This is a genomic window from Alcaligenes sp. MMA (genome assembly GCF_020907215.1).
Lineage (GTDB): Bacteria > Pseudomonadota > Gammaproteobacteria > Burkholderiales > Burkholderiaceae_B > Alcaligenes > Alcaligenes aquatilis.
The window spans coordinates 56,232-171,574 of sequence record NZ_JAJJPP010000004.1 but is presented as its reverse complement, the minus strand read 5'-3'; the positions used below and the strand labels follow the sequence as shown (position 1 = coordinate 171,574).

Annotated in this window: 101 protein-coding genes (1 of these 101 only partly in view); 49 read left to right on the top strand and 52 right to left on the bottom strand. The window is 57.2% G+C overall.

The window, feature by feature from the left end:
- Positions 1-63 precede the first annotated feature (63 nt).
- The 5 genes from LNA76_RS16975 (at position 64) to LNA76_RS16955 (ending at position 6,728) form a co-directional block, all read left to right on the top strand.
- Entirely contained in the window at positions 64-615 is a 552-nt protein-coding gene (locus tag LNA76_RS16975) for a sigma-70 family RNA polymerase sigma factor (RefSeq protein ID WP_326833659.1), read from the top strand.
- Positions 612-1,592: a FecR domain-containing protein gene (locus tag LNA76_RS16970; protein ID WP_230019521.1), complete on the top strand. Its 981-nt coding sequence runs from the start codon at positions 612-614 to the stop codon at positions 1,590-1,592. The genes LNA76_RS16975 and LNA76_RS16970 overlap by 4 nt, the downstream gene beginning before the upstream one ends.
- Positions 1,593-1,670: 78 nt before the next feature.
- On the top strand, positions 1,671-4,205 hold the full coding sequence (locus LNA76_RS16965; RefSeq protein ID WP_230019520.1) for a TonB-dependent siderophore receptor: 2,535 nt from the start codon (positions 1,671-1,673) through the stop codon (positions 4,203-4,205).
- Positions 4,205-5,266 carry a serine hydrolase domain-containing protein gene (locus LNA76_RS16960; protein ID WP_230019519.1) on the top strand — a complete coding sequence of 354 codons (1,062 nt, stop codon included), beginning with the start codon at positions 4,205-4,207 and terminating at the stop codon, positions 5,264-5,266. The genes LNA76_RS16965 and LNA76_RS16960 overlap by 1 nt, the downstream gene beginning before the upstream one ends.
- Before the next feature lie 271 nt (positions 5,267-5,537).
- A complete protein-coding gene (locus LNA76_RS16955) occupies positions 5,538-6,728 on the top strand; it encodes an acetylornithine transaminase (RefSeq protein WP_094195198.1) in 1,191 nt (396 codons plus the stop codon).
- 132 nt (positions 6,729-6,860) lie between these two features.
- Here the strand turns inward: LNA76_RS16955 and LNA76_RS16950 are convergent, their stop codons facing one another.
- Positions 6,861-7,673 (bottom strand): alpha/beta fold hydrolase, encoded by an 813-nt coding sequence (locus tag LNA76_RS16950; protein WP_230019518.1) that lies wholly within the window; start codon positions 7,671-7,673, stop codon positions 6,861-6,863.
- Between the two features lie 377 nt (positions 7,674-8,050).
- Here LNA76_RS16950 and LNA76_RS16945 point away from each other — a divergent pair, with 377 nt between their 5' ends.
- On the top strand, positions 8,051-8,563 hold the full coding sequence (locus tag LNA76_RS16945; RefSeq protein ID WP_026483888.1) for a 2,4'-dihydroxyacetophenone dioxygenase family protein: 513 nt from the start codon (positions 8,051-8,053) through the stop codon (positions 8,561-8,563).
- Here LNA76_RS16945 and LNA76_RS16940 read toward each other — a convergent pair.
- On the bottom strand, positions 8,560-9,567 hold the full coding sequence (locus LNA76_RS16940; protein WP_230019517.1) for an AraC family transcriptional regulator: 1,008 nt from the start codon (positions 9,565-9,567) through the stop codon (positions 8,560-8,562). The two genes, LNA76_RS16945 and LNA76_RS16940, sit on opposite strands and share 4 nt — an antisense overlap.
- Before the next feature lie 243 nt (positions 9,568-9,810).
- Positions 9,811-10,557, bottom strand: a complete 747-nt coding sequence (locus LNA76_RS16935; protein ID WP_230019516.1) for a sulfite exporter TauE/SafE family protein — start codon at positions 10,555-10,557, stop codon at positions 9,811-9,813.
- 89 nt (positions 10,558-10,646) lie between these two features.
- On the opposite strand from LNA76_RS16935, the gene LNA76_RS16930 reads away from it, so the two are divergent.
- Positions 10,647-11,540, top strand: a complete 894-nt coding sequence (locus LNA76_RS16930) for a LysR family transcriptional regulator (protein ID WP_230019515.1) — start codon at positions 10,647-10,649, stop codon at positions 11,538-11,540.
- 260 nt (positions 11,541-11,800) lie between these two features.
- Here the strand turns inward: LNA76_RS16930 and modD are convergent, their stop codons facing one another.
- The 4 genes from modD to LNA76_RS16910 all read right to left on the bottom strand — a co-directional run bounded on the left by modD (position 11,801) and on the right by LNA76_RS16910 (position 16,522).
- Positions 11,801-12,703, bottom strand: coding sequence for a ModD protein (gene modD / locus LNA76_RS16925; RefSeq protein WP_230019514.1), 903 nt, complete (start codon positions 12,701-12,703; stop codon positions 11,801-11,803).
- A complete protein-coding gene (gene modB / locus LNA76_RS16920) occupies positions 12,700-13,365 on the bottom strand; it encodes a molybdate ABC transporter permease subunit (RefSeq protein ID WP_203226729.1) in 666 nt (221 codons plus the stop codon). Before modB ends, modD begins: the two co-directional genes overlap by 4 nt.
- Positions 13,365-14,075, bottom strand: a complete 711-nt coding sequence (gene modA, locus LNA76_RS16915; protein ID WP_230019513.1) for a molybdate ABC transporter substrate-binding protein — start codon at positions 14,073-14,075, stop codon at positions 13,365-13,367. Before modA ends, modB begins: the two co-directional genes overlap by 1 nt.
- Positions 14,076-14,356: 281 nt before the next feature.
- On the bottom strand, positions 14,357-16,522 hold the full coding sequence (locus LNA76_RS16910; protein ID WP_230019512.1) for a malate synthase G: 2,166 nt from the start codon (positions 16,520-16,522) through the stop codon (positions 14,357-14,359).
- A 999-nt stretch (positions 16,523-17,521) separates the two neighbouring features.
- Between LNA76_RS16910 and LNA76_RS16905 the strand changes: the two genes are divergently transcribed.
- A complete protein-coding gene (locus tag LNA76_RS16905; protein WP_108727053.1) occupies positions 17,522-19,024 on the top strand; it encodes an AMP nucleosidase in 1,503 nt (500 codons plus the stop codon).
- An 18-nt stretch (positions 19,025-19,042) separates the two neighbouring features.
- A complete protein-coding gene (locus tag LNA76_RS16900) occupies positions 19,043-19,501 on the top strand; it encodes a PaaI family thioesterase (protein WP_230019511.1) in 459 nt (152 codons plus the stop codon).
- 86 nt (positions 19,502-19,587) lie between these two features.
- Here LNA76_RS16900 and LNA76_RS16895 read toward each other — a convergent pair whose 3' ends face one another.
- The 4 genes from LNA76_RS16895 to LNA76_RS16880 form a co-directional block, all read right to left on the bottom strand.
- Complete coding sequence (locus tag LNA76_RS16895; protein ID WP_230019510.1) at positions 19,588-20,613, bottom strand: DctP family TRAP transporter solute-binding subunit; 1,026 nt, start codon at positions 20,611-20,613, stop codon at positions 19,588-19,590.
- A gap of 45 nt (positions 20,614-20,658) precedes the next feature.
- Positions 20,659-21,960, bottom strand: a complete 1,302-nt coding sequence (locus tag LNA76_RS16890) for a TRAP transporter large permease (protein ID WP_230019509.1) — start codon at positions 21,958-21,960, stop codon at positions 20,659-20,661.
- Positions 21,957-22,478 (bottom strand): TRAP transporter small permease, encoded by a 522-nt coding sequence (locus LNA76_RS16885; protein ID WP_230019508.1) that lies wholly within the window; start codon positions 22,476-22,478, stop codon positions 21,957-21,959. The genes LNA76_RS16890 and LNA76_RS16885 overlap by 4 nt, the downstream gene beginning before the upstream one ends.
- A 331-nt stretch (positions 22,479-22,809) precedes the next feature.
- Complete coding sequence (locus LNA76_RS16880) at positions 22,810-23,613, bottom strand: SET domain-containing protein (protein ID WP_230019507.1); 804 nt, start codon at positions 23,611-23,613, stop codon at positions 22,810-22,812.
- Between the two features lie 56 nt (positions 23,614-23,669).
- On the opposite strand from LNA76_RS16880, the gene ilvB reads away from it, so the two are divergent.
- From ilvB to LNA76_RS16850, 6 genes are all read left to right on the top strand, one after another.
- Positions 23,670-25,439 (top strand): biosynthetic-type acetolactate synthase large subunit, encoded by a 1,770-nt coding sequence (gene ilvB / locus LNA76_RS16875; protein WP_108727057.1) that lies wholly within the window; start codon positions 23,670-23,672, stop codon positions 25,437-25,439.
- 110 nt (positions 25,440-25,549) lie between these two features.
- Complete coding sequence (locus LNA76_RS16870; RefSeq protein ID WP_162988219.1) at positions 25,550-26,515, top strand: TRAP transporter substrate-binding protein; 966 nt, start codon at positions 25,550-25,552, stop codon at positions 26,513-26,515.
- A 12-nt stretch (positions 26,516-26,527) separates the two neighbouring features.
- Positions 26,528-27,025, top strand: coding sequence for a TRAP transporter small permease (locus LNA76_RS16865; RefSeq protein WP_094195228.1), 498 nt, complete (start codon positions 26,528-26,530; stop codon positions 27,023-27,025).
- Positions 27,026-27,095: 70 nt separating this feature from the next.
- Positions 27,096-28,373, top strand: a complete 1,278-nt coding sequence (locus LNA76_RS16860) for a TRAP transporter large permease (protein WP_094195229.1) — start codon at positions 27,096-27,098, stop codon at positions 28,371-28,373.
- A gap of 29 nt (positions 28,374-28,402) precedes the next feature.
- On the top strand, positions 28,403-28,837 hold the full coding sequence (locus LNA76_RS16855; RefSeq protein ID WP_230019506.1) for a CopD family copper resistance protein: 435 nt from the start codon (positions 28,403-28,405) through the stop codon (positions 28,835-28,837).
- Positions 28,838-29,074: 237 nt separating this feature from the next.
- Entirely contained in the window at positions 29,075-30,247 is a 1,173-nt protein-coding gene (locus tag LNA76_RS16850) for a Fic family protein (RefSeq protein ID WP_094195231.1), read from the top strand.
- A gap of 90 nt (positions 30,248-30,337) precedes the next feature.
- Here LNA76_RS16850 and LNA76_RS16845 read toward each other — a convergent pair whose 3' ends face one another.
- A complete protein-coding gene (locus LNA76_RS16845) occupies positions 30,338-32,944 on the bottom strand; it encodes a DNA topoisomerase III (RefSeq protein ID WP_108727062.1) in 2,607 nt (868 codons plus the stop codon).
- 62 nt (positions 32,945-33,006) lie between these two features.
- On the opposite strand from LNA76_RS16845, the gene LNA76_RS16840 reads away from it, so the two are divergent.
- The gene (locus LNA76_RS16840) at positions 33,007-35,778 is read left to right on the top strand and encodes a GDYXXLXY domain-containing protein (protein ID WP_230019505.1); all 2,772 of its coding nucleotides are present in this window, start codon (positions 33,007-33,009) and stop codon (positions 35,776-35,778) included.
- A 247-nt stretch (positions 35,779-36,025) separates the two neighbouring features.
- Here the strand turns inward: LNA76_RS16840 and LNA76_RS16835 are convergent, their stop codons facing one another.
- The 8 genes from LNA76_RS16835 to LNA76_RS16800 form a co-directional block, all read right to left on the bottom strand.
- Positions 36,026-36,484 carry a DUF494 family protein gene (locus LNA76_RS16835; protein WP_230019504.1) on the bottom strand — a complete coding sequence of 153 codons (459 nt, stop codon included), beginning with the start codon at positions 36,482-36,484 and terminating at the stop codon, positions 36,026-36,028.
- A gap of 487 nt (positions 36,485-36,971) precedes the next feature.
- A complete protein-coding gene (gene gluQRS, locus LNA76_RS16830) occupies positions 36,972-37,865 on the bottom strand; it encodes a tRNA glutamyl-Q(34) synthetase GluQRS (protein WP_230019503.1) in 894 nt (297 codons plus the stop codon).
- A 110-nt stretch (positions 37,866-37,975) separates the two neighbouring features.
- The gene (locus LNA76_RS16825) at positions 37,976-39,988 is read right to left on the bottom strand and encodes an acetyl/propionyl/methylcrotonyl-CoA carboxylase subunit alpha (RefSeq protein ID WP_230019502.1); all 2,013 of its coding nucleotides are present in this window, start codon (positions 39,986-39,988) and stop codon (positions 37,976-37,978) included.
- Between the two features lie 14 nt (positions 39,989-40,002).
- Positions 40,003-41,610: a carboxyl transferase domain-containing protein gene (locus LNA76_RS16820; RefSeq protein WP_094195235.1), complete on the bottom strand. Its 1,608-nt coding sequence runs from the start codon at positions 41,608-41,610 to the stop codon at positions 40,003-40,005.
- Between the two features lie 72 nt (positions 41,611-41,682).
- A complete protein-coding gene (locus LNA76_RS16815) occupies positions 41,683-42,864 on the bottom strand; it encodes an acetyl-CoA C-acyltransferase (RefSeq protein WP_230019501.1) in 1,182 nt (393 codons plus the stop codon).
- Positions 42,857-44,725, bottom strand: a complete 1,869-nt coding sequence (gene aceK, locus LNA76_RS16810; protein WP_094195237.1) for a bifunctional isocitrate dehydrogenase kinase/phosphatase — start codon at positions 44,723-44,725, stop codon at positions 42,857-42,859. The genes LNA76_RS16815 and aceK overlap by 8 nt, the downstream gene beginning before the upstream one ends.
- Positions 44,726-44,737: 12 nt before the next feature.
- On the bottom strand, positions 44,738-45,916 hold the full coding sequence (locus LNA76_RS16805; protein WP_094195238.1) for an isovaleryl-CoA dehydrogenase: 1,179 nt from the start codon (positions 45,914-45,916) through the stop codon (positions 44,738-44,740).
- An 81-nt stretch (positions 45,917-45,997) separates the two neighbouring features.
- Positions 45,998-46,390: a MerR family transcriptional regulator gene (locus LNA76_RS16800; protein ID WP_094195239.1), complete on the bottom strand. Its 393-nt coding sequence runs from the start codon at positions 46,388-46,390 to the stop codon at positions 45,998-46,000.
- Positions 46,391-46,531: 141 nt separating this feature from the next.
- Here LNA76_RS16800 and LNA76_RS16795 point away from each other — a divergent pair, with 141 nt between their 5' ends.
- Entirely contained in the window at positions 46,532-47,608 is a 1,077-nt protein-coding gene (locus tag LNA76_RS16795) for an MBL fold metallo-hydrolase (protein ID WP_108727068.1), read from the top strand.
- A 113-nt stretch (positions 47,609-47,721) separates the two neighbouring features.
- Entirely contained in the window at positions 47,722-48,918 is a 1,197-nt protein-coding gene (gene metC, locus LNA76_RS16790; protein WP_230019500.1) for a cystathionine beta-lyase, read from the top strand.
- Between the two features lie 226 nt (positions 48,919-49,144).
- On the opposite strand, the gene LNA76_RS16785 is transcribed toward metC, so the two are convergent.
- From LNA76_RS16785 to LNA76_RS16770, 4 genes are all read right to left on the bottom strand, one after another.
- A complete protein-coding gene (locus LNA76_RS16785; protein ID WP_094195242.1) occupies positions 49,145-49,786 on the bottom strand; it encodes a thiol:disulfide interchange protein DsbA/DsbL in 642 nt (213 codons plus the stop codon).
- A gap of 89 nt (positions 49,787-49,875) precedes the next feature.
- The gene (locus tag LNA76_RS16780) at positions 49,876-50,619 is read right to left on the bottom strand and encodes an SPOR domain-containing protein (protein WP_125277889.1); all 744 of its coding nucleotides are present in this window, start codon (positions 50,617-50,619) and stop codon (positions 49,876-49,878) included.
- A 14-nt stretch (positions 50,620-50,633) separates the two neighbouring features.
- Positions 50,634-52,319, bottom strand: coding sequence for an arginine--tRNA ligase (gene argS / locus LNA76_RS16775; protein ID WP_094195244.1), 1,686 nt, complete (start codon positions 52,317-52,319; stop codon positions 50,634-50,636).
- Between the two features lie 130 nt (positions 52,320-52,449).
- On the bottom strand, positions 52,450-56,148 hold the full coding sequence (locus LNA76_RS16770) for a phospholipase effector Tle1 domain-containing protein (RefSeq protein WP_230019499.1): 3,699 nt from the start codon (positions 56,146-56,148) through the stop codon (positions 52,450-52,452).
- Between the two features lie 97 nt (positions 56,149-56,245).
- Here LNA76_RS16770 and LNA76_RS16765 point away from each other — a divergent pair, with 97 nt between their 5' ends.
- Positions 56,246-56,593: a DUF1840 domain-containing protein gene (locus LNA76_RS16765; protein WP_094195246.1), complete on the top strand. Its 348-nt coding sequence runs from the start codon at positions 56,246-56,248 to the stop codon at positions 56,591-56,593.
- 86 nt (positions 56,594-56,679) lie between these two features.
- Entirely contained in the window at positions 56,680-57,000 is a 321-nt protein-coding gene (locus LNA76_RS16760; protein WP_094195247.1) for a hypothetical protein, read from the top strand.
- Here LNA76_RS16760 and LNA76_RS16755 read toward each other — a convergent pair.
- The gene (locus tag LNA76_RS16755; RefSeq protein WP_230019498.1) at positions 56,990-57,262 is read right to left on the bottom strand and encodes a hypothetical protein; all 273 of its coding nucleotides are present in this window, start codon (positions 57,260-57,262) and stop codon (positions 56,990-56,992) included. The genes LNA76_RS16760 and LNA76_RS16755 overlap by 11 nt on opposite strands.
- Before the next feature lie 145 nt (positions 57,263-57,407).
- Between LNA76_RS16755 and LNA76_RS16750 the strand changes: the two genes are divergently transcribed.
- Positions 57,408-58,172 carry a YwqG family protein gene (locus LNA76_RS16750; RefSeq protein WP_230019497.1) on the top strand — a complete coding sequence of 255 codons (765 nt, stop codon included), beginning with the start codon at positions 57,408-57,410 and terminating at the stop codon, positions 58,170-58,172.
- A 383-nt stretch (positions 58,173-58,555) separates the two neighbouring features.
- Here LNA76_RS16750 and leuA read toward each other — a convergent pair whose 3' ends face one another.
- The 3 genes from leuA to LNA76_RS16735 form a co-directional block, all read right to left on the bottom strand.
- Positions 58,556-60,250 carry a 2-isopropylmalate synthase gene (gene leuA, locus LNA76_RS16745; RefSeq protein WP_203226763.1) on the bottom strand — a complete coding sequence of 565 codons (1,695 nt, stop codon included), beginning with the start codon at positions 60,248-60,250 and terminating at the stop codon, positions 58,556-58,558.
- A gap of 138 nt (positions 60,251-60,388) precedes the next feature.
- Positions 60,389-60,541 (bottom strand): hypothetical protein, encoded by a 153-nt coding sequence (locus LNA76_RS16740; RefSeq protein ID WP_159063885.1) that lies wholly within the window; start codon positions 60,539-60,541, stop codon positions 60,389-60,391.
- Between the two features lie 39 nt (positions 60,542-60,580).
- On the bottom strand, positions 60,581-61,135 hold the full coding sequence (locus LNA76_RS16735) for a hypothetical protein (protein ID WP_094195249.1): 555 nt from the start codon (positions 61,133-61,135) through the stop codon (positions 60,581-60,583).
- Positions 61,136-61,151: 16 nt separating this feature from the next.
- Between LNA76_RS16735 and rpoN the strand changes: the two genes are divergently transcribed.
- Positions 61,152-62,537, top strand: a complete 1,386-nt coding sequence (gene rpoN, locus LNA76_RS16730; protein WP_230019496.1) for an RNA polymerase factor sigma-54 — start codon at positions 61,152-61,154, stop codon at positions 62,535-62,537.
- Positions 62,538-62,693: 156 nt separating this feature from the next.
- On the opposite strand, the gene LNA76_RS16725 is transcribed toward rpoN, so the two are convergent.
- The 9 genes from LNA76_RS16725 to LNA76_RS16685 form a co-directional block, all read right to left on the bottom strand.
- Complete coding sequence (locus tag LNA76_RS16725; protein ID WP_230019495.1) at positions 62,694-64,820, bottom strand: TonB-dependent receptor; 2,127 nt, start codon at positions 64,818-64,820, stop codon at positions 62,694-62,696.
- Between the two features lie 541 nt (positions 64,821-65,361).
- Positions 65,362-66,000, bottom strand: coding sequence for a 3-isopropylmalate dehydratase small subunit (gene leuD, locus LNA76_RS16720; protein ID WP_230019494.1), 639 nt, complete (start codon positions 65,998-66,000; stop codon positions 65,362-65,364).
- Positions 65,997-67,409 carry a 3-isopropylmalate dehydratase large subunit gene (gene leuC / locus LNA76_RS16715; protein WP_230019493.1) on the bottom strand — a complete coding sequence of 471 codons (1,413 nt, stop codon included), beginning with the start codon at positions 67,407-67,409 and terminating at the stop codon, positions 65,997-65,999. The genes leuD and leuC overlap by 4 nt, the downstream gene beginning before the upstream one ends.
- A complete protein-coding gene (locus LNA76_RS16710) occupies positions 67,406-68,311 on the bottom strand; it encodes a hydroxymethylglutaryl-CoA lyase (protein ID WP_094195253.1) in 906 nt (301 codons plus the stop codon). The genes leuC and LNA76_RS16710 overlap by 4 nt, the downstream gene beginning before the upstream one ends.
- Complete coding sequence (locus tag LNA76_RS16705; RefSeq protein ID WP_108727079.1) at positions 68,308-69,519, bottom strand: CaiB/BaiF CoA transferase family protein; 1,212 nt, start codon at positions 69,517-69,519, stop codon at positions 68,308-68,310. Before LNA76_RS16705 ends, LNA76_RS16710 begins: the two co-directional genes overlap by 4 nt.
- A gap of 128 nt (positions 69,520-69,647) precedes the next feature.
- Positions 69,648-70,946, bottom strand: a complete 1,299-nt coding sequence (locus LNA76_RS16700; protein ID WP_094195255.1) for a TRAP transporter large permease — start codon at positions 70,944-70,946, stop codon at positions 69,648-69,650.
- 1 nt (position 70,947) lies between these two features.
- Positions 70,948-71,466 carry a TRAP transporter small permease gene (locus tag LNA76_RS16695; RefSeq protein ID WP_094195256.1) on the bottom strand — a complete coding sequence of 173 codons (519 nt, stop codon included), beginning with the start codon at positions 71,464-71,466 and terminating at the stop codon, positions 70,948-70,950.
- Positions 71,467-71,525: 59 nt separating this feature from the next.
- Positions 71,526-72,527 carry a TRAP transporter substrate-binding protein gene (locus LNA76_RS16690; protein WP_094195257.1) on the bottom strand — a complete coding sequence of 334 codons (1,002 nt, stop codon included), beginning with the start codon at positions 72,525-72,527 and terminating at the stop codon, positions 71,526-71,528.
- A gap of 34 nt (positions 72,528-72,561) precedes the next feature.
- Positions 72,562-73,182: an isochorismatase family protein gene (locus LNA76_RS16685; protein WP_125277880.1), complete on the bottom strand. Its 621-nt coding sequence runs from the start codon at positions 73,180-73,182 to the stop codon at positions 72,562-72,564.
- 171 nt (positions 73,183-73,353) lie between these two features.
- Here LNA76_RS16685 and LNA76_RS16680 point away from each other — a divergent pair, with 171 nt between their 5' ends.
- The 3 genes from LNA76_RS16680 to bfr all read left to right on the top strand — a co-directional run bounded on the left by LNA76_RS16680 (position 73,354) and on the right by bfr (position 75,388).
- Entirely contained in the window at positions 73,354-74,238 is an 885-nt protein-coding gene (locus LNA76_RS16680) for a LysR family transcriptional regulator (protein ID WP_094195259.1), read from the top strand.
- Between the two features lie 130 nt (positions 74,239-74,368).
- Positions 74,369-74,638: a (2Fe-2S)-binding protein gene (locus tag LNA76_RS16675; protein WP_094195260.1), complete on the top strand. Its 270-nt coding sequence runs from the start codon at positions 74,369-74,371 to the stop codon at positions 74,636-74,638.
- A 270-nt stretch (positions 74,639-74,908) separates the two neighbouring features.
- Positions 74,909-75,388, top strand: a complete 480-nt coding sequence (gene bfr, locus LNA76_RS16670) for a bacterioferritin (protein ID WP_094195261.1) — start codon at positions 74,909-74,911, stop codon at positions 75,386-75,388.
- A 144-nt stretch (positions 75,389-75,532) separates the two neighbouring features.
- Here bfr and LNA76_RS16665 read toward each other — a convergent pair whose 3' ends face one another.
- The 4 genes from LNA76_RS16665 to LNA76_RS16650 form a co-directional block, all read right to left on the bottom strand.
- Complete coding sequence (locus LNA76_RS16665; protein WP_094195262.1) at positions 75,533-76,156, bottom strand: hypothetical protein; 624 nt, start codon at positions 76,154-76,156, stop codon at positions 75,533-75,535.
- A 110-nt stretch (positions 76,157-76,266) separates the two neighbouring features.
- Positions 76,267-77,880 carry a peptide chain release factor 3 gene (locus tag LNA76_RS16660; RefSeq protein WP_094195263.1) on the bottom strand — a complete coding sequence of 538 codons (1,614 nt, stop codon included), beginning with the start codon at positions 77,878-77,880 and terminating at the stop codon, positions 76,267-76,269.
- Between the two features lie 97 nt (positions 77,881-77,977).
- The gene (locus LNA76_RS16655; protein ID WP_230019492.1) at positions 77,978-78,601 is read right to left on the bottom strand and encodes a LysE family transporter; all 624 of its coding nucleotides are present in this window, start codon (positions 78,599-78,601) and stop codon (positions 77,978-77,980) included.
- Between the two features lie 65 nt (positions 78,602-78,666).
- Positions 78,667-80,142 carry a DEAD/DEAH box helicase gene (locus LNA76_RS16650; RefSeq protein ID WP_230019491.1) on the bottom strand — a complete coding sequence of 492 codons (1,476 nt, stop codon included), beginning with the start codon at positions 80,140-80,142 and terminating at the stop codon, positions 78,667-78,669.
- 426 nt (positions 80,143-80,568) lie between these two features.
- Here LNA76_RS16650 and LNA76_RS16645 point away from each other — a divergent pair, with 426 nt between their 5' ends.
- The 5 genes from LNA76_RS16645 to LNA76_RS16625 are packed head-to-tail and all read left to right on the top strand — an operon-like array spanning position 80,569 to position 85,545.
- Positions 80,569-81,189: a LemA family protein gene (locus tag LNA76_RS16645; protein WP_094195266.1), complete on the top strand. Its 621-nt coding sequence runs from the start codon at positions 80,569-80,571 to the stop codon at positions 81,187-81,189.
- A gap of 20 nt (positions 81,190-81,209) precedes the next feature.
- Positions 81,210-82,166, top strand: a complete 957-nt coding sequence (locus tag LNA76_RS16640) for a TPM domain-containing protein (protein ID WP_230019490.1) — start codon at positions 81,210-81,212, stop codon at positions 82,164-82,166.
- Between the two features lie 17 nt (positions 82,167-82,183).
- Positions 82,184-82,678 (top strand): TPM domain-containing protein, encoded by a 495-nt coding sequence (locus LNA76_RS16635; RefSeq protein ID WP_094195268.1) that lies wholly within the window; start codon positions 82,184-82,186, stop codon positions 82,676-82,678.
- A gap of 15 nt (positions 82,679-82,693) precedes the next feature.
- Complete coding sequence (locus LNA76_RS16630; protein ID WP_230019489.1) at positions 82,694-84,100, top strand: DUF2868 domain-containing protein; 1,407 nt, start codon at positions 82,694-82,696, stop codon at positions 84,098-84,100.
- Positions 84,097-85,545: a DUF3482 domain-containing protein gene (locus LNA76_RS16625; RefSeq protein ID WP_121737685.1), complete on the top strand. Its 1,449-nt coding sequence runs from the start codon at positions 84,097-84,099 to the stop codon at positions 85,543-85,545. Before LNA76_RS16630 ends, LNA76_RS16625 begins: the two co-directional genes overlap by 4 nt.
- A gap of 11 nt (positions 85,546-85,556) precedes the next feature.
- Here the strand turns inward: LNA76_RS16625 and LNA76_RS16620 are convergent, their stop codons facing one another.
- The 3 genes from LNA76_RS16620 to LNA76_RS16610 all read right to left on the bottom strand — a co-directional run bounded on the left by LNA76_RS16620 (position 85,557) and on the right by LNA76_RS16610 (position 86,919).
- Positions 85,557-86,000 (bottom strand): DUF488 domain-containing protein, encoded by a 444-nt coding sequence (locus tag LNA76_RS16620; protein WP_230019488.1) that lies wholly within the window; start codon positions 85,998-86,000, stop codon positions 85,557-85,559.
- A gap of 218 nt (positions 86,001-86,218) precedes the next feature.
- Positions 86,219-86,467, bottom strand: a complete 249-nt coding sequence (locus tag LNA76_RS16615) for a GlsB/YeaQ/YmgE family stress response membrane protein (RefSeq protein ID WP_123050762.1) — start codon at positions 86,465-86,467, stop codon at positions 86,219-86,221.
- Positions 86,468-86,742: 275 nt separating this feature from the next.
- The gene (locus LNA76_RS16610) at positions 86,743-86,919 is read right to left on the bottom strand and encodes a hypothetical protein (protein WP_159063886.1); all 177 of its coding nucleotides are present in this window, start codon (positions 86,917-86,919) and stop codon (positions 86,743-86,745) included.
- Positions 86,920-87,230: 311 nt separating this feature from the next.
- Here LNA76_RS16610 and thpR point away from each other — a divergent pair, with 311 nt between their 5' ends.
- The 12 genes from thpR (at position 87,231) to LNA76_RS16550 (ending at position 97,160) form a co-directional block, all read left to right on the top strand.
- Positions 87,231-87,830, top strand: a complete 600-nt coding sequence (gene thpR, locus LNA76_RS16605; protein WP_230019487.1) for an RNA 2',3'-cyclic phosphodiesterase — start codon at positions 87,231-87,233, stop codon at positions 87,828-87,830.
- Positions 87,827-88,765 carry a LysR family transcriptional regulator gene (locus tag LNA76_RS16600; RefSeq protein ID WP_230019486.1) on the top strand — a complete coding sequence of 313 codons (939 nt, stop codon included), beginning with the start codon at positions 87,827-87,829 and terminating at the stop codon, positions 88,763-88,765. Before thpR ends, LNA76_RS16600 begins: the two co-directional genes overlap by 4 nt.
- 195 nt (positions 88,766-88,960) lie before the next feature.
- Positions 88,961-89,635: a DUF4286 family protein gene (locus LNA76_RS16595; protein ID WP_094195274.1), complete on the top strand. Its 675-nt coding sequence runs from the start codon at positions 88,961-88,963 to the stop codon at positions 89,633-89,635.
- Between the two features lie 37 nt (positions 89,636-89,672).
- Positions 89,673-90,641, top strand: coding sequence for a TRAP transporter substrate-binding protein (locus LNA76_RS16590; RefSeq protein WP_108727086.1), 969 nt, complete (start codon positions 89,673-89,675; stop codon positions 90,639-90,641).
- Positions 90,642-90,656: 15 nt separating this feature from the next.
- Complete coding sequence (locus LNA76_RS16585; RefSeq protein WP_094195276.1) at positions 90,657-91,148, top strand: TRAP transporter small permease; 492 nt, start codon at positions 90,657-90,659, stop codon at positions 91,146-91,148.
- The gene (locus LNA76_RS16580) at positions 91,141-92,436 is read left to right on the top strand and encodes a TRAP transporter large permease (protein ID WP_230019485.1); all 1,296 of its coding nucleotides are present in this window, start codon (positions 91,141-91,143) and stop codon (positions 92,434-92,436) included. The genes LNA76_RS16585 and LNA76_RS16580 overlap by 8 nt, the downstream gene beginning before the upstream one ends.
- Before the next feature lie 12 nt (positions 92,437-92,448).
- Entirely contained in the window at positions 92,449-93,273 is an 825-nt protein-coding gene (locus LNA76_RS16575; protein ID WP_230019484.1) for a peptidylglycine monooxygenase, read from the top strand.
- A 64-nt stretch (positions 93,274-93,337) separates the two neighbouring features.
- Entirely contained in the window at positions 93,338-94,474 is a 1,137-nt protein-coding gene (locus tag LNA76_RS16570) for an ABC transporter permease (RefSeq protein ID WP_094195279.1), read from the top strand.
- A complete protein-coding gene (locus LNA76_RS16565; RefSeq protein WP_094195280.1) occupies positions 94,468-95,265 on the top strand; it encodes an ABC transporter ATP-binding protein in 798 nt (265 codons plus the stop codon). The genes LNA76_RS16570 and LNA76_RS16565 overlap by 7 nt, the downstream gene beginning before the upstream one ends.
- Positions 95,265-96,182: an MlaD family protein gene (locus LNA76_RS16560; protein WP_125277874.1), complete on the top strand. Its 918-nt coding sequence runs from the start codon at positions 95,265-95,267 to the stop codon at positions 96,180-96,182. Before LNA76_RS16565 ends, LNA76_RS16560 begins: the two co-directional genes overlap by 1 nt.
- On the top strand, positions 96,179-96,814 hold the full coding sequence (locus tag LNA76_RS16555) for an ABC-type transport auxiliary lipoprotein family protein (RefSeq protein WP_094195282.1): 636 nt from the start codon (positions 96,179-96,181) through the stop codon (positions 96,812-96,814). The genes LNA76_RS16560 and LNA76_RS16555 overlap by 4 nt, the downstream gene beginning before the upstream one ends.
- Positions 96,815-96,818: 4 nt before the next feature.
- On the top strand, positions 96,819-97,160 hold the full coding sequence (locus LNA76_RS16550) for a hypothetical protein (RefSeq protein WP_094195283.1): 342 nt from the start codon (positions 96,819-96,821) through the stop codon (positions 97,158-97,160).
- A gap of 196 nt (positions 97,161-97,356) precedes the next feature.
- Here the strand turns inward: LNA76_RS16550 and LNA76_RS16545 are convergent, their stop codons facing one another.
- Entirely contained in the window at positions 97,357-98,037 is a 681-nt protein-coding gene (locus LNA76_RS16545) for an HAD family hydrolase (protein WP_094195284.1), read from the bottom strand.
- 205 nt (positions 98,038-98,242) lie between these two features.
- Between LNA76_RS16545 and dctP the strand changes: the two genes are divergently transcribed.
- From dctP to LNA76_RS16530, 3 genes are all read left to right on the top strand, one after another.
- Positions 98,243-99,217: a TRAP transporter substrate-binding protein DctP gene (gene dctP, locus LNA76_RS16540; RefSeq protein ID WP_094195285.1), complete on the top strand. Its 975-nt coding sequence runs from the start codon at positions 98,243-98,245 to the stop codon at positions 99,215-99,217.
- Between the two features lie 130 nt (positions 99,218-99,347).
- The gene (locus LNA76_RS16535) at positions 99,348-99,872 is read left to right on the top strand and encodes a TRAP transporter small permease (protein ID WP_094195286.1); all 525 of its coding nucleotides are present in this window, start codon (positions 99,348-99,350) and stop codon (positions 99,870-99,872) included.
- A 14-nt stretch (positions 99,873-99,886) separates the two neighbouring features.
- Entirely contained in the window at positions 99,887-101,197 is a 1,311-nt protein-coding gene (locus LNA76_RS16530) for a TRAP transporter large permease (protein ID WP_230019483.1), read from the top strand.
- Positions 101,198-102,374: 1,177 nt separating this feature from the next.
- Here LNA76_RS16530 and LNA76_RS16525 read toward each other — a convergent pair.
- The 3 genes from LNA76_RS16525 to LNA76_RS16515 form a co-directional block, all read right to left on the bottom strand.
- The gene (locus LNA76_RS16525; RefSeq protein WP_094195288.1) at positions 102,375-102,563 is read right to left on the bottom strand and encodes a hypothetical protein; all 189 of its coding nucleotides are present in this window, start codon (positions 102,561-102,563) and stop codon (positions 102,375-102,377) included.
- Positions 102,564-102,676: 113 nt separating this feature from the next.
- Entirely contained in the window at positions 102,677-103,837 is a 1,161-nt protein-coding gene (locus tag LNA76_RS16520) for a thiolase family protein (protein ID WP_230019482.1), read from the bottom strand.
- A gap of 21 nt (positions 103,838-103,858) precedes the next feature.
- Positions 103,859-105,475 (bottom strand): ATP-dependent acyl-CoA ligase, encoded by a 1,617-nt coding sequence (locus LNA76_RS16515; protein WP_094195290.1) that lies wholly within the window; start codon positions 105,473-105,475, stop codon positions 103,859-103,861.
- Between the two features lie 356 nt (positions 105,476-105,831).
- Here LNA76_RS16515 and LNA76_RS16510 point away from each other — a divergent pair, with 356 nt between their 5' ends.
- Positions 105,832-106,788, top strand: a complete 957-nt coding sequence (locus tag LNA76_RS16510) for a Bug family tripartite tricarboxylate transporter substrate binding protein (RefSeq protein ID WP_094195291.1) — start codon at positions 105,832-105,834, stop codon at positions 106,786-106,788.
- 87 nt (positions 106,789-106,875) lie between these two features.
- Here LNA76_RS16510 and LNA76_RS16505 read toward each other — a convergent pair whose 3' ends face one another.
- Positions 106,876-107,223 carry an ankyrin repeat domain-containing protein gene (locus LNA76_RS16505; protein ID WP_094195292.1) on the bottom strand — a complete coding sequence of 116 codons (348 nt, stop codon included), beginning with the start codon at positions 107,221-107,223 and terminating at the stop codon, positions 106,876-106,878.
- A 113-nt stretch (positions 107,224-107,336) separates the two neighbouring features.
- On the bottom strand, positions 107,337-108,008 hold the full coding sequence (locus LNA76_RS16500; RefSeq protein ID WP_094195293.1) for a GntR family transcriptional regulator: 672 nt from the start codon (positions 108,006-108,008) through the stop codon (positions 107,337-107,339).
- Between the two features lie 261 nt (positions 108,009-108,269).
- Here LNA76_RS16500 and LNA76_RS16495 point away from each other — a divergent pair, with 261 nt between their 5' ends.
- Complete coding sequence (locus LNA76_RS16495) at positions 108,270-109,154, top strand: LysR family transcriptional regulator (RefSeq protein WP_230019481.1); 885 nt, start codon at positions 108,270-108,272, stop codon at positions 109,152-109,154.
- Between the two features lie 106 nt (positions 109,155-109,260).
- Positions 109,261-110,508 (top strand): D-amino acid dehydrogenase, encoded by a 1,248-nt coding sequence (locus LNA76_RS16490; RefSeq protein WP_108728668.1) that lies wholly within the window; start codon positions 109,261-109,263, stop codon positions 110,506-110,508.
- 2 nt (positions 110,509-110,510) lie between these two features.
- Here the strand turns inward: LNA76_RS16490 and LNA76_RS16485 are convergent, their stop codons facing one another.
- The gene (locus LNA76_RS16485) at positions 110,511-111,521 is read right to left on the bottom strand and encodes an acyltransferase (RefSeq protein WP_094195295.1); all 1,011 of its coding nucleotides are present in this window, start codon (positions 111,519-111,521) and stop codon (positions 110,511-110,513) included.
- A gap of 278 nt (positions 111,522-111,799) precedes the next feature.
- On the opposite strand from LNA76_RS16485, the gene LNA76_RS16480 reads away from it, so the two are divergent.
- Positions 111,800-113,146 (top strand): DNA recombination protein RmuC, encoded by a 1,347-nt coding sequence (locus LNA76_RS16480; protein ID WP_230019480.1) that lies wholly within the window; start codon positions 111,800-111,802, stop codon positions 113,144-113,146.
- 84 nt (positions 113,147-113,230) lie between these two features.
- Here the strand turns inward: LNA76_RS16480 and LNA76_RS16475 are convergent, their stop codons facing one another.
- Positions 113,231-115,343, bottom strand: partial view of an EAL domain-containing protein gene (locus LNA76_RS16475; protein WP_230019479.1) — the 3' portion only. Its footprint extends 446 nt past the window's final position; the window shows 2,113 of its 2,559 coding nt (coding positions 447-2,559); its start codon lies beyond the right edge, outside the window; the stop codon is at positions 113,231-113,233.

Genomic DNA, 115,343 nt, shown 5'->3' with positions numbered 1-115,343 from the left:
GCAGACCAGCCGCACATCCATATAATGAGACTCATTCTTATTTGAATCTCAGGATAGTCGCCCGTGAACGAGCGCCCCGCCACCGAAGTGATGACCGTCGCTCAGATGCAGCAACATATACATGTGTTGTATTGCCAGCACCGTGGCTGGCTGCACGATTGGTTACGGCGACGTTTGGGCTGTTCTCACCATGCGGCCGATCTGGTGCATGACGCTTATGTGCGTGTCATGAGCTCGGGCCGCATCCCCGGTCCGGAGCAGGCCCGCCCTCACTTGATGCAGATCGCCAAGGGGCTGGTCATTGATCGCTACCGCCGTCAGCAAATTGAGCAGGCGTATCTGGATGCCTTGGCGCATATGCCGGAACCGACGGCGATCTCTCCTGAAGAACGTGCCCTGACCCTGGAAGTGCTGCTGCGTATTTGCGCTGCTTTGGACGGGCTGCCCGGTCGCGTCCAGCAAGTATTTTTATTGTCGCGCTACGAGGGCCTGACTTACTCGGCCATTGCTCAGCGTCAGGGCATTGCTGTGGCGACAGTACGCAAATACATGCTGCAGGCCACTCAAGCCTGTTTTGCTGTGATGGCTGATCTGGACGCGAGCGCCCTGCCGTGAGCACACCCCGTCCCGCCATGAGTCTTGTTGATGCCCAGGCCCTGGAATGGCAAGTCGTCTTTTGGTCTGGTGAAGTGCAAGAGCACGAGCAGCAGGACTTTCAGATCTGGCTGGCGGCCGACCCCTTGCATGAGCAGGCCTGGGCCCGTATCCAGCAGTTTGGTCAGCAAATGCAGCTTGCGCCGCAGGAGGTGGCGTCGCAGGTCTTGCAGGCTGGTTTGTCCGCCCAGGCTGTACAGCGTCGTCGTGCCATTTTGCGTAGCTTCCTGTTGTTGGTGTGTGGCGGGCTGGGCAGTTATGGCGTGAGTCGCACCCCCCAATGGGCGGCCTGGAATGCAGACTACCGCACTGCATCAGGCCAGCGTAAAGAGCTGACTTTGCCCGATGGCACCGCGCTGGCCCTGAATACGGCCAGTTCCTTGAACGTGCAATACAGCGAAACGCAACGCAGTGTCGTCTTGCTGGGTGGCGAGGTTTTGATCAGTACGGCATCCGACCCGCAAATCCGGCATCGGCCTTTTGTGGTGCAGACCCCCGAAGGGGAAGTTCAGGCGCTGGGTACCCGTTTCCTGGTGCGACATTGGCCTTCTAAGGCGCGTGTCTCGGTCCAGGTTTATGAGGGGGCGGTAGAACTGCGCCCCCGCCATGCCGGTCAGCGCACACGCTTGCAGGCCGGACAGCAGGTCCTGTTCAGCAAGCAGCAAAGCTATACCCCAGAACCAGCCAATGAGCAGGCCAGCGCCTGGCAGCGTGGTTTGCTGGTTGCAGAGCGCTGGCGCTTGGGTGATTTTCTGGCAGAAGTCGCCCGCTATCGGGCTGGAGTCTTGCGCTGTGATCCGGCGGTGGCTGGGCTGATGATTTCGGGCGTCTACCCCTTGCAGGATACGGACGCGATTTTGCAATCGGTGTCGCAGGCTCTGCCCGTGCAGGTACGGATGATGACGCCGTATTGGGTCACGGTATCGGCGTCGGCGTAGCACTTTTTGATTCTCGTTCGGGATATATGCAAAGGCCCGGTTTTTGTTCTGGGCTGCTTATTCCTGAAGAGAGAAGCCATGTTGATTAAATCCATGCGTTCTGCGGTCCGGCCCAGACGTTTCACTATTGCCCGTTCGGCCCTGGGGCCGTGCTTGCTGGCGGCAAGCCTGGTGGGAGCCTTGTCGTTGTCCAGCGTTCAGGCTCAAAGCATGAGTAGTCAGCAAATAAGCTATGACATTGCCGCAGGCACTCTGGATCAGGTCTTGAATCAGTTTGCGGCGCGTGGCGGATTTTTACTGGCTATTGATGCGTCTTTGACTGCCGGCAAGACCAGCATGGGCTTGAGGGGCGCTTACACACCGGAACAAGGTTTACGGCAGATTTTGCAAGGTAGCGGTCTGGAGGCCGTGGCGGATGGTCGCGGTTATCGTTTGCGCGCTGCGCCTGGCTTGAGCACACGCAGTCACCAGGAGCTGGAAGCGGTACGTGTGCAGGCTCAACGCGAAAGCGCAACCGGGCCCGCGAATGGCCTGCTGGCAAGGCGCAGCGCAACGGCGACCAAGAGCGATGCGGACATCATGGACACGCCGGCCTCGATCGCCGTCGTGACGCAGCAACAGATCGAGTCTCTGGCCACTCGCACGGTGGGCGAAGCCTTGCGTTACGTGCCGGGCGTGGCGGTGGAATTTGATGGGGTGGATTCACGTTTTGACACTATGTCCTTGCGTGGCTTCAATGCAGATTCCGTGGCGTGGCTGGACGGCGTGAAGCTGGCCGGCGGCAGCGGTGCGGGCAATAACTGGACCTTGCCGCAGGTTGATCCTTTCATGCTGGAGCGCATTGAAGTCCTGAAGGGGCCGGCCTCGGTGGTGTATGGTCAGGTGGTGCCGGGCGGTATGGTCAATATGGTCAGTAAGCGCCCTACTCAAGTGGACCAACGCAATATTGAACTGACCTTGGGGGCGCCGCGTCAGCTACGGGGCAGCGTGGATCTGGGCGGCGCATTGGGTCAGGATGGCGTCAGTGCCTGGCGCGTGCTGGCACTAAGTTCCGATACCGAAAGCCGTACTGATCACGTCAAGCGTAAACGCCTGTTGTTGGCCCCTTCCGTCACCTTGCCGCTGGGCGAGAACGGTGAAATCGTCCTGATGGGTTCGGTGCAACGCGACCGTGGCGGCAGTGACTATATGTGGTTGCCCGCCTACGGCACCTTGTTTGGTAGCCCCAACGGCAAAATCCCTCTGTCACGCTTTATCGGCGAGCCACATTTTGATCGCTATGACCGCGATCAGGATATGGTCGGCTGGGCGGCGGTCTACGACATCAACGACAACTGGACACTGCGCCAGAACTTGCGCGTGCAACGCATCAAGTCGGTGATGGAATCGGTGACCAGCGATATGTATTCCTTCGACGATCCCAGTCTAGGCGGTTGGGATTGGCGCACGCTGGAACGCTACGCCAACCGGGGGACAGGAACATCCCGCTCCTTGGGTGTGGACACGCAGTCCGAATGGCGTTGGAACCTGGGGGAGGCCGAGCATACGGTGTTGCTGGGTCTGGACTATTACCGGGGCACTTTTGATGCCCGTCGTCAGACCGCCTCGGTAGGCCCGGAAGGCAGCGGCGGTGTGCTGGATTTGTATGACCCGCAGTATGGCGCAATGATCGGGCCTTTTACCACCTTGAGTGAAGTCAGTAACCGGCGTCATCAGACCGGCGTGTATCTGCAAGACCAGGTTTCATGGGGGAATTGGCGTCTGGTGGCTGGCTTGCGTCATGATCGGTCCTCCGTCAGTGGCACCAGCCGCCGCCGGTCCGGAGAGGATGATTTGGGCCAGAGCGACAAGGCCACCACGGGTCGCCTGGGTGCCTTATATCGTTTCGATTCGGGTTGGGCACCGTATATCAGCTATGCCACCTCGTTTGAGCCTGTTGCCGGTGTGACGGCAGACGGTGTGGCCTTCCGGCCCATGAAAGGCAAGCAGACCGAAGTCGGCGTCAAGTATCAGCCCGAGGGCGCGAACTGGATGGCCAGTGCCGCCGTGTTTGATTTGCGCCAGACCAACAGGCTGACGGACGACCCGATTCACGGCTTCCCGGATCAGGTGCAAACCGGAGAACTGCGTTCGCGCGGTCTGGAGTTAGCGCTCACGGGCCGCTTGTCGCCTAACTGGTCTGTGATAGGCAGTTATTCCTACCTGAATACCAAAGTGCTTAGCAGTGAGATCCCTGAAGAACAGGGCAAACCGGCCTTGTATACACCGCGCCATCAAGCCGCCTTGTGGGTGGATTACACCTTTACCGGGCGCACAGCGCTGGCTGGCACGGTTATGGGGCTGGGGATCCGTCATGTGGGCTCGTCCCACGGCGGGGACATTGATGTGGCCGGTGGTGGCTACGCCAGCCTGCGCATCCCGGCCCATACCGTGGCGGATTTCCGGATGGCGACGCAGTTGGGCTGGATCTCGCCTGAGCTGAAAAACAGCGAACTTTCTTTGAATGTGACCAATATTGCCGACAAACAGTACGTCAATGGCTGCGGTTCCTTGTGGACTTGCGGTTGGGGGCTGGGTCGACAGGTGTCTTTAACTTTTTCAGGACGATTCTGATGAGACGACTGATAGGGCTAGCCCTGCTGGGCCTGGGTTTGAGTGTCAACGCACAAGCCAGTCCCCTGCTGAAACCGGGTTGCGCCTGGACCTTGCTGCATCCGGAGCAAGGGGAACGCACAGGAAGCTGGGGGTGGGCGGATCTGGAAAAACGTCAGTACATCGACGAGCACACGCGCTTTAATCTGGCCTCCCTGTCCAAGCAGTTCACTGCCTTGGCTGTCCTGATGCTGGTTCGGGATGGAAAATTGGCTTTGGATGAACCCGTGGCCCGGTATTGGCCGGACCTGCCCGGTGAACTGGGCAAACCCACTGTTCGACAAGTTCTGCGTCATACCGGTGGTTTGCCGGATTACATCGAGCCCTTGTACCAGGCAGGCCGAGAGCATGAGACGGTCACCGTGTCTGAGACGCTGGAGGTTTTGGCTGCCCATCCCGCTTTGCGCTTTACGCCGGGTGAGCGGTTTGAATACAGCAATACCGGGTATTTTCTGCTGGCCCAACTGGTGGAACGGGCCAGCGGCCAGCCACTGCCCCGGTTTTCCCAGCGCTATATTTTTGAGCCACTAGGCATGGACGAAACGGCGATTGTGGATCGCTACCCGTCTGCGTTGCCACAATTGGCTCGTGGCTATCGGGTCAAGGATGGGCAAGTACAAAACAGTGAATCAAGCTGGGAGCAGACGGGGGATGGTCAGGTGCACAGCAGCGCAGCAGATATGTGGCGTTGGTTGCAGCATCTGGAGCAAGACACGGTCTTGCAGAGCCCGCAGGGACAGCCGCTGACAGGGCTGCGTAGCTTGCTGACGCAATCGGCCCCTACCGAACCCAAAGATAATTACCAGTTCGGGCTGGAAACGGTGCAACTGGGGGAGGACTATGCTGCCTGGGGACATGGTGGAGGCTGGGCGGGCTATCACAGCTTCATGGCCTACTCACCGGAGCGGCGTCAGGGGGCGGCGGTGATGTGTAACGCGATTCACTGGGATGTGCGTGCCATGGCCGAGCGGCTGCTGCAGACCGGTATCGGGCAACTGGAGCCCATTGTGTATCAACCTTGATGGTACGACTTGACCGGGGCCCTGTTTGATATGGCAGCGTAGCACCTGAAAACAAGCCTTCAGGCTTCAAGCAAAACAGCGCGGCTCCTGTTGATAAGTCAGGAACCGCGCTGTTTTCGCATCAAGCTGTACCAGAAAAGGGACAATCGCTGTCCAGATGGACATTGTCCCAGGCATAAGCGTCCTGCCGGGGGTGGGCTGCGTTAGAATTAATTGTCCAGCCGCCGGGCTGGCTTATTTTTTTCTTTCATTTTCATCAAGGTTTGCCGTTATGGAATTCGATCGGGCCGGTGTACGTGCATTAATGGAAATTACCCAGCGTCCGGAGTTGGTCTTTGTGCGAGGAGAAGGTTCCTGGCTGCAAGACCACAACGGCAAGCGATACCTGGACACCGTCCAGGGCTGGGCCGTGAACGCGCTGGGCCACAGCCCTGCCAACGTGATCAAGGCGATCACCGAACAAGCGTCCAAATTGATCAACCCCTCGCCGGCGTTCTACAACGAGCCCTCTATCGCGTTGGCCAAACGCATCGTGGAACACTCCTGCTTTGATCGTGTGTTCTTTGCCAACAGTGGTGGTGAAGCCAACGAAGGCGCCATCAAGCTGGCGCGCAAATGGGGTCAGATCAACAAGAACAACGCTTACAAGATCATTTCTTTTGAGCACTCTTTCCATGGCCGTACCCTGGCCACCATGTCCCTGTCCGGCAAACCCGGCTGGGATCGCATGTTTGCGCCTCAGGTCGAAGGTTTCCCCAAAGCCAAGTTGAATGATCTGGAATCCGTGCGCGCACTGATTGACGATCAAACCGTGGGCATCATGCTTGAACCCGTACAGGGCGAGGCCGGTGTTATTCCCGCGACCGTGGAGTTCATGAAGGGCCTGCGCGCTCTGGCCGACGAGCACAAGCTGCTGCTGATCGTGGATGAAGTGCAAACCGGCATGGGCCGTACCGGCACTATGTTTGCTTACGAACACTCGGGCATCCGTCCTGACATCATGACCTTGGGTAAAGGTATTGGTGGTGGCGTGCCTTTGTCGGCACTGTGCGCACGCGAGGAAATCTCCTGCTTTCAACCTGGTGATCAGGGCGGTACCTACAACGGTAATCCCTTGATGACCGCCGCTGGCGTGGCGGTGTTTGATGAACTGACCGCTCCTGGCTTCCTGGATTCGGTCAACGCCCGCGCCAAGCAACTGTCCGAAGGCTTGCTGGCCATCAGCGCCAAGTGGGGCATGGATGGTGAACGTGGTGAAGGCCTGCTGCGTGCCCTGATTCTGGATCAGGATGACGGCCCGGAAATTGTGGCTGCGGCCCGCGACCGTGCTCCGGAAGGCATGTTGCTGAATTCACCTCGCCCTAACCTGCTGCGTTTCATGCCAGCCTTGAACATCACGGCTGATGAAATCGACCTGATGCTAGCCTGGCTGGACGAAATTCTGGTCAAGGTTCGCGGCTAAGTCGTGTTGCTGCCATAAAGAAATCCGCCTTCGGGCGGATTTTTTTGGTCTTTGCACAATAGGGGCTGTGTTCCTGCCATAACGTGGAGCAGGGGATGGTGGGTGTCATCATTCCCTGGGGAAAAGGTGCATTTACACGGTTTCTAAATGGGCTTTTACAGCGGCAGCCACTAATTCAGGGTGGGAAATATGCATGCCGTGGCCTGCCCCTGTGACGGTGCGAATCGTGGCGCGTGGCACCTGTTCCGAAATTTTCTGAATGACCGCTGCGTAGGTTGGTAGGGTCGCGCTGCCGGTCAATAGTGTCGTCTGGCCGGCAAACGTGGCTAAGGCGCTGACATTGACCGCCAAGCGATCCGGGTCCCGGAATTGATCGAGCCACGTGTGTGCATTGGACAGGATGGTGGCGCGGGCCTGCGAGTCGAATACTTCATGCCAGGCCTTGTCTCCGAAGGCGACTTTCTCGATAAAAAGTTTTGCACCTGCTTCGATCTGTCCTTGTTCTATCATCATGGCGGCTTGTTTCATCAAGTCGCTTGCTTCCAGTCTGAGGGCCTCGTTTTCGTCTTGTAAAAGGCTGAAAACCGGGGGTTCCAGCAACATCATCGAACTGACCCGCTCCGGGTGGCGGCTGGCCAGAACAATGGAGACATTCGCTCCATAAGAGTGTCCGAGGACATGAGCTGTTTGCAGGTTCAGATGGTCCAAAAGAGCGATGACATCGGCGACATCTTCGCTCAGGCGACCCTGGCCTTTGGGAGCGGAGCTTCGGCTGTGGCCGCGCCGATCGTAGCGCAGAAGTGTATGGTCAGAGAGCTTGTTGGCAACACCGTTCCAGCTTTGGTGATCATCCCATGAGCCATGTATACAAATGATAGGGGTTCTGCCGTTTGTGGGGGGGTGGAGATAGGCGAGACTGAAATCCTGAAAATCTATTTTTTTCATTATGTTTCGCATGTTTAGGAGCCCTTTCTCGCTGTTTTCAGTTGGTTTCGATGAAACATGAGGTATATACCATAATTGTAGATAGTATACCAAACGGGTGGATAGCCTCTGTTAGGGATATTCCTGCCTGGCTGGGCCGATGTGCAGCAATAGGGTTGAATGTGAGTACGGGTTCTCGGATAGCCGCCACTTTTTGTGCTGGGTGGCAGTGAAGGACAAAAGCAGTGCCAAAACTGGATAATCCGCCCCTGTGTTATGCCAGAGCTGGATAGTTCGGTGCCAAATTGATTCATAGAATAAAAACCAGCCAATCCGGGGGATTGGCATCCGACTGTGTCACACACGCAGCGGTTTTATTTCTATGAGAGAGACAAGTCATGACCCAAAACAGCACCCCACCCTACATCGAGATCGAAAAGCGCATCGACAAGGTCCGCGACGAATACGCTCTGGTTGAAGGTCACTTCGATACGTCTGAAGAAACCTCCCCCTGGATTCCTTTCGGCCCCAATATCTGGCTGCGTCACCTGAGCTTTGATATTCGCAACAACACCTCGGTACACATCATGCGTGCCGACAAGGGTGGCTCCCTGGGTCGTCACCGTCATCGCGCTGTGGTGACTGGCTACATCTTGTCTGGCAGCCTGCGTTACGAGGAGTACGACTGGGTGGCTCGCGCTGGCCATTACATCCACGAAAGCCCCGGCCGCACTCACACGCTGGTGTCCGATGAAGGCATGGAAACGCTGTTCCACCTGGGCACGCCCATTGAGTTCCTGGACGAGAACGACAACATTCTGGAAATCATCGACGTGTTCTGGATGATCGACCACTACACCAGCTACTGTAAGAAGCACAATCTGCCCATCAACCAGTCCATGTTTATCTAAGACTGTTTGAGGCTTGTGTGCCGTGTCTGCCCCGTTTGATGGGGCAGCTCCTGGAAGCGTTGCTGATAGTAGGCAGAAAACCGGCCCAGATGCCCAAAGCCATGCGCCAGTGCCACCTCGGTGACGTTGGGGCGGGGTCGGCTTTGCAGCACCTGATGGGCGGCGTCCAGACGCAGATTGCGTACCCAGCTCATGGGGGATTGCTGATGATGACGGCGGCACAGCAGATGCAGGAAGCGGGGGCTCACACCCGCTGCCTGTGCCAGATCATCCAGTGTGATGTTGCTGTGCAAATGCGCCAGCACATAGTTTTTGGCCTGGAGCAGTCGCATTTGCCCTGCCCGGGCTGCGGCTCCCATGGACTCATCCACCAGAGCCTGCACAGCTTGTTTATCGGTGGGATGACAGAGCAGGAACAAAGCCAGGCTGCTTTCAATATGCTGCGTCCAGGAGGCTGAACGGTTGCTGTGCTGTGCCGGGAGCAGAAGCAGGTGCTGGATGAGGTTGGCCCATTGCGGGCCCATACAGGGGTCCAACTTGTAGACACAGCCCCGAGTCATGCCCTCGTGCGCCAGCGTCTGATGACCTACGCCATCAAACAGGCTGTAGGGAATTTTGACGATTAACTGCTCGCAACCGGCTTGCCATAAGGTGCGCACATGATGGCGGGGGGATACCACCGCAATATCGCCGGGATAGGCTGTTAATTTGTGATGACCATCACTGATGAATTCGGCCGTGCCTTGCAAGGGCATTTGCACCAGACAGAAGTCGCCGAAGGCATCGGCCTGGATTTCCACTTCGGCACCGTAGCCCAGCCGCATCAGGCTGATCTGATCAATATCGCGGCGGTACAGGCTGGTGTTGATGCGCCCGCGACCCCAATGCAGAGCATGCCGGGAAATGGCCCGGCTCAGTGGCTGATGGGACAGCTCGGCGCTGTGTGAATGAAAGATTGGATGACGGTACAACACCGACAGATCCAAGCCATTTTCTGCCGACATTGGGAACCCCTTGTTCCAGAGCATAAGGATGCGCGTGATCAGCGACTAGTGTAAAAGTTGCGCGGCTGGGCGGGCATGGGGGCTATCCCTGATCGGGGCTTGTGGGTTTCAGAATATTCTTTATTTACAGAAGGATAGACTGGTTGTTATTTTATTTAGACTTAAAAGAAGCTACCTGGTTTTTGGCGTTGTGGTTGAGGTTTGAAGAAGTGAGCCATAGGTCTTCAATGTCGTGAGCTGACCTTAAATAAAAGGACGAATAATCAGTTGCAAGCCCAATACCGCCAGGAACAGCAACAGACATTGCTTGAAGCGTCGCGGGCTGATGCGCACGCGAACTTTTTGCCCCAGCCACATGCCCAGTAAAGCTGGAACAATCACCACGGTGGACAGGCTCAGCTGATTTGGCTTGAACACATCGTGCATGAACAGGCCACCTGCCAGCGCGAGGGTGGAGATGGTGAAGGACAGCCCCAAGGCCTGTACCAGCTCATCCTTGTTCAGATTCAGGGCCTGTAAATAAGGTACGGCAGGCATCACAAAAACGCCGGTAATGCCGGTCACGATGCCCGTCACCAGGCCAATCAAGGGTGCAAGCCAGGGCTCGAAGCGGGGTGACACCGTCAGGGTGGGGGCGATAAGCGCATAGCCTGCATAAACCAGTAGCGCGATACCCAAGGCCATACCTGATAGCTGCGGTGAGGTATTGGCCAGCAACGACGAGCCCCAGAGCGTGCCCAGCACAATGGTCAGCATCATGGGCCAGAGCCTGCGCAGCAAAGCCAGCATGGACGGCCCGGCAAGGCATTGCCAGACATTGGTGATGAAAGAAGGCAGCACCAGCAAGGCGGCGGCCGAGGCGGGTGACATCACCAGACCCAGCAAGCTCATGGCGACCGTAGGCAGGCCCATGCCGGTAATGCCTTTGACCATGCCTGCTACCAGGAAGGTGGCGCCGATCAGAAGAAAGAAAGTGAGAGATTCATGCATGCCTGTATTGAAGCGTGGCAGGCAGGCGTACACAATGTGGATTTAAGACGGTATCCTTCGGTTTATCCGAAGGGTTTTCAGGAGTGGTCATGCGACTGGGTCTGGCAGATCTTCACTTGTTCTTGAGCATTGTGGAGGCAGGTAGCATCACACAGGGGGCGGTACGCGCGAATCTGGCATTGGCTTCGGCCAGCGAGCGTTTGCGTCGTATCGAGGACGACGCGGGTGTTGCCCTTCTGGAGCGTCTGCCGCGTGGAGTCGTCACTACCGAAGCGGGTGAGGCCCTGGCCCACCATGCCCGTTTGATGTTGCGTCAGCATGATTTGCTAAAGGGCGAATTGCAGGATTTCGCCCTTGGCGTGCGGGGGACCTTGCACCTGTACGCGAATACGGCGGCCTTGACTGACTTTCTGCCGCCCCGTCTGGCGCCCTGGTTGGCGCAGCGGCCTAACCTGCATATCGAACTGAAAGAGCGCACCAGCACAGACATTGTGCGTACGGTGGCGGCAGGTTTGGCCCAGGCCGGTGTGGTGTCGGATGCGGTGCAGGCACCGGAGCTGGTGCTGGAGCCGGTCGCCAAGGATCATTTGGTGCTGATAATGGCGGCGGCTCATCCCTTGGCGGCGCTCAGCAAATTGAGCTTGCAGGAGGTTCTGCATGAGCCATTCGTGGGCCTGATGCCCGGTAATGCCTTGCAAGACCATATCGATGAACATGCTCGCGCTGCGGGCCATGCTTTGGCGCAGCGCATCCGCATGAAAACTTTTGAAGGGCTGTGCCAGATGGTGGCCCACGGTGTGGGCCTGGGGATTGTGCCGCAAGGGGTGGCCAGCCGCTACAAGCGCCGTTATGGCTTTGTAGCGCGGCCTTTGAGTGACGCCTGGGCCAATCGCTCCTTGTGCCTGTGCTATCAGGATTGGGATGCCCTCTCCAAACCCATGCAGCGTTTGTTGCAGCATTTGGGGTCGACGAAGGTCTGCTGAGTCCAAGCTTTTTGCGGGAGCTTATTCACTGGCTGCTTGCTTTCCAAGCAGCCAGTGGGCCGATGTTAGGCGTAGGCCTCGTGCTGGTTTCTGCATTTTTTGTGGGATTCTTCTGTGGGATTCAGCGGCCCGTCTATTTTGTCGCTGGTGCTGTATAAATCTGTCGTTTGATTACTTGCTCTAATGCTGGAGCTTATCTTCCTGGCTTTCGTTTAACCCTCGAGCGGACAATGCTGATAAATAGCGGGCTGCTGGCGTTCTTATTCCAGCTCCTCCATCTTGTTAGCTGCAAGTGGCTCGTTTGATTCTGCAGGCTCTGTCAGGCTGACTTTCACCCCAATATCGGCCGGTTTTGCGTAGTGCAGGCTGCTGGTCACCAAGGCATTCACGCCCGTTGCGGCATAGGCGGCTGCGTTACCTGCATGAATCCCGCCTGCCGCCAGAATGGTGACGTTAGGATGCGCCCTGCGCAGCGCAGGCACGATTTGCGCTAGGGTCTCAGGCGGGACTTTATCGAACTGCACCACGTCCGCGCCAGCCTGGGCCGCGCGATAGGCTTCGTCCAGATCGGCTGCTTCAATTACGATTTTTTTCTCGCATAAGGCGTATTTGTGGCGGGCAATTGCACGGCCTACCTCTTCCCAACCGCCCATCAGGGCGCGGTGCTGCGGGAAGATCAAAATGGTTTCACCCAGGCCCAGCCGATGCGGCATGGCACCGCCCGATAGTGTGGCTTTCAAGGCCAGCTTGCGTACACCAGGCGCATGTTTGCGGGTGGTCAGCACCGCTACCGAGGCATCCACCGTTTGCACGGCTTGCACCACTTGATGTGTCAGGGTGGCGATGCCGCAGGCAAACTCCAGCAGGTTCTGGCCGACTTTCCAGGCGCGCAGCAAGGCTTGGGCGGGGCCTTGGGCCAGCAAGATGGTCTGACCGGGCACAGCCGCCACGCCGCTGGGGGTGTAGTGCTGGGTCTGGCCGCCGCAAGAGCGCACAATCTCGGCCACTTCTTCAGTGCCTGCTACGCGGATAGGATCACGCACGACGTAACGCAGTGTGGTGTTCTGCTTGTGCAGGCCCAGCATATGGCTGGTCAGGTCCAGGTAGGACGCATCTTCGCCAATCCATTGGTCGATTTGGCTTTGTTCAAAAAAAACCGTCATTTTTGATTCCCGTAGCGCCGTAGCGCCCAAAAACAGGCTAATGCCGTCAGCCCCAGCATCCAGGACAGTGCATTGGCGCAGTCTGTGTCGCCATCCAGGACGGCGTTGTAGATAGATAAAGACAGGGTTTCGGTACGGCCCGCGATATTGCCACCCAACATCAGCGAGATCCCGACTTCGCCCAGCGCCCTGCCGCCCGACAGAATCAGGCCCGTGGCCAAGGCGGGCCGCAGCAAGGGCAGCTCCACCCGGAAGAAGTAGGACCAGGTACCGTGGCCCAGCGTGGCCGCTGCTTCACGCAGCCGTGGCGACAGGCTATTCATGCTGTTTTGCACGGGTTTGACCATTAAAGGCAGCCCGGCGATAAATGCGGCAATCAACAAGGCCGCAGGCTGAAAAACAATATTGGGTGACCAGCCGGTGGCACTGGCCAGCCAGCCTTGTCTTCCCAAGGCAAGCAGCAGCAAATAACCGATGACAATCGGTGGAAAAACCAGCGGCAGGCTCACCAGCGAATCGAGTAATCCGTGGCCCGGAAAGCGTTTTCTGGCCAGGACCCAGGCCAGTGCTACCCCCAGAACCAATTGGGCCACCAGGGTGGCGGCCAGCACATAGACACTCAGGCCCAGCGAGCTGCTGGAGCAGCTCATCCAGGCAGACATCACAGGCCGTGGCGCTCAAGAATGGACTTGGCTTTGTCCGAGCCCAGGAACTGGGTCCAGGATTGCAGCGTGGGACTGTCAGGGCGGTTCTTGAGCACGGCCAGACTCAGATCAATCGGATCGTGGCAGTGGGCGGGCATGGGCAGGATGGTGCCTAGTTTGTCCTTGTGGGCCAGTGCTTCGCTGCGGTTGATGAAACCGGCATCCACTTCGCCGTTCAGCAAGTAAGTCGATACTTGCGGGAGCATGGCCACTTCAAGGGTGCGACCATCGGCCTGGATTTTTTCGCGTTCCATGCAGGTGGTGGCGGCACGGCCGTAAACCGTTTTCTTGGCATCGCCAATCGCGATGCGGGCGTAGCTGGGCTGCTGCAAATCCTGGATGGAATCAATGGTTTTGCCCTTGGGCACGGCCAGCATCAGGGCACCCTGACTGATGTTTACGAACTGCTGGGCAATGCCCATGGGTTCCAGAAAAAAGCGGTCGCCAATGATGGCGGCAATGTCCGGGTTTTGCTCGCTCTGGGCGCGGACCTGCTGCATATTGCCAAAGCTGCTTTCCACCGTCAGGCCGGTTTCTTTATTGAAGGCTTCCATCAATTCCGTGACGGGCTTGCGATAGCCTGCACCAGTGGCAATCAGCAGATCGGAAGCGTGGGCCGTGGTGGTGATCGCCAGCAGGCAAGCGGCGGAAAACAGCAAAGATTTCATGGGGTTTCCTGTCGGTCAAATTCGTTATGAGCTCAAGTTTATAACGAGAAGGGACTGACAGGGACTACCGGGGTGCTTTTAGGCCGTGGGTTTGACAACGGTTGCAGGTGTTGTGGTTCGACAGCGTGTTTGGGTGTTTTGGGGAGGGGCAAGTCGCGATCAAACAGGAAAGCTCAGCAAAGGCATACCCTTAAACGAAAAAATCCCCATCCTGCATCAGCAGGATGGGGATTGGGGGGCACCCGCCACCCGGAGTCAGGCTCCGGGCGACATCGTGTGCTTTAGGCTTGAGCGGCTTTGAAAGCCAGACGCCATTGGTGCAGCAAAGGCTCGGTGTAGCCGTTAGGCTGTTCCAGACCCTTCAGAACCAGATCCTGAGCGGCGCGGAAGGCAAAGGAGCCTTCAAAGTTGCCGGCCATGTTCTGGTAGGCGGGGTCGCCCGCGTTTTGCTGGTCCACCACAGCCGCCATGCGCTGCAGGGTTTCAACCACTTGTTCGTGGGTGACGATGCCGTGCAGCAGCCAGTTGGCGATGTGCTGGCTGGAGATACGCAGGGTAGCGCGGTCTTCCATCAGGCCGACGTTGTGGATGTCAGGCACTTTGGAGCAACCCACGCCCTGGTCAATCCAGCGCACGACGTAACCCAGAATGCCCTGAGCGTTGTTGTCCAGCTCTTCCTGGATTTCCTTGGCGGACCAGTTGGTGTCCGTGGCCACAGGAATGGTCAGGATGCTGTCCAGGTAGTCGTTGGTGTCGCTTTCCAGACCTTTCTGGACGTCGACCACGTTGACTTGGTGGTAGTGCAAGGCGTGTAGCGTGGCAGCAGTAGGCGATGGCACCCAGGCGGTGTTGCCACCAGCTTTCACGTGGCCAATTTTTTGCTCCAGCATTTCTGCCATCAGGTCAGGCATGGCCCACATGCCTTTACCGATCTGGGCGCGACCGCGCAGACCGCACTGCAGGCCGATCTGAACGTTGTTGCGTTCATAGGCAGGCTGCCATTCGGCTTGTTTCATGTCGGCCTTGCGCACCACGGCGCCCGCTTGCATGCACGTGTGGATTTCGTCGCCAGTGCGGTCCAGAAAGCCTGTGTTGATGAACACCACTCGCTCGGTGGCCTGGGCAATGGCGGCCTTCAGGTTCACGCTGGTGCGGCGCTCTTCGTCCATGATGCCCAGTTTGACGGTGTTGGGAGCCAGACCCAGCAGGCTTTCGACGCGGTCAAAAATTTCGCTGGCAAAGGCCACTTCGTCAGGGCCGTGCATTTTGGGTTTGACGATGTACAGCGAGCCGCTGCGCGAGTTTTTCTTCAGTTGCAGATCACGCATGCCGATCAGGGTGGTGATCACGGCGTCCAGAATGCCTTCAGGGATCTCGCGACCTTCGCCGTCAATGATGGCGGGGTTGCTCATCAGGTGACCGACGTTACGCACGAACATCAGCGAGCGGCCAGCCAGAGTCTGGGTAGCGCCCTTCAGGTCGGTGTACTGGCGATCGTCAGCCAGGCGGCGGGTGAAAACCTTGCCGTCTTTCTTGATTTCTTCGGTCAGCGAGCCGGTCACCAGACCCAGCCAGTTGCGGTAGGCCAGAACCTTGTCGTCGGCGTCCACGGCAGCCACGGAGTCTTCGCAGTCCATGATGGTGGTCAGCGCGGCTTCCAGAACGATGTCTTTCACGCCAGCCGGGTCGGTCTTGCCGATGGCACTGGTGGGGTCGATCTGCAGTTCAAAGTGCAGGCCGTTGTGCAGGAACACGATGGCTTCAGGCGCATCGGGCTGACCACGGTAACCCAGCAGGGTCGATGCATCTTTCAGGCCGGTGGTGCCGCCGTTTTCCAGGGTGACGCGCACAGCGCCGTCAGCGATGGTGTAGGAGGTAGCCTGGTCGTGGCTGCCTTGAGCCAGAGGAATAGTGTCGTTCAGGAACTGGCGGCCAAAGGCGATAACCTTGGCACCGCGCACGGCGTTGTAGCCACCGCCACGCTGGGCACCGTCGGTGTCAGGGATGGCGTTGGTGCCGTACAGAGCGTCATACAGGCTGCCCCAACGTGCGTTTACGGCGTTCAGCGCGTAACGTGCGTTCATGATGGGCACAACCAACTGAGGGCCCCCTTGTTCGGTGATTTCAGTGTCGACGTTGGTGGTGTTGACCTTGACGTTGGCAGGCGCCTCTTTCAGATAGCCGATGGAGCTCAGGAAGCTCTTGTAGGCAGGCATATCGGTGATGGGGCCTGGGTTGGCCGTGTGCCACTTGTCCAGTTCGACTTGCAAGCGGTCGCGTTCGGCCAGCAAGGCGCGGTTTTTAGGTGCCAGATCATGGACCAGCTTATCGAAACCAGTCCAGAAGGCTTCGGAGGAGATACCTGTGCCGGGCAGGGCTTCTTGTTCGATGAACTGATGAAGCACCTCGGCGACTTGCAATCGCTGGCAGGAGATTCGAGTGGTCATGTGTACCCTTGCTGATAGTTAAAAGTGATTCGGTACAGCGGCAGGCCAAACGGCCTTGCTAACTGCGATTACCTGGTCAAGAGCGCATTCAGAACTTGCTGAAATCGCGGGTGGATAGACCCACGCGGCGCCAGGACACAAATGACATCAGAGGGCGAGCAGATTGCTTGAAGCGAAAATCATTAAAATACGCTAACCCATTGTAAATTAGCCTAAATACAAGCTAATTTGCGCGATGACGAGTTATGTCTCACACGCATGCCGAGCACACTGCCAGGTTGGATAACTTAAATTATGAAGGACTGACGCTAGCTGGATTTAATACTAAAAGTATTAAGACTACATACTTAATGTATTTACTGGTTTTGGGCAAGTCTTATATATGAGGTAGAAGACGTAGCTGACTTTCCCTTGTCATCATAAGCCGCCACATCGAGTATTGCTTGAAATACTTGAAATGCCTGCCAAGCCGCTTGTATAGGGCCTTTGACATCAAAGCGGGTTCTGGGGGGCAGGCGTACGTCAGGGTGTCCTTGGCCGAATCGGTGAAAAGTGAAATGTGCCCAAAACCGGGGAAAAGGCGCTGATCCAAATAGGGACCGTGAGTGAATTCCGTCTGAAAACCACCGAGAGTCGCGTCCATTGTGTGGACAGGAGGGCTTGTGATTCAGTCAAAAACCAGTGACGACATTTGCTTTGGGTTGGGTGCTGCCTTGGCCATCCTGCGCGGATACGGCAAGACGCTGTGGGCTGACCGAGCCATTTCAAAGGTAGATGGGTGATGGCTGTAGGTGTAGGCGAAAACGATAGCCGGGCTTCTGCCTCGGGTGGTGGTGGTCTGCGAAAGCGGCAGACGGCCAGGCATGTTTGTTTGGCTGGCACATAAGCGTGCGGATCAGGCAGTTGAATTTGTCATAGAGCCGTGTAGGAGGCCAGACAATAAACAGCTTATGATGCTTGCAGATCTGCTTGTCTTTGTTTCCCCTTGGAATACTTGTTATGTCTGATCCCAGCGGTTTTTCCCGTATCACGTCCACGCCCGAGTTGATTCCGTTCAAGGCTTATCAGGACGCCGGCCAGGCTTTGGAGCAGTTGCGCCATATCTACGATCGCAATACCGCTTTTTTGCGTGATTCTTTTGCCCAGTGCCTGGAAAGTGGCTTTCCACGCGGGCAGCGGTTCAGAGCCTGCTACCCTGCGGTGCGCTTGCGCGTCGATACCTATCAGGAAGTGGATAGCCGTCTGTCTTACGGGCACGTGGTTGAACCTGGTGTGTACATGACCACCATTACCGCCCCTGGCCTGTATCACGATTACTTGCTGGAGCAGTTGGAGTTGCTGCTGCGCAATCATGGTGTGCAGGTAGAAGTGGGCGAGTCATCCGTGCCTATTCCATTGCATTTCGCCCTGAACAATGGCGTGCAAACTACCGTGACGACTGTGCCCGAGTCCCCCGGTGACACCTTGCGTGACCACTTCGATGTGCCCGATCTGGCGTATATGGACGATGCCATTGTCAACGGCACGTGGGAGCGTGTGCATAACGAACCTTTGCCGTTGGCCCCGTTTACCGCGCCGCGTATCGACTACTCCTTGCATCGTTTGCAGCACTACAGCGCCACCCGGCCCGAGTACTTCCAGAACTTTGTACTGTTTACCAATTACCAGTTCTATGTGGACGAGTTCTGCCAGTGGGCGCGTGAAGTGCTGCAGGCCGACGAGCAGGGGTATATCGATCTGGTGGAACCCGGCAATATCATCACCCCGGCGGGCGCGAATGCTTCAACAACAGGTTCGCCCCTGGCCCGTGCGCCGCAGATGCCCTCTTACCATTTGCGCCGGGCTGATCACTCTGGCATCACGCTGATCAATATCGGTGTGGGGCCGTCCAATGCCAAGACCATTACGGACCACGTTGCCGTCTTGCGCCCTGCCGCCTGGCTGATGCTGGGCCACTGCGCGGGGTTGCGTACTACCCAGCGTTTGGGTGATTACGTGCTGGCACATGGCTATGTGCGTCAGGATCACGTGTTGGACGAAGATTTACCCACCTGGGTGCCTATCCCTCCCCTGGCTGAAATCCAGGTCGCTCTGGAGCAAGCCGTGGCCGAGGTGGCCGGGCTATCGGGTTGGGAGCTGAAACGCATCATGCGCACGGGCACGGTGGCGTCCATTGATAACCGTAATTGGGAATTGCGTGACCACCACGAGCCGGTGCGACGTTTGTCGCAGTCGCGGGCGATTGCACTGGATATGGAGTCCGCCACGATTGCCGCCAATGGCTTTCGCTTTCGCGTACCGTATGGAACCTTGCTGTGCGTGTCGGACAAGCCCTTGCATGGCGAGCTGAAACTGCCGGGTATGGCCAGTGAGTTCTATGCGCGTCAGGTTGGCCAGCATTTGCACATCGGCATCCGGGCGCTGGAATTGCTGCGCGAGATGCCCAAGGAAAGGCTGCACTCGCGCAAGCTGCGCAGCTTTCTGGAAACGGCGTTTCAATAAGATATTGCAGGCACCAATATGGATAAAGCGTTTCAAGACTTTTATGCCGATAACTTCAGCCACTGCTACGGTTGCGGCAAACATAATCTCGACGGGCATCAGCTAAAAAGCTATTGGGACGGCGACGATACCGTGGCTCGCTACACACCCAAGCCGATTTACAGCGGTGGTGTGCCCAATCATGTGTATGGCGGCTTGATTGCGTCCCTGCTGGACTGTCACGGTACGGCGTCTGCGGCGGCCTTCATTTACCGGGATTTGGATATCGAGATGGGCACCAGCGAGGAGCCGATTCGTTGCGTGACCGCTTCCCTGAAAGTGGAGTTTCGGCATCCTGCTCCAATGGGGACAGAGCTGACCGTGCAGGGCAAGTTGCGTGAGCTGGATGGGCGCAAGGTCTGGGTAGACCTGTCGCTAAGCGCAAATGGTGAGGTCTGTGCGACGGGTGAAATGCTGGCGATACGTTTCAAGGAATAAGTGGGTTTTTGGGCTTGTGTGGCAGCCAGACAATAAAAAGCCGGGCCTGAAATAGGCCCGGCTTTTAGTATTGCCAACCCAGTTATTTAGCGGCTGGCAGCAATGGCGTCACGCGCTTTCTTGACCAGATCTTCACCAATGGTTTTGGTCCATTTTTCGACCACACCTTCGGTTACCTTGGCAAAGGCGGCATGCTGCTCAGGAGTCAGGGTGGTGATTTTCACACCGTGGCTTTCGATCTCTTTGAGCAGGGACGGATCTTCAGCCGTGATGCCGGTGCGCGCAATGACGATCTCACGTTTGCCAGCTTCCATAGCGGCTTCACGCACGATCTTCTGGTCTTCCTCACTCCAGGATTTCCACACATCGCGGTTCACCACAAACACCAGTGGATCCGACACGTAGTTCCACAGGGTCAGGTATTGCTGCTGCACGTCGTACAGCTTGGCACCGGCGTAGATGGACAGGGGGTTTTCCTGGCCGTCCACGGCCTTATTGGCCAGTGCTGGCTGTGCGTCAGCCCAGCTCATTTGTGTGGGATTGGCGCCCAGGGCACTGAAGGTGTCCATGTACAAGGGCGAACCCACCACACGTAGTTTCAAACCCTTCATATCCTCAGGCTTGGTCACTTCGTGCTTGGAGTTGCTGAGCTGACGGAAACCGTTTTCACCCCAGGCCAGAGGCACCACACCGGCTTTCTCGATGTAGCCAAACAGGTCCTTGCCCACTTCACCGTGGATCAAGGCGTCGGTGGCTTTGGCATCGGGCTGAAGGAATGGCAGGGAGAACAGGTTCAGTTGTTTGATCTGGGGGGACCAGTTGATGGTGGAACCCACGGCCATATCAATGATGCCTTGGCGAATGGCGGTGAACTCGCGTGTCTGGTCGCCTTGCACCAGCGAGGTACCCGGGTAGATTTTGATATTGATGCGGCCATCGGTGCGTTCGCGCACCAGGTCGGACCAGATCACCGCACCTTGGCCCCAAGGGAAGGAGGTGCCTACCACGATGGACAGTTTGTATTCGGATTTGTAGGCGGCTTGCGCTGCCGGAACCACGGCCAGGGTGGCGGCTGTACATGCCAGAGCGGCCAGAATGTGACGGAATTTCATGGGTCAGGTCTCCCTTTCTATGAGTTGTGTTGCAGTCTTGTGGTTTTAGTTAAAACCCAGGTAGCGTGGCAGCCACAGGGCGATTTCGGGCTCTATGATCACTAGCATCATGGTGGTGCCCATACCCAGCAGCAACCAGCCTACCCAGCGCAGGGTGCTTTCCATGGGTACGCCTGCGATACGGCAGGCCACCATCAGGTTCACGGCGACGGGCGGGGTGAATTGGCCCAGGGCGACATTCAACGTCAGCAGAACCCCAAACCAGACGGGGTGCCAGCCAAAGTTGTAGGCAATCGGCATGAACAGCGGCACAAAGATCAGGAAGATCGAAATACCATCCAGGAACATGCCCAGCACAATCAGCATGACAATCATCAATGCCAGAATGCCGTACTCGCCCAGACCGGAATGGATGATGGCATTGGTGACGGGGTCAATAATGCTCAGGGTGGATAAGGCCCAGGCAAAAATACCGGCCAATGCCACGACCATCATGATGACGGCTGATAGTTCGGCGGCTTCTCGCAGGATCAAAAACAGATCGCGGAACTGGATGGTGCGATGGATGACCATACCCACAAACAAGCCGTAGAACACGGCCACCACAGCCGCTTCAGTGGGGGTGAACAGACCCAGGCGCATACCGCCCAGAATAATGACCGGCGCAATCAGGCCCCAGGCGGCTTCTCGCAAACTACGCCAGAATGGCGGGCGCGGCAGTTCGGCTTCGGCCAATCCCAGCTTGTGACGACGTGACAGCCAGATGGCTGGAATGATCAGGCCTATCCCTGCCAGCATGCCTGGAAACATACCGGCAGCAAACAGGGCCGGTACCGAGGCTTCCGGCACCAGCACCGAGTAGATAATGAACGCAATAGACGGTGGAATCAGAATGTCAGTGGCAGCACCCGCGCCCACAATACTGGCGGCAAAGGGGCCTGGATAGCCCGCGCGTTTCATCGCGCCGATCATGACTGCACCTACGGCGGCGGCGCAGGCGGGGCCGGAACCGGAAATACCGCCCAGGAACATGGCCACACCAATGGCGACGACGGGCAGCATGCCCGGCCCACGCCCCACCAGCGCCACGGCAAAGTTCACCAGACGGCTGGCAACGCCTGAGCGGTCAAAAATGGAGCCCACCAGCACAAACATGGGGATGGCCAGCAAGGGGTATTTGGCCAAGCCGGCGTAAAAACTTTGCGGTACCGCCATCAGGCCAAACCAGTGCGTGTCCAGGTTCGACATCAGGATGGCAAACGTACCGCCTATGCCTAGCGATACGCCAACGGGTACGCCCACCAGCATCAAACCGATAAAGATGATGAACAGCAAGCTTGCAATCATGGTTTGGCCTGCCAACGACGGATCCACATGCCCAGTAAACGCAGACTCAGGGTTGTGGACAGGATGGGCAGCCACATGCTGTACCACCAGGTGGGCACGCCAATGGAGGGAGAGGTATCGCCCCACTGGAATTCATCTAAGGCCATGCGGCCCGACAGAATGGCCATGCCAATAAAGAACAACAGGCTCATGCCAATGCTCAACAAGGCCAGGCGACGTTGCCGATGCTGTGTACCTGCATCGGCAAAGACTTCAATGCGAATATGCAAGTGGCGCACACAGGCACTGGCACCTGCATTCATGGTCAGGACCACCAGCAAGAAGATGGAAATTTCCTCGGTCCAGGCAAAGGAGCTATTGGTCAGATAGCGGACAAACACGTTGGCGAACGTAATTAAGGCCAAGGCCGCCATAATCAGGACCGATGCCCAGTCCTCTATTTGCAAAGGAATACGCAGGCCTGATTGGGTCGGCGTGGCAGCGTGATGGGAGGGTGTATCTGTAGAACTTGAATCCATGAGATCGGTCGGATTTGGCAATAAAGCTACATGCTAGCGGTCAAAGACGGGGCTGGCAGTGAGTAATTTCCCCCGGTGCACGAGCACTGACGGGCCATTGCTGGCCCTGAGGGGAGACGATAGGAATCGAGGGCGAGGGCACACGCGGTACGGGGTTGGTGCTTCGCCTAGCTGAGGAGGTGTAAAACCTGGCCCGGCACGACAGATGGGCCTGTGTGTGGCGCTCTGAGAGAGCCCGGCAGGGGTGTGGCCGGGCCTGCTGTGCGGGGCGATTAGCAAGGGTGCAGGCTGCCGGTGAGGCAGCCTGGGCTAATGCAAGCTGGGGGACAGCTTACTCTTTTTTACGGTCCTTTTTTTCCTTTTTGCCTTCTTTGTCCTTTTTGGACGATTTTTTGTCTTTATTTTTATTCTTGTGTTTGGCTTTGTCTTTCTTCTTCTTTTTGCTCTTTTTGTCTTTTTTATCTTTGTGCCCTGAAGACTCTGTATCGTCGTCCGTGTCGTCGTCTTTATCCTGATCGGGCTCGTCCTTTTCCACTCCCTGTTTAGTGGCGGCGGCTTGTAGATCAGCCGTTTTTTGCTTGACCGAGACAGGGGCTTTGCGGGCTTGCTCCATTTCTGCATCCAACTCGGCGGCCACGTCACGCAGCTCGTCTGCCACAGCCTGGGAGCGATCCGATTGCAGGGCAATCATGGTGCCACGGCATTGGGCCGCGCCACACAGACAGCGATAGTTCTGCTTGAGCTCTTCGGTAATTTCATCGTCGATGACCAGCGAGTAGTCATACAGAAGCTCTTGCCCGGCAGGGATATCGCGCATGGCCACAATGAACACGCGTGAGCCGTCTGCGTTCTCGTGACCTTCACAGTTGGGTGCGCAAGAGTGGTTGATCCAGCGCGAGTCGTTGCCCCTTTGGCCACCGTCCACAATTTTGCCGTTGCTCAATGCAAAGAAAAAAGTGTGAAAGGGCTCGTCGGGATTGACCGGGAACAGGGCATCGGCCTGTTCGGGTGTCAGCCGCTTGCCCGCGTATTGCAGAATGCGCGTTCCGGCAGGAATATCGCGCAGCGCAAAAACGCCATTGCCATGCAGTTTGGACGGTTTGACGACATGCCAGGGTTGGCGTTGAGTGACCATGGGGAATCAGCCTGTAAAAGGGGATAAACTGGACGGCGATCTCTATCTTACAAAACATGCAGGGCTACGCAACCATGTCACTTGAAACGACCGCCCATAACGGCGCGCAAATCTTGCTCGAAACCTTGATCGCTCAGGGTGTGGATACCATTTTTGGTTATCCTGGCGGAGCGGTGTTACCGCTCTATGATGCGCTTCATGCTCAACCGCGAATTCGTCATATTCTGGTCCGTCACGAGCAAGCTGCCGTACACGCGGCCGAAGGCTACGCCCGTAGCACCGGTAAACCTGGCGTGGTGCTGGTGACATCGGGGCCCGGTATGGCCAATACCACCTCCGGTTTGCTCGATGCCTTGTGTGATTCTATTCCTGTCCTGTGCATTAGTGGTCAAGTAGCGACCACCGCAATTGGGACTGCTGCGTTCCAGGAGTGCGATGCCATTGGCATTTCCCGCCCTGTGACCAAGTGGAATGCCCAGGTGCGTCGGATTGAAGATGTGGCTTCCTTGACAGCCAAAGCCTTGCGCCTGTGTACCCAGGGTCGCCCCGGCCCGGTGTTGCTGGACTTTCCCAAAGATATTCAGATCGCCACCCTGCCGGCTGCCAGCAGCGAATCACCCGTTCAGGAAGAGGCCGACAGCCTGTTGGCGCCTGCCGCTCCGGCCCCTGCTCAGGAAGCGGCGATCAAACGCGCGGCTGCCATGATCGCCCACGCTCGTCGCCCCGTATTTTACGGCGGTGGTGGCTTGATCAACTCCGGGGCTGATGCCAGCCATGCCTTCACCAGCCTGGTTCAGGAAACTGGCGCACCTTGCACGCTGACCTTGATGGGTTTGGGCGCTTATCCTGCGCGTGACGAACAGTTTGTCGGCATGCTGGGCATGCACGGCACCTTGGAAGCGAATCTGGCCATGCACCATGCCGATCTGATCATCTGTGTGGGTGCGCGTTTCGATGATCGCATTACCGGCCGCCTGTCTGACTTCTGCCCCCATGCCAGCAAGATTCATATTGATATTGACCCCGGTTCCATCGACAAGGTCGTGCGTGCCGATGTGGCCTTGGTGGGCGATTGTTATCCCCTGCTGCGCGCCTTGCGTAAAGAGCTGTCGCATCACGAATTGCCCGAAGGCCGCTTGAACGACTGGTGGCAGCGTATTGGCGTGTGGCGTGCGCAAGAGTGCTTGAACGTCACCCCGCGCAGCGATGCGATCTTGCCGCAGCATTTGCTGCAACGGTTGGATGCGCATTTGGAAGGCCGCGATGCCATTGTGTCTACCGATGTGGGCCAGCATCAGATGTGGGCGGCACAATACATCAAGTTTGATCGCCCCCGCCGTTGGCTGACCTCCGGTGGTGCGGGCACCATGGGGTATGGCGTGCCCGCCGCGTTTGGCGCGCAGATTGCGCATCCCGACAAGCTGGTGGTGTGTGTCAGTGGTGACGCGTCGGTGCTGATGAATATTCAGGAACTGGCCAGCGCCGTGCAGCATCGCACGCCGATCAAGGTGATTTTGTGCAATAACCGCCACATGGGCATGGTGCGCCAGTGGCAAGAGCTGATCCATGATGGCCGTTACAGCCACAGTTATAACGAAGCCATGCCGGATTTTGTGGCGCTGTCACGCGCTTTTGGTTGGGAAGCTGAGCGCGTGGAGCATCCCGATCAGTTGGATGCGGCACTCGAACGCTGTCTGGCTCATGACGGCCCCTTCTTCCTGAATGTGGAAGTGCTGGCGCTGGAAAACTGTTTCCCCATGATGCCAGCGGGCTATGGTCATCAACAGGTCATGTTGTCCGAAGATAACTGGTATGTAGAAGAATAAGGTGTCTGGCGGGGGCACAGGCGTAAAAACCCCTATGTCCCAGCCCGGGCACTACGCATTAAATACACTGATCCATTCAGACAGGAGGGGCATGCATGATGTACCGACACATGAAGAACCGTCTTTTGGCCGCAGGTTTGATGCTGGGCTTGGGCCTGGCGGCGGGGGCGGCTACGGCTCAGACTTCCTTGAAGTTGGCCTACGCTTTGTCCACCAGTTCCCACTACGGTGCGGGCGCCAAAGCCTTTGCCAGTGCGCTGGAAAAGGATGGCAATTACACCATCGAGGCCTTTCCCAACAGCGCCCTGGGTGGCGAACGCGAAGTCATTGAAGGCCTGCAACTGGGCACAATTGATCTGGCCATTGTCTCGACTGGCGCAACCTTGAATTTTGTGCCCAAGACCGGCGTATTCGATATCCCTTTCCTGTTTCGCGACTTGCAACATGCCCGTCATGTGCTCGATGGCAAGATCGGTCAGGACATGCTGGCTGAATTTCCCAAACGTGGGATTGTGGCCTTGGCCTGGGGTGAGCAAGGCTTCCGTCACCTGACCAATAATGTGCGTCCTGTGACGACCCCGGCCGATGCCAAGGGTTTGAAGATACGCACGACAGAAAACCCTATTCACATTGCCGCTTTCCGTGAGATTGGCATTCTGGCCACGCCCATGGCCTGGCCCGAAGTGGCGACTGCCCTGCAACAAGGCACCATCGACGGCCAGGAAAACCCCTTGTCCGTGATTGTGTCGGCCAAGCTGCCGCAGTTGCAAAAGTATCTGTCGCTGACCGCTCACGTGTACGGCCCGGCCCTGGTGCTGATGTCCCCGGCGGTGTATGACGGCCTGTCCGATCAGGACAAGCAGTTGATGAAGGATGCCGGTGTGACAGCCGCCCAGGCCATGCGTGATTACGTGGACGACATCGAGAAAACCGGCGTGGATGCCGTCAAGGCTGAAGGCATGCAGGTCAATACCGTTGACCATGCGGCGTTTGCCAAAGCGGTCGAGCCGGTCTACCCCCAGTACTACAAACAGTTCGGCCAGGAACTGGTCGAGGCCATTCGTCAGGCTCAGTAAACGGCGCTCATCATGAAAGTGCTGCTGTCCGTTCTGGATAAGGGCCTGTTCCGTCTGGTGTCCTGGGTGACGCAGTTGCTGCTGCTCTCGGCAGTGGCGGCTGCGTTCTATCAAGTGATTGCCCGTTTCGTACTCCAGTCGCCCGCCGACTGGAGCGAAGCCTGGTCGCGTGCCGCCCTGATCTGGACGGTCATGCTGGGGCTGTGTCTGGCCTTGCGTCAAGGCGCCATGCTGAGCGTGGATGTGCTGCGGCTCTGGGTCGGGAAGCGAACTCAGCATTGGCTGGATGTGGCCGTGCTGTTTACTTGCCTGGCTTTTTTCGGCCTGCTGACCTGGGTCGGCATTCAAATGACCTGGCGGGTGCGGTTCCAGACCATGCCCAGTCTGGAGTGGTCCATTTCCTGGGTGTATATCGCGATCCCGATTGGGGCCGTGCTGGCCATTTTGGGCTTGCTGGCCCGTTGGCTTGAAAGACCGGCACCTGCTGTGGTGGATCACACGCAGCTTTGACCCCTTGTCTTTAAAGCACCACCGAACGTTGGATGCCAGGCAGGCATCTGTTTAGACCGGAGACCGTATCGTGCCCCAGATCATGCTTGTGTCCATGCTGCTGTTTTTTGTATTGACGGTGCCCGTGGCCATTGCCGTGGGGCTGGCCAATATGGCGGGGGTGGCGTGGGAGGGGCGCATGACGTTTCTGGTGATCGCCCAGCAGTTGTATGCGGCCCTGGACAAGTATCCCCTGGTGGCGGTGCCTTTCTTCATCCTGGCGGGCAATTTGATGGAATCGAGCGGCATGTCCAGCCGTATGGTCGAGTTTGCCAAAAGCCTGGTCGGTGGTGTGCAAGGTGGCTTGGCTTGCAGTTGTGTGCTGACCTGCATGATTTTTGCCGCTGTGGCTGGCTCCAGTGTGGCAACCACCTTTGCGGTGGGGGCGATTTTGATTCCTGCTATGGTCCGGCACGGCTATCCGGCGCCGTTTGCGGCGTCCTTGCAGGCATCTGCTGCGGAGCTGGGGGTGATTATTCCCCCTTCCATTCCCATGATTCTGTTTGCCGTCTCAACGGATACTTCGGTGGGCGAGCTGTTTGTCGCGGGGATTGGTCCAGGCTTGTTGATCGGTGGTGCCCTGATGCTTTACGTGTGGCTGTATGCGCGCCGTCATGGACTGGGCCTGCAAGATGGTGTGGGTCGTTTGGGCGTCTGGACGGCCTTTCGTCAGGCGTGGCTGGCCTTGTTGATGCCGGTGATCATTCTTGGTGGGATCTATGGGGGTATTTTCACGCCGACCGAGGCCTCGGCCGTGTCGGTCGTTTATGCCTTGATCGTCAGCATGGTGATCTATCGCAGCGTGAAGTGGAGCGATTTGTCCAAGGTGCTGCATCGTTCCGTGGTATCCACGGCGGTCATTATGTTCATCATTGCCAATGCCGGTGTATTTGGTTTCTTGCTCAATCGCACCGGCATTCCAGCCGCCTTGGGCACATGGTTGGGGGAGTTGTTTAGCAGCCCTGTGCTGTTTTTGATGGGGATAAATGCCGCCTTGTTCGTGGTGGGCATGTTTGTCGAGACCTCGGCCTCAATCGTGGTTCTGGCCCCTCTCTTGTTGCCGGTGGCCGTGCAGTTTGGCATTGATCCGGCGCATTTTGGCATCATCATGGTGGTCAATTTGGCATTGGGAATGATAACGCCCCCCTTTGGCGTGAACTTGTTTGCCGCCTGCTCAGTGGCCGGAATTTCCTTGGAAAAACTGGTGCGCCCCCTGCTGCCCTTCGTGGCGGCTATTTTGGCCTGCTTGATGCTGATCAGCTATGTGCCAGAAGTCAGTTTGTGGGCGCGAGACCTGGTGTACCGTTAATGAATTGTCTGCTTTTCTGAGCACTGTTCATGAGCTACTTTCTCCTGCTGTTGATCCATCTTTTGGCTGCGATTTTTTTCATCGGCACGGTGTTTTTCGAGGTGCTGATGTTGTCGCCTCTGGCGCGCCATGTCTCCCGGCCATCGATGCGGGAGTTCGAGCATGCCTTGGGGCGACGGGCGCGCCGTATCATGCCTTGGGTCTTGTTATTGCTTTACGGTGCGGGTTTGAGTCTGGCCTGGCAGCATCGGGCCCTGTTTGAGGTGGGTGGGGCCCGTGCCTGGATTTTGGGCTTGAAAATCGCCTTGGCGTTAAGTGTATTTGGACACTTCCTGTCCGTCATGGTGATGAGCCGGCGCAAGACCATGACGGCGCGGCGCTCACGGATTATTCACCTTAGTGTTTTTGCGCACGTATTGTTGATCGTGGTGCTGGCTAAGGCTTTATTTTATTGGCCGCTTTAAGGTTCGGGCTGTTGTCGTCTATGCCAAAACCTGACAACTGTCCGCTTTCTATTGGCGTTTCCATATGCTGCGCTATTGCTATGTTGATATTGATGTACAGCCGTAAATCTGGCCGGTATAAAGACCGGAAAAAAAGGCGGCAAATATACGTATATTAACTAATGTAAAATTCATATAAAATCTATTAATATCAATATATTGAGATGTGATCGCAAGCGGAATTTAAGGCGGCAAAAAATGTATGATTCTCCTCATCAGTTCGACCCTCTTGTTCCGGCGAGCTTACCTCAGGCTTTGATCGAGAAAGCGGCCGATATTGCTCGTGATGCAAGCCGTTTGGCGGGTGTGGCTCACCCGCGCGCGCGTGAAAGTATTCGTGAGCTTGTACGATCCATGAACTCGTACTACTCGAACCGGATTGAGGGACAAAGTACTCATCCGATCCATATTGAGGATGCTTTACACAAGCAGTTTTCAGATAAGCCAGACGTTGCTCGACTACAGCGCGTCGCGTTGGCGCATATCCAGGCGGAAAAAGATCTGGAGGAGTTGCTTGATCAAGGAGTGTCTCCGATGAACTCGGAGTTTCTGCTGATCGCTCATGAGAAGTTGTACTCGCAACTGCCTCAGGAGGACCGGCTTACCGAAGATGGCCGAGTCATTATTCCTGGCAAACTTCGAGAGGAGACGGTGCAGGTTGGCCGACACATTCCTCCGGTCGCCACATCTTTACCCCGTTTTATGAAGCGCATGGACGAGGTCTATGACCAAAGCCATTCTTGGGATCGACGGCTTATTCTGGTCGCCTGCTTGCACCACCGTGTCACATGGGTGCACCCCTTTTTGGATGGTAATGGCCGCTCTGCCCGCTTGCAGACGCATTGTGCTCTTTGGCCTTTATCCGAAGGCTTGTGGTCGCCCAGTCGAGGGCTGGCCCGTGCCACGCAAGACTATTACGTTCATTTGAATAATGCAGATTCGGCCCGCCGTGGGGATTTGGACGGTAGAGGCAATTTGAGCACTGCCGGTTTGAATGAATGGATTGAGTTCTTTCTTGGTATTTGCCAAGACCAAGTGAAATTCATGGGACGTATGCTTGATTTGGATGATATGAAGCGACGCATTGAGGCGCTCATCATATTTCGCCACGCTCATGACAAGGAGGTGCGTAAAGAGGCTATCTTGCCTCTCTATCATTTGTTTGCAGCGGGTCCTCTCAAGCGCATGGAGTTTGCGCAGATGACGGGTTTAGGCGAGCGTACAGCACGCTCCTTGATGTCGAAGCTGTTAAAAAGCGGCTTGCTTGTCAGTGATACTGCATCTGGGCCAGTGCGTTGGGGCTTGCCACTTGATAGCTTGCAGTTCTTGTTTCCGGAGTTATATCCGGAAGCCGCAACCAAGCCGGATTAAGTCTCGCTATCTTGTCAGGCGATATGGCGTTGTATAAAAAAATGGCCCCCCAAAAAAGGGAGGCCATTTCTTCCAACTAAGCCGAGCTTTTTACTCTGCCTTGCTGGCCGTCTTTTTAGCAGTCGTTTTTTTAGCTGCCGTTTTCTTGGCCGCTGTTTTCTTCACTGCTGTTTTCTTTGCTGCTGTCTTTTTAGCCGCCGCTTTAGTCGCCGTTTTCTTGGCGGCGGACTTGCGGCCTGGCTTCTCTGGACGAGGCTCGAACTCAAAGCCGATCTTGCCGTCGGCCTGACGCACCAGGAAGGCTTTGAACTTGCGGTTGGTGCGCGAGGACACGAAACCATCCAGTAGGTCTGTCTTGCCCTCACCCAGCAACTTGGCCATCTGCTCGCGGGTAATTTCCTGCTGCAAAATCACCTTGCCGCTACGGAAGTCGCAGCTCTTGGATGGGCCAACGGACTTTTCGCACAAGTAACGCAAGCCATGCTCAAAGACGGAGGACTGGCACTTGGGGCAGGGACCGACCGGGGTCTGGCCGCTGAAATCCAGGGTTTCGTCATCATCGTCGTCGTTCTGGCCGAAGTCGAACTCCAGCTTGTACTCGTCGGTGATGCGCAACAATGCCGCAAAGGGGCGACCCATCTTGCTGATGAAACCAGGCAGAGGGCCCAGTTCTTTCTTGGCCAGCAGCTCTTCGACTTCAGGCAGCTCAAAGGTGCGACCGCCGGGGTGTTTGCCAATCGAAAAATCGCAAGCCGTGCAGGCATAACGACGGTAATTTTCTTTGACCACGCCGCCACATTTAGGGCATGGCGTCTGCAAGGTTGCGTAGTCGCCAGGAACGGTGTCGCGTTCGTACTCTTTCGCACGTTTGACGATCACTTGCGTCATTTGCGCGATTTCACGCATGAACACGTCGCGGTCCAACTGACGTTGCTCGATCTGCTTGAGCTGGTGCTCCCACTCGCCTGTCAGTTCGGGCGAAGTCAGTTCGCTAACGCCCAGACCGGACAACAAAGTCATCAGTTGACGTGCCTTGGCGCTAGGCACCAGTTCGCGGCCTTCACGGCGCAGATAGGCTTCGTTCAGCAGACCTTCAATAATGGCGGCACGAGTGGCTGGTGTACCCAGACCGCGCTCGGACATGGCTTCGCGCAAGGCTTCATCGTCGACGAGCTTGCCCGCGCTTTCCATGGCCGACAGCAAGGTCGCTTCCGTAAAGCGTGCAGGCGGCTTGGTGGCCAGTGCCTTGGTGTTCACATCTTCAGTGCGGACCTTCTCGCCATCGGCAACGGGTACCAGGGACGCGTCTTCGCCTTGGGCATCACGGCCATAAATAGCCAGCCAGCCCGGTTTGACCAGCACTTTGCCTTCCGTCTTGAAATGGTGTCCCGACACCTGCGTGATACGTGTGGTGACGCGGAACTCTGCGGTCGGAAAGAACACAGCCAGGAAGCGACGGCTGATCAGCTCGTAAATCTTGTGTTCGGCATCGCTCAGCTCCCGGGGTACCTGCAAGGTGGGGATGATGGCAAAGTGATCCGACACCTTTTTGTTGTCGAAGATCCGACGGTTGGGCTTGACCCATTTTTGTTCGACCACTTCCTGCGCAAACGGCTGCACCGAAGCACTGGCAGGCGTGCCGCTGTCAGCCAGCGCACGCATGGTTTCTTGCACCGTGCTTATATAGTCTTCGGGCAAGTAGCGCGAATCAGTACGGGGGTAGGTCAGCGCCTTGTGACGTTCGTACAGCGTCTGGGCCAAGGACAAGGTGGTCTTGGCCGAGAAGCCAAAGCGCGAGTTGGCCTCGCGTTGCAGCGAGGTCAAATCAAACAAGGCGGGCGACATCTGCGTGCTGGGCTTGGATTCCTCGGTGACCACACCGGGCTGCTCGCGGCAGGCAGCCACAATGGTCTGAGCGGCAGCCTGGGACCACAGACGCGAGTCTTTCTTCTCGGGGTCGTGTTCGTCCTTGGTGAATTTGGGGTCAAACCAGCGGCCGGAGTACAGGCCGGCAGCGGCGATAAAGTCCGCGTGTACTTCCCAGTAGTCGCGTGATACGAACTGGCGAATGCGGTTCTCGCGCTCGTTCACGATGGCCAGCGTGGGGGTTTGCACACGGCCCACGGGGGTTTTGAAAAAGCCGCCGTCCTTGCTGTTGAAGGCGGTCATGGCACGAGTGCCATTAATGCCCACCAGCCAGTCAGCCTCGGCACGTGAACGGGCCGCTGCTTCCAGCGGTTTCATGTCCTCATCATCACGCAGGTTTTCAAAGGCTTCACGAATCGCCGATTGTGTCATCGAACGTAACCAAAGCCGTTGCACCGGCTTTTTCGCTCCGGCGTATTGCATAATGTAGCGAAAAATCAGCTCACCCTCGCGCCCTGCGTCACAGGCATTAATAACAGCGGTGACATCTTTTCGTTTGATGAGCTTGACCAGCAGTTTCAAGCGTTCAGTCGATTTTTTGTCTGTTGGGTTGAGCTCAAACTGAGGGGGTATAACAGGTAGATGTGTGAAGCTCCACTTGCCGCGAACCGGATCATTAGGGGCCACCAGGCCCAGCAGATGGCCGATGCTGGAGGCCAGCACATAGCGATCGCTTTCAAAATAATCACCTTCTCGAGTGAAACCGCCCAATGCCCGCGAGATATCTACGGCGACTGAAGGTTTCTCGGCAATGATTAGTGTTTTATCCATATGATTCCAGTGACAGCAACTGCGCTGCAATGCGCGAAATGATACGAGGTGCTTATCCCTCTATGCAAGTTATGAGACCTGACAAGACTAACGTATGGCCAACTGACTGGCGAGTGTTTCTGACAAAACTGGCCTGGGGTTTGGCCGTTTTGCTGCTTGCCAGTGGTCTGGTGACCTGGATTGCGGCCAATTGGGAAAACTGGGGGCATGTCGCCAAATTTGCCCTGGCTCAAGGTGCCGTGCTGATTTCAGCAGGACTGGCCTTGCTGTTTCGCCGACGTTCCGGTGGCTGGGGACATGATCTGGGAGTGCCTGCTGCTTTGACCGGCCTGGCCGCCGTGGCCACGGGCGGTTTGCTGGCCCTGATTGGCCAGACTTATCAGACTGGCGCAGACCCTTGGCAGCTTTTCGCATTGTGGACTGTGCTGATCATACCTTGGGTATTCACCGTGCGCAGTGTCTTTCTGTCCGTGCTGTGGCTGGTACTGATCAATACGGCCTTCTACCTATGGATAGATGTGGCCCGTCTGGACTGGTTTGGGCGCAGCTACACCTCGCAGACTTTGCTAGCTCTGGCAGTCAATGCGCTGCTGTTGCTGGCAGCCGAAACCATCTGGCGTGCGCGTCATGACCCGTGGCGCATCGTGCCGCGTGTAGCAGCGATTGCGGTGGGCTTTTTCATCGGTGCCCAGGTCATGGAAGGCAACTTCCTGCTGGGACTGGTCTTGTTCCTGGCGTTGTACGGTGTTTATCGCTACCGTCGCCCGGATTTGCTGATCATGTCCTTGGCCTCGTTCGGCGCGTATGGTTCCTTGAGCATGCTGATTATCGAGTATGCAGGCGATGCGTTCCTACTGATCGTGGTGGTGATTGTGGGCCTGGGTCTGGGGCTGCTGCGTTTCTTGCAGCAGCAGGTCGTCAATTGGCGACGGACTCATGGCGGCGAGGCCTTGGCTGCTAAAGAGGATACGGCGGGCGCTATTACTGCAGATGCAGGTGCTGGAACGCTGGAAGCAGCCAAGGTCGATCTTGCTTCAGGTGCCACGTTGGCAACGGCCTCGGCAGTTGATGCAACAACTACCACCGTCACGGCAAATGCCACTGTTGGAACCGAAGCGGCTGCAACTCAATCAACCGTCAACGCAGCAGCGGCAACAAGTCCTGCGGCTTCAACAGCAGAGGTCCTGGCCAATGCTCAGGCTAGCGTCCAGGCTGATGCCGTTACACAAGCTCAACAACCGGCCCAGGCAGATGCACTGGATACTCAAGGCAGTGATGAACATCATCCTTGGTATCTGAGGCTGATCAAGCTGTTCCTATACCTGCTGTTACCACTGATTATTCTGCTGTACCTGGCTGTTTCTCTGGACTTGAGTCTGGAAGCGCTGGGTGTACTGGGCGGCATCATGGCTCTGGTGTCCCCCGTGCTGTTTGCCAAGGCCCAGACGGTATCCAGCCGGGATCTGGTCGGCGGCTGGGTTGCGTGCGCGGTGCTCTTGCTTAGCGTGCCGCTTGTGGACATGCGTTACCCCTGGCCACATGAAGTCAGCGCCATGATAGCCGTCGTGATCAGCACCTTGCTGTACAGGCTGGCCAAAGGACAGTTCGTATTGCGCATGTTGCTGGTGATCTGGGCACTGGCCGCGATCGAGTTTCTGGTGATCGAGCGCTTGTTTGATCGCTGGGCCATGATGCCTTATTGGGTGCTGGAAATGCCCGCTGCATTCATGTTCTTTGCCGCCTTGTCGTTAGGACATCTTTATTTGCGTGGTGAGCGCAAGCCGCATTTCTGGCTGCCCTTGTTCTGGTCCTTGCTGCTTGCTTCCCAGATTCATCTTGTTTTGGCGGGCACGCTGTTTTATTCCATGCCCTTCTGGGACGAGTCGCGGCCTTACCTGACCGTGGCTGGCTTTTTGCTGGCGATGGCTCCTTTGGCGATACTGGCGTTTTATTGGCGCGGCTGGCGTGACCAGCCTCTGGTCTATGGCATTGCCTTGCTGGGTCTGGCAGCCTTGTGTGCGGTCTGGACACCTTATCCGCCGGTGGCTCTGGCCTTGAGCTGGATTCTGGTGGCTTATGCCTGGCGCTATCTCAGCTTGTTGGCCGTGGCCGTGGCAATGGGCCTGTTCTGCCTTTGGCGTCTGTATTACATCCTGAACATCAGTCTGCTGGACAAGGCCGAACTCTTGCTGGCAACGGGCGTAGGCTGCTTGGTGTTTGCGTATCTGGGTCAGCTAGGTCGCAATAAAGTGGTGGCCGACGCGCCGGTGCAGGCGGCTCCTAAAGGCATTCTTGCCAGCGTTTTGTTGGGGACGGTGCTGGTGCTGGGCGTGGCCAACGTCGCTATCGTGCAAAAAGAACGTATCTTGAGCGATGGTCAGACGGTGTTGCTGGAGCTGGCTCCGGTCGATCCCCGTTCGCTGATGCAGGGCGACTATATGTCCTTGAACTTTGCCCTGTCGCAGAACTTGTCTGCCCTGTCCTGGGGCTTGCCCAAGGATGCGCTTGCCAAGATGGACGCTCAGCAGTGGGTGGTTGTGGCGGTGCAACTGGATGAGAACAAGGTGGCGCAGCTCAAGGGTGTTTATCTGGAGCAGGACGGCCAGGAGCGCCTGTGGAGCGAAGAAGGCCCTGTGGCTGAACCTTCCGATGTGATGCGCTTGCGCATGCGCCGTCACCGCAGTAACTGGACGCCTGGAACAGATGCCTGGTTCTTTGCGGAAGGCTCGGCAGATCGCTTCGATGCCGCCCGCTACGGCGAGTTTGCCGTGGTCGAGGATGGTCAGAGCCTGTTGCGCGCGATGCTGGACAAGGACAGGAAGGAAATCAAGTGAGCCTGATCTGATCAGTTGCGCTCAATAGCCTATAGTCGGATTGCCCCTATCTAATAAAGACAATCCGGCTTTCTTGAATGTCTGCCGTATCCACAAAGAAGGTTAAACACCGTCCAAGCGACAGCAAGACCCATCAAAAAGGCCCGAATCCGATGAAGTGTCGGAGTCGGGCCTTGGTTTTTTGTGTGGAAGGACCCTCTTTATCGGGGCCGTTTCTTGAACAAAAAATAGGTTCCTGTGTATCAGCTTAGTGGGACTGACGGGTGGAGTCGTCGCTGAGCAGCTCTTCAAAGATCAGATGATCGATTTCGGCTTCGTGGCTCCACAAAACCATCAGGGCGACAATTTTTATTTTGTCCAACGAGACCGGGCTTTCGTCCACTGTCATGGCGCTTTCAATCAGAATTTCGCGCAGGTGGGCGGTAAGAGCGCCGGAATTTTGCAAAAAGGTGATGAAACCCATCGCGTTAGCGCCCAGCACATTCTGTTCGTGCTCAGAAAAAATACGCTGACTGTTGGGACTGAGTTGAGCGGTAGGCTGACACTGTTGCGAGGTCTCGCCCAGTGCATGTAGCCAGCCCAGTGCGTCGTTGATGTCCTCGTCTTCAAAGCCAATAGCGGCCAATTTGTGGGCCAGAACCTCCGCCTTGGGACAGGACTGGGGGTTGTAATACGTCTCGAAAAGATAAACCAGGATATCAAACATGGGTATAAGGTTGCCGTCCTAAGTGATTAAAAAAACTGCGTGAATTCGGTAACCAGTGACCAAACTTTACGCTGATTTGCGGTAGGGGGCAAATGGGGGGTTCAGGGCTTGGGTGGGTTCTGCCGTGAGCGGTGAGGCCGATTTTTACCGGGTTTTGCTCTGGCAGACGCCCTGTGCGGCGGGGCGTCTTTATGATTGAAACATAAATCGATTGTTCGGGCAGAAACTGTCGTTTATTTGAAACCTAATAAGCTGGCACAGAGAGCCGACGGAGGGGCACACTGGTTGGCAGCAGGCAGCAGGCAGCAGGCAGCAGGCAGCAGGCAGCAGGCAGCAGGCAGCAGGCAGCAGGCAGCAGGCAGCAGGCAGCAGGCAGCAGGCAGCAGGCAGCAGGCAGCAGGCAGCAGGCAGCAGGCAACAGGCAACAGGCAGCAGGCAGCAAGGAATCAGCGCTCAGAATCCAGTGTGCTGCTTGGATACCTGGATTTTAGCTAAGCGATAAGGGGAAGCGCCGTGCCCAGGCGCTGGTGGCCTGGCTCCAGAACTCGTCCAGAGTGTTGGCAACCAGGGGAGCAAAGCCCAGAAAGGCCCAGACTCGTTGCAGCGTTTCCATTGGATGGTCCAGATCAAAGGCTGGGGCATGGTTCTGTTTGGAAAGCTTGCGGCCTTGCTCATCGCAGGCCAGCGGTACGTGCAGGGTACGCGGGAGCGGTAGGCCCAGGATTCTTTGCAATACCCGCTGGCGGGCCGTGGAACTGAGCAAGTCTGCGCCACGCACGACATCGGTGATCTGGCTGTCCGCATCATCAATGACCACCACAAACTGGTATGCCCAGAGTTTGTCGGCGCGTTTAAGAATGTAGTCCCCTACTTCTTTGGCTACGTCCTGCTGTTGCGGCCCGGCCCAGCGATCCGTGAAGTGTTCCACCCCTTCCGGTACGCGTAGCCGCCAGGCTCGTACGGCGCGATCTGCCGGGATGCCGTGGCGGCAGGTGCCTGCATAGGGATATTCATGCGAATCCGGGGCAAGCGGCATGGAGGCGGCCAGAATCTCCTGACGGGTGCAGGTGCAGCCGTAGACCAGATCCCGCTCGCGCAGGCCGTCAAACACGTCCTGATAGCGAGCCAGCCGCTGGCTTTGCCATAGAACTTCGCCATCCCAGTGCATGCCCAGGCCCCGCAGTTGCTGCATGATGATCTGGTCTGCCCCGGCGACCACGCGTGGCGTGTCTATATCTTCAATGCGTAGCAACCAGCGCCCGTTCTGGGCGCGTGCATCCAGGTAGCTGGCCATGGCCGCAACCAGTGAACCCTCGTGCAAGGGACCACTGGGACTAGGCGCAAAGCGACCACAGTAGGGGGTAAGAAGCTGGGCGGTCATGAGTCGTTCTTAACGGCAAGAGCCCCTGGAAGGGGGCTCTTGGTAATGCGACTTTACGCCTATTTTTCTAGCCCGGCAATGCGTTTTGCGCGGGCTGGAAAGAAGAGGTTTTAGCTCTCCATGGTGACCAGCTCTGCGCCTTCGGGCACTTGATCGCCCACCGCAAAGAACAGTTCGGCCACGGTGCCATCGGCAGGTGCCTGAATGGAGTGCTCCATTTTCATGGCTTCCATGACCAGCAGCACATCGCCCTGCTTGACACTGTCACCTGCAGCCACATTCAGGGCAATAATCTTGCCCGGCATGGGAGCGGTCAGGTGGCCACCGTGCGCTTCCTGGCCGCTGGTACTGGCGCTGGCCAGGGTGTCGACCACGGCCAGGGTCCAGTCCGAACCGGCCTGGGCCACTTGCAGATGGTCGCCATCTTGCAGCACCTGGGCACGGTATTCGACCTGATCCAGCCACAGGCGTACGGTCAAGGTCTGGGCTAGACCCGCCGTTGCCTCGGCTTGCCAGCGCAGCGCGTGTTGAGCTTCGCCCAGCGTGATCTGCCACTGGTTTTCACGACGTTGCAGCAGCACGTCGTGGGCTTGTTCACCCAGTTGCAAGGCCACTTTCTGATCGTAGTCCCCACTGAGGCGCCAGCCGTCATGCACGGCCCACGGGTCGGAGTTGGGAGCTTGCCCGCTCAGACCCTGGTGAGTCAGCACGGCGCAGGCGGCAAAGGCCAGCACAGAAGCCGGAACGTCCTGATTGCTGGGGAACAGCGCATCGTGACGACGTGGGATCAGGCCCGTATCCAGATCGGCCTGGGCAAAGGCGTCATCGCCCAGCAGACGTTGCAGGAAGGTCTTGTTGGTGTGAACACCGGCCACCTGAGTGTCCGCCAGCGTGCGAATCAGGCGACGACGGGCTTGTTCACGATCAGCACCATGAGTGATGACCTTGGCGATCATGGGGTCGTAGAAGGGGCTGATCACGCTGCCTTCACGCACACCGCTGTCGATACGCACCTCACCGGAGGTGAAGGACGCATGGGTGGGGTACTGCAAGCTGCGCAGCGTACCGATGGACGGCAGAAAGTCCTTATCAGGATTCTCTGCGTAAATGCGAACTTCAATGGCGTGGCCATTAATGCTCAGCTCGTCCTGTTTGGCCGGCAAAGGCTGGCCATCGGCCACACGCAGTTGCCATTCCACCAAGTCGTGGCCAGTAATCAGTTCGGTGACGGGGTGCTCCACTTGCAGACGGGTATTCATTTCCATGAAGTAGAAACGTCCGTCCTGTTCGGCAATGAATTCCACCGTGCCTGCGCCCACATAGTTCACGGCGCGGGCCGCTGCAATGGCGGCTTCGCCCATGGCCTGGCGACGCTCGGGTGTCATGCCGGGGGCGGGCGCTTCTTCAATCACTTTCTGGTGACGACGCTGTACCGAGCAATCGCGCTCGAACAGGTAGACGTAGTCACCATGCTGGTCACCAAAGATCTGGATTTCGATATGGCGTGGTTTGGTGATGTAGCGTTCGATCAGCACGCGGTCGTCGCTAAAGCTGCTTGCGGCTTCGCGCTGGCAAGAGCGCAAGGCTTCCAGGAACGCGCCGGACTCTTCCACAATACGCATGCCCTTGCCGCCGCCACCGGCACTGGCTTTGATCAGCACGGGGTAGCCGATATTGTCGGCTTGCTGGTGCAGGAAGTCGGGGTCCTGGTTGTCGCCGTGGTAACCGGGCACCAAAGGCACACCAGCTTTTTCCATCAGGGATTTGGCGGCGGACTTACTGCCCATGGCCGCAATGGCTTGAGCGGGTGGGCCTACAAAAATAATGCCGGCTTGTTCACAAGCGCGAGCAAAGTGCTCGTTCTCGGACAGAAAACCATAGCCAGGGTGGATCGCGTTCGCGCCAGTGGCACGAGCGGCTTCCAGAATGGCGTCGATCTTCAAGTAACTGTCGCGTGGCTCGGGGCCACCGATGCGCACGGCTTGATCACAAGCACGTACGTGCTGGGCGTCCGCGTCCGCGTCGGAGTAAACCGCAACGGTACGCAGCCCCAGGCTGCGGGCAGTGGCGGCCACCCGGCAGGCAATTTCACCGCGATTGGCTATCAGCAGGGTCTGAAACACAGTGTCTCCTTGTCTTACATGCGGAACACGCCAAAGCGGGTGTCTTCAATAGGGGCGTTCAAGGCGGCGGACAAACCCAGGGCCAAAACGCGCCGGGTGTCCGAAGGCTGGATGATGCCGTCATCCCACAAACGCGCAGTGGCGTAGTAGGGGTGGCCTTCATGTTCGTATTGTTCGCGGATCGGGGCCTTGAAGGCTTCCTCGTCCTCGGCACTCCAGGTCTGGCCACGGGCTTCCAGGCCATCACGGCGCACGGTCGCCAGCACGCTGGCAGCTTGCTCACCACCCATGACCGAGATACGGGCATTGGGCCAGAGAAACAGCAGGCGCGGGCTGAATGCGCGGCCACACATGCCGTAGTTACCGGCACCGAAAGAGCCGCCCAGAATCACGGTGAACTTGGGTACGGCAGCCGTGGATACGGCGGTGACCAGTTTGGCGCCGTGGCGGGCAATCCCTTCGTTTTCGTACTTGCGGCCCACCATGAAGCCGGTGATGTTCTGCAGAAACACCAAAGGCGTCTTGCGCTGGCAGCACAGTTCAATGAAGTGGGCGCCTTTTTGAGCCGCTTCCGAGAACAGAATGCCGTTGTTAGCGATGATGCCCACGGGCATACCGTGGATATGGGCAAAGCCGGTCACCAGCGTGGTGCCAAAGCGGGCTTTGAATTCATCAAAATCCGAGTCATCCACAATGCGGGCGATCACTTCGCGCACATCGTAGGGCTTGCGGGTATCGGCGGGGATGATGCCGTTCAACTCTTGCGGGTCGTAACGTGGCTCGCGTACTTCTTTCAGCGGCCAGGGCAGTTTTTTCTCGCGGTTCAGGCGGCCGACGCAGCGGCGTGCCAATTCCAGCGCATGCAGATCGTTCTCGGCCAGATGGTCGGCCACGCCGGACAGACGGGTGTGCACATCGCCACCGCCCAAGTCTTCGGCGCTGACTTCTTCACCCGTAGCTGCTTTGACCAGGGGTGGGCCACCCAGGAAGATGGTGCCCTGGTCGCGCACGATAATGGACTCATCGCTCATGGCCGGAACATAGGCACCGCCAGCGGTACACGAACCCATCACCACGGCGATCTGTGCAATCCCCTGGGCCGACATATTGGCCTGGTTGTAGAAGATGCGGCCAAAGTGGTCCCGGTCCGGGAAGACGTCTTCCTGGTTGGGCAGGTTGGCCCCGCCCGAGTCCACCAGGTATACGCAAGGCAGATTGTTCTGCTGGGCAATTTCCTGGGCACGCAAATGCTTTTTAACAGTCAGCGGATAGTAGGTACCGCCTTTGACCGTGGCGTCGTTGCAGACCACCACGCATTCAATGCCCGCAATGCGGCCAATGCCCGTGATGATGCCCGCGCCGGGAGACTCGTTGTTATAGACGTCCTGGGCAGCCAGAGGCGAGAGTTCCAGAAAGGGAGTACCGGGATCAAGCAGCCGTTCGACGCGCTCGCGGGGCAGCAGTTTGCCGCGACCCACATGGCGTTGCCGGGAGGATTCAGACCCGCCCAAAGCGGTTTTCTGTAGCTTTTGGCGCAGATCAAGGATCAGGGCCTGCATGATCGAGGCGTTGTCCTGAAAGTCTTGGGAACGCGGATTGATGCGGGATTCAATAACTGACATGGCGTGCCTGGAAAGAGAACAGAGAAAAGCCCATAAAATCAGCCGGGCCGCAGCCCGGCTGATGAGCTTGCTTTAAACCAGCTCGACGGCCAGGGCGACCGCTTCGCCACCGCCAATGCACAGCGAAGCAATACCACGCTTGCCGCCGGTCTTGCGCAGGGCGCCGATCAAGGTCGCCAAAAGGCGAGCACCCGATGCACCGATGGGGTGGCCCAGGGCCGTGGCGCCACCGTGGATGTTGACCTTGTCGTGCGGGATGTTCAGCTCTTTCATGGCGGCCATGGTGACCACGGCAAAGGCTTCGTTGATCTCGAACAGGTCCACATCGGCCACGCTCCAGCCGGTTTTATCCAGCAGCTTCTGGATAGCGGCCACCGGTGCGGTGGTGAACCAGGCGGGTTCCTGAGCGTGCTGGGTGTGAGCCACAATGCGGGCCAGCGGTGTTGCGCCCAGTTCTTTGGCCTTGCCTTCAGTGGTGATCACCATGGCGGCGGCGCCGTCCGAAATGGACGAGGCGTTGGCAGCGGTAACCGTGCCGTCTTTCTTGAAAGCGGGACGCAGCGTGGGGATCTTCTCGGGCATGGCTTTGGCAGGGGCTTCGTCCTTGGCAATGACGACATCACCCTTGCGACCCGCAATGGTCACGGGCGCAATTTCCCATTCAAAGCTGCCGTCATCGCTGGCTTGGCGAGCGCGGCGCAGCGATTCCAGCGCGTAAGCGTCTTGCTCTTCGCGGCTGAATTCGTATTTGCTGGCGCAGTCTTCGGCAAACACGCCCATGGCGGTGCCACGGCTGTAGGCATCTTCCAGACCGTCCATGGCCATGTGGTCATAGACGGTGGAATGGCCGTAGCGGTAGCCCTGGCGGCCTTTAAGCAGCAGATAAGGGGCGTTGCTCATGCTTTCCTGACCGCCAGCCACCACCACGTCCACACTGCCTGCTTTGAGCAGATCGTGGGCAAACATAGCGGCTTTCAGACCGGAACCGCACACTTTGTGAATGGTGGTGCAAGCCACACCCTGGGGCAGACCGGCGCCCAAGGCGGCCTGGCGCGCGGGGGCCTGGCCCTGACCGGCTTGCAGCACATTACCCATGATCACTTCATCGACCTTGTCGGCCGGAATGCCCGAACGCTCCATGGCCGCCTTGATGGCGACGGCGCCCAGTTCGTGGGCGGCCAGATCGGACAGGCTACCCATCATGCCGCCCATAGGGGTGCGGGCGATCGAGACGATGACAACGGAATTAGTCATGAAAGACTCCTGGTTGCAAAGAGGAGACCGGCGCGCGTTTGGCAAACTCGTGCAGCTGCCGATCTTTGTTGTACGGAAAAATATTTTCGATCCGACCTTGTGTTACCCGCAAGCGACATTGGGACCACCACTCAGGTTCGAGCAGTTCGGCATGGTGGGCCATGAAGGCTTTGCGAATGCGTGGGTCGGTTAGTAGAAAGTAGCCGAATTCTTCAGGAAATACATCGTTCGGGCCGATCGGATACCAGGGTTCGCTGGCCATTTCGGCTTCTTCGTTCGGTGCGGGTGGAATGGCGCGAAAGTTCATCTCGCGCATGTGCTGGATTTCGTCGTAGTCATAGAAGACGACGCGGCCCAGGCGGGTTACACCAAAGTTCTTGAACAGCATATCGCCTGGGAAAATGTCGGCAGCAGCCAGCTCGCGGATTGCTTTGCCGTACTGGTCGACAGCGGCATTGAGGGCGGGGTCGCTGGCCTTGTTCAGATACAGATTCAGCGGGGTCATGCGTCGTTCAATGTAGACGTGACGCAGCAAGATGGTGTCCTCGGACTCTTCCAGCAGGCTGGGCACTTCGCGGCGCAGTTCTTCCAGCAAGGCGTCGGAAAAGCGCGCCTTGGGTAAGGCAACCTGGGCGTAATCCCAGGTGTCGGCCATGCGTCCGACACGATCATGCTTTTTGACCAACTGGTATTTGCTGCGTACCGTGGCATGGTCCATGCCCTGCTTTTGAATACGGTCGCGGATCAGTTTGAACACATAGGGGTAGGACGGCAAGGTAAATACCGTCATCACCATACCGGCAATACCGGGAGCCAGATCAAAGTGATCGTGCGAGTGCGACAGGTGATGCAGAAAGTCGCGGTAGAACAGGGTCTTGCCCTGCTTTTGCAGACCGATGGCGGTGTATAGCTCGGCCTTGGGCTTGCGTGGCAGCAGGCTGGACAGGAAGTCCACATAGGCCGACGGCGCTTCCATATCGACCAGGAAATAGGCGCGCGTAAAGCTGAACAGCGTGGACAGGTCGTCCGTGGTGTGCAACAAGGCGTCTATATACAAGTGTCCCGAGGGGCGATGCAAAATGGCCAGGGAGAACGGTAGCACTTCGCCCTGGTTGATCAGTCGGCCCACCACATAGGCACCCTTGTTGCGAAAGAACAGGGAGTTCAGCACCTGAATCTGGCAGTCCGAGCCAATGCGCGAGCCATAGCCGCGCGGCAGACGGCGGCATAGTTGACGCACGGCCATGCGGGCCAAGGTGCGTACATCGCGCGGCAGGTCGGCAAAGGGGGCAGCCAGACCGAAGTCGGCCAGCATACTGGTCAGGCTGGCTTCCAGACCCTCTTGGGTGGGGTAATAGACGCGATATGAAGGCAGCGCGCCGTCCAGGTAATCCGTGGCAACGGCTGGGCGCACGAAAATGAATTCGTTGCGAAAGTAGTGCCGGTGCAGCACGCGGCAGGAGACGGAGTTGAAGAAGGTCTCCGCACATTCGGGCTGACGGTGGCCCGAGAGCAAACGCACAAATTCAGCTTTGGCCTGCAACCACAATTGCTGCTGGGCATCGTCCAGATGGGCCGGATCGGATGGCGTAGGCTGATGCAGACGCAGGCTCTGGCTAAGCATGGCCGCGCATTCGCGCACCCGTGTCGCGTAGTACTCGATACGTTCGCGCGAGAGCTGCTGAATACCATGCCAGTCGCCCGATTCGTACAAAGACTTGGCGCGCTGGGCGCTGTAGCGAAACAGTGCATAGTGGCGATTGAAACCATTGAGCATGGTCTGGGCCACCTGGATAGCGGTCATCCCCGGTTTCTGAACCGGGGTGATGACAGTCGTTTCGCCAAAGTCAGGGTTGGACATGCCTGTGCCTTTTTAGGCAGTTTCGGCGAACAATTCGCGACCGATCAGCATGCGGCGGATTTCGCTGGTGCCCGCGCCGATCTCGTACAGCTTGGCATCGCGCCACAGACGGCCTGTGGGAAACTCGTTGATGTAGCCGTTGCCGCCCAGAATCTGGATGCCTTCACCGGCCATCCAGGTGGCTTTTTCCGCGCTGTAAAGAATCGCGGCAGCGCAGTCTTTACGCACGGAACGCACGTGGCCGGCACCCAGACGATCCAGGTTCTTGCCCACGGCATAGCACAGGGCGCGGCTGGCTTGCAGGGTGGTGTACATATCGGCCATCTTGCCCTGAATCAGCTGAAATTCGCCAATGGCCTGGCCGAACTGCTTGCGATCGTGAATGTAGGGAATCACGACGTCCATGACGGCTTGCATGATGCCCAGTGGACCACCGGCCAGGACGGCACGTTCGTAGTCCAGGCCGGACATCAGTACTTTGACGCCACCATTGAGCTGGCCCAGTACGTTTTCTTCCGGTACTTCGCAGTCCTGGAACACCAGTTCACCCGTGTGGCTGCCGCGCATGCCTAGCTTGTCCAGCTTTTGGGCAACGGAGAAACCAGCAAAATCTTTTTCGATCAGAAAGGCGGTAATGCCGCGCGCACCGGCTTGCGGGTCGGTCTTGGCGTACACCACCAGGGTGTCGGCGTCCGGGCCGTTGGTAATCCACATTTTGGAGCCATTGAGTACGTAGCGATCGCCCTTCTTTTCGGCGCGCAACTTCATGCTGACGACGTCCGAACCGGCACCGGGCTCACTCATGGCCAGGGCACCGACATGCTCGCCGCTGATCAGCTTGGGCAGGTATTTCTGCTTCTGGGCCTCTGTCCCGTTGCGGTTGATCTGGTTCACGCAGAGATTGGAGTGCGCGCCATAGGACAGGGCCACCGAGGCGCTGGCACGCGAGATTTCTTCCATCGCGATCATGTGGGCCAGATAGCCCAGGTTGGCACCACCGTATTCTTCGCTGACGGTCATGCCCAGCAAACCCATCTCACCGAACTTCTTCCACAAGTGCATGGGGAACTGGTCATCGTGATCCAGTTGAGCCGCTAAGGGGGCAATTTCGGCCTGGGAGAAGTCGGCGACAGCGTCGCGCAGCATGTCCAGGTCGGAGCCAAGATCGAAATTCAGGCCGGGCAGGCTCATGAGACACTCCGTGGAAATAAATGGGTTGTGGAATCGTATTTATATTACGTTTACGTAAACGTCATATATATGGGTTTTCCCTTATCGGGACTCCAGCTTCAATTGTTCGCTCATGGTGTGACAGATATCGAGCTGATCCTGAATTTCCTGCAAGGTCTGGTCCAGATCCTGCCGTTGTCGCTCCAGACGCAGGCGGTGCTCGGTCAGGACCTCCTGATAATGCTTAAGCTGGGAGGCGGTGTCCATCGGGGATTCATACATATTGATCAGTCGCAGAATCTCCGATAACTGCAGTCCCAGCCTTTTGCCGCGCAGGGCCAGTTTCAGGCGGGCGCGATCACGGGGCTGATAAATGCGCTGTGTACCTTGACGCAGCGGGCTCAAGATTCCTTGATCTTCATAGAAGCGCAGGGTGCGAGGCGTGATGCCAAACTCGTGCGCCAGATCCGATATTGTCCAGGTTGTCGTTGTCATTTTTAGTGTGATTTACGTAAACGTAAACTATCATGCCATAGAGCCGGGGTGCGAACCAGGGCCTATTAACCGTAAAAGGCCCTAGGCCTTTTAGTATGGTCTGCCCTTACGCCCTACAAGAGCCATTCTATTGGAGCGAGCATGAATCCTAACGAACAAAAATTGAATTATCCCTGGGCAGATACCCTGCCCCCAGCGGGCGGCAGCCTGGAAGTGGCGCCGGGGGTGCGTTGGCTGCGCATGCCTTTGCCCTTTGCGCTGGATCACATCAATCTGTGGTTATTGCGCGACCAGATCGACGGGCGCGAGGGCTGGACGATTGTGGACTGTGGCGTGGCCCGCCCCGAAGTACGCGAGCTGTGGGAACAGGTTTTTAACAATGAGCTTCAAGGCTTGCCCGTTCTGCGCGTGATCGTCACTCACATGCACCCGGATCACATCGGTTTGGCGGACTGGTTGTGCCAGCGCTGGAATGCGCCGCTGTGGATCAGCATGACGGACTACGCAATTGCCAAGCTGTGGTCGGGTACAGGTGGACGCCAGACGGGTGCGCAAGCCGGTGGCCCGAATGGCGCGGCCGCAGAAGCGCACTTTGTCCGTCATGGCCTGCAGGACGAGAAAGCCCGTGAGCAGATTCGCAGCCGTGGGGATTACTACCCGTCCATGGTGCCTTCGGTGCCCGAGCGTTTTGTACGCTTGATGGATGGTCAGCGTGTGGTGATTGCCGGTCGCCCCTGGCGTTTGATCGTGGGCTATGGCCATGCTCCCGAGCATATGTCCTTGTATTGTGAAGAACTGAAGGTGTTGATCTCTGGTGACATGCTCTTGCCGCGTATCTCCACCAATGTCAGCGTGTTCGATACCGAGCCCTTTGCCAATCCTTTGCCTTTGTACCTGAACTCGTTGCTGTCCTATCAGGATCTGGCCCCGGACACCCTGGTGCTGCCTTCGCACGGCAAGCCTTTCCGTGGCATGCACGAACGTATCCGTCAGCAGCAGGAGCATCACGCCGAGCGTCTGGAAGAAGTACTGCAAGCCTGCTCCCAGCCTTGTACGGCCGCTGACATTTTGCCCGTGCTGTTCCACCGCAAGCTGGACTCGCACCAGATGACCTTTGCCATGGGCGAGGCCATTGCCCACCTGCACGCCTTGTATTTTGATGATCGTTTGCGTCGCGAGATGGGCGAGGATGGGGTTTACCGTTTTCAGCGTATCTGAATACCGGAGCGCCTCTTAATAAGAGGGGGCAATATAGCGACTGTCGGCATAGGGGACCGGGCCTGCTGGCCTGTGGTAGCGTAGAGCTTTTCTTGCTACCGCCTGCCGACACTATGAGCTCTGATCTCGCCCTGGATACTGCCCTGCAACACACGGGTCTGGCCCCGTTCGATCCGCATACGGATGCCGCGCCAGTGGCCGTGCCCATCATGCGCACCAGTACGGTGCGCTTTCGTAATCTGGACGCTCTGGATCGGGCTCAGGCTGACAAGGCAGATCCTGAAAAACGTTCGGTCACTTACGGGCGCTCGGGTATGGATACCCATGCCGCGCTGGAACAGGTGTTCTGTCAGTTGGAGTCTGCCACCCAGGCCTTGCTGGCGCCGTCGGGTATGGCGGCCATTACCTTGGGTTTGTTGGCCTTGCTGGACTCGGGCGATCACGTGCTGATTGCCGACAGTGCGTATGGCCCGGTGCGCTATCTGGAAAAAACCGTGCTGCGTCGCATGGGTATACAGGCCACATTCTGCGCACCGACTCCCGAGGAAATGACCCGTCATCTACAGGACAACACCCGCATGGTGTATGTGGAATCACCCGGTTCCTTGCTGATGCAGATGCTGGATATGCCCGCCTTGGCCGAGTTTGGTCGCAAGCATGATTTGCTGCTGGTCACCGACAATACCTGGGGCTCGGGCTATATCTACCGTCCACTGGAATTGGGCTTTGATGTGTCTATCGTGGCGGGTACCAAGTACGTGGCAGGCCACTCCGATTTGATGTTGGGGGCAGTCATGTCCACCGACCCTGCCATCAACAAACGCCTGCACGATAACCATTATGCGCTGGGCTTTTCCATCAGTGCGGACGATGCCTGGCTGGCCCTGCGTGGTGCACGTACCCTGCCCATCCGTATGCGTGAAAGCGCCGCCAATGCGCTGGCCGTGTGTCAGTTTCTGGATAGCCGCCCTGAAGTTAGCCGTATTTATCACCCGGCTTGGCCTCAAGATCCGGGCCATGCTTTGTGGCAACGCGACTGCACCGGCTCTAATGGCATGTTGTCGGTGCAACTGCGACTGAACAATGCGCAGGCTCGTGTGTTTGTGGATGCCCTGACACTGTTTGGTATCGGCTTTTCCTGGGGTGGCTTTGAAAGCCTGGTGCAACTGGTGGATACCGCATTTTTAAGCGGCCACAGCTATTGGCAAGAAAGCCAGGACAGCCTGGTACGCCTGCATATCGGCCTGGAATCGACCAAGGATTTATGTGCAGACTTGGCACAGGCTTTTGAAAAGGCGGCGCAGGCTTAGGCCTTTAACTGACTGCTCTAGCCAGGGACGCACCCTGGCTTTAATAACTGGCTCAAACTTGCAATGACGTTGGAATCCCGTACCTTCTTGTAAGCCGCTGTTATCGAATGACTGACGAGCTATCGGCAGCTAATAGATCACAGATATAGAAACGCCAAGGGCCCTCAAAACCGGAACGAATCCAGTCTTGAGGGCCCTTGGCCGTATGGCTCAGCCAGAGCGCCAATTAGCGATTGGTGACCATTTTCAGCAGCTCTTGAGCCTTGCTGATGCTTTCGTCGTAGCCATTGGCCAGTGCCGGCGAAGTCACGAACTTGCCGCCCACAGCCAGACTAGGTGTGCCCTGGATCTGGTAGGTGTTGGACAGTTCGTTGGCTTTATTGGCCTTGGTCTGTACGCCAAAGGAGTTGAAGGTCTGCTCGAAACGAGCCTTGTCTACGCCTTGTTTGGCAGCCCAGGCCGTGATGGTCTTGGCATCAAAAATGCGCTCACGCTTTTGATGAATGGCTTCAAACACCTTGGGGTGCAGGTCCAGACGGTCCATGGCTTCCAGGGTGTAGTACAGCTTTTGCAGATCGGTCATGCCGGCATTGAAGGCGACAGGCACACGGCGCAGCACGACATTGTCTGGCAGGGTCTTGGCCCAGGTTTCGACCTTGGGTTCCAGGATGGCGCAGTGTGGGCAGCTGTAGGAGAAAAACTCCAGCACTTCGGTTTTACCGACGCTGTCCGAGGGCTGAGCCGCAGGCAGGGTGACGTAGCCCTGGTTGGCTTGTTGAGCCAGCGCGCTGGTGGCGGGCAACAAAGTCGCCCCAGCCAACAGACTGGCACCGACCAGGGATCGTACAAACAATGCGTTCAGCTTCATGAATCAATTTCCTTAAGGGGGAAGATGAGGTCTATGACCTGTGCAATGGCGGAAAAGTTCACCTCGGGCCTACCCAGGGCGCAACTTGTTCAGGGCCGTACCACCGAGCTATCAATTTTTTCCTCGGCCAGACGGCTGCGAGCCCGGTTCATTTCGTCTATGCCCTTGAAGGGACCCAGGCGTACCCGGTTTATCGTGCCGCCATTGACCTGGGCACTTTGTACCGAGGCATTAAAACCCAACATCAACAAGCGGGCTTTCATGGCTTCGGCATCCGCATTGTTGCGAAATGCACCTGCTTGCAGGTAGTAGGGGGTGGACGTGGTGGCTGGCTTGGCGGGCGCCGGGGGCGCAGCAGGTGTCGGTGTAGCCGGTTTGCTGGTGGCCGGTGCCGGAGTGCTTGGTGCGGCAGGTGTTGTGGCTGGTGGTGTTACGGCAGGAGCGGTAGTGCGAGCCTCTGGCTGACGGGCTGGTTCCGTACCCATGGCAGGCAGGGTGGCAATCAAATCACCCAAAGCATCCGGAGCGGCAGGCTTGGAAGAGATGCTGGGCAAATTGGCCGGTGGCAAGGTCAATCCGGGGATGGTGTCGCCCGGCGCAGGCGTCTGCCCGCTGGAGCTGCCATACAGACCCCGGTTCGGGTCCAGCAAGTCTCGCCCTTCAGGCAAGGCAACGGTTGGTTTGTCCCGGCTGGCCTTGTCCACAAAGGGCATGGGTACTTTGGTGACAAACAGGGCCACGGCCACCGCCGCGCCCAGACCCAGAATCAGGCCAATCAGAATGCCGGTATAGGTACCGCCGGAACTACTGGATTTTTTACGTGCTCTTGCCATATCTGCCTATGGGTTTACATACGTTCGGGTGCGGACACACCCAGCAGGTTCAGACCATTACGAATGACCTGGGCGCAGGCCTGGGCCAGGCGCAGACGGGCCAGACGCAAGGCCGTGTCGTCGACCGACACGCGCTCGGCGTTGTACCAGGAGTGGAAGTCTGCAGCGCAGTCGCGTAGCCAGAAAGCAATGTGGTGAGGGGCCAGTTCGCGAGCGGATTGGGCCAGCACATTGGGGTATTCGGACAGGCGTTGCATCAGAGCGATCTCGGTGGGGGCGGTCAAAGGCGTGATGTCGGCCTGAGGCACTTGATCCAACAGTTCTGCCGACTGGTTCAACACGGAGTTGATACGGGCATGTGCGTACTGGATGTAGTAAACCGGGTTTTCTTCGCTCTTGGACAGGGCCAGATCGATATCGAATACGAATTCGGAGTCGGCACGGCGCTGGATCAGGAAAAAGCGCACGGCGTCCTGGCCTACCCATTCGATCAGGTCACGCAAGGTGACGTAGCTGCCTGCGCGTTTGGAGATTTTCACCTCCTGGCCATTGCGCATGACTTTGACCATCTTGTGCAGGATGTAGGCCGGAAATTCCTTGGGGATACCCAGGCCCAGACCTTGCAGACCAGCGCGTACACGGGCAATGGTGCCGTGGTGGTCGGAGCCCTGAATATTGATGGCGTGGTGGAAGCCGCGCTCCCACTTGGCCACGTGATAGGCCACGTCCGGCACGAAGTAGGTGTAGCCGCCTTCGGATTTGCGCATCACGCGGTCTTTGTCGTCGCCTGTGCCCAGTTCCGTGGTGCGCAGCCACAGCGCGCCGTCCAGCTCGTAGGTGTGACCGGCGTCGATCAGGGCCTGCACGGTTTTTTCAACCTTGCCGGAGGTGTATAGCGAGCTTTCCAGGTAGAAGTTGTCGAACTTCAGGCCGAAAGCCTGCAAGTCCAAATCCTGTTCGCGGCGCAGGTAGGCCACGGCGAAGCGGCGGATGTCTTCCAGATTGTCCAGATCACCACTGGCGGTGACAGAGGCGCCATCGGCAGCCTGAACGGTTGCACCAGCCTGATAGTCGCGGGCGATATCCAGAATGTAGTCGCCCTTGTAGCCGTCAGCGGGGAATTGCTCGCTGTCGGGCTCGATGCCACGAGCACGGGCATGCACGCTGGTGGTCAGGTTGTCGATCTGGTTACCGGCGTCGTTGTAGTAGAACTCGCGGGTAACGTCGTAGCCTTGCGAGCTGAATACGCGGCACAGGGAGTCGCCCAGCGCCGCTTGGCGGGCGTGGCCCACGTGCAAGGGGCCGGTCGGGTTGGCCGACACGAACTCCACCATCAGTTTTTCCTGGGTAGGAGCAACGTGGCCAAAGTTATCGCCTTGCTCGGCAATAGTCTTCAGGACGGCCTGATGGGTGGCCGTGGACAGACGAAAGTTGATAAAGCCCGGGCCGGCAATTTCCGCGCCTGCCAGCAAAGCAGCGGCGTTCGGATCGGCCAACAGGGTATCGACGATTTGCTGAGCCAACTCGCGCGGGTTACGACCGGCGGGTTTAGCCAATTGCATGGCAATATTGCAGGCGGCATCACCGTGCGCAGCCACTTTGGGGCGCTCCAGCGTGATGTTGGGTTCAGCCTGGGGCAAGATGGCACGGACGGCAGCCTGTAGGCAGGCGATTAATTGAGATTGTTGCTCAGCAAGCATAGGAAAGGTCTGGATTGGTAGAAAGACAACTGGGGCGAGTTGATCTCGCCTCAGATGGAAGGCGCGACATTGGCCCGCCGGATAGCCCCACATGATAGCGTGATTTGACGCCAAATTCTTTTCAAGCACCCTAGCGTTCCCATCCCAGGTGGTTATGTAACCACGCATCGTAAGCATCCATGTCTACCCAGCCTACTTGATTGTCACCGCGCAGGCGCCAGTCATTAAAGCGTGTGATCAGGTTTTCCAGGGTGTTGCGCACCTGTCGGCCCAAGGCAGGGTGCGAGTCCTGATACAGCAGATCCTGACCCTGGCCGTGGTAGTCAACGCGGCGTACTCCCTGTGTGCTCAGACGCAGTCCGGGTGTACGCATGTCCTGCAAGATGGGATGCCTGATCTGCAGATCGGTTTGAGGCAGTTCGGCCAGCGTCAAGCCGGCGGCGGTGGCTTGCCAGTGCATCCAGGCCAGGGCCACTTTGTCCAGGTCGCTGATGCTGTTGTCATCGGGCAGTACACCACCACCTATCTGGCTATGAGCGCCGATAAAAGGCATTTCCACTGTGTTCATGGCCTGGGCCAAGCCGCTTAAGGGAAAGAGCACGCGGTGTTCGTGCATTGCTACGGCGTGGGCCACCCAATTCCAGGCTTGCGAGACGCCCAATCGGTATTGAGAGTTGCTCCAGCCGCCCAGCCCAAATTGCGCCACCGTATCGAAAAGCCCTAGAAAGCGGGGGGTGATGCAGGCCCGGATGGCCCCACGCTGCGGATCATTCAGCACAAACCAGCCTTGTTGGGTGTAGTCCATAATGCGATTGGAAAAGTCCCTGGCCAGCGCTGCTCCCCGTGAAAAACCCAGCAAGTCCACCGGTACGGCGCGGGCTGCGGGCCCCTGCTCCTGCATGCGGTTCAGAAAGCGGTTCCATTGCGCCTCCAGAATGCGACCTGCTCGCCACGCCGTCAGCGCATCCAGATCCGTGCTCACAGGATTGCCGGGACCCTCGCTGTAATGCACCGCCCCATCCTGATACAACTGCGACAGTTTCCAGACATTGCTGTTGGTGATGGGGGCTTGCCGTGTGCCATCAAACGCGAACAGCAGCAGGCCGGTGGGATCAATATGGCGCAAGGGCTGTTGCTGGGCATAGCCCACTGCCTGGGTGTGCGGCCACGGGCCCAACGGGTCCGCTTCCAGATAGTGACCGCGATCGGGGAGATAGGTACGCAGCAGATTGTCGTGCCAGCCGGTAGCGGACTCTGCATACTGCCCCGGCAGGCGTAAGTTGAATTCCAGTGTTTCGAGTAAAGGCTCGGCCTTTCCCAACGGGTTCAGATCTGCGGCCCAGATTGGCCGGGCTTGGTGATCGCTAATCAGTCGGACGGCGCCCATCAAATCACTATGCAGGTAGTACAACTGCTCTTGCCCATCTGGTTGATAAACAATCATCCCTACGGGCGTCAGCCCGGCATACAGATAGCGCCGGGAAATGAGCTGGCCGGGCGCAGCGGCTAAATCCAGTTCAGCCATTAATTGCTGGCCGTGAAAGAAGAAAGCGCGCTCTTGATTGCCTTGCTTGCGCCAGATGCGCTGGCCAAAGGCATCGTGCCGGTACTCGACCAGGGTGGAGTTGGCCGTGTGCACGCGCCGTAAGCGACGGTTGGGGCCGTAGTCCAGATTCAAGGCTCCGACGGCTTTCGCCGTGCCGGTGGAGGAACGCTGAATGGAAGCGGCTGGCTTCGGGTAGCGCGCAGCAAGTGCGCCGCTGTGGCTCCAGGCCAGCCATTGTTCTGATTCTGTCTTGCCTTGACGCAAGGCAATCATCCGGTTCTGGGCGTCGTAGTGCAAAAACCAATGGCGTATTTGCTGTAGCAGCGGGTAGTCGTGGCGGTCCTCCAGTACATTTCCTTGTGCATCCAGGCGGCGGGTTTGTGTCCAGACAGGTTTGCCATCCGGCTGCAAAAGCATTGCATCCACAGCTTGACCAGTGCTGTTCGCATGGCTGATCAGTTGAAGGCCATTGCCCCAGGCGTAGCCCACCTCTTGTGCGTGGATGACAGTCTGGATTTGCCCGGTTTGCTGGACCCATTCCAGAGACTGTAGACGTCCATGAGCATCCCAGCGGTAGCGTAGTTGTCCGCCTTCCGGCAGTGAGTGCAGCGTCAGCCTACGCTGCTCGTCATACTCAAAGCGATCGGTCCAATTTTGCCCAGGGCTATGGCTACGCTCCAGGCGACGTTCTTGTAATAAACCCGATCGTAACTTCAGCCATTGTGTTTCCGTGGGGTGACGAATGCGTAGCGCGCCAGGCCCCAACCAGTCCAGTTCACTGCGTTCAACTTCATGGCCTTGTTGGTGTTCAAGACGGCTCAAGCGCCCCTGCTGATCGTAGTGAATCTGAAGCGAGCCTTCTTCTGCGTAGTCAATGCGCGTCAGCCTGCCATCCGGGCTCCAGTAGCGGGCTTCGCTTCCATGCTGGCTGGACGCCCACCGTTGCAAGCGCCCTTTTTCATCAAGCCCTAGGCTTAGCGACCCCCAGCCACCCTGCTTTTGCTCCAGCCGTGACACCGTTCCATTTGTACGGCGCTGCGCTGTCCACGGCCCAGCCTGCAACCAGCGTCCTTGCGGATCGTACTGCCATCGCGTGCTATAGGGCGGGCAGTCCTTGCACAAGCGGCTTTCCAGTTTTTGTAGCCGCTGCTGGCCTTGATAGTCGCGGTAATGGAAGCGATGTCGTTCTGTGCCGATGGACCATTCACTCAGGCTCGGCCCATAGTGTGCCGTCCAGTCCTGATTGAAGGCATGAGAGATCAGACGGCTGACTCGGCCTTGGGTGTCGTATTCCCATTGCTGTACTGACTGGGCCGCTTGTCCAGGCGCTTGCAGGCTGCTGCCGCCTAAACGATTCGACCAAGGTGCGGGGGCTGGATGGTAGAGGCGCTGCATGCCATCGGGGCGGCTGACGCCGGCCAGCCAGACTTGTTGGTCGTGCTGTTCCAGAAGCAGGCGAAACGGCCCGGCTGGGGTTTTAATATTGATGGCTGTGGCTGTGGCTGTGGCTGTGACGATCGCCATCGCCACTGTCGCAGTTGCTGCCGTTTCCGCTGCTCTTACCGCCGTTGTGACATTGGCTAGGGGCCTGGTTTTGGTGTGGGATTGAGCTTGTCTTGGAGTCTGAACCGGAGCTTGGTTTTGCCCTTGCCCCTGTGGCGACGCCTGCTCCTGCACTTGGCTTTGCCATTCAAACACCAGCGTTTGGCCCAAATGATTACGCACAGTCTTAACCGCATACGCCTGCGGATGCGTGCCGGGAAAGCGTTCTATATCCAGCCACTGCTGTGTCGAAACACGCACATGGATTAGCCAGCCCTGCTCGTCAAACCTCAGAATCAACCCATTCGGGCCTTGCCAGAACCAGCCCTTACTTTGCACGTGTGCCGGTGGGTACAAGCGAGTCTGTCGTCCATCTGGCATGAACAGGGCATGTCCTTGCTGCCGCAATTGCAGGTCGTAATTCAAGGCCCAACCTGTGTGTCCCAGCGTCGGCGTAGGATTGCGCCCCCACCCATTCCAGTGACGCTGCAATTGCAGCAAAGGCCAGGCTTGGCTTAGCGGTAAGTCGGTATCGCTTTGGTATTTCTGCCCGCTCAGCAAGTCCACTGGATTGAGCAAACCCATATCGGCTGCGGGTTCGCCCTGTTCCCCCAAGGTGGCTGCTGGCGCGCAGCGGGTGGATGACGGGGGCAAGGGACATTCAAGCGAGCTTTGTGACCAGGCCAGGGATGGGCAGGTGATCAAGAGCAAGATTAGCCAAGACAGGAATGCGGCAGGCATGAAGGACTCTCCAAGACGGGGAAAATCCTGCTATCTTGCAGGGGTGTGTATCCTGAAAGTCGAATCGGAAACACAAAGATCCATAAGGAGAAACCGTATGTTAGTCGTCTTTAAAAGCAAAGCCGCCGCCGATGTGCTGATGTTCTCCGAACATGCCATGCCTATTCTCCGGGCCGCAGGGCGCTCCTACCCCGATGGTTTGCCCGAGCGTGGTGTGTTCACGGCAGAGCAATTGTCCGAAGCCATTGGCAATATTGAACGAGCGATTGGGCAAGACCGGGAAAACAAGCATTCGCCCCACGAGGACGAAGACGAGGAAAAGGAACACCCGATGTCCCAGGTCGTCAGCTTCAGCCAACGCGCCTATCCTTTGCTGGATATGTTGCGCCAGGCAAATAACACCGGCGTGCCGGTCATGTGGGAACCGGCAGATAGTTCCTGGTAGTCCCTGGAATGTCGGCCTGCCGACAATTTGGTAGGCCTTCTTTGCTTAAGCTCCAGAGTTGATCTATTTTTTTTCGGAGATCGTCTATGAGCGCTATGGTGCTTGTGATCTTTAGTCCTCGCCAGCACATAGAGCTGGTCACTCCTATACAAACCATTGATCCGGAAAGCGGCAAGCAATCGCGCGACTGGTTCGATCGCACCTGGCAAGAGCTGGGCTGTGAACCCCTGCGAGCCAGTGGCAAAGTCCTGTTGTTGGACAAAATCATGGGCGTGGCTGATGCCATGGGTTATACGATGCTGTCGCAGGACGATGAACGCGCCCAGGAATTTGCACGCCATTGCTTGCAAGCGGTGGGTTCCATGCAGGTCACCGTGGATTTGCCGGGTTTGGCGGTCACGTACTGATCAGGCCAAGGCAATGGAAAACCGGCTCTGTAGGGCCGGTTTTTTTTATGTTTTTTTGAATGCTTTTGGGCTTGTAAGGCGGTTGGTTTGCAGTTGATGCTGCCGTCACAGCCACAGCCACAGCCACAGCCACAGCCACAGCCACAGCCACAGCCACAGCCACAGCCACAGCCATAGCCACCGTCACCGTCACCGTCACCGTCATCACCGCCGTTATTGCCGCTGCCAGCGCCACTACACGGGGCAGGTATACCTTAATCATTTGAACGGCTGTCGGCCTCGCCTTGTTCCTGCCTGAGTTCCAGTTACACAATGCATAGGCTCAGTCCCCAAGGGCTTATTACAATCCAGCAGATTCAGACTTGGCCTTAGCCGGCATAGTCAGCAACCCTGTCACCCGAAGCAATATGGATCTCAAAACGTTAGAAAAACACCTTGATGCCTCGCCGCTGCTGCAAGCGCATAAACAGTATTTCCTGGATTTGGCGCAGCCAGCGGTGGCTATCCATTTGGGCAAGGACAAGGGCCAGCCCTTGCAAAGTCGTTTTGGTGGTCAACCTATGGGGCCTCCCGGTTTTACCTGGCCCGAGCATCCTGACGGCCATTATCTGTTTGTTGGCCAGATCAACTTCGCGGAATTGCCCAAGGGGCCGGATCGCCCGGCTGATTTGCCCTGCAGCGGCCTGCTGTCACTGTTCTACGGTTTCGATGAAGACGATGCCATTTTCTGGCGTGACCAAGACTACCTCAAGGCTTACTACTGGCCAGACACCAGCGGTTTTCAGGAGATCCAGGCGCCCCACTGTTGGAGTACCCGTAGCTGGGCGCTGCAGTTTGAAAACTGCATCGACATTCCGCGTCATGAAGAACTGCGTCAGGATTGGCCAGTGCCTTTCGAGGAACTCTACGACTGGTTCGATAAGCTGGAAGAAAACGGTGATTTGCCTGGCGACTATCTGTTGGGCCGTCCTTCCTGGGACAGCCTGGCTTATGACCCTACGCCCAATCAGGTGGAGCATCCAAGTCAATCGCGCTGGCGCTCTTTGCTGACCGTACAATCGCACGAAAAACTGCATTGGTGCTGGCAGGATGGTGCCCGTCTCATGGCTTTTATCGAGGACGATAAATTACGGGCCAAAGACTTCAGCCGTTTGCAGGTTGACTGCGGTTAAGGGCCATCAAGCTATTGAGGGCATGGCTGGTTGCGTTGACGCGAAATAACAAAGGCTGAGGATATTTCCCCTACGCTCTGTTGCCAAGCCAAGCCAAGCCAAGCCAAGCCAAGCCAAGCCAAGCCAAGCCAAGCCAAGCCAAGCCAAGCCAAGCCAAGCCAAGGTGGATGTTTGCGCCATTGTTGATGCGGGTTGCACTTCGTTGCTGGGTTTGCCGCGTGTTGAGATGAGCAGTCATGCTGCGCCCACGAAAAACCCGCCTTGTGGGCGGGTTGCAGGCAGAGCGACGATAAGTCGGGCTGCAAAAGCGGGTCAGGCGCGGCCGGGATGGGCCGGGCGGGCGCTGGAGTGGGATCACCACCCCAGTCGCGGCATAAAGATCGTTAGGCGGTGGTCGCTTCAGCTTCTTGCTGGGCGATGGTGTGGCGGTTAACCGCGCTCAAGATCGCCAGGAAGGAGGATGTCACGATGTCGGCGTGAACGCCCACACCAAAGCCCGATGGACTGTCACCGATACGCATTTCCACGTAAGCGGCAGCGCGGGTTTCCGCACCGGAACCAATGGCGTGTTCGTTGTAGTCCATGATCTTGATGGACATATCCAAAGCATTCACAAAGGCAGAGATCGCGCCTTCGCCCGACCCCTTCAAGGTGCGAACCTGACCGTCGTGTTCCACATCCACTTCAATCGTGAATTGCTGGCCGCTGTCGGCGTGCGGCTGGCTGATGATGTTGTGCTTGAGCAGCTTGTAGTGCTTTTTGCAGTTCAGGTATTCGGACTCGAAAATGCCGTACACATCTGCAGGTGTTACTTCCTTGCCGGAAGAATCGGTCACGCGCTGAATGGCACGGCTGAATTCGATTTGCATGCGGCGTGGCAAGACCAGACCGTGCTCTTGTTCCAGCAGGTAGGACACACCGCCCTTGCCTGACTGGCTGTTGACGCGAATAACCGCATCGTAGCTGCGGCCCAGGTCGGCCGGGTCGATTGGCAAGTAAGGCACTTCCCACAGTTCGTCGGATTTTTGCTGTGCCAAGCCTTTCTTGATGGCGTCCTGGTGGGAGCCGGAGAAGGCGGTAAACACCAAGTCGCCCGCGTAAGGATGGCGTGGGTGCACGGGCAACTGGTTGCAGTACTCGGCGGTGCGGCGCACTTCGTCGATGTCCGAGAAGTCCAGCTCAGGGTTCACACCCTGGGTGTACAGGTTCAGTGCCAAGGTCACCAGGCAGACGTTGCCGGTGCGCTCGCCGCTACCGAACAAGCAGCCTTCGATACGGTCTGCGCCCGCCATCACGGCCAGTTCAGCAGCAGCCACCGCCGTACCACGGTCGTTGTGCGGGTGTACGCTCAGGGTCACGTTGCTGCGTTGCTCCAGATTGTTGTGCATCCACTCGATCTGGTCGGCGTACATATTGGGCGTGGTGGCCTCAATGGTGGCGGGCAAGTTCAAAATGACGCGCTCGTCGGTGGCTGGGTCCCAGGCTTTCACCACCGCATTACACACGTCCAGAGCGAATTCAGGCTCGGTGGTGCTGAACACTTCGGGCGAGTACTCGTAGCCCCATTGGGTTTGCGGGTACTTGGCCACTTCGCTTTTGACCAGACGTGTACCGGTCAAGGCAATTTCCTTGATCTCGTCCTTGCTCAAGTTAAAGACGACCTTGCGAAAGGCCGGCGCACATGCGTTGTACAAGTGAATGATGGCGCGTTTGGCGCCCGCAGCGGCTTCGACTGTGCGCTTGATCAGGTCTTCACGCGATTGCGTCAAGACGATGATGGTGACGTCTTCAGGGATACGGTTTTCGTCGATCAGCTTGCGAACGAAATCGAAGTCGGTCTGCGATGCGGAAGGGAAACCGACCTCGATTTCCTTGAAACCGATTTTGACGAGTTGCTCGAAAAAGCGCAGTTTGCGAGCCACGTTCATGGGCTCGATCAGGGACTGATTGCCGTCACGCAAGTCAGTGCTCATCCAGATGGGCGCTTTGGTAATGCGCTTGGACGGCCAGGTGCGCTCAGCGAAGTCGCGATCAAAGGCGACAAAAGGACGATACTTTTGAGAGGGGTTTTTCAGCATTGCCATGGGGATACCTGTCGGACAAAAAGTGTTGATTACTTCTTGCCGTCACCAGCGATTGCAGCATTTACGTAGGCCGGTGGCGGCACAAATGACGTAGATGTGGCTGAGTATTGGCTGCCGAACTGCCACAGGACACTAGGCCCGGCAACCGGACGCTAGTAGTAGCAGCTGGGATAGGATGGAGGCAGGGGCCGAGGAACGGCCTTCACGCACGGAACGCGACAAGGTTGCTTCAGCGGCGGGGCTGAAACCTTGGCAAGCGTAGGAGAGTTGGCGTGCGTGAGTCATGACCGTTAGTCAAACACAAAAGAAACAGGAAGGCAAGTGTCAGGTTTGTGGTTCTTGGCGCTCATAGTCGGCCTGTAACAGGCGGCTTTGTTGCTCGGCCAGTTCGATCTTGCCAAAGCGGCCAGCGCGCAACTCGCTATAGGCGCGTTGTAAATCACCCACAGTCAAAGGGCTGCGCTGATCGGGCCAGCACCACAAAATGACTTCACGGGCCGGACGGCTGAGCGATCGGGCCAACTGAGCCACGGTGGACTCGTCGATAATGCGTTGCTGGTTGCGTTGCATGACCCTTTGTATAAAGCCATACAAAAGATAGGCAATAATGAGCGTTATGACGCCCACTACCGTCCACCAGAAAAACGGGTTGTATTGTTTGATCAGCGCCAGGTTTTGAATGCTCAAGGCCTGCAGGCCAGAGTAATCCAGGCCACGCCCGAAGCTGATAAGACGGTTGAGAAGGTCCCACCAGATAATGGCTACTACGACAGTGATGACGGTGCAGATAATAGTGGCTGTGGCGCACAGCTTGAACAGAGTGCTACGCAGAGCCTGACTATCGTTGGCGGTGGGTGTCTGGGCGTTGTCAGTTTTCATGGAAACGATTGTACCTATGCTTACGCGTCAGTCACTAGATTTACGCCAGCAGCAAACGCTGGTTTTGACGCCGCAATTGCAACAGTCTATTAAAGTGTTGCAGCTATCGGGGGCCGAGCTGGAGCAGGAGTTGGCTCAAGCTTTGCTGGACAACCCTTTGCTGGAACGTTTGGACGTGCAGATGGATGTCGCCGCCGAGCCATTGCCCGAAGCCGCTTCGGGCGAGGCGGAATCCTCGTGGGCGAGTCTGGAGTTTCCCAAGCACCAAGGGGATTCGCATGACCCTGATTGGTCCCCCGAATCGGCCATTGACCAGGACCTGGCTGCTTATCTAAGCGAGCAGTTGGGATTGTTGCGTTTGAGCGACCGTGACCGGGTCCTGGCACAGTTGTTAATCGACGAGCTGGACGATAACGGCTACCTGCCCGTCTCTTTGGACGAGGTGCTGGCCTGCCTGCCCGCTGAGCTGGATATTGATGAAAGTGATTTGCGCTGCGCGCTGGCACAGGTGCAGTCTTTGGACCCGGCCGGTGTCGGTGCGCGGGATCTGGCCGAGTGCCTGAGCTTGCAACTGATGCAACAGGCCCAGCAGCTGGAGCCCGCCTTGTTTGATTGCGCCCGCTATCTGGTGCGTGAGCATGTCGGCGTTCTGGCCTCGCCCAGTCAACTGCGTCAGCGCTGTGCAGGCCTCTATTCGGCCGAGCTGGTGGAGCGGGCCCATCATTTGATCCTGAAACTGGACCCCAAGCCGGGGCGTGCCTGGACGCAGAACGTCTCGGCGTATGTCGTGCCGGACGTCTTGCTGATTCGTGGCAAGGATAGCTGGCAGGCGGCCTTGAATCCCCTGGCTGTACCGCGCCTGCAACTGGTGAACCTGCACGATTATGAAATTGAAGCGCACCCAGCCTTATTGGCAGAGCGCCAAAAAGCGACCGGCTTGCTGCGCAGCGTCAACAGTCGCTTTGTGACGATTTTGCGCGTAGCACAAGCGATCGTGCAGATGCAGCAGGATTTCTTCACGCAGGGTGTGTCGGCCTTGAAACCCATGCAGTTGGCCGATCTGGCGGCTGAACTAGATTTGCATGAGTCGACGATTTCGCGTGCAACGCGGCAAAAATACATGCAGACGCCGCATGGGGTGATGGAGCTTAAACAGTTCTTTACCGTGGCCTTGGCCAGTGTGGATGGCAAGGCCGATATGTCCGCTGCTTCGGTGCGGGCGCAGATTGTACAGATGATTCGTGACGAGCCACCGGCCAAGCCTTTGTCGGACCAGCAGATTACCGATCTCTTGCAGGCTCAGGGCCTGACGTTGGCGCGCCGTACAGTGGCCAAGTACCGGGAGGCGGAAGGTTTGGCACCGGCTTCACAGCGCAAGATGCGGGCAGCGGCGGGAGTCTAGGGCGACAGCCACAGCAGGCTCAAGATACTTGGCAAGACCTTGGAAACAATAAAAAAAACAGGGCCTGCATACACGCATGAACAGGCCCTGCAAAAGCAAAGTTAGCGCCTGCCATCCAGACGGAGTCACTGGATCGCAGGGTTATTGTTGGTCTATTTAGAATTTCATGGTGGCCGAAGCCAGGAAGGTACGTGGTGAGCCTTGGCCATTGCTTAAAGGCACGACCCAGTAGGCTTTATTGCCTACGTTTTCCAGGCTGGCGCGCAAGGTCACTTCCTTGCCGGCAAAACGTGTTTTGTAGCGCATGCCCAGGTCATAAGTGGTCACGCCCGGCATGTAGTAACTGTTGCTGGCGTTGGCATATTGCTTGGACTGGGTGTGCAGATTGGCATTTAAGGTCAGGCCTTGAACAAAGGGGGTGTCCCATTCAATCCCGGCCTTGGCAACCCAGCGGGACAGGCCAACGGCGCTACGCCCTTCGGTATCCGGGTTGCTGGCCTTGCGGATTTTAGGATCCAGGTAGGCGATACCGCCAGTCAGACGCCAGTTCTTGGCAATCTGGCCAAACACCTGTACTTCCACGCCTCGGTTGCGCTGACGACCGTCGTAGCTCAAGTTGGGCTTGCCATTGAAGCGCTCATTGCTCTCGTAGCTATTGGGCTGGGTAATGTCGAACAGGGCGGCGGTCAGTGCGTAGTCGCCACTGTCGTACTTCATCCCGATCTCGTATTGGCGTGTTTTCTGGGGGGCGAAGACTTGACCTTCGTTGGCGTAGTCGTCGCCCACAATCATGCCCTGGGTTAGACCTTCGGCATAGTTGGCGTACAGCATCCAGTCGTCCTGCAGTTGCCAGACACCGGCAATAGTGGGTGTCTGGGCGTTCTTGCGGTAATTATCGCTCTTGCCGCTTTTATCCTTGGTGCTGACCCATTGCTGGCGCAGACCCAGGGTCAACTGATATTTGCCGTCTGCAAAAGACAGGGTATCGGCCAGCGCCGCACTGTACAGATAGCTGACTTTAGGCGCACTTAGCCCATTCATGGGGACATAAGGGCGTGCCGGGTAGTCCGGATCATAGATATTGATGGTCTCGGACCAGCCCTTGATGGAGGTGTTGTCGCTGCGTGAGCTTTTACGATTCCAGTCCAGCCCGGCGCTGATGGTGTGCTGCACCGAGCCGGTGTCAAAGCTGTAGAACAGGCCGGTATTGGCAGCCAGGTTGTAGCCAGTATTGTTGCGCCGAGTCGCGGCCAGCTTCAGGTCCCCTTGCTCGTTCAGCAAGGTGCTGCCCTTGGTGTTGTAGTTGTTCATCTCGGACTTGCTGTAACCCGCCGAACCGTACAGGGCCAGCTTGTCGCTGGCAGCCCAGTCTGCACGGATCAGCGCCGTGGTTTCACGCGTCAGGCCGGCAGCCCAAGGGACACCCAACAAGACATCGCCTTTGGGAGGCGTAGGCAGTGGGTTCTTGTCCAGACCCTTGGCCAGACGCACACCCCGATTCAGGCCGGAAATGTACTCTTCCAGGTGATACAGGTCGGCGGACAACTTGAGCGATCCCAGACGGTAGTCCGCTCCCAGCGAGATCAGTTTGTCGCGATTGGTACGGTGATCCACCACGCCCTCGCCGTCCTTGAACACGCCGTTCAAGCGCAGGCCCAGCTCATTGGATTGACCGAAACGGCGGCCCAGATCCAGATGCGTCCCGAATTGGGAGGGCTGGATGTAGGACAGGGTAACGTTGCTAATAGGATCGTCCGTGGCGCGCTTGGTCACCAGATTGATCGAGCCACCCACATCATTGCTGGCATTCATGCCGTTCAGAACGGCAGAGGGGCCTTTGAGAATTTCTAAACGCTCTGCGATGGCCATCACGCGGCGGCCACTGGTCAAGCCTTGCAAACCATTTAGAGACACGTCACCGGCACGGAAACCCCGTATATACAAAGTGTCTTTCCCACCTGTTCCACCTGCACCGGGTGTCTGCACGGAAGGGTCGTTCTTGCTGATCAGAATGCGTAGTTCCTGGCCTTGCAGATCCTCGATGTAGTCGCTGGTGTAGTTGATGGTGCTAAAGGGGGTGTTCATGACATCCCGGTTTCCCAGCAAACCCAGATTGCCGCCGGTAGCGACATGATTGCCTTCGTACGCAGGCGGCAAATCAATGTATTCGCTGGCTTTGACTTCAATAGTGGACAAAGACGTAACCGGGGGAGCATCGGAGGATTGTGCCCAACTGCTGCCCGCACTGAGCAGGCTCAGGCCAACAAGATAAGAAATACGCATGAATTTGTAATCTAAATATAAATGATTCTCATTAATGTTTCATTTGTAGCATCTGCTTGTAGGGGGTTCAAGCAGTTAGGTGGCTTTGTGATATAAAAACGACCCTAATAAACTTAAGGGTATAAGGAGACGATGCAGTCGATTTTGCTCCGAAATCGCGCCGGAATTAGGGTTTCAGGGGGATTTTTGAGCAAAATCGTGGCACGTCTGACTCGACGGTGGGAATGCGTCCCGTGGAGCAATTTTGGCAAAACAGGCGATGTTTGCTTGGCAAGGGGAAGGCAGAGGAGCGGTGATGACTCCCGGCTATAAGGGAGCGGCTCAAGAAATTGTTTTATTTTTGGCCTGAACTGGCTTGAGCTGTGTTTCGATACTTGTCGACTGCGACTGCGACTGCGACTGCGACTGCGACTGCGACTGCGACTGCGACTGCGACTGCGACTGCGACTGCGACTGCGACTGCGACTGCGACTGCCAGGGCGGAGGCAGGTAGGCAGCGTTGGAAGTCCCCTTCCGCGACTGCCCCCTTTATCTATCGTCCTTAGCTAAATAACCAGGGTTCCTGTTCCCGGCGTTCCTGTTCGTAAGCCTGGATCTGATCCATTTTCTGTTCCGTCACGCTAATGTCGTCCAGCGCCAGCAGCAGGCGGTGGCGACGTTCTGGTTCCACCTGAAAACGGATGTGCTGGTCGGGACCGATCACCATGCAGGCTTGCAGATCCACCGTCCATTCACCCCACGGATTGTGCGTGACAGCAGTGAATAAGGCATCAATCTGCTCTGTGGTCAGTTGTATGGGCAACATGCCGTTTTTAAAGCAGTTATTGCGGAAGATGTCGGCAAATGAAGGGGCGATCAGCACCGCAATGCCCAAATCCTTCAGTGCCCAGACCGCGTGTTCACGGCTGGACCCGCAGCCAAAATTCTCGCGTCCCAGCAGAATTCGTGCCCCTTGTGCGCTGGGCTGATGCAGACAAAAACTGTTGATCGGCTCACGCTCGGCCAGCGGTTTGCCAGGGTAGCCAATATCGGCGTAACGCCAGTTGTCGAAGGCATATTGCCCAAAGCCGGTACGCGACAAGGAGGTCATGTACTGCTTGGGCAAGATCGCGTCGGTATCCACATTGGCGCGGTCCAGCGCAATCAGGCGCGAGCGCACGGAAGTAAAAGCTGTGTTCATACGGCGTCCCAGTGGCGGATATCGACAAGATGGCCTGCAATTGCGGCGGCAGCAGCCATGGCGGGGCTCATCAGGTGTGTGCGTCCCAAGGCGCCCTGCCTGCCCTCGAAGTTACGGTTGGAGGTGGAGGCGCAGCGCTCACCCGGATTCAGACGGTCTTCGTTCATGCCCAGGCACATGGAGCAGCCCGGCTCGCGCCATTCAAAACCGGCTTGCGTGAATACCTGGTCCAAGCCTTCCTGCTCGGCCTGACGGCGTACCAGTCCCGAGCCGGGGACCACCAAGGCTTGCCGCACCGTGCTGGCTACTCGCTTGCCTTTGACCATGGCCGCAGCGCTACGCAGGTCTTCAATGCGAGCGTTGGTACAGGAACCAATAAACACCCGGTCTACGGCGATGCCTGCCAGCGGTTGGCCGGCCTGCAAATCCATATATTTCAAGGCGCGTTGAACATCAGCCTGTTTACCCGTGGCGGCTGCTAATGGATCAGGCACAAGCTGGTCGATGGCCGCCGCCATATCGGGGGACGTGCCCCAGGTCACGGTGGGGGCGACTTGTGCGGCGTCGATTTGCAGGTGCTGATCGTATTGGCAACCCTCATCGCTGATCAGCGTGCGCCAGTATTGTTCCGCCTTGTCCCATGCCTGTCCTTTCGGTGCCAAGGGACGGCCGCGCACATAGTCCAGGGTCTTGTCGTCCACGGCGACCAAGCCAATACGGGCACCCGCTTCGATCGCCATATTGCACAAGGTCATGCGCCCTTCCATGGACAAGGCCCGGATGGCCGGACCGGTAAATTCAATGGCGCAGTCCCGCCCGCCGTCCGTGCCCATGTGGGCAATGATGTGCAGGATCAGATCCTTGGCGGTGCTGGTGGCAGGCAGTTCGCCTTGCACGTCGATTTGCAGGCTGCGCATGCGCTTTGCGGCCAGGCACTGCGTGGCCAGAACATGCTCCACCTCGGAGGTGCCAATGCCAAACGCCAAGGCGGCAAACGCGCCATGTGTGCTGGTGTGGGAATCGCCAGCCACAATGCTGGAACCGGGCAAGGTCATGCCTTGTTCGGGTCCGATCACGTGGATGATGCCTTGGCGCTCGTCATCCAGCCCAAAGTAGCGCAGGCCAAACTCCCGGCTATTGATTTCCATCTGGTCGATCTGCGCTTGGGCCAACGGATCTTCCAGACGCTGATTGCGGCGGCGGGTGGGCACGTTGTGGTCCACCGTCGTCAGCGCGGTGTCGGGGCGACGCACCGAGCGTCCGGCCAAGCGCAAACTCTCGAAGGCTTGCGGACTGGTGACTTCGTACAACAACTGACGGTCTATGTAGATCAGATCATGCTCATTGTCTACCGCCGCAACGCGATGTGTATCCCAGAGCTTTTGAAACAGGGTACGGGCTGTGTTCATGGTTGGCACACTTTCAAGGCATAGGCCGGCCCGGCTTTGTGCAGGCGACTTTGAATAGGCTCTTGCGTCAGAGCCGCGATTTCTTCGGCTAAAGGCTGGAGCGCTTCCAGATTCAAGCCTGTGTCCACGCCGCTGATCTGGAACATATGCGCCAGATCTTCCAGGCTGGCATTGCCGCTGGCACCAGGGGCATAAGGGCAACCGCCCAAACCGGCCAAAGCCGCATCGAAACGACGCCCGCCTTCACGGTACGCCGCCCAGGCATTGGCCAGTGCCAGCCCGCGGGTGTCATGAAAATGGCCGGTGACGCCCTGCTCGCCATACAAACTCAAGGCGGCTTGGGTCAGGCGCTCTACCTCCACAGGTGAACCCATGCCAGTGGTATCGCACAGGCTGATGGAACTGGCTCCCATGCGCTGCACTTGTTGCATCAAGGCAATCACGTGTGCGGGGGCGACGGGGCCGGTAAAGGGGCAGCCAAAAGCGGTGGACAGAGATACGTTGACCGGCGTCTTGCCTGCTGCCTCCAGTACCTGCTCCAACTGGACCAGCGATTGTGTAATGTTCATGCGCAGGTTGGCCTGGTTATGCGCTTCAGAGGCTGAAAACACAAAATTCAGCTCGTTCATACGGGCTGCCAAGGCGCGCTGTGCCCCGCGCAGGTTGGGGACCAGCGCGGTGTAGCAGACCTGAGGGGCGCGTGTAGTCAGGCTGGCCAGCTCATCGGCATCTGCCAGGGATGGAATGGCTTTGGGTGAAGTAAAGGACGTCAACTCGATCTTGCGCACGCCGCATTGAGGCAGCGCTTGTGCGATACGCAGCTTGTCCGGCGTAGGCACCCAGCGTGGCACGATTTGCAGGCCGTCCCGCAAGGTGACGTCGGTGATCAATACGGTACTCATTCCACGATTCCTTGTTCACGCAGGGCTTGGCGGCGCTCCGGGCTGATGCCTAGTTCTTCCAGGATGCTATCGGTGTGTTCGCCCAACTCTGGCCCCAACCATTGGGTGGCACCGGGGCTGCGGCTAAGCTTGGGCACAATGCCGGGGATGGTCAGTTCCTGGCCGTCTTGCAGCGTGTGTGTTTCCAGCATGCCGCGAGCCTGGTAGTGCGGGTCATCCAGAATGTCGGCGGCGGTGTAGATACTGCCGCTGGGAACTTCAGCCTGATCCAGCACGCCCAGTATCTCTTCCAGGCTGCGGCCGCCGGTCCAGTCGCCAATGGTCTGGTCCAGCATGGCGCTGTGTTCCACACGTCCGGCGTTGTCGGACAAGCGCGGATCGTGGGCCAGATCGGGACGGTCCATGGCCTGCATCAAACGGATGAAGATGGCATCGCTGTTGGCGGCAATCACCACCCATTTACCATCGCCGGTGGGGTAGGTGTTGGACGGGGCGATACCGGGCAAGCTGGCTCCAGTGCGTTCGCGTTGATGGCCGTTCAGTTGATAGTCTGGAATCAGGCTTTCCATGATGGCAAAGACGGATTCATACAAGGCCACATCAATCATTTGGCCTTGTCCCCCTTCCTGGCGCAGATGGTGCATGGCCAGCAGCGCGCCTATGGTGCCGTACAGTGAAGCCAGCGTATCGCCCAGGCTGACACCGGCTCGTACGGGGGGGCGATCCGGATAGCCGGTGCCATATCGCAGGCCACCCATACATTCTGCGATGGCTGCAAAGCCAGGGCGGCGGTGATAAGGGCCGTCCTGCCCATAGCCGGAGACGCGCACCATGATCAGGCGCGGGTTCAGTGCATGCAGTGTTTCCCAGCCCAGGCCCCAGTGCTCCAGCACACCAGGGCGGAAATTTTCAATGACAATATCGCTTTGTAAAGCCAGTTCACGGGCAATTTCCTGGCCTTCGGGCTGGCGCAGATCCAGCGCAATGGAACGCTTGTTGCGGCTTTGCACACGCCACCACAGCGAGGTGTCCTTATGCAACTGCCGCCAGCGGCGCAGCGGATCGCCCTTGCCGGGCGGTTCGATCTTGATGACATCGGCCCCGAATTGGGCCAGCAAGCTACCGGCATAAGGGCCGGCAATCAGCGAACCCAGCTCCAGGACTTTGATCCCTTTGAGCGGTGATTCGGTAATGTTTTTCTTATCCATATCTGTTTCCTCCAGTTATTGATTCTGGGATAGAAATGGAAAGTGGAAAAGCAGTTATATATTATGCTGCCATCGTAAAAAACGTGGATGGAAATAAATAAAAACCCGCATGGCGCGGGTTTTTGTTTTTAAAGTGTTCTAGGTAGCCAAAGAATGATTTCTGGAAATATCGTCAAGATGATAATCGCCACAATTTCCAGGGCGACAAAGGGCAGCGCGCCACGTGTAATCTGCTGCAATGAGATCTGCGGAGCAATACCTTTGATGACGTATAAATTCAATCCCACCGGCGGTGTAATGACGGCCATTTCGCAGGCAATAATCATGACGATGCCAAACCACAATGGGTCGTAGCCCAGAGCAATAATAACGGGTAGTACAACGGGGGTGGTAATTAGAATAAGAGAGACAATATCCAGAAACATGCCGATCAAAATAAGAAACAGCAGAATGAATATTAAAATTACCCACGATGGCTGAGACGAGGCGGTAATCAGCGCAACCAGTTTTTGCGGAATCATCAGACGCGTCATGATGTAGCCAAACAGCAGTGCTGCGGCCAGAATCAGCAAAATCATGCCGCTGGTGACGGCTGTGGAGCGCAATATTTGCAGTGCAGTGCGCCAGTTCATCTCGCCATAGGCCATGGCGATCAGAAAGGCTCCCGTTGCGCCGATGCCAGCGGCTTCGGTGGGGGTGGCAATACCCAGATAGATCGTGCCCAGAACCAGCAAAATCAGCAGTGCGGCAGCCCAGATATCTTTCAGGGCACCGAGCTTTTGCGCCCAAGTTACCGTTTCGGCATTGCGAGGGGCAGCTTCGGGGCGGAAGATGGCAATGAACACGACATACATGACCATCATGACAGTTACCATCAGGGCCGGCAGCAAGGCACCAATGAACAACTTGCCGATGGATTGGTCCGCCATTTCGCCATACAGCACAAAGCCGATGCTGGGAGGAATCAGCAAGGCCAGTGCACCGGCGGCAGCAATGGTGCCACCAGACAGGCTAGGTGAGTAGCCACGCTTGAGCATTTCAGGAATGGCAAAGCGGCCAATGGTGGCGGCACCGGCCACACTGACCCCGCTCATGGCACCGAACACAGCCGAGCTGCCTATGCTGGCCACTGCCAAACCACCGGGCAAACGGTTCAACCAAAGGTAAAACAACTGATAGAGCTTGCCGCCGATACTGGTTCGCGCAATGACTTCGCCCATCAAGATAAATAGCGGGATGGCGATCAGGGAATAGCTGGCCATGCCACGGTGCAAGGTGGCGGGGATGACGTCCAGACCGGCCAGTCCGGACTTCATTAAAATGCCGGAAATACTGGCAACACCCAGTGCGGCGAAGATGGGGGTGCCGATGACCATCAGGATGGCAAAGCAAGCCATCATCAGGCTGAAGATGAGCATGGAATCCATGTCAGAACTCCTTGATGCTGTCGTTGGATTCCACGCGGTTCGGAATGAACAATTGGCGCAGGGCAGCCAGGCCCAGCAAAGTACCACCCAGCGGAATCATGCCGTACGCCATCCACAGGGGGAAACGCAGCATGGACGATGAGCGGTAGTTGCGGGCAAGGGCCGTTTCCACTACCGAAATACCGGCCCATAGCAGCACCAAGCAGAAAAACAGAATGCACAGTTGCGACACGCAGGAGGCCAGGCGCTGGCCGCGTGGAGAAAACTTCTGATGGAAAGCCTCCACGCTGACGTGGCGGTTTTCCAGATGGACCCAGCCTATGGACAGCCAGGAGCAGATCAGCAGCAAATAGACACATATTTCAGTGATATAGATGCTGGGACTGTTAAAGACATAGCGAGCGATAACGCCGTAGGTGCAGGCAAGCATCAATGCAGCCAGCGCGATTTCGGCTACAAAAATGGCGACTCGGTTGCTGCCATGCGCAAAGGCACCCAGGAAATGAGTAAGTGAATTCATGGTGTCTCCACACGAGGGCTGCACGCCAGCACTTCATACTGGCGTGCATTCACGCGTGATCAGGGCTGGCGGGTTTTCTCGATCAGGTCCAGGTAGGCAGGACCGTTATCAACCTGCTTGCTCCACTCGTCAATAGCGGGACGGGTCAGTTTGCGCATCTCGTCCAGTTGTGCAGGTTCAATGCGGTTGATGGTTACACCGGCTTGTTGGTAGCGCGTCAGAGCCTGGTCTACAAAGGCGTTAACACGTTCAAACTGCTCTTGGTCCCGTTGGTGAGCGGCCTTGCGGATGATCTCTTGCAGATCAGGTGGCAGGGACTCCCACTTTTTACGGTTGATGGTCAGCACGGACACGTCGATACCAAAGTTGGCGATGGAAAGGTACTTGGCGACTTCGTACAGATTGCGGCCAATACCGGTCAGCAATGGGCGTGGGGTCGCGTCGATTACACCGCGGTCAAAGGCCAGGTATAGCTCGGAAGACGGCATACCGGTAGGCGAGCCGCCCAGCAATTGCAGTGCGCGTGCGTCCATGGAGCTGGTCGAGGCCCAGACTTTACCCTTGGCATCAGCGGCCGAATTGATGGGGGACTTGCGGCTGTAGAACTCGTACGGATCCCAGGGAGCCAGGCCCAGCACAACGGCATCGTGCGTGTCGCGCAGCTCCTGCTCGGCACCTAGCTTGAACAGGCCCTGGTCCAGGGCGCGCTTTAGGTGAGCCGTGCTGTCAAACAGAAATGGCAGGGTGAAAATGTTCAGCGCAGGTATGGTACCGCTGGGGTAGGTGCTGGTCATGTTGATGATGTCCACGTCACCACGCGACAGGGCAGGCAGTTCCTCGTAGCCGTCAAACAACTGGCCGGAATGGAACACATTGATCTTGATGCGGCCCTGGCTTTCTTTTTCTACGTTCTGAACGAAGTTCTCGATGGGTTTCCAGGCGTATTCGTAAGCCGGTGGCAGGTAGGTTGAAAAGGTCAGCTCGACTTCTTGGGCGTGCGCAGGCGAGATGCCCAGCGTCAGGGTGCAGGCGGCCAGAGCCGCTGTCAGGGCTTTTTTCATGAATGTCTCCTGTGGTTTCTTTTTTTGTGTGGCGTTAAAGCGTGTGTAAATGGGCGATCAAGTTGGCCGAGGGCAGTACTTCGGCGTATTTGCTGGCCATATCGACCAGATTGCTGCGGTGTTGGGCTGGTGAGCGGTCAGCTACCGCATCTTCAGCCACGAACGGGGCAAATCCTGATTGCAGGCTGTCTACCACGCTGGCACGCACGCAACCGCTGGTGGTGGCGCCGGTCACAATCAGCATGTCGCAGCCTTGATGGGCCAGCAAGGCGGGCAGTGGCGTGCCATAAAAGGCGGAGGCCTGGGTCTTGTACAGGATGATGTCTTGTGCAGGGTCGTAATCGAGCCGTGGATCCAGCTCACAGGCCGAGGAGCCGCGCAGCAGGCAGCGCAATGACGAAGCCTTGGTCAGCCACAGATTGGCGTCGGCCAGATGAGCTTCGTAGCCAATGATGGTGAAAATAACGCGGCCCTTGCCACGCATGGCGCCGATCAAGGCATTGGTTTGCTCGATCTGGCTGTCGCAGTTTGATGCCAGTGGTGTCAGACCAGGCTCTGTAAAACCGCGTTGAAAGTCGATAACGACCAAAGCTGGCTGTTGCCCCAAGGGCAGGGTGCCGTCAAACCCCCCTTTCAGATTGTCGCTGTCGCGCATTTGTTCTCCCTTTACTATTTTTCCCCGATTTAAATAATCAGGTTCCGTATTATTTGTGTAGTCTGTCATCGCTAATGACGTGAGTACAGCGTCAAAATACGATGGTGCTATCGCAATTTATGATGGTAAGGCGCTTGTCGATTCGCCTCTCCTAGGATGGAATACCGGCTTATGAACATCGATCCCAAATCTTTGCGACTATTTTTGTTGGTGCTGGAACGCGGCACCATCTCGGGGGCGGCCGAGCAGTTTCACATTGCGCCTGCGGCAGTCAGCAAGCGCCTTAGCGATCTGGAGCAGCAATTAGGCGCGGCTTTGATCGAGCGTAGCAATAAAGGTGTGTATCCGACCGCAGCAGGTAAATCGCTGGCCGCCATGGCTCAGCGTTTGCTCGATGATATGGACGCCATGGGGGCCTTGATGCGTGACTTTGCCGGAGGGGCTACCGGCAATGTGCGGATTGCGGCGAACCTGTCCTCCATCACGCAATTTCTGCCGCAGGCCCTAAGCTCTTTTATGGCGCGTCATCCTAAAGTGCGGGTGTCGTTGGAGGAGCGGATCAGTGCCGGAGTCGCGCAGGCGGTGGCTGACAATAATGCGGATCTGGGTGTGTTGATTCGAGGCGTAGGTAGTGCTGAGGTGGAGTACTACGACTACCGTCAGGACCAGTTGGTTTTGCTGGTGTCGGCGAATCATCCATTGGCTGGACGGAACGAGCTGGCCTTTAGTGAAACGCTGGATTTTGACTATGTCGGGATGCATACCGGCAGTCACCCCAATCTTTTGCTGTTACGTGCTGCCAGCGAGCTGGAGCGTACCTGGCGTTGCCGTGTACAGGTAACCAGCTATGATGCCCAATGCCGCATGATTGAGGCCGGTCTTGGCATTGGTGTGCTGCCGCGCTCTGTGGCGCAATCCTATGTGCAAAGCCTGGGCCTGGTGATGTGTGTGATCAAGGAACCTTGGACGGCTCGTCGTGTCGCCTTGTGTGTGCGTAGCCGTTATAGCTTGTCGCCCGCTGCGCGCTTGTTGATGGACCACTTGTTGCAGAATTGATGCGTTTGTCGGTGTTGGGCCAGCCTGCAAAGGCAGGCGGAAAGCGCTTCTTGGATATATGTTGGCGTGATAGCTTTCTTAATGAGAATGACTCTTGATATTTTTATGTTTCTTGATAATAATAGTTCTCATGTTTATCTGCATATGTAACGCGATCACCGAGCGTCAAGTACAAGAAGCTGTACGTGGCGGCGCTTCCAGCCTGGCAGACCTGCAAGGTCAGCTTGGCGTGGCGTCTTGCTGTGGCTGCTGCGCCGAGACTGCTCAGGATTATTTGCCCGGCGGGCGCTATGCCAATCAAAGCATGATTGCTAGCCTTGAAACCGCCCGGGTGGATTACGCTGCCAACGACAGCCTGATCCCTGCCCCTGAGTTCGGCCGCCTTGTTTGTCGCGCCTAAGCGCGTGTTTTTGATCAGGATTTCACATTCCCGCTGTTGCTAGTGGGAATGATTGTTATTGTTCCTGCTACTAACCCAAAAGTGCAACGCTTTCTGGGTGCTTCTTTGTTTTTTAAGCCATTGCCCATGCGTGCATGGTAGCCTGTCACATTCACCCCCCACTGTGTTTTTGCCTATATCGCGCTTGTGTGCGATCACTGGCGGAAGTAGCGTTTGTGGGGGCTCGGCGGCTCCTTGGGGGGAGCGCCGTCAGATTTACAGGAGAACAGCATGTTTGGCGATAAAGTGGTAATTCAGCATCTGAACAAGCAGCTAAAGAACGAACTAACAGCAATCAATCAATACTTCTTGCACGCTCGCATGTTGAACCATTGGGGCTTTAACAAGCTGGGCAAACATGAGTATGACGAGTCCATCGGCGAGATGAAGCACGCCGATATGCTGATCGAACGTATCTTTATGTTGGACGGCCTGCCCAACCTGCAGGACATGCACAAGATCATGATCGGTGAGAACGTGCCTGAACTGCTGGGCTGTGACTTGAAGCTGGAACAGGCTGCCCGTCAGACGGTGGTGGAAGCGATTGAGTACTGTGAGTCCACCCGCGATTATGTCTCGCGTGATTTGTTTTTGAAGATTTTGGACGATACCGAAGAACACATCGATTGGCTGGGTACACAGCTGGAGCTAATCGAAAAAGTGGGACTGCAGAACTACCTGCAATCACAGATGGGCGATCACGGCGAGTAAGCTTGCTGGTTGCTCAGACAATAAAAAGCACCCGTTCTCTAACGGGTGCTTTTTTATTTTCCCTGCCATTCGCAGTGCGCGGCCTTGGACGTGAAGTGCTTAAGGGTAAAGGGTGGTAGTGGTCAAAAAAACGCGGCTGTTTCTTTAGAAGGATTTTTTTGGACAGCCAGGAACCTTGCCCCATGCATCGTTTGGACCGCAATATTTATTCCGGGCGTCCCAGGAGCAACTTGGGCGATCAAAAAATCCTTTTTGGCTACAGGCATTTAACTCTTGCTGCAGTTGTGCCTGCCAGGCGCCGCCATTGTTGCTGGCCACTTGAATATCTTGTGGTGGTGGTGGCGGTGGTGTGCCGACATCGACCGGCTGAATGGGCTCGGTGCCACCCAGATTCACGCGGGCAATTCCTTGCAACTCCCGGTTCTGCTCAGCCATGGCGATTTGTATCGCCTGCTCCAGCGAAATGGAGGTTGTGGCCAAAGCAATGGGAGGCTGCTCTTCAGTAAGGGTAGACGTGTCGATTTCCCAAGCAATCGGCGTTGGGGCTTGTGGCACGCCTAAGCGACCGTTGATCAAGGGTTGTGGCGGCTGGGCGGTAAAGGGCTTGCCATCGGCATCGAGCGTAGGCAGATCGGACGGATCAGGCGTACTGACCACCATAGACTTCTCTGGGCCGTGCGCGATGAGCCAGTTCCCCAGTTCCAGGCCGCCCCACACTGAGGCACCTGCGGCCAGCAGCAAGACAGCAATGATAAAACGCCAGGGCATAAGCGATGTCTCGGTTTTGAGTCAGGAGCGATCCGATGGGTCGGATGCGCGTTATTAAAAGAAAAGAGCCGTCATTGTAGCGAAATGTCGGCCCTGTTCTTGTGACAGAATTAGACGGCATCCCCGAAAACGTGTCCACCGTGTTCACGTAATGCGTGAAATTCAATGCCTGGATTGAGCTCCTGAGCCACACGCAGTTGCGCAGGCGATGTTGCTAAAAAGGCAATGGCCTCGACCACGTCATAGGCAATATTGCCGGCGTTGGTCTCGATAAACTTCTTCATGTCTTTAGGGTCTTTGGCGGTGACCCAACGAGCCAGGTTAAAGCGGCTGGACGATAGGCGTGCTTCCACACCGTATTCGGTTTTCAGGCGGTGTGCCACCACTTCAAACTGCAGTTGGCCGACAGCACCCAGGAGCATCATGCCGCCTGCCATATGGGGACGGAACACCTGAATGGCGCCCTCTTCACCCAGTTGGGTCAGGCCGGTACGCAACTGTTTAGTGCGCAAAGGATCTTTGACCTCAATGGACTGGAACAGTTCAGGGGCAAAGAACGGCAAGCCGGTGAACTGCAGGTTTTCGCCTTCAGTCAGCACGTCGCCCAATTGCAGGATGCCGTGATTGGGGACACCGATGATGTCACCGGCAAAGGCATCGTCCAGCAGTTCACGACGTTGCGACAGGAAGGACACCACGTTGTTGGGGCGAATTTCCTTGCCAGTACGTGACACTTTCAGTTTCATGCCGCGCTTGAAATGGCCCGAGCTGACGCGCACAAAGGCCACGCGGTCACGGTGGGCGGGGTCCATATTGGCTTGTACCTTGAACACCACACCACTGAACTTGGGTTCGTCGGGCTGCACTTCGCGCTGCAAGGCGGCGCGTGGACCTGGAGAAGGGGCCAGGTCAACCAGCGCGTCCAGCACTTCCTGCACACCAAAGTTATTGATGGCCGAGCCAAAGAAAACAGGCGTTTGCTGGCCAGCCAGGAACATTTCCAGGTCGAACTCTGGGGCGGCGGCGTTGAGCAGCTCAATCTCTTCCTGTGCCTTTTCAAAGGGTTCGCCAAAACGCTCGGCAATCACGGGGTTGTCCAGGCCGGGGATGATTTCATCCTGGCCATGGCGTTCCTGACCGGGTTTGAACACACGCATATGATTGGCGCGCAGATTGAACACACCGCCAAAGCGACGTGCCATCCCGATAGGCCAGGAAAAAGGCACTACTTCCATACCCAGGTGCGACTCAATTTCCGACAGCACATCCAGCGGCTCTTGAACTTCGCGGTCCAGCTTGTTCACAAAGGTGATGATGGGCGTATTGCGAGCCCGGCACACTTGCAAGAGGCGGATGGTCTGCGGTTCCACACCGTTGGCCGCGTCAATCACCATCAAGGCGGCGTCCACAGCGGTCAGCACACGGTAGGTATCTTCCGAGAAGTCCTGGTGACCAGGGGTGTCGAGCAAGTTGATCACGCAGTCGCGGTACTCCATCTGCATGACCGAGGAGGCCACCGAAATACCACGTTGTTTTTCAATTTCCATCCAGTCCGAAGAGGCGTGGCGGCTGGCTTTACGGGCCTTGACGCTCCCTGCAATCTGAATCGCACCTGCGAACAGCAGCAGTTTTTCAGTCAGTGTGGTCTTACCCGCGTCAGGGTGCGAAATGATGGCAAAGGTGCGGCGTTTCTTGACTTCAGAGCGTATGTCACCGGACGACATTGAAAATCCTTGTGGCAGCGCCAGTCTGGCGCGTGGAAAACAGTGAGCGAATTATCCGTAAAGCAGGGCTTGGGGGCAAGTTGATGCGTGCACAAGGCTAACGCGACACGCCGGCCAATACCGTCCCTGCCAAGATAAATAGCGAACCGAATACGCGGTTCAGCAGCCGTACGTGGCTGGCCTGACGGAGCAAATGCAACATGCGTGCGGCCAGCGAGGTGTAGCAACCCATGGCCACCAGATCCGTAAAGCACAGGGTCATGGCGATCAGCAGGTATTGCAGTGGCATGGGCCGATTCAAGTCCAGAAACTGGGGCATGATGGCCAGCAGAAATATCAGCCCCTTGGGGTTGGTGATATTGATCAGACAACCACGAAGCAATAGATCACGAATGCGAAAATCGCTGGGTGCCTGGCCTGTGACCTGCACCGGCATGGCGTCAGTGCGTAATTGCTTCCAGCCCAGATAAATCAGGTACGCCGCGCCCAGCCACTTAAGCGTGGTGAACGCCAGTTCCGAGCGCGCCAGGACTTGTCCAAGCCCCAGGCTGATGATGAATATCTGGATCATGATTCCGATATTCAGGCCAATCGCCATCCAATACCCACGTTTGAAGCCGTATTTCAGGCCCGAGGACATGGAGGAGATCGCGCCGGGACCGGGTGAGAAGGAAATGACCCAGGAAGCCGCGAAAAAGGCGAGCCAGGTGCTCAGTGCCATGGTGTGCTCGGTTCAAAGGCGGGCGCTGTGCCCGCCTTTGGCAGGCACAGCCCCTTTTGCAGGGTTTAGGCTTTGGCTTGGGCGGCGCTGCGGTTGCTGCGGTTCGGGCCACGGCTGTCCTGACGACCACCAGGGCGGCCTTGACCGGCACGGGCAGCACCACCACCTGCACCACCAGGAGCGGCGCTGCGACGTGGACGGTTGTCATTGCCAGGACGGCGTGGACGGCTTTCGCCATTACCACCACGGCCTTCAGGCGAGCGAGCCTGACCACCACCGCCACCCGAACGGCGAGCACCTGCTGGAGCACGAGCACCAGGGCCAGGAGCGCTGTGGAAACGGCGCTCTGCGTAGGTGTCTTCCTTGGCTTCTTCAGCCAGAGCAGCACGCGAGGGAGGCGTCCAGCCTTCCACCACGATGCGCTCGATAGGATTGCGGGTCATGCGCTCGATCTGCTTGAGCAAACGCATTTCGCTGCGATCGACCAGCGACAGGGCCACGCCTTCGCTACCGGCACGGCCAGTACGGCCAATACGGTGAACGTAATCTTCAGGCACGTTAGGCAGTTCGAAGTTCACCACGTAAGGCAGTTGATCAATGTCCAGACCACGTGCGGCGATGTCGGTGGCAACCAGCACCACAACCTTGCCGTTCTTGAAGCCGGCCAGCGCACGGGTACGAGCCGCCTGGCTCTTGTTGCCGTGCAGGGCTTCAGCCGCCATACCGTCTTTGGACAGTTTTTCGGCCAAACGGTTGGCGCCGTGCTTGGTGCGGCAGAACACCAGCACCTGGTTCCAACTGCTTTCGCGGATGATGTGGCTTAGCAGGTCACGTTTGTGTGCCTGGTCAGCCAGAATCACTTGCTGGGTAATCAGTTCATTGGTGGTGTTGCGAGCAGCAACAGCCACTTCGACCGGGTTGTTCAGCGAGCTGCGGGCCAGCTCACGGATTTCGTCCGAGAAGGTAGCCGAGAACAGCAGGGTCTGACGCTCAACGGGCATCAGGCTGATGATCTTGCGAATGTCGCGGATAAAGCCCATGTCCAGCATGCGGTCGGCTTCGTCCAGCACCAGAATTTCCACGCCAGTCAGGTCTACCGTGCGTTGACGCACGTGATCCAGCAAACGGCCAGGGGTCGCGACCAGAATGTCCAGTGGCTTGCGCAGGGCATGGAACTGGGGGTTGATGTTCACGCCACCAAACATGACCATCGAGCGCAGACGGGTGTGCTGGCTGTACAAACGTACCGATTCTTCAACCTGGGCGGCCAGTTCACGGGTAGGAGCCAGGATCAGCGCACGTGGGCGGCCTGGTTTACGATTTTGCTGAGGGTTGTTCAGCAGACGGTGCAAGATAGGCAGGGTAAAGCCTGCGGTCTTGCCAGTGCCGGTTTGAGCAGCGGCCAACAGGTCACCACCTTCAATGACCTTAGGGATAGCCTGGGCCTGAATAGGGGTGGGGTGGGTATAGCCTGCGTCGGTTACAGCACGCAACAGAGGTTCTGCCAGCTCAAGAGAGGCAAAAGTGATTTGAGAGTCCAAGAATTTTCCAGTGACTAGCCCAAAAGCCCTCTTTGGGGCCCTACCAATCCAGGCTAAGGTATTTTGTTTATGGCGACGATGCCACGGCAGGGGCAAGAACGCCGCCTGCTGCAAGAGGCGCAGTGATTGGTGCGCTGCGCAATCAGCCATTATAGCGTGAAATCAGTAAAAATCCTCATTGACCATCTTGTATCATTTTGAGTGGTCGCGTTAAAACAACCTGTTTCAAGCATCAAAGGTCAGGCTTGCTGCGTAGCCGGATTTGACAGAAATTGTTAAGCGCCATCATAGACGCACTTGTTATGCGGCGGGACGCGGTTTACGCTGGGCGTGCACGCACTGCCGGGCTCGGTTTGGCAGGTGCCCGAGCGAATGGGTTAGAACCCTTTTTTGTTGTTTATCTGCTTATTTTTGCAGGAAAAAATCATGACATCATGGATACGATGGGTCTTTATCAGCAGTGTAGCGGTCTTGCTCTCTGGTTGTGGGTATAACGAGATCCAGCGCCTGGACGAGCAGGTCAAGGCTGCTTGGTCGCAAACCTTGAATCAATACGAGCGCCGGGCCGAACTGGTGCCCAAACTGGTCAGCTCGGTCAATGCCTATATGGTTAACGAGCGCGCGGTGCTCACCCAAGTCACTGAGGCTCGCGCCAAGGTCGGCACGATTCAGATGAAAGTGGATGATCTGGACAACCCCGAAGTCATGGCGCGTTTCCAGCAAGCCCAGAACCAGTTGTCCTCGGCCTTGTCGCGTTTGATTGCCGTCTCGGAAAACTACCCACAACTGAAAAGCGACGGCCTGTTCCGTGATTTGATGACACAGCTTGAAGGCACGGAAAACCGTATCGCTACCGAGCGTGGCCGTTATGTACAGGCTGTGCAGGAATACAACCTGTTCATTCGTCAGTTCCCTACCCTGATTACCGCCAAGCTATTTGGTTACAAGGTCAAGGAAAACTACGGTGTGGATCGTCAAAGCGAGATCACGCGGGATCCCGAGGTCAAGTTTGATATCCCTGCGACCCCTGCTCCTGCCGGGTCTTGATTAATTCTGGAGGTGGCACCATGAGCGTGCACGATCTTGCACGGACTGCTGGGCCTGGGTCTGCACGTTCTGGCAGGCTGGTCTGGGTTTGTGGCTGGTTGATGGCACTGCTGTTCTTGTGCTGGCCCTGGGCACAAGCGCATGCCAAACCCGAGCCTATTCCCGCCATTGCGGGTTGGGTGACCGATACCACGGGCACCTTGAGTCCGGATCAAAAAGACGCCCTGAACCAGCAGCTCAAGGCGGTGGAGCAGGAAAAAGGCGCACAGGTGGTCATTTTGATGGTGCCCACCACGGGCGACGAAACCATCGAGCAATACGCCTTGCGTGTTTTTGATCAGTGGGAAATTGGCCGCAAAAAAGTGGATGACGGCATCTTGCTGCTGGTGGCCAAGGACGATCGCCGCATGCGTATCCAGACCGGCTACGGCTTGGAAGGCGCAGTGACCGATTTGCAGGCTGGCCGCATCATTCGCGAACAGATGACGCCTCGTTTTATGGAAGGCAATTTCTACGCTGGTATTCAGGCTGCTGCCGATAGTCTGGTGGGCTTGGTCAATGGTGAAGAGCTTCCCCCTCCCCCTAAGGATGCGCCTGTTACTTCGTCAGGTGAAGAAGGCGTGTTCTGGGAGCCTTTGCTGGCTGTGGGGGCAATTGTGTTTTTTGCCTCTCCCTTGTTTGCTGCTTTTGCCGCAGGCGTCTTTACCCTGATTGTCTCGGGCAGTATTGGCTTGGCCTTGTTGGCTGCTGTTGTGGGCGCTGGATTGAGCCTGATTGGCCGACTCTTTGGTGCGGGCGGTAAGTCCAGTTCCGGGCGTGCCTCGCGCCGTGGTGGCGTCATTGGAGGGTTGGGCGGTTATTCTTCCGGTGGCTTTGGTGGAAATGGTAGCAGTGGCGGGGGCTTCGGTGGTTTTGGCGGAGGCAGCGGCGGCGGTGGTGGCGGTAGCGGAGGCGGTGGCGCTTCCGGTAGTTGGTAAGGCCACAGGGGAGCGATATGAGTGTGAATTGGAAAGAACTCTCGGGCTGGGCGTCGGTGCAAGGTCAGTGGCTGCGCCGTCGTTATTTCAATGCTGAAATGCTGGGCCATCTGGCTGAACAGATCCGAAAAGGTGAAGAGGATCATAGCGGTGAGCTGGTCGTCGCCATTGAAGCCGTTTTGCCCGCCCATGAAGCCGACAGCGCCCAACGTGCTCTGGAGGTTTTTGGCCGTTTGCGTGTCTGGGATACGCCTTTGAATTCTGGCGTTTTGCTGTACCTGGCCTTGGGCCAACGCCGTATCCATATCATTGCGGACCGGGGTATCCAGGCCGATCCGGCGCAATGGGAACAGATATGTCGGCAACTGGAGAAAGATCTGGCCTCGCGCGAGTATTTGTCCGGCTTGCTGGGGGCGGTCAGTGCCATCGAAGCTGTCTTGCAAAAAGGTGCCCCGACGCAGACTCCGGGTGCGGCGGGCAATGCTTTGCCTGACGAACCGGTACTCCTTTAAGTGGTGGCCAGTGCCATGAAACCGTCTGAATCCGTCGGCTCCTGGCAGCAGCAAACTCTGGTGGAAGCCATACGTTTGCGCGAAACCCTGTGGGGCCCTATTGAGGACCTGTCTGAATCGCGCCGTGCGCGGGCGGCGGGTGGTTCATTTGCTCAACGTGTATCGGCACGCGCTTTGGCTCTGGCGCGGCGCGATGGGCTGGAACAAGCCTGGACGCGTTGGTGGCGTATGGCCCGCCTCCTGCTGATCGCCATGGCGGTGCTGGCTTTGTTGGCAGGCGCCGGGACCGCTGCAGGAGCACTGGGCGATGGCAGTCGAGCCGTGAATGTATTGACGGCCTTGGGGGCTTTGCTGGGTTTGCACGCGCTGACCTTTATTTTCTGGCTGTTCAGCTTGTTCTGGTCCGGCAAAAGCGCTGGCACGGGCAGTTGGGCCAGTGATGCCTGGTGGTGGCTAAGTCGCCGCTTCGTCAAAGGCGATGCCAGTCTGGTACCCCAGGCTTTTGCCGCCGTACTGGCACGCCGAGGTAGCCAGTCCTGGCTAGCGGGTCTGATCAGCCATAGCTTGTGGGTGCTGGCCTTTTTGTCGGCCTTGAGCACCCTGCTGTTATTGCTGGCTTCGCGCCGCTATCACTTCAATTGGGAAACCACGCTTTTGACGCCAGATAGCTTTGTCTGGCTGGTTGAAGGCCTGGGTGCCCTGCCGTCCTTATTGGGCTTTGCCCAGCCCGATACCTTCACCATACGTAGCAGCGATGGTCTGCAAGTGCTGGATGCCCAGGCTCAGGCCCTGTGGTCCAGTTGGCTGTTGGGCGCGGTGGTCACCTATGGTTTGCTGCCTCGTGTGCTGGCCTTGGCCTGGAGCCTGTGGCAATGGCGTAAACATACGGCTCGCTTGAGTCTGGACGACAGCCTGCCGGGCCTGGCAGAGTTGCGTCCGCGCTTGATGCCAGCCAGCGAACCGACGGGCGTGGATGAATTGGCATCGCCCGACAGGGTGGCTCGCATTCAAAGTCAGCCCAGCACGCCTTTGACCGCTAATGCGCTGTGCGTGGTGGGGCTGGAGTTGCCGCCAGAACATAGCTGGCCACCTGCTTTCGTGCAGACACAGATGCAGGACTTGGGCCGGGTGGATTCGCGCGCTGAGCGCCTGGAGATTCTGGGGCGCTTGCAGTCGGCCAGTCCTCGCCATTTGTTGATGGTATGTGATGCCGCCCAGACGCCGGACCGTGGTGTGGTGGCAACGCTGGTTGAATGGGCACAGTTGGCCCAGCAATCCGATGTGGTGTTGCTGGACGACGCCTTGGCCGACCCGGACCAGACGCGCCGTCGCAGTTGGCATGAGCGCTTGGTGGCGGCAGGCTTTGCGCCTGGGCAGATTCACGATCAATGGCCAGACTTGTCTACGAAGGAGCCATCATGAGTGCTGCGGCTTTGACGCTGGCGGTGGTGGGTCACACCAATACGGGTAAAACCTCTTTGCTGCGTACCCTGACGCGGGATACGGAGTTTGGGCAGGTCAGCAATAGCCCTGGCACTACACGGCATGTGGAAGGAGCCAGACTAACGGTGGACGGCGAGGCCCTGGTGGAGCTGTTCGACACCCCCGGCCTGGAAGACAGCATGGCCTTGCTGGACTTTATGGATCAGCTCAGCCAGCCCGGTGAACGTATTGATGGACCGGAACGGATACGTCGTTTTCTGGAGTCCCCGGCGGCACAGGGCCGTTTCGAGCAGGAGGCCCGTGTGCTGCGCAAGTTGCAATCTTGCGATGCAGGTTTGTATGTGGTGGATGCGCGCGATCCTGTCTTGAGCAAGCATAAGGACGAGCTGACTTTGCTGGCCTATAGCGGGCGGCCTTTGTTGCCTGTGCTCAATTTCGTGCGTAGTCCGCAGGCGCGGGTACAGGAATGGCGCAGTGCGTTGGCACGTCTGGGGCTGCATGCCTTGGCGGAGTTCGATACGGTGGCACCGGCTTTGGATGGCGAGGCTTTACTGTACGACAAGCTTGCCGTTCTGCTGGAGACGCAGGCCGGAGTGTTGCAGCAGTTGAAAGTGGATTTGGCGCAGCAGGCGGTATTGCGGCGTCGAGACGCGATGCGGCTGCTGGCAGAATTGCTGGTGGATGTGGCGGCCTGGCGGGTCAGTACACCCTCGGACAAGGAGGCCATGGAACTGGCCGCGCAGCAGTTAAAGGAGCCGGTCTTGGCGCGCGAGGCCAAGAGTGTGCAGGCTTTGCTCAAGCGCTACAGCTTTGGCCGTCAGGATGTGGTGGCGGACCTGCTGCATTTTGACGGTGGTCGTTGGGGCATGGACTTGTTTGATCCCCAGGCCTTGAAGGAGTTTGGCGTGCAGTTGGGCAAGGGTGTGGCTGCCGGTGCCATGGCCGGCGCGACGCTGGATGTGATGACGGGCGGTCTGAGCTTAGGAACCGGGACGGTTCTGGGCGCCTTGGCAGGTGGTTTGTGGCAAGGCGCGGACAAATGGGGCCAGCGTTTGATGGGCAAGTTGCGGGGCGAGACTGAGCTTAGCGTGGATGATGCCGTCTTGCGTTTGCTGGCGGTGCGGCAGCTAAGCTTGATGGCGGCTTTGGAGCGACGCGGCCATGCCGCACAGACGCCGATTCGCCTGGGCGAGATTGATGCCGAGAATTTCGATCAGGCCTTGCAGCGGGAGTTGAATGTCTGGCGGGCACAAGGTCTGCCGGAGGAGCTGGCACAGGCACGGATTCATCCGGCCTGGTCGACTTTGCGAGCGGACTATGCGCCGGACTCACGGCGCGAAGCGTGTGTGCAGGGGTTGGTGCAGCGTCTGCTGGGGGCGCGCAATGCGCCTGGCGCTAATACTGTCGGGCGGCCGCAGGGATAGCCAGTCACGGCTTATTGCTTGTCTTCTTTCACTACGTGCGCGTAACAAACCGGCGAACTGGGTTCATTGCCGTCGTGTAGGCGATCCTCTTTGGCCAAAGCCTCGATCACAGCCTGTTTCAGCACCGTCAGATAGGAGGTTTGCGGGTCGTGGGTGGCGGTTAGCAATTGCAGCTCGCCTTGGCGGGCCAGTTTCATCAGGGGAAACAAGGCGTCGGGGTCGTGCTGCAGTTGTTCTTGATAGCGGTGCTGGAATTGCTCGGGGGAGATGGCGCCGCTATGAAAATTTTTGCGCAATTCGCTTGCCGGGCTGGCCTCGTGCAGCCACTGGATGTCGCCCAACTCGTCTTTGCTCAGACCGCGTGGCCAGAGACGGTCTGTGAGTACACGGGCCGCTTTGCCGGCAGGCTCATGGATGGCGTCGTAAATGCGACTTAAGGTGATCGTGTAGGGCATGACTGGCTCCGGGAGCGTCAGGCTTTGTGTGTTCAGGCGCTGGCGGTCAATGACACAGCGTCTGTTTTTTCTGTGAGTCAGGGTCGCGATAGCTACAGGTATCAGTGAATCGCGCCTTATGCAGACTGGCAGCCTTCCAGTAGTGTGTGGCCGTGGGGATGCTGCGGATTGCCAATCACATTAGCTGCAAGGCTGCGGTTTTGTATTTATACGGCGTTTTACGCTTTTTTGCTGACCAGTCCGTAGACAAAGAGGACGATGATGGCACCTACGATGGAGCCGATCCAGCCTGCGCCTTGCCCTGGCACGTACCAGCCCATGGCTTGTCCCAGATAACCTGCCACAAAGGCACCGACAATACCCAGGATGGTTGTCATTATCCATCCCATTTTTTGGTCGCCGGGCATGATGGCTCGTGCCAGCAAACCTACGATAAAGCCCACAATAATCATGGAGATAATACCCATCGTGCTACTCCTGTGCTGTGTGTCGGTCTGGGGTTCGGACCGCTCCGCTTATATTAGGTATGGAGTTTTTAGGCGTCTATCGTTTTGCGTTTTGGAAACAGAGAAAAACGTCAGGTTTTGTAAATGAAGGGCTTGTAATCCACTTCGTTATGTCGGGTGATTGTTGCCTGCATCTGGCTCGGCTTAATCCAGTAAGGCGGGTTTGCGTTTTTGTACCCACTGCGTGGCCTGCTCATATGCGTAGGGCAGTGACAGGGGGCTTTGCGTTTGGCAATCTAGCCCGACAGGGTCTGCGTATTGGCCATGATGATGTCTCGGGCCATACCCCGGTCGGGGGAGGTTGTTGCGAAGGCTTGGCGCTCTAAAGAAGGGGGCCTGCCTGCCAGCGACAGCAAGCCGGTGGTTGTTAAAACGTGGTGGCGCGTACCCGGCTGTGTCGGGGAAACAGCCATGGTTGTCTCCGGTGTTTTTATAGGCTTTCCAAGCGGTCGAGCATATTCTATGCAGGTACAATGCGCGGCTCAAACGCCAAAAAATCATCAAGTTGATGCGGTCTGTGCATAAGCCGGTTCAAGCGTCAGCAAGGGGACAAGCATGGGCTTTCGCAAGCTGCGGCATTTTGTGGCCGTTTGCGAACACGGTACGTTTGTCAGGTCGCACGCAATTGCCGGCCTTGGATATTGTTTATGATCTGGCGCGCCGTCTTTGCAGGGCTTAGGCTAAACGTCCTTTTTCTCGATCCGTCTTGTTTGGGGGTTTGCTGATGACGATTCCCTTGCCTACGCTGGACCTGCAGTCGCTTGATGCCGATCACGTTTTGCGCGCATTTATCGGTTGGTGGCCGGACGTACAAACCCGTGCCTGGCTGGCTGAACAGGCGCTGCAGGCGCATGCGATTTACGGCGGGCGCATGATGCAGCCCGATCACTTTCACTTAACACTGGCATTTCTGGATGGTAGCCGCGTGTCTGATCTGCAGACCTTGGCGACACAGATGGCGCAATGGCCGGTGCCGCAGATCAAGATGGACCTGACAATGCGTGATGTGTTTGAGAAACCGCGAGTGGTGTGGGCTGGGCCGGACGCGTCGCAAAGCCAGGCATTGACGGCCTTGCAGCAGTGGCACGAAGAGATTTGGGCCAAACTGATTGCCTTGGGCTGGACCCGGCAACCACGTCTTTTTCGTCCGCATGTCTCCTTGCTGCGCCATGCTCAGATTGCTGCTGGTCAGCCGCATGGCCATGCTTTGCCTATGCAGGCTTTTGTGGGGGATGGTGTGGGCCTGATTGTCTCTGTTCCTGGTGAACAGCGCAGTCAGTATCATCTGGCTGCCATGATCAAGCCCGAAAGGACAGGTGCATGAATATCCGCTTTTTGGAAACCTTTATCTGGATCGCTCGCTTGGGCAGTTTTCGTGCAGCCGCGAACAAGCAGCATTTGACGCAAGCGGCTGTTTCAGGGCGGATTGCGGCCCTGGAAAGTGAGTTTCAGAAAACCCTGTTTGAGCGCGGTCATCGTGATCTGCGCCTGACCCCGGCAGGACGCAAGCTGATGCAGTATGCCGAGCAGATGCTGGGTATGGAGCACGATTTGCGCGAGGCCCTGGCAGGCTCCAGCCGTTTAAGCGGCCGTATGCGCCTGGGTGTGGTCGAATCCATTGTGCATACCTGGTTCAAGGATTTGATTCGTCAGTTGCATGCCCTCTACCCCGAACTGGAAATAGAGCTGACCGCCGAATCCACCTTGCGCCTGCATGACTTGCTCAAGCGCGGCACCATTGATGTGGCCTTGCAGACCGACCCCATCATGGGGGATGGCATACGCAACCTGCCAATGGGCTCCATGCGCATGGGCTGGGTGTGCATGGCTGATGAATCCATGCCGGTACGTAGCGGCTTGCAGGAACTGGTGCAGCGTTGGCCTTTGGTGACGTTTCCCCGTGGCTCCCAGCCGCATCTGGCCTTGGTGCAATTGCTCGAACCCTTGCCGGTGGATCAGGCACGGATTCACTATGTCTCTTCGATTGCCGCCAGCACGCAATTGATTGAAGCTCAACCTTGCATTGCGACTTTGCCTTTGGCGGCAGTCAGCCGTCAGTTGGACAGTGGGCTGTATCAGGAGATTGTGTGTGAGCATGCCTTGCCCGACTTGCGCCTGGTCGCCAGTTGGCGGCCTGACCCTTTAACGCAGACCGCCCAGGCAGTGATTGGCGTGGCGCTGGAGCGCATGCATCATTTTGCGGCCGAGCATCCTGGACTGGCTTTACCCCCGCCAGACACGCGTGTCTTTGCCATTTAGCCTTTGAGGGTTTTCCCCTTGACTGTGCCTGTGTACGGATTGTCACCTTGCTTGATAATCTAGATACTGCGCCATTCGCTTTGTCTGATCGCTTTTTCTTATCGACCCAGGTGGAAATAAAACATTTGGACTCTGCTTAGAAGCCGTTGGACACTCCCACAAAGAGTGTGCAATAACCTTTTTGGGGAGGCTTTCGTGTCTGCTACTTTTCGTACTGATCGTGATGCACCGGGGGAACTGTTTATCTGGACGGATATCGCCCCTGAGCATGAGCAGGATTTCAATCAATGGTATGAGCGCGAGCACATGGCTGAACGCGCGGCCATACCGGGTTTTCAATGGTCGCGTCGTTATGTGCGCCATGGTGCCGGGCGCAAGTATCTGGCTTTGTATCGCACGCAGTCCTTGCGTGTTTTTGGGACGGCGGAATATAAAAAAGCCTTTGAGCAGCAAACGGACTGGTCTAATACCAATTTTGCCCGTATGAGCAATACCCAGCGCCGCGTAATGGCGGTGTCGTTGCTCGGTGGTGCTGGCACAGGTGCTGTTGTGTTGCTGGTACGTCTGCCAGAAGCGGCTCAGCGACAAGCGTTGGCACGTCAATGTGCCGCCTATCTGGAACAGACCGATGGCCTGCTGGCCTTGCGCGTACTGACACCTGATCCGGAGCTCTCTACCCCTTTACCGTCCGAGGATGTACAACAGCGCAGCCTGGACCCTTACCTGGTGGCTGATCTGACCACCCTTGACGCCGCTCGTATCCTGGCTGCCCGCTTGCAGCAGGATTTAGGGGTGGCAACAAACGATGTATCCGAGTTTTCTTTGCTGTGGGATCTGCAGTCACGGGATCTGAATGCGGGCCGCTCATAAGGCGGTCATCACCTCAATTCTTGGGAGAAGCGACATCATGATTAAAAAACTACTTTCCATTGCCTGCGTCTTTGCGTTGGCAGGCACTGCTCAGGCCGCGACCAACTGGAACATGAGTACCGAGCAGCCCGATAGCAATTTCCTGACGCAAAATGCGCGCGAGTTCGCGGCGGATATCAAAGCGGCGACCAATGGCGAATTGAATATCAATGTGCAGTCGAACTCGGTGCTGCTCAAGCGCCCCGAGGTCAAGCGTGGCGTCCAGCAAGGCGTGGTGCAGGCTGGTGAAATGCTGGTGGCGGCCATCGGTAATGAAGATCCCCTGTTTGAAGTCGATAGCGTGCCCTTGCTGGCTTCGTCGTTCGATGAGTCAGAAAAGCTCTGGAAAGCCACACGTCCCTTCCTGGCAGAGCGCCTGGACAAGCAAGGCATCATTCTGGTGTATGGCTCGCCTTGGCCACCGCAGGGGATTTACACCAAAAACCCCGTGGAACAACTGTCTGACCTGGAAGGAGTGCGTTTCCGTGCTTATAGCCCGGCAACCAGTCGTTTGGTCTCCTTGATGGGGGCCGTGCCGACCACTGTGCAAACGCCCGAAGTCCCTCAGGCTTTTTCCACCGGCATTATCGATGCCATGCTGACCTCGCCCGCCACGGGTGTGGACTCGCAGGCCTGGGACTATGTGAAGTACTACTACGATGCCCAGGTGTTTATTCCACAAAGCTTTGTGATCATTAACAAGCGTGCCTTTCAGCGTCTGCCCGAGAATGTTCAGAAAGCGGTTCTGGAAGCGGGTGAACGCGCCGAACAACGCGGTTGGGCCATGTCGCGCGAGCAAACGTCCAAACTGACCCAGACCATGGCCGATAAGGGCATGGTGGTAGGCCAGTTAAGCGAAAAGTTGGCCGGCGAGATGCGGGCGATCGGCCAGACCATGACCGAAGAGTGGTTGAAGAAAGCCGGTGCCGACGGTCAGAAGCTGCTTGATACCTACCGTCAGCCCTAAACAAGGAGTGCGTCCATGATTGTGCTCGAGCGTATGGCCAGAGTATGCGGCGCACTGGCCGCACTCTTTCTATGTTTGATCGGGGTGGTGGTGACGGCGCAGATCGTGGCGCGCCTGTTCTCTACGCAAATCCCCGCGTCGGATGATTTTGCTGGCTGGTTTATGGCAGCGTCGATTTTTCTGGCGCTGCCCTACGCCATGTTGCATGGCGACCATATCCGGGTGTCCTTGTTGCTGCAGGTGATCCCGGAGCGTTTGCGACGCCCTTATGAACTAGTGGCAACGCTGATCGGGCTTGTGCTGGCTGCCTGGTGTACCTGGGAGACGGCCCACTTTGTCTATGAGTCCTTTATCTACAAGGAAGTGGCGCAAGGCATGGTGGCAGTGCCGCTGTGGATTCCCCAATTGGGGATGCCCATTGGTCTGGGCTTGCTGACCTTGATGTTGTTGCGGCGCTTGCTGCGCGTGGTTCAAGGTCAAGAATTGGAGGCGACTGAGCATGGCTGATTTATCTCAGGCAATTGTGCTGTTTGTTGTTCTGCTTGCCTTGCTGGCCAGTGGCGTGTGGGTGGCGCTGGTTCTGATCGCTTGCGGTATCTTGTCTATTTTTCTGTATGCCGATGCGCCTGCAGGCATTATTTTCGCGACCAAGGCGTGGGACTCCTCGGCCAGTTGGGCCTTGACGGCCTTGCCCCTGTTTATCTGGATGGGGGAGATTCTGTATCGCACCCGCCTGGCCGAAGACATGTTCAGTGGACTGGGGCCGTGGGTACAGCGTTTGCCGGGCCGTCTGTTACACGTCAACACCTTGGGTTGCGGTATTTTTGCGGCGGTCAGCGGTTCGTCGGCGGCTACGGCGGCCACGATAGGCCGTATTTCCTTGCCTGAACTGAAGGCGCGTGGCTACGACGACAGGATCAGTATCGGTTCGCTGGCCGGTGCCGGGACCTTGGGCCTGCTGATTCCGCCTTCCATTGTGATGATTGTGTATGCGGTGGCCGCACAAGTTTCCATCATTCGACTGTTTGTGGCGGGTGTGCTGCCAGGCCTTTTGCTGATGTGTCTGTTTTCGGCCTACATCGCTTTTTGGTCTATCCGCCATCCGGATCGTGTGCCCTCGGCAACCGAGCAACTAAGCCTGAGGGAGAAGGTACGACGCTTGCGCTTGCTGTTGCCGGTCGTTTTGCTGATCATTGCGGTGATCGGGTCGATTTACGGGGGCATTGCCACGGCGACTGAAGCGGCTGTGCTGGGTGTCATTGGTTCTTTGGTGATTGCCGCTTTTGGTCGTTCCCTGAGCTGGAATACCTTTACCGCCAGTTTGCTGGGTGCGGCGCGCACCTCGTGCATGATTTCCTTCATTCTGATCGGCGCCGCTTATTTGACCAGTGCCATGAGCTTTACTGGCCTGCCTGCAAATCTGGCGGCCTGGATTGGCTCTTTGGGCCTGAACCAATACGCCCTGATTGCTGTATTGACGGTGTTCTTTGTGATTTTGGGCGCCTTTCTGGATGGTATTTCCATTGTGGTGCTGACCACTTCGGTCTTGCTGCCTGCGGTGATTGCCGCCGGTATTGATCCCATCTGGTTCGGTGTTTATCTGATCCTGACCGTGGAAATGGCCCAGATTACCCCGCCTATTGGTTTTAACTTGTTTGTGATCCAGAGCATTACCGGGCGCAATCTGTTCGAGCTGGTACGCATGGCGCTCCCGTTTTTTCTGCTGCTGGTTCTGGCGACCGTCCTGGTGACGATATTCCCGCAAATTGTCCTGGTCTTGCCTAACGCCATGTAAGGGAGGCGGAAGATGGCACTTGCTTATGTGATCTTGGGTTCGCAACGCTACAAAGTAGAGCGCGCCTGGACTCAGGCTGATATCAGCGGCATCACCAGTGTGGCGGTGCTGACAGACGGGCGTATCGCTGCCTTGCTGCGTCGTCCGGCCTGTGTCTTGGTACTGGCACCGGATGGTCAGGTGTCAGCGCGCTGGTCTTTGGAGGACATGCTGTGCCCGCACCATATCAGTGCCCGTCCGCAAGGCGGGGTACTGGTGACGGATCTGGATGGACATCAGGTCCTGGCTTTGGGCCCCCAAGGCCATGAGCAATGGCGTTTGGGCACGCCTGGACAGCCCTGTTGGCAAGAGCCGTTCAACCATCCCACGCACGCCGTTGAATGTGGTGATGGCGGCTTGTGGGTAAGTGATGGCTACGGCAATACCGTGGTGCATCGCTTTGATCCGCAGCGCCAATGGCTGGCTGCGTTGGGGGCGCCTGGCCCAGGCCCTTTGCAGTTCAGCACGCCTCATATGCTCGCGTGTGCTGCTGATGGTTCGATCTGGGTAGCCGACCGCGAAAACAACCGTGTCCAGCATCTGGATGTCCAAGGCCGTTATCTGGGTGAATTGCGCCCCCTGCACAAACCCATGGCGGTGGCTGTGCAAACTGACGGTTCGGTGTTGGTTAGCGATCAAACGGCCAGCTTGTCTTTGTTCGACCCGGATTCGGGCACATTAGTAGGACGTTGCCGGGTGCAAGGTGTCTACGGACACGGGCTGTCCGTCGGCTTGGACGGGCGTATTTATATAGCGGAAATGTTGCCGGATTGTTTGACTTGCTTACAGCCCGCTTAATTGTCCACAAAGCATGAAAAAGTAGTCGGCGCTATGGAAGCTGTCAGAGCAAATCCATTAGACTATGCGCATGAATACGTCCGTGCCTCTGTATGTTCGTACAGACTCCCCTGGTCAGCTGCAATTGCTAGGCGATTGGTCCTTGCGTCACTATGAAGCGCTGCAAAGTAGTTTGCGCTCGATAAGTGACAAGCAGGGCCGTTGGTCTTTGGATTTCAGCCAATTGAAGTCCCTGGACACAACAGGTGCTCAAGTCCTGTGCGAATGGCTGGGTGCCGAGCGTGTGCAAACGGCCTTGGACAGTGCTCAAGGCTTGTCCAAAGAGCGCCATCAATTATTGCAAACCGTTGCCAAGGCAATGAGCCGCATGGATGAGGAGCACGTGGCTGCGGCGCGTTGGGGGATGACGGATCTGCTCGAGCGCGTGGGCCTGTCCATGATCCACATCACGCGCAATATGCGTGAGCTTTTGGGTTTTATTGGCCTGACGCTGGAAACGCTGATCCTGAATATGCTGCGGCCCAGCCAGTGGCGCGTCACCTCGATTGTGGCGCAGTTGGAAGAGACCGCCTTTAACGCCGTACCTATTGTGGCCTTGCTGACGTTCCTGGTGGGGGCGGTGATCGCATTTCTGGGAGCGACGGTGCTGGCGGATTTTGGCGCCACCATTTACACCGTAAATCTGGTTGGTTTTTCCTTTTTGCGTGAGTTTGCGGTGCTGTTGACGGCCATCTTGATGGCAGGCCGCACCGCCAGTGCCTTTACCGCGCAGATCGGCTCCATGAAAGCGAACGAAGAAATTGATGCTTTACGCGCTCAGGGCTTGAATCCCATGCTGATTCTGGTCATTCCGCGCGTATTGGCCATGCTATTGGCTATGCCTATCTTGACCTTTGTGGGCATGGTGGCCGGGATCTTCGGCGGCGGCTTGGTCTGCGCCCTGATTCTGGATATCTCGCCCACCATGTTCATCAATATCTTCAATCAGGATATTGATTTGCGGCACTTTGTGCTGGGCATGGCCAAGGCTCCGATTTTTGCCTTTTTGATTGCCGTGATCGGTTGCCAGGAAGGCTTTAAAGTGACCGGCAGCGCCCAGTCCGTGGGGGAGCACACGACTTCAGCCGTGGTGCAGTCCATCTTCATCGTGATCTTGATTGATGCGCTGGCCGCGTTGTTCTTCATGGAGATGGGATGGTAGAGGCAGCCGCTCGTCCCATTATTCAAGTACGTGATCTGGACAATCGCTTTGGCGATCATGTCGTGCATGAGCATCTGGATATGGATGTGTATCCCGGCGAGATTGTGGGTGTGGTGGGTGGTTCCGGCACAGGCAAATCCGTGCTGCTGCGCTCCATTCTGGGACTGCGCCCACCCACCGGCGGCACGGTACGCATTTTTGATCAGGAAATCGGCACCCTGTCGCCCGAGGATCGTTCGCGGCTGGAGCGCCGTTTGGGCGTGCTGTTCCAGCAAGGCGCGTTGTTCTCCTCGCTGACGGTGGTGGAGAACATTGCCATGCCTCTGATCGAGCATATTGGCCTGTCTCGCGCTGCCGCTGAACATATTGCCGCCATGAAAATGGCCTTGGCAGGTTTACCGGCCAATGCGGCTACCAAATACCCAGCAGAATTGTCCGGTGGCATGATCAAGCGTGCTGCCCTGGCACGTGCGCTGGCGCTGGATCCGGAAATTCTGTTTCTGGATGAACCCACTGCCGGGCTGGACCCGGTGGGTGCGGGGGATTTTGACCAGCTTATTTTGACCTTGCGCGATGCGCTGGGATTGACCGTGTTTTTGGTGACACACGATCTGGATACGCTCTACACCATTTGTGATCGGGTGGCCGTGCTGGCGCAAAAGCGCGTGCTGGTCAACGACACACTGGCCCGCGTAGAGCAAGTTGATAACGACTGGATCCGGGAGTACTTCCACGGTCCACGGGGACGGGCCGCCCAACAGGCCCAAAACCGTCGTCAGGAGCATAATTAATGGAACCGCGTGCCCATCATGTATTGATCGGGGTCTTTACCTTGGTAGTGGCGGCGGCCGCTGTCCTGTTCTCGCTTTGGCTGGCCAAGTCGGGGCAAGATGCCGAGACCCGCGATTACGATATTGTCTTTCTGGAAGGTGTGCGTGGTCTGTCTCGTGGCAGCGCCGTGCAATACAACGGCTTGCGTGTCGGTGAAGTGCGCTTGCTGCGCCTGGACCCGAATGACTTGCAGCGTGTGCGAGCGCAAGTGGCGATTCAGGCTTCCATCCCGATTCATGAAGACACGCAAGCTCGCCTGGCACTGGCTGGTATCACCGGCCAGTCCGTGATCGAGCTTAGCGGCGGCACACCGAACAGCCCCTTGCTGGAAGCGCCCGACGATGGCCTGCCCATGATTGTGGCCTCGCCGTCTCCGCTGGCCCAATTGATGGCAGGTGGCGAGGAGCTGATGACGCAAATTTCCAAGTTGCTCGATAACGCCAATACGTTCCTGTCGTCCGAGAACTCCCAATCCCTGTCGGCCAGTCTGCAAAAACTGGAAGTCTTGATGGGCCAGCTCTCGACCGCCAGCGAAGGCGTGCCAGCCTTGGTGAAGGAGCTGTCCCAGGCCAGCCAGCAAGCCACCACCTTGCTGTCTTCTACACAAGGTCTGGTAGACCGTCAGGGTACGCAGGCCATGAATGCCATCCAGAAATCCATGGAAGATTTCAGCCGTGCCACGCAAAGCTTGAACACGCTGCTGGAGCAGAATTCGGCAGCTATTGGCCGGGGCGCTCAGGGTTTGACCGAGATCGAACCGGCATTGCGAGAATTGCGTCAGGTGCTGGCCGGTTTCCGCGCCGTCACCTCCCGTCTGGAAGATAATCCGGCCGGCTATCTTTTGGGTCGCGACAAATTACAGGAGTTCACACCATGATGCCCACTGTTGTGCGTCGTTTTTTACAGGTGTCGCTAGTGGGTCTGGCTGCCCTGTCTGCCGCTTGTTCTGTTCTGCCTCAGGCGGAGTCCCTGACGTATTATCAGCTTCCGGCAACGGCCTTGAAGGCGCAGTCCGCACCTGCTTCGCATAGAAGTTTAATCATTCAGGTGAACCGGCCTCACGCCGAGCGCCTGCTGGCCAGTTCGCGCATCACGGTGCTGCCTCAAGGTAATGAGCTCAGCGCGTATAAAGGCGTACGTTGGGGTGACGATGCACCCGCCCTGTTGCGTAACCGTCTGGCCGATGGTTTACGTGATGCGGCTCAATTCCGGGCGGTGGTGCTGGATAGCGAATCCGTCATTGCTGATGTGGAGCTTGGCGGGACGCTGGGCGCCTTTCAGGTGGAGTATATCCAGGGCGTTCCACGGGTACGGATTCAGTTTGATGCTTTAGTGCGTGATCAGCGCTCGGGCCAGTTGATTCAGACCCGCCGCTTTGTCGCTCAACAAGAAGTTGACGGCACGGCCGTGCCACAGGTGGTTGAAGCATTTGGGCAGGCTACCGATGCCTTGTCCTTGCAAGTTAGCCAATGGTTAGCTTCTTTAACTGTTCAGGCCAATACGCTTTAATGACATGTACGAGTCACGTGATCAGCCCTTGATTTCGCGTTGGCAGTTTGCCAAGCGCCTGTTGGCGCATGCCTCGATCGGCATCGTGTTTGTGGTCTTTTCCCTGATGCTGGGGGCATTGGGCCATATGTGGTTTGAAGAGAACGTACATTGGCACGATGCGGCCTTGAATGCGGCCATGATGGTCGGTGGGTTGGGGCCGATGGCCTTGCCTGAAACATGGGCTGGCAAAGTGTTTTTTGCCATATATGGGGCGTATGTCAGCCTGGTGTTGGCCGCAGCGTTCGGGCTGATTATTGCGCCCGTGCTGCATAGAATTTTGCACACCTTCCATCTGGAAGACTAAGCAACAGAAAAAAGGCCCCATACTACGCCTTTCGGTTTGCTGCCGTCCGAGGGGGCTTTTTATTGGCAGCACCGAGTCTTAAGGCGGTCTGGCGGCAAATAAGGCGCTGTGTTTTGAGCAGTTCCAAAAGGTTGGATCTCCCTCTTTTGAAGAAACTGCTCAAAACACAGCGCCTTTTCTATTGTCTGGCTATGAATCAGCCTTGTACGCGTTCCTGCTCCAGCTTGGCGATCAACGTGGGTAATTCATCCATGCGGCGGAAGGTGTCACGCACACCAAGACGGCGCAAGTCCTCTTGCTTGTCGGGGACCGGGCAATAGCCCAAGACGGTGGCCCCGGCAGCCAAGCCAGCCGTTGCGCCCGTGACGCTGTCTTCCACAACCAGACATTCCTTGGGGTCGACACCCAAGCCATGCGCGGCGGCCAGATAGACATCCGGGTAGGGTTTGTTGCGGGGCGTCTCTGCACCGCTATAGATATGGGTGCCAAAGTAATCCAGCAGGCCAGTCTGGCCCAGTTGCAGTGCCAGCTTGCCGCGGTCGGCGCCGGACGCACAGGCAATCATGCCGGGCTTGTCGCGCAAGATCGCGTCCAGCGTGTCCTGAATACCGGGAATGGCCATGACTTCATTGCTCAGTGCATGGTTGCGGCGCATGCGAAAGGCCATTACCCATTCCATATCCAGATCTTTACCGGTCATCTTGCGCACGGTGGGTAGTTCGTCGGGCAGCGCTTTGCCAATGAACCAGTCATAGCATTGCTCGTAGGTCATGACCCAGCCTTCTTCTTGCAGCATGTCCCGCAGCACGCGAACCGTGATGGGTTCGCTGTCCACCAGCACACCGTCACAATCAAACAGCACAGCGGAAAATGTCATGAGTCATCCCTATTAAGCAATAAAACGTCAAGTTTGTGATGATACCGCAGGCTGCCCACCCACAGGATTGAGGTGCAATGAGGGGGCGCACCCTATGAAGCCCTTAGGGGGCTTAGTGAAAACCCCGACTCATAAATAATTGATTATTGATATATTTATATCTAAACTAAAATTTCATTACACACATTTCTGCGGAACTTCCGTCATGGTGCATAAAACAACTCGAGTAGTGGCAGCAGCCTTGCTGGCATTGGGAATGGCTGGCGCTCAGGCAGCGGAAGTTACGCTGAAAGCGGTATCTGTCTTTACGATGGACACCTTCTTTACCAAGCGCTTCAAGCAGTTCGTTGACAAGGTCAACGCAGAAGGCAAGGGGTTGGTGCAGATCAATGTCATTGGCGGCCCAGAGGCCATTCCGCCTTTCGAGGTCGGCAATGCGCTGCGTTCTGGCGTGATTGATTTCGCCAATACCACCGCCGTCTTTCATGCCAATCTGGTGCCAGAGGCACTGGCCTTGACGCTGACAGAAAAACCCATGAGCGAGCTGCGCCAGAACGGCGGCTACGAGCTGATGGACAAGATTCACCGCGAGAAAGCCAACATCACTTGGCTGGCTCGTACGACGGACGGTTTGCAATACCACATCTACACCAACAAGCCCGTGACCTCGGCTGACCTGTCGGGCTTCAAGCTGCGCGGTGTGCCGGTGTACCTGTCCTTCTTTCGCGAAATTGGCGCAACCCCGCTGCAGATTCCACCGGGCGAGGTCTACACCGCGCTGGAGCGTGGTGTCGTGGACGGCTATGGCTGGCCTTCTGTGGGCGTGATGGAAATGGGCTGGCATGAAAAGACCAAATACCGTGTAGAGCCAGGCTTCTACAACGTGGAAGTGGGTTTTTTCATGAACCAAAAGAGCTGGGAAAAACTGGACGAAGACCAGAAAGCCTTCATGCGCAAGCAGATCGAGTGGATGGAGTCGCAGAACGTGACTGAACACCAGATGGCAATCGAAGAAAAAGCGGCGACCGAACAAGCCGGTGTGCAAGCGCTGGTACTGGAACCTGAGGCCGCTCGTGCCTTGCGCACCAAAGCCTACGAAGCAGGCTGGGCCGGTATCGACAAATCCAGTCCCAAATATGCGGCGCAATTGCGTGAATTGTTTGGTGGCTATCAGCCTTAAGCCAGTTTATTGATGATTTAGTTTGAGAGTGGACATTGTGCCCTTGGGGACAGTGTCCACTTTTTGATGGTGCCATATGGGTGGCTAGATGTCCGCCCTTTCAGTGACCTTGATCTGCGGAGAAGACGCGATGTCTGCTGCCACTGCCTCGGAAGGCTTGCCTTCCAACCCGACCTGGGGGCGTCCGTACGCCCTGTTAATGAATACTTGTGGCGCCGTCGCGGCCCTGACCTTTGGGCTGATGAGCCTGCTGGTGTGCGCGGATGTGGTGCTGCGCAACCTGGGCTACGACGCGCTGTCCACCAGCGTGGAAATAACCGAATACATGTTGATCATTGCCACCTTCGTGGCAGCACCGTGGGTGCTGTACCTGGGCGGCCATATTCGTATCGATGTGCTGTTTAACAACTTGCCCCTGCCCATGCAGCGTGGCCTGGACCTGCTCTCTAACCTGTTGGGGCTGACCGTCTGTGGCATTTTGGCCTGGCAATGCGCGGTCGTTGCCCTGGACTCGTACGAGCAAGGGGCCCTGGTCTTTAAAGCCCTGGTCTTTCCAGAATGGTGGCTGAATCTGCCTTTGTTGTTTGGTGCATCCATGTTGGCGCTGGAGTTTCTGCGCCGCCTGATTTCCCGTCCCGTTGAGCAAGGAGCCTGAACATGGAATGGCACATGGCATTGATCCTGTTGCTAGGATCGCTCTTTGTCTTGATGGCGATCGGCACACCCGTCGTTTTTGCCTTTCTGTCCGTCAACCTGTTGGGGGCTTGGCTGTTTCTGGGTGAAGCGGCAGGTTTGGCACAATGGGCGCGCAACACCACCGCCTCCATTGGCAGCTTTTCCTTAACCCCCATTCCTTTATTCGTCTTGATGGGCGAGGTGTTGTTTCACACCGGGCTGGCCTTCAAGGCCATTGACTCCATCGAGCGCATGATCTCGCGCGTGCCGGGCAAACTGTCTATCGTCAGTATCCTGGGGGGGACAACCTTTGCGACGTTGTCGGGCTCGTCCATTGCCAACACGGCCATGATGGGCGGCGTGATGCTGCCAGAAATGCTGCGTCGCGGTTATCACCCCACCATGGCCATGGGCCCCATCATGGCGGTAGGTGGTATTGCCATGCTGATCCCTCCTTCGGCTCTGGCCGTCATGCTGGGGAGTCTGGCTGGTATCTCCATCGAACGACTGTTGATCGGCGGTATCTTGCCGGGCATCTTGATGGCAGCCGGCTTCCTGGCCTACGTCGTGGTACGTAGCCGCCTGCGCCCACAGGATGCCCCCATGAGCGACGAAGATCCGGCCATTCGCCTGAAAGGTTGGGTCTTGTGGAAGCCCTTTGTGTTTAACGTCTTGCCATTGTTGGGTATTTTTGTTGCGGTCGTCGGCTCGATGCTGGTCGGTTGGGCATCGCCCACCGAGTCGGCTGCGATTGGTGTCGTGGCCTCGGTGCTGGCAACCATTGCCTACCGCGCTCTGACCCTGAAAGCCCTGTGGAAAAGCCTGATCGAAACCGCCAAAGTCTCGGTTGTGATTCTGTTCATTCTGGCTGCATCAACCACGTTTGCTCAATTGCTCAGCTTCTCTGGAGCCAGCGCAGGCTTTTTGGGCATGATCAAAGACTACAACCTGTCGCCCTTCGTGCTGGTGGTGTGCATGTTGCTGGTGCTGATAGTCATGGGCATGGTGTTGGATCAAATCTCCATGATGATGATTGCCTTGCCGTTTTTCATGCCTCTGGCTCTGGCTGCTGGCGTGGATACCGTCTGGCTGGGCGTGATGATTTTGATCGCACTGGAAATCGGCTTGCTGACGCCACCCTTTGGCCTGTTGCTGATAGTGATGCAAAGCGTGGCCCCTCCATCCATCCGTTTGCCTCAGATCTACAGTGCCGCCGTGCCCTTCCTGGTCATAGAAATCGGCATCCTGGCCCTGGTCCTGTTTGTCCCCTGGATTGCCGTGGGTCTGCCAGGCCTGATCGGCTAAGACCGAACAGTCCGCTGAAAAGAGGGGCAACAGCGATGTTGTCCCACACAGAAAACCGGAGTCTCGAACAGGCTTTCCGGGAAAAAACGAAAAACCTGAGTTCGGCAAACGCCGAACTCAGGTTTTTTTGTCGCCGGGCCGCCCCAAGACAAAAAGCACCCCCTTGGGGGGCAGCAAGCCAAAGGCGCGGCGAGGGGGCTTGTTTTGTCGCCGGGCCGCCCCAAGACAGAAAGCACCCCCTTGGGGGGGCAGCAAGCCAAAGGCGCGGCGAGGGGGCTTGTTTTGTCGCCGGGCCGCCCCAAGACAAAAAGCCCCCCCTCGGGGGGCAGCAAGCCAAAGGCGCGGCGAGGGTTTTTTTGTGCGCGATAGCATAGATCCGTTCTGGCCGTATCTCTGCCTGCTTAAAAGCGGTTGATGTGGGAGCCTTATTTCATTGCCAAGCCGCCTTTCAGTTTCTTGCAGACTTTTGGGGGGTGCGTGGGCTGGCTTCATGGGTTTGGGCCGTGCTAAACCAAGATAGTGTTGAGAGCCAAGGCAAGCCGTACGCCCGTTTTGAACCCGCTTGTCGTACGACCCAGTTGAACAAGGCAGACGCATAAGATCGCCGAGAGTTGTCATCCTGATTTTTCAAAAAAGTCAGTTAGACCGCCAGTGCTGGATAGCAAATATCTCGTTCGAGACGCAAACTGTGACCCTGGAAAACCCAATTAACGATCGCCCGATAAAAGATGCTGTGAGCTGATCGAGGGGCGGTGCCGGTGTGGGGGCGGATCAGGTGACTTGCCGCAGGCAGATCATTGCGTAGGGATGCAAGCACCTTGCTGTTCGAGTCCGGCGCTTGTGATTGGTCCGGCGGACCAATCACCGGACGAGTTCAAGGTGCGCCCGTAGCGATTATCTGACCAGGGCATCGGCGCGCAGCGCCGGCAAGTTGCCAGCCCCGACACCGGCACCGCCCCTCGATCAGCGTTTTATAGTCACCCTCTTTATCTCCGGGCAGTTGATGATCCTGACCTTTGGACGAGAGTGTCGGAAATTTTGTGTTCGGGCCTATGATTGCCGGTCAGTTGTTGACCCTGAGTTCTGAGCCATCATTTTTGTGCGCAAAAGCAGAGTGCAAAAGCCTAATTCCCAGCTAGCCAAGCATTAAAAACCAAACTCGCAAGAAAAAAGACTTTTATTTGCGCCCAGGCTCAGCATAAATCCCGCCATCCCGCAAAACCAAAGCGACCTTATCTCCCCGCTGCATGGTTTCATCCAGCACACGAGCAATCAACATTGGCCCCGCATCGCTGGCAACCGTTGCCAGCATATACCTCTCAGCCCCTTCACCAGAGGAGGCACTACGCGTCAGTTCCGTCACCATCCCAGACGAGCACTCCTCAGCCTCAAACTCATCCCCATGACACGTCGGACACAAGAACCGCTCTGGGAATACCCGATGATCACACTGCACACAACGAAACACAGAAGGACCCATCACAAGGCCTCCAAAACAAGAACTGTCGAACACATGCCATAGCGATACTCCACCATGCCGTAGCCCGTGACCAAACCATAACGGGCCTGCGCCACCTGACGCTCCCCAGCCTGAGCGCTTAACTGACGCATTACCTCCACCAAACCATGCAAGCTGCATGCCGCCCCGGCCTGCCCGGCCGACAACTGCCCGCCAGACGTATTCAAAGGCAGACGCCCCGTTGCAATCGACTCGTGAATAAACTGCTTTGCGTCATCCGCCTGAAAAAACCCCAAATCCTGCAACTGCGCTAGGACCATGACCGGGTAATCGTCATAAATACTGACGACATCCATCTGCGCCGGACTCAATCCCGATTCCGCCCATAAAACCGGAGCGAAAGTCGCCAAACCCGTGCTCAAACCATCGCCCTGCTGATCATCAATATTGTGAGCACTGCGTAACGCTTTCACCGTAATTGCTGGCTGATTGTGCGTCGCCGGATGATCCGCGCGCATCACAATCAAGGCATTGGCCCCATCTACCACCGGCACACAATCGAGCCGCGTCAAAGGATCGGCCACTTGAGGCGCATTCAAGTATTCATCCAGACTCATGGGGCTGCGATACACCGCAGCAGGATTCATGCTGGCCCACAAGCGCTGGCGCATCACCAAGGCGGCATAATCCGCCCGTTCCAAACCCAGCTTGCGCATTTGATTGGCGGTTAGCATGGCAAAGCGATGATTCGGACTGCCTGCGCCCAACGGCCGTAAATGATCGTAAGTTGTCTGGTTATAGTTCTCGACCAGTTGCTGGAAGTCCTTGGCCTGAAAATGATCGCCGGCCACAATCGCAATACAGCGGGCATCCCCTGCCTGAACCGCGCGAATCGCGTGCTGCAAAATATTCAGCCCGCTGGCCCCGCCATTGCTGTCATCCATTATCCAGCCCACCGTCAAACCCAGCTTCCAGGCCAGATCAATAGCCCGATCCGGGGCGTGGGTGAATGAGGCTACTCCCAGACCATCAATATCGCTGGCCTTCAAACCTGCGGTGGCAAGAGACTGCTTGAAAGCCTGGGCCAGCAGCTCGGAGGTGCCAAGCTGACCACGCCGGGTATAGGTGACCTCGGTCGCGCCCAGCAGGCGCACCGTCTCCAGATTAAAACTAGGCGTCATATCGAATTCCAGTGGCAGCGATCAGCGGCGAACCTGATAGCCCGCTTTTTCTCTATCCCAGGTGTCGGGGCCAATGCCTCGATCACGCAGGGCAAACTTTTGAATCTTGCCATTTTCCGTGGTGGGCAAGACTTGGGCAAACTCAATAAAGCGCGGCACGGCAAAGTACGGCAGACGGCGCTCGCAATGTTGTAGCAGCTCCTCGCAACTGACCGTGCAATCCGGGCGCAGCACAATCATGGCCATGACCTCGTCCTCGGCCAACTCGGACTTGGCGGCATAGACCGCGACCGTGTGAACGGCAGGATGGCTGGCCAAAGCCTGCTCGACTTCGTAGGAGGAAATGTTTTCCCCACGGCGGCGAATCATGTCTTTCAGACGGTCTACAAAGCGGTAGTAGCCATCGGCATCGCGTACCACGCGGTCGCCCGTGTGGAACCACAGATTTTTCCAGGTCTCCACGGTCTTGTCGGGTTGACCGTAGTAACCCAAGGCAAAAGCGTAAGGCTCATCGGCGCGCAACAACAGCTCGCCCACCTCACCATCTGGCAGTGGGTTGTCGTTCTCGTCCACCACCAGGGCTTCAAAGCCCTCAGACACTCGGCCCATATAGCCATTACGCTGTTCCTGAATGCCACGGCCCATCACATAGTTGGTTTCGGTAGAGCCAAAACCATCCAGTAGATGCATGTGGCAGCGCTCCAGAAACTGGCTATGAAATTGTTCGGGAACGCCTGGGCCCAGGGCAATGCGTGTCTTGTGCCGCTTTTCTGCCGCTGTTTCTGGTTTGGACAGCAAGATGGGCACCATGGCGCCCAGCAGATAGGTAATCGTCGCGCCGGTTTCGCACAGATTGTCGAAGAAACGGCTGGCGGAGAAACGTTTATCCACCACCATGCAGGCGTCGCTGACCAGGGCCTGGAAAAAGGTGTTCAGGGCATTGGTGTGGAACATGGGCAGGCAGGTGTACAGCACATCATCGGGTTTCATGCCCAACTTGCTGGCGGTGTAAATACCCCACCAGTAGAACTGGGCGTGCGGGCACTGAACGCCTTTGGAAGGGCCTGAAGTTCCGGAGGTATACAGAATGGCCAGCGTATCGCCAGGGCCTATGTCGGCAGGCTCGCAGTAATCGCCCAAAGCAGGTAGATCGCAGGTGGGTACAGCCAGGGTTTGTGCCACTTCCTGGCCTTGAATCAGCCAGGCTTGCTGGACGGCGGTGGCGGCAAGGTCCACATCGGCCAGCAGTGGTGTCAGATCGGTTTCCACCACCAGCAAGCTGGCCTGGCTATTGCACAGGATGTGCTGCAACTGCGCGCCGCGCGAGGCGGTATTGATAGGCACCACAATCGCGCCCAGCCAGCCGCAACCCAGCACCATGTCCAGGAACTCGTGACGGTTGGTGCACAGCAGGGCAACACGGTCGCCACGCTTGATACCGGCACGGCTCAGGCGGCTTGCACTGGCGGCGGCCGCCTGCAAGGTTTGCTGGCCGGTGTAGTGGATGTGTCGGTCTGAGAACAGCGGCGTATCACCCATGCGCTCTGCGCGCAGGCGCAACAAGGCGGGCACCGTGCGCTGCGTAGCAGGTATTGAAAACAGTGGCAATTCAGAAGCAGGAATGGAATGGGCGTGCATGATCAATCTGTCTCCCGGCCAACGCGCGATCAAGGCGGCAAGCCGATATGCATGGGTGAAATTACTAATATCCGGCAAACAGTATACTGCAATATATTATTTTGAAATTCCTGTCCTTCACCGGAAAAACCCGAAGTCGATGAGGCCGCCAAGTCGTGGTGTTTCGCATAAACCAAGGGCTGGACAAGGACAGAAAAGGGGGCGTTTTGCAGGCCAGGGCAGTACGGCAGGCAAGGCGGTTGATCAGGTTTCAGAACGACAGTCGATCAGCAAAAAGCAGGTCAGGCCCACGTGTTTGGGCGGATGTGCTTCACAATGACTTTGAATAAGCCCACAGGGGCAACGGGGATAGAACAATGAAGGTATGGCTTAAGTTGGCAACGTGTTGCGCGCTCATGTTGGGTGCACAGGCTCATGCTCAGAATAAGAATGTCACGCTGGTTATTCCTTATCCGCCTGGTGGTGCGGCTGATCAGTTGGCGCGTGTGATCTCTCAGGAAATGGGAACACGCTTCGATCAGAAAGTGATTGTGGAGAACCGTCCGGGTGCCGGTGCGCAGGTCGCCATGAATGTGGTGAAAAATGCCAACCCCAATGCCTTGGGAACGGTGCTGTTTCTGGCCGATAGCGGTGCCTATTCGCTTAACCGCCATATGTATCAGCGCCTGAACTACGATGTCGCCACGGACCTGATTCCCATGACGCTGGCCGCCAAGGCTCCTGTGTTCCTGCTGGTCAACAAAGACAGCCCTTTCAAGACCGTTCAGGATCTGGTTGCCGCCGGCCAGAAGCAAGAGCTGACATACGGCTCGCCCGGTATGGGTACCGGCACTCACCTGTTGGGCGAGATGCTGCGCAAAGAAACTGGCGCCCGTCTGGTGCACGTGCCTTACAAGGGCGCAGGTCCGGCCTTGATCGATGCGGTCAGTGGCCAGATCGACTTTATTTTTGATGTATTGACCGGTAGCCGTGGCTTTTTGGAGGATGGTCGTTTGCGCGCGATTGCCGCTGCCACGACAGAACGTAGCCCGTTGCGTCCTGATACGCCCACCCTTGCTGAAAGCGGTATTCCCAATGTGGCTTTTACGATCTGGTGGGGTATCTCGGCCAAGGCAGGCACCCCTGCCGATGAGGTGACACGCTTAACCGAGCAGTTGACGGCTGTGCTCAATGCGCCGGAAGTCGTGCAGAAGTTTGTGGACTTTGGTATTGAGATTCAGCCCTCGACACCACAAGCGTTTGCTGAGTTGATCGAGAGCGATGCGACGGCGATGGGCCCGATGATCCAGTCTTTGCAGATTACGTTGGATTAATTCTGTTTTAGGTGACGGGCCTGCCGTCAGAGGTGTTGCAGACAAGCCGGCCATGCCGGCTTGTTTCATTGATGCCCGGCCCCAGAATCAGGGACGCAACTCTTTGGCGCCGCGTTCGATCAACATGGCCGAGATTTCCTTGTTGCCATTTGCATTGGCACGCACCAGTGGCGAATAGCCTTCAAAATCGCGGGCGTTAACATCGGCACCATTGTCCAGGAGGAAGCGGGCGATTTCTTTGTTGCCGTTCATGCTGACCAGATGCAATGGGGTATAGCCGTCCAGCTTGGCATTGACCAGGGCTTTGTCTTGTTGCATGGCCGTAATGACTTGCTCGGCTTGGCCAGCCCAGATCTGTTCATACAGATCGGCGTTGGCGGCGTAGACGGGGGCGGCAAGGCTCAGGGTAAGCAGGGCAGCGGAAATAAACTTCATTTAATACTCCAAAAGCAGATTTAAACTAACCGTTATGAATAATAGTTATTTTTGAAAGCGGGTTCTGTAATGGCTTGTTACTTCAGGAGGCCGGGCCAGGGGCTGGCCATGCGCTAGTGGGACAGCAGTTCGGCTTGTTTGATGCAATAGGCGGAGCTGCAGATCACCAGATTTTCATGAATTTTTTGCGCGGCCTGTTCAGGCTGGCCCTGCTCAAAAGCCTGGTAGATGCCTTGAGCGCGTTGCAAGGTTTCTCGACGGAAAAGCGGGTCTTGCAGGCAGGCGATACGGGCTTGATCGGCCCGGTCATGCAAACGCTCCATGGTATCGATGAGCTGCTTGTTGGGCACCATATTGATCCAGGCACTACGAAATGACCAGTTGGCCTGAATGTTGTCCAGAGGATCCCCTTGCTGATGCGTGGCTTCAATGCGCGCCACCGCCTGCCCCATGGCACGCAAGCCCACTGCACTTTGATGCTGACAGGCAAGGTGTGCGGCGGAAGGCTCCAATAGCAAACGTACCGAGAAGATGTCTTCAATATCTTGTGGGGTGTAGATCTTCAGGACAAAGCCGCGCGAGGTGCTCTCGAGCACGCCCTCGTTTTTAAGCTGCAACAGGGCTTCGCGCACGGGCATGCGTGACACGTTCAGGCTGGCTGCAATTTCATTATCAACCAACCTGACCTCAAAGCTTATCTTGCCCAGTGCAATGTCCTGGCGAAGCATGCCATAGACTTGTTCACGGATATTGGGTTCGCGTTTTTTGTAGGGGGTAGCAGCCATAAACTCGTCCGGCGTCTGGCGCACGGCAAAACTCTGAAAGGGGTATAGGATACCAAGTAAGCATGAAGGGCTGAGGCGTTTTGTACCAGGATGGGATGGGTTGAAACCGTCTGGCCTGAGTGGCTGAAAAGGATTGCTCTGGCGGCGTGGCCGTCGTGTGATGTCTCCTGTATGGGCAAGACTCTGGGCAAACCGCTTCACAGGCTGACTTGCCGCATAATAGGTGTTTTTCAACTCAGCACGTACCAGAGGGGGCAATTGATGCGGTGGCGGCATGTAGAAATTTTTGATGCGATCTGCCGCGGTGGCTCTTTGACGCAGGCCGCACAGTTGCTGCATATCTCTCAGCCTGCGGCCAGCAAAATGTTGGCGACGGCAGAAATGCAGCTGGGTTTTAAGTTGTTCGATCGCGTACGTGGCCGCCTGATCCCCACGCGTGAGGCCAGCATTCTGGCACCCTACGTTGCGCGTCTACATCAGAATCTGGATGACGTCAGCCGACTGGCGCGCAATCTGCGCTCTCATCATGAAGGCCTGTGGCGTATCGGCAGCAGCCCGGCTTTCGGATTGGAGCTATTGCCGGTGGCCTTGAGCCGTTGTCGCCAGTCCCACCCGGCCATGAGTTTCGAGTTGCGTACCCATCACAGTGGGGAGTTATTACAAGCCCTGGAAACGCGCGACCTGGATATGGTGATCAGTTTTGATCAGGGCGAGTCCTCGGGCGTGCAACAACAGGTTCTGGCCGATACCGAACTGGTGCACGTGACCTTGCCGGGTGTTGCTCCTTTGCGTCATTGGGAGGAGATGGCCGAGCGCGCTTTTATCGCTTTAGACGCTAATGATCCTGTGGGCGCGATGGTTGAGGACCTGCTGCAACGCTATGCCCCCGATGTGACCCCCTTTATGCGTGTACAGACCCATTACGTGGCGTGCAACCTGGTTGTGCAGCAGGTGGGTGAGGCCCTGGTGGACCTGGTCACTGCCCGCGCCATGCAAGGTCGGGGCCTAGCCATACACCGCTTGCCCGAGCCGTTGCCTATCCCAGTCAGTATTTTGACGGCCCATGATGATGCGGGTTCTGGCTCGCGTGAGCGGGTGCTGGACCACATCCGGCAGGCTCTGCTGGAATGCCGTTTCCCGGACTGAGCAGAATCTTGACTCCATAACCCTGGGTTATGGAGAGCGCCAACTATTCATTGGCGCTCTGTAGCACCCCCCAAGACAATAGAGGCCAGTTATTGGGGGTATGTTCATGCATGTATGTATTATCGGCGCCGGTGTCATTGGGATGAGTACCGCGTTCATGTTGCGCCAGAAAGGGGTGAAGGTCACGGTACTGGAGGCGGGTACGCAAGTGGCCGGACAGACCAGCTTTGCCAATGGTGGACAACTGAGCTACAGCTACGTGGCCCCCCTGGCTGATCCTGGCGTATTCAAGGATTTGCCTCGCTGGTTATTGAAGAACGACTCGCCGTTGCGTTTTAAGCCTGCGCTGAGTCCGCAACAATGGCGCTGGCTGCTGCATTTTCTGAAAGCCTGCCGGGGTGATGTGGTGCGCCGTACCACCGCGCAGATGCTGACCTTGTCCTACCTGAGCCGCGACATTTTGCACGACTGGCAAGAGCGCTTCAATCTGGAATTTGCCCATCAAAACAATGGCAAGTTGATTGTGTTTCGCAGCCCCGGCCCGTTTCAGCATGCCCGTGAGCAGGCGCAATTGCAGGCGGATATGGGCTCCTCGCAGCAAGTGCTGGAAGCGGCTCAAGTGTTGGAGCTGGAGCCTTCTTTGCAGACGTTGGGCTCGCGCTTGCAGGGTGCGATTTACACCCCTAGCGAAGAGGCAGGGGATGCTTATCTGTTCTCTGTGGCCTTGCATGAGCGCATGCAAAATGACCGCGATTACCAGCTCAAACTCAATACGCCGGTGCAGCGCTTTGTGAGGGAAGGGCGCGATATCCGCGCTGTGCAAACCGCAGAAGGTGAGATCCAGGCCGATCAGTTTGTTGTTGCCAGCGGTATGGGCACGGTGCCTTTGTTGCGCCAATTGGGTGGCCGTCCTCTGATCTACCCGCTAAAGGGCTATAGCTTGAGCCTGCCGTTGGAAGGCTTGAATCAAGCCGTGCCCGCCATCAGCGTGACGGATTACGAACAGCGCATCGTGTATGCCCGCTTGGGTGAGGTGCTGCGTATGGCTGCCATGGTGGATATCGGCTTTGATGGGTTGGATATTCCGGCCGATCGTATGGCGACCTTGAAGCAGCAGGTGAAGGATCTGTTCCCTGCTTTGCCGTTGGAGCAGGCACAGACTTGGGCAGGCTTGCGCCCTGCAACACCTTCGGGCAAGCCTATTGTAGGGGCCAGCACGCTGGCCGGTCGTTTGTGGGTGAACGCAGGCCACGGCGCATTGGGCTTTACCTTGGCGTGTGGCAGTGCAGCGATTCTGGCCGCGCACCTGACCGGAGAGGCTTCACCTATTGATGATGCGCCGTTTCGTCCTTAATCCTAGACCGTCGCCCGCAACACCGGCATGGCTTTCAAACCCGCCGTCAGCAACAGGGATAGACCATAGATGGCGGCCGCCAGCACCGGAATCGACCACAGTGCATTGAAATCCAGTGCCGTGAACAGATAGCGGTACATCAGGTCTATCAGCCAGGGGTGGATCAAATACACCCCCAAGGTCAGCTCTGCCAGATGGGCACTGATCCGCGAGTTGATCAAGGGCTGGTTCCAGTCACGCAGCAATAGAATCAGCGCGATGGACATGGGGATGACGGTAATACTCAGGTAGTCATAAAAGTACGCAGCGGTTTGCCGGTCGTGGGTGATGGCCAGCGCATAAAAGCCCCAGGCTGTGGCCGCGATACTACTGAGCAGCACCGTCATAGTCAGCCAGCGGGGCACACGCACCGGCACTTTGCGTAGCAGATAGCCCAGCAGAAAATAGGGCAGATAGGACAGGAACCAGGTGAAGAAGGGGGCAGAGTGGGTGTTTAGCTCTGGCTTACTGAGCGTGCTAAGGGCAGATAGCACGAAGGCCGCCCCGGTCAGCGCGGCCAGTTGCTTCAAGTTGGTGTTCTGAACCATACGACGCAAAAAGGGCGTGAACAGGTACAGGAACACAATCATGTACAGAAACCAGAGGTGGAAATAAGGCCGACCCTGCAGCAGCCGCTCCAGATAGGGATAAGGGTCAGCGTCTGGTGTCCACCAATGCTGCTTGAAGGCCGTCCAGCCTAGATAAAACGCGGTCCAGAACAGCAGTGGCAGCAAGACTCGCGACGCCCGCTTGCGGTAGAAGCGCTTCATGCCCTCCTGGGGACGGGGTTCCAGCAAGAGCGCACCGCTGACCATGACAAACACCGGTACACACCAGCGGGTGGCGGCATCGTAGAGATTGCCACTCCACCAGTTGGCTGTGCCCAACTCGGCATTCAGGACGGCGTAGGCGGCGATATGCAGGCAAACGACAGAGAAAATCGCCACGATCCGTGCATTGCTGATCCAGTTCATGACAGGACATCAAAATCAGAGACCTAACTATCGTAACGAGCAGACGTTTCTGATATGTCCCCCAAATACGGGATTTAGCGTCCAGTTTTGTCTGGATGTGACGGTGCAAGGGAATGTTGGCTACTGATGCGGGCAGGATGGATTCATCCTATCGCCTTTCGGGAACGACTGAAAAAGGGTGTATAAATTACCAGCGTTATACGGTTAAATAGCAGGCTTAGCCAGACAGACCAGTCAGGGCACTCCTGAACTGGCAGTGCTGGTCAGGAGTAGGGTGAATGGAGCTGGATTTTAGCGGGTTGGATGTGCTGATTGCCCTGGTCGCTTGGGCGCTGGGCTTGCTGATCGGGTTGTGGCTGCGAGCGCGCATGAGAGCGCCTGTTGAGCAAGTTCTGGAGGATCGCTGTGCACGTCTGGAACAAGATCTGGCCCTGACGCAGGACAGGGCGGCGGAGCTGGATAAGGAACTGATACGCCGCGATGCCCAGTTGCAGGCTCAGCAGATGCGCAATCAGGCCATCCAAGAGGACTTGGAACATAGCCGCGAGCAGATGCGTTTGCAGTTTGAGTCCCTGGCCCAGCAGATTCTGGAGTCCAAAGGGCAGACGCTGCGTCAGGATAGTCAACGCACCCTGGATGAAATGCTGCGACCCTTTCGAGAACAATTGGCAGGCTTTCAACTGCGCGTGAATCAAGTGCATGATGAATCCGTCAAAGGCCAGACCGCCTTGAGTCTGGAGCTGCAACGTATGCAGGAAATGGGTCTGCGCATGAGTGCTGAAGCACATTCCTTGGCTGTGGCCTTGAAAGGCGATAAAAAGACCACTGGTAATTGGGGTGAAACCCAGTTGGAAAAAACGCTGGAAGTGGCTGGTTTGGTGCGCGGTGTCCACTTTGATACACAATGGCAAGCTCGCGACGAGCAAGGTCGCCTGCGATACCCTGACTTCGTGGTGCATCTACCGCAGGACAAGCATCTGGTGCTCGATTGCAAAGTGTCCTTGGTGGACTATGATCGCGCCATCCGCGCTCAGACTGACGAGGAACGCCAACAAAGTCTGCAAGCCCATGTGCAGGCGCTACGCAAGCATATTGATGATCTGGCCTCCAAGGATTACAGCGCCTTGTCTGGCCTGAACAGCCCCGGTTTCGTGTTTATGTACGTGCCTATCGAGGCGGCATATATGCAGGCTTTGCAGCAACAGCATGGCTTGTTCGACTACGGCCTGGGCAAAAATGTCCTGATGGTCTCGCACACCACCTTGCTGCCTATTTTGCGTACCGTAGCCAATATCTGGATGATGGTGCGCAGCAACGAGCAGGCTCACGAACTAAGCCAACGTGCGGGCGATATCTATAACCAGGTATCTATCTTGGCTGAGCGCCTGAAAAAGCTGGGCGAAACCTTGGGGCAGGCGGGCAAGCACTACAACAGTACGGTGACAGCATTGGCAGGTCAGCAGGGCTTGTACGGGAAAGTCAGCCGCTTTGCCGAGCTATCGGCCCGGGCCAAGCGTACCCAGCCGGGGATCGAACCCTTGCATACGGATATAGAACACGAGCGCCTGGATTGGGTCTTGCCCGAGGATACCGAGCCGGCGCAGGGCAAAGAGCCGGATGCCTAATTGTTAAAAGCTTAGGTGCCTGTTCCCGCTAACCGATATGGTGTCGTGATTTTGTATAGGCTGGCTGAGGGCGGCCCATGGCGTTTACGGTTGAGCGCCATCTTCCTGCTCAATTGCCTCCAGCCAGTGCTCTACCAACTGCGGCGCGCTGAATAGATAGCCTTGCAGGGCATGGCAGCCGCGGCGCAGCAGAAACTCCTTTTGCTGCTCATTTTCCACACCTTCAACGACTACGTGCAGCCCTAGTTGCCGTGCCATGGCCAGTACCGTACGCACAATGGCGTTGGCTTCCTGCTCCATGGGTACTCCCAGGATCAGGCTGCGGTCCATTTTCAGCTCGTATAGCGGCAGGCGGCGGATGGCGGCCAGGTTGGAATAGCCTGTGCCAAAGTCGTCCATGGAAAAGCGGATCCCCAGGTCTTTGAGCTCGCGCATCATGCTGTTGGCCGAGGAGAAGTCTTCCATCAGTACGCCTTCGGTAATTTCAAAGATCAGACGATGGGCGGGGGCGCCGCTGGTCTCCAGGATCTGGCGTGTGCGGCGAGCAAAGTCAGGGCGGCGGAATTGAATCGGGCTGACATTAATGGAAATGGGAAAGCTGCACTCCTGGGTCTGTAGCAGCAAATCACAGACTGATGCCATGATCCAGTCGCCCAGGGGCGTGATCAAGTCGGTGCTTTCCGCCAGGGGAATGAACAGATTGGGGGTCAGCATACCGCGTGTTGGGTGTAACCAGCGCAGCAGCACCTCGGCCCCGCAGATGTGGTTTTGCTTGTCGTACTGGGACTGGACAAACAGGCGCAACTGATCCGAGCCAATCGCAAAACGCAGATCGTGCTGCAGACTCAGATGCTCTTCCAGGGCCTCTTGCATACCAGGTTCGTACAAGGTGATCTGGTTGCGACCATTTTCCTTGGACCGATACATGGCTGTGTCAGCTTGTCGCATCAGGTCCTCTGCAGTCAGGGTGCTGTCGGTAATCAAGGCCAGACCAATACTGCTGCTGCTTAAGTAAGAGTGGCCTTCAATGCTGTAGGGCTCTTCCAGACGGGTGCGTACCTGTTCGGCAAACTCCAGGGCTTCTTTGTGGCAGTCTCGTACCGTACCGAGTTGCAGTATCTTCAGGATGACAAATTCGTCCCCACCCAAGCGGGCCACGATGTCTTGGGGGTCAATCATCAAGGATAGGCGGCGCGCCACTTTGCGTAGCAGCGCATCGCCAATGGCGTGTCCCCGCGCATCGTTAATGTGCTTGAATCGGTCCAGATCCAGGAAATACAGCGCACCAGGTCGTTTGTAAGGCTCTATGGTTTGCAGGTGGCGTTCCAGGCGTTGCATCAGCAGGCGGCGGTTGGGAAGTTCGGTGAGCGGGTCGTAGAAAGCCAGCCGGTAGTTCTCTGACTGCGTGGCTTTGAGCGCCGAGATATTGGTGGAAATACAGTACAGGCTGGTTTGTTGAGTCTCGGGGTCTTGGACCGGCATTTTGATGGAGAAAAAGGTGGCGCGTACATCGCCTTTCCGGTCCCGTACCACTTCTTCTACAGCCAGGCGTTCACCGCTGTACAGCACCTGCTCGTCGTTATGACGGAATTCGTTAATGGTTTGTTTGTTGGCGTACAAGTCCTGGTCGGTTTTACCCACAATACTGACCGTGGTGTAGTTCAGGTCTTCGCATAGTTTGCGGTTGGCGTATTGATAACGAAACTGGTCATCCTTGATGTAGACGTAGGCGTCAATGGCATCGAGCACGGTATGCAGATGATGCTCGGTGCGGACCAGTTTTTTGCGCTGACGACGCAGGCCAATGCGCATTAGGCTCACGGTGAGCAGGGCAAGGGTCAGCAAGATACCCAGTGTGAGCAAGGCGGGGATGATCCAGGGCTTGGTTGGTTTTTCAATCAGGCGCAGGCCCCACTGGTTCAGTGTCTCTGTGTAGAACGGATCGTTATTGTCTTGCCACTGCTTGATATGAGTATCAATAGCGGCCAGCAGGTCCAGGTGGCGGTCCTTGGCGGTCACAAAGTAAGTGCTGGTGGGCTCTAGCCGGATAGGCGCGGTTTTCAGGCCATGTTCGCCTGCATGACGTACGCCAAATAAATGGCCGACGACGGCGGCGTCGGCCTGTTTGGTCTGGACCAGTTTGAGCGCGTTGTATTGGGAGTCGGTAATGACCAGCTTGGAGCCAAGCTCCAGTTTC

Excerpts from the sequence above, each read along its gene's own strand:
- LNA76_RS16905 (WP_108727053.1), top strand. The coding sequence starts at position 17,522 with ATGTCTGATCCCAGCGGTTTTTCCCGTATCACGTCCACGCCCGAGTTG.
- LNA76_RS16480 (WP_230019480.1), top strand. The coding sequence starts at position 111,800 with ATGGAGCTGGATTTTAGCGGGTTGGATGTGCTGATTGCCCTGGTCGCT.
- LNA76_RS16930 (WP_230019515.1), top strand. The coding sequence starts at position 10,647 with ATGCGACTGGGTCTGGCAGATCTTCACTTGTTCTTGAGCATTGTGGAG.
- LNA76_RS16850 (WP_094195231.1), top strand. The coding sequence starts at position 29,075 with ATGTATGATTCTCCTCATCAGTTCGACCCTCTTGTTCCGGCGAGCTTA.
- LNA76_RS16615 (WP_123050762.1), bottom strand. The coding sequence starts at position 86,467 with ATGGGTATTATCTCCATGATTATTGTGGGCTTTATCGTAGGTTTGCTG.
- LNA76_RS16940 (WP_230019517.1), bottom strand. The coding sequence starts at position 9,567 with ATGTCGGCAGAAAATGGCTTGGATCTGTCGGTGTTGTACCGTCATCCA.
- LNA76_RS16845 (WP_108727062.1), bottom strand. The coding sequence starts at position 32,944 with ATGGATAAAACACTAATCATTGCCGAGAAACCTTCAGTCGCCGTAGAT.
- LNA76_RS16910 (WP_230019512.1), bottom strand. The coding sequence starts at position 16,522 with ATGACCACTCGAATCTCCTGCCAGCGATTGCAAGTCGCCGAGGTGCTT.
- metC (WP_230019500.1), top strand. The coding sequence starts at position 47,722 with ATGAGCTCTGATCTCGCCCTGGATACTGCCCTGCAACACACGGGTCTG.
- LNA76_RS16620 (WP_230019488.1), bottom strand. The coding sequence starts at position 86,000 with ATGCCCTACACGATCACCTTAAGTCGCATTTACGACGCCATCCATGAG.
- LNA76_RS16685 (WP_125277880.1), bottom strand. The coding sequence starts at position 73,182 with ATGCGCGACAGCGACAATCTGAAAGGGGGGTTTGACGGCACCCTGCCC.
- LNA76_RS16820 (WP_094195235.1), bottom strand. The coding sequence starts at position 41,610 with ATGTCAGTTATTGAATCCCGCATCAATCCGCGTTCCCAAGACTTTCAG.
- LNA76_RS16630 (WP_230019489.1), top strand. The coding sequence starts at position 82,694 with ATGAAACCGTCTGAATCCGTCGGCTCCTGGCAGCAGCAAACTCTGGTG.
- LNA76_RS16570 (WP_094195279.1), top strand. The coding sequence starts at position 93,338 with ATGCGCATGAATACGTCCGTGCCTCTGTATGTTCGTACAGACTCCCCT.
- LNA76_RS16590 (WP_108727086.1), top strand. The coding sequence starts at position 89,673 with ATGATTAAAAAACTACTTTCCATTGCCTGCGTCTTTGCGTTGGCAGGC.
- LNA76_RS16785 (WP_094195242.1), bottom strand. The coding sequence starts at position 49,786 with ATGAAGCTGAACGCATTGTTTGTACGATCCCTGGTCGGTGCCAGTCTG.
- LNA76_RS16690 (WP_094195257.1), bottom strand. The coding sequence starts at position 72,527 with ATGAAAAAAGCCCTGACAGCGGCTCTGGCCGCCTGCACCCTGACGCTG.
- LNA76_RS16530 (WP_230019483.1), top strand. The coding sequence starts at position 99,887 with ATGGCATTGATCCTGTTGCTAGGATCGCTCTTTGTCTTGATGGCGATC.
- LNA76_RS16855 (WP_230019506.1), top strand. The coding sequence starts at position 28,403 with ATGAGCTACTTTCTCCTGCTGTTGATCCATCTTTTGGCTGCGATTTTT.
- LNA76_RS16865 (WP_094195228.1), top strand. The coding sequence starts at position 26,528 with ATGAAAGTGCTGCTGTCCGTTCTGGATAAGGGCCTGTTCCGTCTGGTG.
- LNA76_RS16950 (WP_230019518.1), bottom strand. The coding sequence starts at position 7,673 with ATGAAAAAAATAGATTTTCAGGATTTCAGTCTCGCCTATCTCCACCCC.
- LNA76_RS16645 (WP_094195266.1), top strand. The coding sequence starts at position 80,569 with ATGACATCATGGATACGATGGGTCTTTATCAGCAGTGTAGCGGTCTTG.
- LNA76_RS16700 (WP_094195255.1), bottom strand. The coding sequence starts at position 70,946 with ATGGATTCCATGCTCATCTTCAGCCTGATGATGGCTTGCTTTGCCATC.
- LNA76_RS16600 (WP_230019486.1), top strand. The coding sequence starts at position 87,827 with ATGAATATCCGCTTTTTGGAAACCTTTATCTGGATCGCTCGCTTGGGC.
- LNA76_RS16815 (WP_230019501.1), bottom strand. The coding sequence starts at position 42,864 with ATGACTAATTCCGTTGTCATCGTCTCGATCGCCCGCACCCCTATGGGC.
- LNA76_RS16510 (WP_094195291.1), top strand. The coding sequence starts at position 105,832 with ATGAAGGTATGGCTTAAGTTGGCAACGTGTTGCGCGCTCATGTTGGGT.
- LNA76_RS16550 (WP_094195283.1), top strand. The coding sequence starts at position 96,819 with ATGTACGAGTCACGTGATCAGCCCTTGATTTCGCGTTGGCAGTTTGCC.
- LNA76_RS16555 (WP_094195282.1), top strand. The coding sequence starts at position 96,179 with ATGATGCCCACTGTTGTGCGTCGTTTTTTACAGGTGTCGCTAGTGGGT.
- rpoN (WP_230019496.1), top strand. The coding sequence starts at position 61,152 with ATGCTTACGCGTCAGTCACTAGATTTACGCCAGCAGCAAACGCTGGTT.
- LNA76_RS16665 (WP_094195262.1), bottom strand. The coding sequence starts at position 76,156 with ATGCCCTGGCGTTTTATCATTGCTGTCTTGCTGCTGGCCGCAGGTGCC.
- LNA76_RS16960 (WP_230019519.1), top strand. The coding sequence starts at position 4,205 with ATGAGACGACTGATAGGGCTAGCCCTGCTGGGCCTGGGTTTGAGTGTC.
- thpR (WP_230019487.1), top strand. The coding sequence starts at position 87,231 with ATGACGATTCCCTTGCCTACGCTGGACCTGCAGTCGCTTGATGCCGAT.
- LNA76_RS16695 (WP_094195256.1), bottom strand. The coding sequence starts at position 71,466 with ATGAATTCACTTACTCATTTCCTGGGTGCCTTTGCGCATGGCAGCAAC.
- LNA76_RS16545 (WP_094195284.1), bottom strand. The coding sequence starts at position 98,037 with ATGACATTTTCCGCTGTGCTGTTTGATTGTGACGGTGTGCTGGTGGAC.
- LNA76_RS16495 (WP_230019481.1), top strand. The coding sequence starts at position 108,270 with ATGCGGTGGCGGCATGTAGAAATTTTTGATGCGATCTGCCGCGGTGGC.
- LNA76_RS16655 (WP_230019492.1), bottom strand. The coding sequence starts at position 78,601 with ATGGCACTGAGCACCTGGCTCGCCTTTTTCGCGGCTTCCTGGGTCATT.
- LNA76_RS16955 (WP_094195198.1), top strand. The coding sequence starts at position 5,538 with ATGGAATTCGATCGGGCCGGTGTACGTGCATTAATGGAAATTACCCAG.
- LNA76_RS16640 (WP_230019490.1), top strand. The coding sequence starts at position 81,210 with ATGAGCGTGCACGATCTTGCACGGACTGCTGGGCCTGGGTCTGCACGT.
- gluQRS (WP_230019503.1), bottom strand. The coding sequence starts at position 37,865 with ATGACCGCCCAGCTTCTTACCCCCTACTGTGGTCGCTTTGCGCCTAGT.
- LNA76_RS16760 (WP_094195247.1), top strand. The coding sequence starts at position 56,680 with ATGAGCGCTATGGTGCTTGTGATCTTTAGTCCTCGCCAGCACATAGAG.
- argS (WP_094195244.1), bottom strand. The coding sequence starts at position 52,319 with ATGCTTGCTGAGCAACAATCTCAATTAATCGCCTGCCTACAGGCTGCC.
- LNA76_RS16885 (WP_230019508.1), bottom strand. The coding sequence starts at position 22,478 with ATGGATTCAAGTTCTACAGATACACCCTCCCATCACGCTGCCACGCCG.
- modA (WP_230019513.1), bottom strand. The coding sequence starts at position 14,075 with ATGAAATCTTTGCTGTTTTCCGCCGCTTGCCTGCTGGCGATCACCACC.
- LNA76_RS16755 (WP_230019498.1), bottom strand. The coding sequence starts at position 57,262 with ATGATTAAGGTATACCTGCCCCGTGTAGTGGCGCTGGCAGCGGCAATA.
- LNA76_RS16765 (WP_094195246.1), top strand. The coding sequence starts at position 56,246 with ATGTTAGTCGTCTTTAAAAGCAAAGCCGCCGCCGATGTGCTGATGTTC.
- LNA76_RS16935 (WP_230019516.1), bottom strand. The coding sequence starts at position 10,557 with ATGCATGAATCTCTCACTTTCTTTCTTCTGATCGGCGCCACCTTCCTG.
- LNA76_RS16515 (WP_094195290.1), bottom strand. The coding sequence starts at position 105,475 with ATGCACGCCCATTCCATTCCTGCTTCTGAATTGCCACTGTTTTCAATA.
- LNA76_RS16705 (WP_108727079.1), bottom strand. The coding sequence starts at position 69,519 with ATGGATAAGAAAAACATTACCGAATCACCGCTCAAAGGGATCAAAGTC.
- dctP (WP_094195285.1), top strand. The coding sequence starts at position 98,243 with ATGGTGCATAAAACAACTCGAGTAGTGGCAGCAGCCTTGCTGGCATTG.
- bfr (WP_094195261.1), top strand. The coding sequence starts at position 74,909 with ATGTTTGGCGATAAAGTGGTAATTCAGCATCTGAACAAGCAGCTAAAG.
- LNA76_RS16580 (WP_230019485.1), top strand. The coding sequence starts at position 91,141 with ATGGCTGATTTATCTCAGGCAATTGTGCTGTTTGTTGTTCTGCTTGCC.
- LNA76_RS16890 (WP_230019509.1), bottom strand. The coding sequence starts at position 21,960 with ATGATTGCAAGCTTGCTGTTCATCATCTTTATCGGTTTGATGCTGGTG.
- LNA76_RS16485 (WP_094195295.1), bottom strand. The coding sequence starts at position 111,521 with ATGAACTGGATCAGCAATGCACGGATCGTGGCGATTTTCTCTGTCGTT.
- LNA76_RS16805 (WP_094195238.1), bottom strand. The coding sequence starts at position 45,916 with ATGAGCCTGCCCGGCCTGAATTTCGATCTTGGCTCCGACCTGGACATG.
- LNA76_RS16575 (WP_230019484.1), top strand. The coding sequence starts at position 92,449 with ATGGCACTTGCTTATGTGATCTTGGGTTCGCAACGCTACAAAGTAGAG.
- LNA76_RS16675 (WP_094195260.1), top strand. The coding sequence starts at position 74,369 with ATGTTTATCTGCATATGTAACGCGATCACCGAGCGTCAAGTACAAGAA.
- LNA76_RS16635 (WP_094195268.1), top strand. The coding sequence starts at position 82,184 with ATGAGTGTGAATTGGAAAGAACTCTCGGGCTGGGCGTCGGTGCAAGGT.
- modD (WP_230019514.1), bottom strand. The coding sequence starts at position 12,703 with ATGACGGTTTTTTTTGAACAAAGCCAAATCGACCAATGGATTGGCGAA.
- LNA76_RS16680 (WP_094195259.1), top strand. The coding sequence starts at position 73,354 with ATGAACATCGATCCCAAATCTTTGCGACTATTTTTGTTGGTGCTGGAA.
- LNA76_RS16770 (WP_230019499.1), bottom strand. The coding sequence starts at position 56,148 with ATGCCTGCCGCATTCCTGTCTTGGCTAATCTTGCTCTTGATCACCTGC.
- LNA76_RS16625 (WP_121737685.1), top strand. The coding sequence starts at position 84,097 with ATGAGTGCTGCGGCTTTGACGCTGGCGGTGGTGGGTCACACCAATACG.
- LNA76_RS16835 (WP_230019504.1), bottom strand. The coding sequence starts at position 36,484 with ATGTTTGATATCCTGGTTTATCTTTTCGAGACGTATTACAACCCCCAG.
- LNA76_RS16895 (WP_230019510.1), bottom strand. The coding sequence starts at position 20,613 with ATGAAATTCCGTCACATTCTGGCCGCTCTGGCATGTACAGCCGCCACC.
- LNA76_RS16900 (WP_230019511.1), top strand. The coding sequence starts at position 19,043 with ATGGATAAAGCGTTTCAAGACTTTTATGCCGATAACTTCAGCCACTGC.
- LNA76_RS16740 (WP_159063885.1), bottom strand. The coding sequence starts at position 60,541 with ATGACTCACGCACGCCAACTCTCCTACGCTTGCCAAGGTTTCAGCCCC.
- LNA76_RS16750 (WP_230019497.1), top strand. The coding sequence starts at position 57,408 with ATGGATCTCAAAACGTTAGAAAAACACCTTGATGCCTCGCCGCTGCTG.
- LNA76_RS16800 (WP_094195239.1), bottom strand. The coding sequence starts at position 46,390 with ATGACAACGACAACCTGGACAATATCGGATCTGGCGCACGAGTTTGGC.
- aceK (WP_094195237.1), bottom strand. The coding sequence starts at position 44,725 with ATGTCCAACCCTGACTTTGGCGAAACGACTGTCATCACCCCGGTTCAG.
- LNA76_RS16840 (WP_230019505.1), top strand. The coding sequence starts at position 33,007 with ATGCAAGTTATGAGACCTGACAAGACTAACGTATGGCCAACTGACTGG.
- LNA76_RS16585 (WP_094195276.1), top strand. The coding sequence starts at position 90,657 with ATGATTGTGCTCGAGCGTATGGCCAGAGTATGCGGCGCACTGGCCGCA.
- LNA76_RS16610 (WP_159063886.1), bottom strand. The coding sequence starts at position 86,919 with ATGGCTGTTTCCCCGACACAGCCGGGTACGCGCCACCACGTTTTAACA.
- modB (WP_203226729.1), bottom strand. The coding sequence starts at position 13,365 with ATGTCTGCCTGGATGAGCTGCTCCAGCAGCTCGCTGGGCCTGAGTGTC.
- LNA76_RS16725 (WP_230019495.1), bottom strand. The coding sequence starts at position 64,820 with ATGCGTATTTCTTATCTTGTTGGCCTGAGCCTGCTCAGTGCGGGCAGC.
- LNA76_RS16535 (WP_094195286.1), top strand. The coding sequence starts at position 99,348 with ATGTCTGCTGCCACTGCCTCGGAAGGCTTGCCTTCCAACCCGACCTGG.
- LNA76_RS16520 (WP_230019482.1), bottom strand. The coding sequence starts at position 103,837 with ATGACGCCTAGTTTTAATCTGGAGACGGTGCGCCTGCTGGGCGCGACC.
- LNA76_RS16880 (WP_230019507.1), bottom strand. The coding sequence starts at position 23,613 with ATGGTCACTCAACGCCAACCCTGGCATGTCGTCAAACCGTCCAAACTG.
- leuC (WP_230019493.1), bottom strand. The coding sequence starts at position 67,409 with ATGAACACAGCCCGTACCCTGTTTCAAAAGCTCTGGGATACACATCGC.
- LNA76_RS16780 (WP_125277889.1), bottom strand. The coding sequence starts at position 50,619 with ATGGCAAGAGCACGTAAAAAATCCAGTAGTTCCGGCGGTACCTATACC.
- LNA76_RS16795 (WP_108727068.1), top strand. The coding sequence starts at position 46,532 with ATGAATCCTAACGAACAAAAATTGAATTATCCCTGGGCAGATACCCTG.
- LNA76_RS16965 (WP_230019520.1), top strand. The coding sequence starts at position 1,671 with ATGTTGATTAAATCCATGCGTTCTGCGGTCCGGCCCAGACGTTTCACT.
- LNA76_RS16505 (WP_094195292.1), bottom strand. The coding sequence starts at position 107,223 with ATGAAGTTTATTTCCGCTGCCCTGCTTACCCTGAGCCTTGCCGCCCCC.
- LNA76_RS16660 (WP_094195263.1), bottom strand. The coding sequence starts at position 77,880 with ATGTCGTCCGGTGACATACGCTCTGAAGTCAAGAAACGCCGCACCTTT.
- LNA76_RS16490 (WP_108728668.1), top strand. The coding sequence starts at position 109,261 with ATGCATGTATGTATTATCGGCGCCGGTGTCATTGGGATGAGTACCGCG.
- LNA76_RS16560 (WP_125277874.1), top strand. The coding sequence starts at position 95,265 with ATGGAACCGCGTGCCCATCATGTATTGATCGGGGTCTTTACCTTGGTA.
- LNA76_RS16565 (WP_094195280.1), top strand. The coding sequence starts at position 94,468 with ATGGTAGAGGCAGCCGCTCGTCCCATTATTCAAGTACGTGATCTGGAC.
- LNA76_RS16945 (WP_026483888.1), top strand. The coding sequence starts at position 8,051 with ATGACCCAAAACAGCACCCCACCCTACATCGAGATCGAAAAGCGCATC.
- LNA76_RS16525 (WP_094195288.1), bottom strand. The coding sequence starts at position 102,563 with ATGGTGACGGAACTGACGCGTAGTGCCTCCTCTGGTGAAGGGGCTGAG.
- ilvB (WP_108727057.1), top strand. The coding sequence starts at position 23,670 with ATGCAGGGCTACGCAACCATGTCACTTGAAACGACCGCCCATAACGGC.
- leuA (WP_203226763.1), bottom strand. The coding sequence starts at position 60,250 with ATGCTGAAAAACCCCTCTCAAAAGTATCGTCCTTTTGTCGCCTTTGAT.
- LNA76_RS16870 (WP_162988219.1), top strand. The coding sequence starts at position 25,550 with ATGAAGAACCGTCTTTTGGCCGCAGGTTTGATGCTGGGCTTGGGCCTG.
- LNA76_RS16500 (WP_094195293.1), bottom strand. The coding sequence starts at position 108,008 with ATGGCTGCTACCCCCTACAAAAAACGCGAACCCAATATCCGTGAACAA.
- leuD (WP_230019494.1), bottom strand. The coding sequence starts at position 66,000 with ATGAACACAGCTTTTACTTCCGTGCGCTCGCGCCTGATTGCGCTGGAC.
- LNA76_RS16735 (WP_094195249.1), bottom strand. The coding sequence starts at position 61,135 with ATGAAAACTGACAACGCCCAGACACCCACCGCCAACGATAGTCAGGCT.
- LNA76_RS16710 (WP_094195253.1), bottom strand. The coding sequence starts at position 68,311 with ATGAGTACCGTATTGATCACCGACGTCACCTTGCGGGACGGCCTGCAA.